General features: G+C 58.2%; 110 protein-coding genes, 1 other RNA gene, 1 pseudogene and 3 other annotated features (2 of these 115 cut by a window edge). Of the genes and pseudogenes, 15 read left to right on the top strand and 97 right to left on the bottom strand.

Annotation, left to right across the window (positions count from 1 at the left end; all coding sequences use genetic code 11):
* The 8 genes from ETC00_RS07660 to ETC00_RS07695 form a co-directional block, all read right to left on the bottom strand.
* Positions 1–322, bottom strand: partial view of an autoinducer 2 ABC transporter substrate-binding protein gene (locus tag ETC00_RS07660; protein WP_171565398.1) — the 5' end (the start) only. It extends 722 nt beyond the left edge of the window; only the first 322 of its 1,044 coding nucleotides appear in the window; it begins with the start codon at positions 320–322; its stop codon lies beyond the left edge, outside the window.
* Positions 323–416: 94 nt separating this feature from the next.
* Entirely contained in the window at positions 417–1,358 is a 942-nt protein-coding gene (locus tag ETC00_RS07665; RefSeq protein WP_171565399.1) for an ABC transporter permease, read from the bottom strand.
* Between the two features lie 15 nt (positions 1,359–1,373).
* Positions 1,374–2,357 (bottom strand): ABC transporter permease, encoded by a 984-nt coding sequence (locus ETC00_RS07670; protein ID WP_171565400.1) that lies wholly within the window; start codon positions 2,355–2,357, stop codon positions 1,374–1,376.
* A complete protein-coding gene (locus ETC00_RS07675; RefSeq protein WP_171565401.1) occupies positions 2,354–3,883 on the bottom strand; it encodes a sugar ABC transporter ATP-binding protein in 1,530 nt (509 codons plus the stop codon). The genes ETC00_RS07670 and ETC00_RS07675 overlap by 4 nt, the downstream gene beginning before the upstream one ends.
* Before the next feature lie 14 nt (positions 3,884–3,897).
* Entirely contained in the window at positions 3,898–4,851 is a 954-nt protein-coding gene (rbsK, locus tag ETC00_RS07680; RefSeq protein WP_171565402.1) for a ribokinase, read from the bottom strand.
* A complete protein-coding gene (locus ETC00_RS07685; RefSeq protein ID WP_171565403.1) occupies positions 4,848–6,521 on the bottom strand; it encodes a ribulokinase in 1,674 nt (557 codons plus the stop codon). The genes rbsK and ETC00_RS07685 overlap by 4 nt, the downstream gene beginning before the upstream one ends.
* Positions 6,522–6,696: 175 nt before the next feature.
* The gene (locus ETC00_RS07690; RefSeq protein ID WP_171565404.1) at positions 6,697–7,461 is read right to left on the bottom strand and encodes a DeoR/GlpR family DNA-binding transcription regulator; all 765 of its coding nucleotides are present in this window, start codon (positions 7,459–7,461) and stop codon (positions 6,697–6,699) included.
* A gap of 350 nt (positions 7,462–7,811) precedes the next feature.
* On the bottom strand, positions 7,812–8,876 hold the full coding sequence (locus tag ETC00_RS07695) for an HD-GYP domain-containing protein (protein WP_171565405.1): 1,065 nt from the start codon (positions 8,874–8,876) through the stop codon (positions 7,812–7,814).
* Between the two features lie 175 nt (positions 8,877–9,051).
* On the opposite strand from ETC00_RS07695, the gene ETC00_RS07700 reads away from it, so the two are divergent.
* Positions 9,052–9,543: a Mov34/MPN/PAD-1 family protein gene (locus ETC00_RS07700; protein ID WP_171565406.1), complete on the top strand. Its 492-nt coding sequence runs from the start codon at positions 9,052–9,054 to the stop codon at positions 9,541–9,543.
* On the opposite strand, the gene ETC00_RS07705 is transcribed toward ETC00_RS07700, so the two are convergent.
* The 9 genes and pseudogenes from ETC00_RS07705 to ETC00_RS07745 form a co-directional block, all read right to left on the bottom strand.
* A complete protein-coding gene (locus ETC00_RS07705) occupies positions 9,455–11,281 on the bottom strand; it encodes a peptidoglycan D,D-transpeptidase FtsI family protein (protein WP_171565407.1) in 1,827 nt (608 codons plus the stop codon). The two genes, ETC00_RS07700 and ETC00_RS07705, sit on opposite strands and share 89 nt — an antisense overlap.
* Positions 11,282–11,520: 239 nt before the next feature.
* Positions 11,521–12,165 (bottom strand): annotated as a pseudogene (udk, locus tag ETC00_RS07710) (uridine kinase); the annotation flags it as partial.
* 32 nt (positions 12,166–12,197) lie between these two features.
* Positions 12,198–12,866, bottom strand: coding sequence for an O-methyltransferase (locus ETC00_RS07715; RefSeq protein WP_171565409.1), 669 nt, complete (start codon positions 12,864–12,866; stop codon positions 12,198–12,200).
* A 72-nt stretch (positions 12,867–12,938) separates the two neighbouring features.
* Positions 12,939–14,033, bottom strand: a complete 1,095-nt coding sequence (mltG, locus tag ETC00_RS07720) for an endolytic transglycosylase MltG (protein ID WP_230076733.1) — start codon at positions 14,031–14,033, stop codon at positions 12,939–12,941.
* A 240-nt stretch (positions 14,034–14,273) separates the two neighbouring features.
* Complete coding sequence (locus tag ETC00_RS07725) at positions 14,274–14,564, bottom strand: DUF1292 domain-containing protein (protein ID WP_171565410.1); 291 nt, start codon at positions 14,562–14,564, stop codon at positions 14,274–14,276.
* A 7-nt stretch (positions 14,565–14,571) separates the two neighbouring features.
* A complete protein-coding gene (gene ruvX / locus ETC00_RS07730; protein WP_171565411.1) occupies positions 14,572–14,988 on the bottom strand; it encodes a Holliday junction resolvase RuvX in 417 nt (138 codons plus the stop codon).
* A 13-nt stretch (positions 14,989–15,001) separates the two neighbouring features.
* On the bottom strand, positions 15,002–15,265 hold the full coding sequence (locus ETC00_RS07735) for an IreB family regulatory phosphoprotein (protein ID WP_171565412.1): 264 nt from the start codon (positions 15,263–15,265) through the stop codon (positions 15,002–15,004).
* Positions 15,266–15,398: 133 nt separating this feature from the next.
* Positions 15,399–18,047: an alanine--tRNA ligase gene (alaS, locus tag ETC00_RS07740; protein WP_171565413.1), complete on the bottom strand. Its 2,649-nt coding sequence runs from the start codon at positions 18,045–18,047 to the stop codon at positions 15,399–15,401.
* Between the two features lie 376 nt (positions 18,048–18,423).
* Positions 18,424–19,488: an AI-2E family transporter gene (locus tag ETC00_RS07745; protein ID WP_171565414.1), complete on the bottom strand. Its 1,065-nt coding sequence runs from the start codon at positions 19,486–19,488 to the stop codon at positions 18,424–18,426.
* Positions 19,489–19,864: 376 nt separating this feature from the next.
* On the opposite strand from ETC00_RS07745, the gene ETC00_RS07750 reads away from it, so the two are divergent.
* Positions 19,865–20,551, top strand: coding sequence for a TerC family protein (locus ETC00_RS07750; RefSeq protein WP_171565415.1), 687 nt, complete (start codon positions 19,865–19,867; stop codon positions 20,549–20,551).
* A gap of 78 nt (positions 20,552–20,629) precedes the next feature.
* Here the strand turns inward: ETC00_RS07750 and ETC00_RS07755 are convergent, their stop codons facing one another.
* The 6 genes from ETC00_RS07755 to cymR form a co-directional block, all read right to left on the bottom strand.
* The gene (locus tag ETC00_RS07755; protein ID WP_171565416.1) at positions 20,630–20,818 is read right to left on the bottom strand and encodes a hypothetical protein; all 189 of its coding nucleotides are present in this window, start codon (positions 20,816–20,818) and stop codon (positions 20,630–20,632) included.
* 35 nt (positions 20,819–20,853) lie between these two features.
* The gene (locus ETC00_RS07760; protein WP_171565516.1) at positions 20,854–21,060 is read right to left on the bottom strand and encodes a hypothetical protein; all 207 of its coding nucleotides are present in this window, start codon (positions 21,058–21,060) and stop codon (positions 20,854–20,856) included.
* Positions 21,061–21,079: 19 nt separating this feature from the next.
* Complete coding sequence (locus tag ETC00_RS07765) at positions 21,080–21,577, bottom strand: PRC-barrel domain-containing protein (RefSeq protein ID WP_171565417.1); 498 nt, start codon at positions 21,575–21,577, stop codon at positions 21,080–21,082.
* A 77-nt stretch (positions 21,578–21,654) separates the two neighbouring features.
* Positions 21,655–23,913: an SF1B family DNA helicase RecD2 gene (gene recD2, locus ETC00_RS07770; protein ID WP_171565418.1), complete on the bottom strand. Its 2,259-nt coding sequence runs from the start codon at positions 23,911–23,913 to the stop codon at positions 21,655–21,657.
* Between the two features lie 235 nt (positions 23,914–24,148).
* Positions 24,149–25,282, bottom strand: coding sequence for a cysteine desulfurase family protein (locus tag ETC00_RS07775; RefSeq protein WP_171565419.1), 1,134 nt, complete (start codon positions 25,280–25,282; stop codon positions 24,149–24,151).
* A gap of 36 nt (positions 25,283–25,318) precedes the next feature.
* Complete coding sequence (cymR, locus tag ETC00_RS07780) at positions 25,319–25,738, bottom strand: cysteine metabolism transcriptional regulator CymR (protein ID WP_171565420.1); 420 nt, start codon at positions 25,736–25,738, stop codon at positions 25,319–25,321.
* A gap of 110 nt (positions 25,739–25,848) precedes the next feature.
* Here cymR and ETC00_RS07785 point away from each other — a divergent pair, with 110 nt between their 5' ends.
* Entirely contained in the window at positions 25,849–26,022 is a 174-nt protein-coding gene (locus tag ETC00_RS07785) for a hypothetical protein (RefSeq protein ID WP_171565421.1), read from the top strand.
* Between the two features lie 31 nt (positions 26,023–26,053).
* Here ETC00_RS07785 and ETC00_RS07790 read toward each other — a convergent pair whose 3' ends face one another.
* The 3 genes from ETC00_RS07790 to ETC00_RS07800 form a co-directional block, all read right to left on the bottom strand.
* Positions 26,054–27,382: an AAA family ATPase gene (locus ETC00_RS07790; RefSeq protein ID WP_171565422.1), complete on the bottom strand. Its 1,329-nt coding sequence runs from the start codon at positions 27,380–27,382 to the stop codon at positions 26,054–26,056.
* A 149-nt stretch (positions 27,383–27,531) separates the two neighbouring features.
* The gene (locus ETC00_RS07795) at positions 27,532–28,575 is read right to left on the bottom strand and encodes an oxidoreductase (protein WP_171565423.1); all 1,044 of its coding nucleotides are present in this window, start codon (positions 28,573–28,575) and stop codon (positions 27,532–27,534) included.
* On the bottom strand, positions 28,572–29,357 hold the full coding sequence (locus tag ETC00_RS07800) for a DeoR/GlpR family DNA-binding transcription regulator (RefSeq protein WP_171565424.1): 786 nt from the start codon (positions 29,355–29,357) through the stop codon (positions 28,572–28,574). The genes ETC00_RS07795 and ETC00_RS07800 overlap by 4 nt, the downstream gene beginning before the upstream one ends.
* A gap of 176 nt (positions 29,358–29,533) precedes the next feature.
* Between ETC00_RS07800 and ETC00_RS07805 the strand changes: the two genes are divergently transcribed.
* Positions 29,534–30,097, top strand: a complete 564-nt coding sequence (locus ETC00_RS07805) for a thioredoxin family protein (protein ID WP_171565425.1) — start codon at positions 29,534–29,536, stop codon at positions 30,095–30,097.
* 102 nt (positions 30,098–30,199) lie between these two features.
* Here ETC00_RS07805 and ETC00_RS07810 read toward each other — a convergent pair whose 3' ends face one another.
* The 6 genes from ETC00_RS07810 to ETC00_RS07835 all read right to left on the bottom strand — a co-directional run bounded on the left by ETC00_RS07810 (position 30,200) and on the right by ETC00_RS07835 (position 36,626).
* The gene (locus tag ETC00_RS07810) at positions 30,200–30,952 is read right to left on the bottom strand and encodes a tRNA threonylcarbamoyladenosine dehydratase (protein WP_171565426.1); all 753 of its coding nucleotides are present in this window, start codon (positions 30,950–30,952) and stop codon (positions 30,200–30,202) included.
* Positions 30,953–31,052: 100 nt separating this feature from the next.
* Positions 31,053–31,235, bottom strand: a non-coding RNA gene (gene ssrS / locus ETC00_RS07815) — 6S RNA.
* 50 nt (positions 31,236–31,285) lie between these two features.
* A complete protein-coding gene (aspS, locus tag ETC00_RS07820; RefSeq protein WP_171565427.1) occupies positions 31,286–33,073 on the bottom strand; it encodes an aspartate--tRNA ligase in 1,788 nt (595 codons plus the stop codon).
* Positions 33,074–33,124: 51 nt separating this feature from the next.
* Complete coding sequence (gene hisS / locus ETC00_RS07825) at positions 33,125–34,405, bottom strand: histidine--tRNA ligase (protein WP_171565428.1); 1,281 nt, start codon at positions 34,403–34,405, stop codon at positions 33,125–33,127.
* Between the two features lie 90 nt (positions 34,406–34,495).
* Positions 34,496–34,750, bottom strand: a binding site (T-box leader).
* Positions 34,751–34,838: 88 nt separating this feature from the next.
* The gene (locus ETC00_RS07830; RefSeq protein WP_171565429.1) at positions 34,839–36,362 is read right to left on the bottom strand and encodes a coproporphyrinogen III oxidase; all 1,524 of its coding nucleotides are present in this window, start codon (positions 36,360–36,362) and stop codon (positions 34,839–34,841) included.
* A 90-nt stretch (positions 36,363–36,452) separates the two neighbouring features.
* The gene (locus ETC00_RS07835; protein WP_171565430.1) at positions 36,453–36,626 is read right to left on the bottom strand and encodes a hypothetical protein; all 174 of its coding nucleotides are present in this window, start codon (positions 36,624–36,626) and stop codon (positions 36,453–36,455) included.
* Positions 36,627–36,843: 217 nt separating this feature from the next.
* Between ETC00_RS07835 and ETC00_RS07840 the strand changes: the two genes are divergently transcribed.
* The 3 genes from ETC00_RS07840 to ETC00_RS07850 all read left to right on the top strand — a co-directional run bounded on the left by ETC00_RS07840 (position 36,844) and on the right by ETC00_RS07850 (position 40,700).
* Entirely contained in the window at positions 36,844–38,691 is a 1,848-nt protein-coding gene (locus ETC00_RS07840) for an N-acetylmuramoyl-L-alanine amidase family protein (RefSeq protein WP_253264259.1), read from the top strand.
* 160 nt (positions 38,692–38,851) lie between these two features.
* Positions 38,852–39,652 (top strand): TetR/AcrR family transcriptional regulator, encoded by an 801-nt coding sequence (locus ETC00_RS07845; protein ID WP_171565432.1) that lies wholly within the window; start codon positions 38,852–38,854, stop codon positions 39,650–39,652.
* Positions 39,653–39,746: 94 nt separating this feature from the next.
* On the top strand, positions 39,747–40,700 hold the full coding sequence (locus ETC00_RS07850) for an alpha/beta fold hydrolase (protein ID WP_171565433.1): 954 nt from the start codon (positions 39,747–39,749) through the stop codon (positions 40,698–40,700).
* 16 nt (positions 40,701–40,716) lie between these two features.
* Here ETC00_RS07850 and ETC00_RS07855 read toward each other — a convergent pair whose 3' ends face one another.
* From ETC00_RS07855 to ETC00_RS07895, 9 genes are all read right to left on the bottom strand, one after another.
* The gene (locus ETC00_RS07855; protein ID WP_253264260.1) at positions 40,717–41,271 is read right to left on the bottom strand and encodes a short-chain dehydrogenase; all 555 of its coding nucleotides are present in this window, start codon (positions 41,269–41,271) and stop codon (positions 40,717–40,719) included.
* A 56-nt stretch (positions 41,272–41,327) separates the two neighbouring features.
* The gene (gene dtd / locus ETC00_RS07860; protein ID WP_171565434.1) at positions 41,328–41,765 is read right to left on the bottom strand and encodes a D-aminoacyl-tRNA deacylase; all 438 of its coding nucleotides are present in this window, start codon (positions 41,763–41,765) and stop codon (positions 41,328–41,330) included.
* 49 nt (positions 41,766–41,814) lie between these two features.
* Complete coding sequence (locus ETC00_RS07865) at positions 41,815–43,986, bottom strand: RelA/SpoT family protein (protein WP_171565435.1); 2,172 nt, start codon at positions 43,984–43,986, stop codon at positions 41,815–41,817.
* A gap of 258 nt (positions 43,987–44,244) precedes the next feature.
* Positions 44,245–44,757: an adenine phosphoribosyltransferase gene (locus tag ETC00_RS07870; protein ID WP_171565436.1), complete on the bottom strand. Its 513-nt coding sequence runs from the start codon at positions 44,755–44,757 to the stop codon at positions 44,245–44,247.
* A gap of 13 nt (positions 44,758–44,770) precedes the next feature.
* On the bottom strand, positions 44,771–47,128 hold the full coding sequence (gene recJ, locus ETC00_RS07875; protein ID WP_171565437.1) for a single-stranded-DNA-specific exonuclease RecJ: 2,358 nt from the start codon (positions 47,126–47,128) through the stop codon (positions 44,771–44,773).
* Between the two features lie 65 nt (positions 47,129–47,193).
* Positions 47,194–48,138 (bottom strand): cation diffusion facilitator family transporter, encoded by a 945-nt coding sequence (locus ETC00_RS07880; protein ID WP_171565438.1) that lies wholly within the window; start codon positions 48,136–48,138, stop codon positions 47,194–47,196.
* Positions 48,139–48,206: 68 nt separating this feature from the next.
* Positions 48,207–49,139 (bottom strand): protein translocase subunit SecF, encoded by a 933-nt coding sequence (secF, locus tag ETC00_RS07885; RefSeq protein ID WP_171565439.1) that lies wholly within the window; start codon positions 49,137–49,139, stop codon positions 48,207–48,209.
* The gene (gene secD / locus ETC00_RS07890) at positions 49,129–50,367 is read right to left on the bottom strand and encodes a protein translocase subunit SecD (RefSeq protein ID WP_171565440.1); all 1,239 of its coding nucleotides are present in this window, start codon (positions 50,365–50,367) and stop codon (positions 49,129–49,131) included. The genes secF and secD overlap by 11 nt, the downstream gene beginning before the upstream one ends.
* 170 nt (positions 50,368–50,537) lie before the next feature.
* Complete coding sequence (locus ETC00_RS07895) at positions 50,538–50,777, bottom strand: post-transcriptional regulator (RefSeq protein ID WP_171565441.1); 240 nt, start codon at positions 50,775–50,777, stop codon at positions 50,538–50,540.
* Positions 50,778–50,873: 96 nt separating this feature from the next.
* Here ETC00_RS07895 and spoVB point away from each other — a divergent pair, with 96 nt between their 5' ends.
* The gene (gene spoVB, locus ETC00_RS07900) at positions 50,874–52,457 is read left to right on the top strand and encodes a stage V sporulation protein B (RefSeq protein WP_171565442.1); all 1,584 of its coding nucleotides are present in this window, start codon (positions 50,874–50,876) and stop codon (positions 52,455–52,457) included.
* 27 nt (positions 52,458–52,484) lie between these two features.
* Here spoVB and ETC00_RS07905 read toward each other — a convergent pair whose 3' ends face one another.
* On the bottom strand, positions 52,485–53,198 hold the full coding sequence (locus ETC00_RS07905) for a DUF421 domain-containing protein (RefSeq protein ID WP_171565443.1): 714 nt from the start codon (positions 53,196–53,198) through the stop codon (positions 52,485–52,487).
* Between the two features lie 95 nt (positions 53,199–53,293).
* The gene (gene corA, locus ETC00_RS07910; protein WP_171565444.1) at positions 53,294–54,271 is read right to left on the bottom strand and encodes a magnesium/cobalt transporter CorA; all 978 of its coding nucleotides are present in this window, start codon (positions 54,269–54,271) and stop codon (positions 53,294–53,296) included.
* A 131-nt stretch (positions 54,272–54,402) separates the two neighbouring features.
* On the opposite strand from corA, the gene ETC00_RS07915 reads away from it, so the two are divergent.
* Complete coding sequence (locus tag ETC00_RS07915) at positions 54,403–54,777, top strand: TIGR04086 family membrane protein (protein ID WP_171565445.1); 375 nt, start codon at positions 54,403–54,405, stop codon at positions 54,775–54,777.
* 134 nt (positions 54,778–54,911) lie between these two features.
* On the opposite strand, the gene yajC is transcribed toward ETC00_RS07915, so the two are convergent.
* The 11 genes from yajC to ETC00_RS07970 all read right to left on the bottom strand — a co-directional run bounded on the left by yajC (position 54,912) and on the right by ETC00_RS07970 (position 64,114).
* On the bottom strand, positions 54,912–55,208 hold the full coding sequence (gene yajC / locus ETC00_RS07920; protein ID WP_171565446.1) for a preprotein translocase subunit YajC: 297 nt from the start codon (positions 55,206–55,208) through the stop codon (positions 54,912–54,914).
* Positions 55,209–55,226: 18 nt separating this feature from the next.
* The gene (tgt, locus tag ETC00_RS07925; RefSeq protein ID WP_171565447.1) at positions 55,227–56,357 is read right to left on the bottom strand and encodes a tRNA guanosine(34) transglycosylase Tgt; all 1,131 of its coding nucleotides are present in this window, start codon (positions 56,355–56,357) and stop codon (positions 55,227–55,229) included.
* Between the two features lie 96 nt (positions 56,358–56,453).
* Positions 56,454–57,482, bottom strand: coding sequence for a tRNA preQ1(34) S-adenosylmethionine ribosyltransferase-isomerase QueA (queA, locus tag ETC00_RS07930; RefSeq protein WP_171565448.1), 1,029 nt, complete (start codon positions 57,480–57,482; stop codon positions 56,454–56,456).
* A 42-nt stretch (positions 57,483–57,524) separates the two neighbouring features.
* Positions 57,525–59,606 (bottom strand): SpoIID/LytB domain-containing protein, encoded by a 2,082-nt coding sequence (locus ETC00_RS07935; protein WP_171565449.1) that lies wholly within the window; start codon positions 59,604–59,606, stop codon positions 57,525–57,527.
* A 273-nt stretch (positions 59,607–59,879) separates the two neighbouring features.
* Positions 59,880–60,023 carry a hypothetical protein gene (locus tag ETC00_RS07940; protein ID WP_171565450.1) on the bottom strand — a complete coding sequence of 48 codons (144 nt, stop codon included), beginning with the start codon at positions 60,021–60,023 and terminating at the stop codon, positions 59,880–59,882.
* Positions 60,024–60,047: 24 nt separating this feature from the next.
* Positions 60,048–61,295 (bottom strand): helix-turn-helix domain-containing protein, encoded by a 1,248-nt coding sequence (locus ETC00_RS07945; protein WP_171565451.1) that lies wholly within the window; start codon positions 61,293–61,295, stop codon positions 60,048–60,050.
* Between the two features lie 165 nt (positions 61,296–61,460).
* Positions 61,461–61,679, bottom strand: a complete 219-nt coding sequence (locus ETC00_RS07950; protein WP_035300231.1) for a DUF2905 domain-containing protein — start codon at positions 61,677–61,679, stop codon at positions 61,461–61,463.
* On the bottom strand, positions 61,676–62,674 hold the full coding sequence (gene ruvB, locus ETC00_RS07955) for a Holliday junction branch migration DNA helicase RuvB (protein WP_171565452.1): 999 nt from the start codon (positions 62,672–62,674) through the stop codon (positions 61,676–61,678). The genes ETC00_RS07950 and ruvB overlap by 4 nt, the downstream gene beginning before the upstream one ends.
* A 4-nt stretch (positions 62,675–62,678) precedes the next feature.
* Positions 62,679–63,296: a Holliday junction branch migration protein RuvA gene (gene ruvA / locus ETC00_RS07960; protein ID WP_171565453.1), complete on the bottom strand. Its 618-nt coding sequence runs from the start codon at positions 63,294–63,296 to the stop codon at positions 62,679–62,681.
* Entirely contained in the window at positions 63,293–63,793 is a 501-nt protein-coding gene (gene ruvC, locus ETC00_RS07965) for a crossover junction endodeoxyribonuclease RuvC (RefSeq protein WP_171565454.1), read from the bottom strand. Before ruvC ends, ruvA begins: the two co-directional genes overlap by 4 nt.
* 129 nt (positions 63,794–63,922) lie before the next feature.
* Positions 63,923–64,114 (bottom strand): hypothetical protein, encoded by a 192-nt coding sequence (locus ETC00_RS07970; protein WP_171565455.1) that lies wholly within the window; start codon positions 64,112–64,114, stop codon positions 63,923–63,925.
* Between the two features lie 133 nt (positions 64,115–64,247).
* Between ETC00_RS07970 and ETC00_RS07975 the strand changes: the two genes are divergently transcribed.
* Positions 64,248–65,333 (top strand): hypothetical protein, encoded by a 1,086-nt coding sequence (locus tag ETC00_RS07975; protein ID WP_171565456.1) that lies wholly within the window; start codon positions 64,248–64,250, stop codon positions 65,331–65,333.
* A gap of 30 nt (positions 65,334–65,363) precedes the next feature.
* Here the strand turns inward: ETC00_RS07975 and ETC00_RS07980 are convergent, their stop codons facing one another.
* Positions 65,364–65,942 (bottom strand): BofC C-terminal domain-containing protein, encoded by a 579-nt coding sequence (locus ETC00_RS07980; RefSeq protein WP_171565457.1) that lies wholly within the window; start codon positions 65,940–65,942, stop codon positions 65,364–65,366.
* A 186-nt stretch (positions 65,943–66,128) separates the two neighbouring features.
* On the opposite strand from ETC00_RS07980, the gene ETC00_RS07985 reads away from it, so the two are divergent.
* Positions 66,129–68,117 carry a bifunctional 2',3'-cyclic-nucleotide 2'-phosphodiesterase/3'-nucleotidase gene (locus ETC00_RS07985; RefSeq protein WP_171565458.1) on the top strand — a complete coding sequence of 663 codons (1,989 nt, stop codon included), beginning with the start codon at positions 66,129–66,131 and terminating at the stop codon, positions 68,115–68,117.
* A gap of 43 nt (positions 68,118–68,160) precedes the next feature.
* Here ETC00_RS07985 and ETC00_RS07990 read toward each other — a convergent pair whose 3' ends face one another.
* The 7 genes from ETC00_RS07990 to ETC00_RS08020 all read right to left on the bottom strand — a co-directional run bounded on the left by ETC00_RS07990 (position 68,161) and on the right by ETC00_RS08020 (position 75,909).
* A complete protein-coding gene (locus ETC00_RS07990; RefSeq protein ID WP_171565459.1) occupies positions 68,161–69,189 on the bottom strand; it encodes a phosphotransferase in 1,029 nt (342 codons plus the stop codon).
* A gap of 10 nt (positions 69,190–69,199) precedes the next feature.
* Positions 69,200–70,936 (bottom strand): SafA/ExsA family spore coat assembly protein, encoded by a 1,737-nt coding sequence (gene safA, locus ETC00_RS20885; RefSeq protein WP_371808879.1) that lies wholly within the window; start codon positions 70,934–70,936, stop codon positions 69,200–69,202.
* A 282-nt stretch (positions 70,937–71,218) separates the two neighbouring features.
* Positions 71,219–72,085, bottom strand: coding sequence for a prephenate dehydratase (gene pheA, locus ETC00_RS08000; protein ID WP_171565461.1), 867 nt, complete (start codon positions 72,083–72,085; stop codon positions 71,219–71,221).
* Between the two features lie 23 nt (positions 72,086–72,108).
* A complete protein-coding gene (gene thrB, locus ETC00_RS08005; RefSeq protein ID WP_171565462.1) occupies positions 72,109–73,038 on the bottom strand; it encodes a homoserine kinase in 930 nt (309 codons plus the stop codon).
* Positions 73,038–74,138, bottom strand: coding sequence for a threonine synthase (thrC, locus tag ETC00_RS08010; RefSeq protein ID WP_171565463.1), 1,101 nt, complete (start codon positions 74,136–74,138; stop codon positions 73,038–73,040). Before thrC ends, thrB begins: the two co-directional genes overlap by 1 nt.
* Positions 74,135–75,439 (bottom strand): homoserine dehydrogenase, encoded by a 1,305-nt coding sequence (locus ETC00_RS08015; protein ID WP_171565464.1) that lies wholly within the window; start codon positions 75,437–75,439, stop codon positions 74,135–74,137. Before ETC00_RS08015 ends, thrC begins: the two co-directional genes overlap by 4 nt.
* Positions 75,440–75,465: 26 nt before the next feature.
* Positions 75,466–75,909 carry an ACT domain-containing protein gene (locus tag ETC00_RS08020; RefSeq protein ID WP_171565465.1) on the bottom strand — a complete coding sequence of 148 codons (444 nt, stop codon included), beginning with the start codon at positions 75,907–75,909 and terminating at the stop codon, positions 75,466–75,468.
* 174 nt (positions 75,910–76,083) lie between these two features.
* Here ETC00_RS08020 and ETC00_RS08025 point away from each other — a divergent pair, with 174 nt between their 5' ends.
* Positions 76,084–76,236: a hypothetical protein gene (locus ETC00_RS08025; RefSeq protein ID WP_171565466.1), complete on the top strand. Its 153-nt coding sequence runs from the start codon at positions 76,084–76,086 to the stop codon at positions 76,234–76,236.
* 136 nt (positions 76,237–76,372) lie between these two features.
* On the opposite strand, the gene ETC00_RS08030 is transcribed toward ETC00_RS08025, so the two are convergent.
* From ETC00_RS08030 to ETC00_RS08140, 23 genes are all read right to left on the bottom strand, one after another.
* Positions 76,373–77,032: a PilZ domain-containing protein gene (locus tag ETC00_RS08030; RefSeq protein ID WP_171565467.1), complete on the bottom strand. Its 660-nt coding sequence runs from the start codon at positions 77,030–77,032 to the stop codon at positions 76,373–76,375.
* A gap of 7 nt (positions 77,033–77,039) precedes the next feature.
* A complete protein-coding gene (obgE, locus tag ETC00_RS08035; protein WP_171565468.1) occupies positions 77,040–78,317 on the bottom strand; it encodes a GTPase ObgE in 1,278 nt (425 codons plus the stop codon).
* Positions 78,318–78,330: 13 nt separating this feature from the next.
* Complete coding sequence (locus ETC00_RS08040) at positions 78,331–78,915, bottom strand: Spo0B domain-containing protein (protein WP_171565469.1); 585 nt, start codon at positions 78,913–78,915, stop codon at positions 78,331–78,333.
* 131 nt (positions 78,916–79,046) lie between these two features.
* Entirely contained in the window at positions 79,047–79,346 is a 300-nt protein-coding gene (gene rpmA / locus ETC00_RS08045) for a 50S ribosomal protein L27 (protein WP_029097468.1), read from the bottom strand.
* Between the two features lie 2 nt (positions 79,347–79,348).
* The gene (locus tag ETC00_RS08050; protein ID WP_171565470.1) at positions 79,349–79,702 is read right to left on the bottom strand and encodes a ribosomal-processing cysteine protease Prp; all 354 of its coding nucleotides are present in this window, start codon (positions 79,700–79,702) and stop codon (positions 79,349–79,351) included.
* Positions 79,703–79,720: 18 nt separating this feature from the next.
* Positions 79,721–80,032 (bottom strand): 50S ribosomal protein L21, encoded by a 312-nt coding sequence (rplU, locus tag ETC00_RS08055; RefSeq protein WP_171565471.1) that lies wholly within the window; start codon positions 80,030–80,032, stop codon positions 79,721–79,723.
* A gap of 10 nt (positions 80,033–80,042) precedes the next feature.
* Positions 80,043–80,121 (bottom strand) — a sequence feature (ribosomal protein L21 leader region).
* Between the two features lie 61 nt (positions 80,122–80,182).
* Positions 80,183–81,715, bottom strand: coding sequence for a ribonuclease E/G (locus tag ETC00_RS08060; RefSeq protein WP_171565472.1), 1,533 nt, complete (start codon positions 81,713–81,715; stop codon positions 80,183–80,185).
* Between the two features lie 169 nt (positions 81,716–81,884).
* Positions 81,885–82,721, bottom strand: coding sequence for a M50 family metallopeptidase (locus ETC00_RS08065; protein WP_230076713.1), 837 nt, complete (start codon positions 82,719–82,721; stop codon positions 81,885–81,887).
* The gene (locus ETC00_RS08070; RefSeq protein ID WP_171565473.1) at positions 82,714–83,490 is read right to left on the bottom strand and encodes a M23 family metallopeptidase; all 777 of its coding nucleotides are present in this window, start codon (positions 83,488–83,490) and stop codon (positions 82,714–82,716) included. The genes ETC00_RS08065 and ETC00_RS08070 overlap by 8 nt, the downstream gene beginning before the upstream one ends.
* A gap of 183 nt (positions 83,491–83,673) precedes the next feature.
* On the bottom strand, positions 83,674–83,874 hold the full coding sequence (locus tag ETC00_RS08075; RefSeq protein ID WP_029097474.1) for a cold-shock protein: 201 nt from the start codon (positions 83,872–83,874) through the stop codon (positions 83,674–83,676).
* 233 nt (positions 83,875–84,107) lie between these two features.
* A complete protein-coding gene (rodA, locus tag ETC00_RS08080) occupies positions 84,108–85,244 on the bottom strand; it encodes a rod shape-determining protein RodA (RefSeq protein ID WP_171565474.1) in 1,137 nt (378 codons plus the stop codon).
* Positions 85,245–85,376: 132 nt separating this feature from the next.
* Entirely contained in the window at positions 85,377–86,171 is a 795-nt protein-coding gene (minD, locus tag ETC00_RS08085; RefSeq protein WP_171565475.1) for a septum site-determining protein MinD, read from the bottom strand.
* A 27-nt stretch (positions 86,172–86,198) separates the two neighbouring features.
* A complete protein-coding gene (gene minC, locus ETC00_RS08090; RefSeq protein WP_304414479.1) occupies positions 86,199–86,867 on the bottom strand; it encodes a septum site-determining protein MinC in 669 nt (222 codons plus the stop codon).
* A gap of 88 nt (positions 86,868–86,955) precedes the next feature.
* On the bottom strand, positions 86,956–89,409 hold the full coding sequence (locus tag ETC00_RS08095) for a peptidoglycan D,D-transpeptidase FtsI family protein (protein WP_171565477.1): 2,454 nt from the start codon (positions 89,407–89,409) through the stop codon (positions 86,956–86,958).
* 55 nt (positions 89,410–89,464) lie between these two features.
* Positions 89,465–89,989 carry a rod shape-determining protein MreD gene (mreD, locus tag ETC00_RS08100; protein ID WP_171565478.1) on the bottom strand — a complete coding sequence of 175 codons (525 nt, stop codon included), beginning with the start codon at positions 89,987–89,989 and terminating at the stop codon, positions 89,465–89,467.
* Positions 89,989–90,963 (bottom strand): rod shape-determining protein MreC, encoded by a 975-nt coding sequence (mreC, locus tag ETC00_RS08105; RefSeq protein WP_171565479.1) that lies wholly within the window; start codon positions 90,961–90,963, stop codon positions 89,989–89,991. Before mreC ends, mreD begins: the two co-directional genes overlap by 1 nt.
* 14 nt (positions 90,964–90,977) lie before the next feature.
* Complete coding sequence (locus ETC00_RS08110) at positions 90,978–92,021, bottom strand: rod shape-determining protein (protein WP_171565480.1); 1,044 nt, start codon at positions 92,019–92,021, stop codon at positions 90,978–90,980.
* A 107-nt stretch (positions 92,022–92,128) separates the two neighbouring features.
* A complete protein-coding gene (radC, locus tag ETC00_RS08115; protein ID WP_171565520.1) occupies positions 92,129–92,803 on the bottom strand; it encodes a RadC family protein in 675 nt (224 codons plus the stop codon).
* Positions 92,804–92,932: 129 nt separating this feature from the next.
* Positions 92,933–93,517 (bottom strand): Maf family protein, encoded by a 585-nt coding sequence (locus ETC00_RS08120; protein WP_171565481.1) that lies wholly within the window; start codon positions 93,515–93,517, stop codon positions 92,933–92,935.
* Positions 93,518–93,529: 12 nt separating this feature from the next.
* A complete protein-coding gene (locus ETC00_RS20635; protein ID WP_230076710.1) occupies positions 93,530–94,048 on the bottom strand; it encodes a DUF4321 domain-containing protein in 519 nt (172 codons plus the stop codon).
* A 6-nt stretch (positions 94,049–94,054) separates the two neighbouring features.
* On the bottom strand, positions 94,055–95,299 hold the full coding sequence (locus ETC00_RS08130; RefSeq protein ID WP_171565482.1) for a hypothetical protein: 1,245 nt from the start codon (positions 95,297–95,299) through the stop codon (positions 94,055–94,057).
* A gap of 60 nt (positions 95,300–95,359) precedes the next feature.
* Positions 95,360–95,968, bottom strand: coding sequence for a prepilin peptidase (locus tag ETC00_RS08135; protein WP_249179097.1), 609 nt, complete (start codon positions 95,966–95,968; stop codon positions 95,360–95,362).
* A gap of 88 nt (positions 95,969–96,056) precedes the next feature.
* Complete coding sequence (locus ETC00_RS08140; protein WP_171565484.1) at positions 96,057–96,311, bottom strand: hypothetical protein; 255 nt, start codon at positions 96,309–96,311, stop codon at positions 96,057–96,059.
* A 217-nt stretch (positions 96,312–96,528) separates the two neighbouring features.
* Here ETC00_RS08140 and ETC00_RS08145 point away from each other — a divergent pair, with 217 nt between their 5' ends.
* Positions 96,529–97,026 (top strand): cation:proton antiporter regulatory subunit, encoded by a 498-nt coding sequence (locus ETC00_RS08145; protein ID WP_171565485.1) that lies wholly within the window; start codon positions 96,529–96,531, stop codon positions 97,024–97,026.
* Positions 97,027–97,028: 2 nt separating this feature from the next.
* Positions 97,029–98,258 (top strand): cation:proton antiporter, encoded by a 1,230-nt coding sequence (locus tag ETC00_RS08150; protein ID WP_171565486.1) that lies wholly within the window; start codon positions 97,029–97,031, stop codon positions 98,256–98,258.
* Positions 98,259–98,320: 62 nt separating this feature from the next.
* Here the strand turns inward: ETC00_RS08150 and ETC00_RS08155 are convergent, their stop codons facing one another.
* The 7 genes from ETC00_RS08155 to ETC00_RS20640 all read right to left on the bottom strand — a co-directional run bounded on the left by ETC00_RS08155 (position 98,321) and on the right by ETC00_RS20640 (position 109,031).
* Positions 98,321–99,307 carry a ketoacyl-ACP synthase III gene (locus tag ETC00_RS08155; protein WP_371808881.1) on the bottom strand — a complete coding sequence of 329 codons (987 nt, stop codon included), beginning with the start codon at positions 99,305–99,307 and terminating at the stop codon, positions 98,321–98,323.
* Between the two features lie 159 nt (positions 99,308–99,466).
* A complete protein-coding gene (gene murC / locus ETC00_RS08160) occupies positions 99,467–100,849 on the bottom strand; it encodes a UDP-N-acetylmuramate--L-alanine ligase (RefSeq protein ID WP_171565488.1) in 1,383 nt (460 codons plus the stop codon).
* Between the two features lies 1 nt (position 100,850).
* Positions 100,851–102,221 carry a bifunctional folylpolyglutamate synthase/dihydrofolate synthase gene (locus ETC00_RS08165; RefSeq protein ID WP_171565489.1) on the bottom strand — a complete coding sequence of 457 codons (1,371 nt, stop codon included), beginning with the start codon at positions 102,219–102,221 and terminating at the stop codon, positions 100,851–100,853.
* Positions 102,222–102,264: 43 nt separating this feature from the next.
* Positions 102,265–104,937: a valine--tRNA ligase gene (locus tag ETC00_RS08170; protein ID WP_171565490.1), complete on the bottom strand. Its 2,673-nt coding sequence runs from the start codon at positions 104,935–104,937 to the stop codon at positions 102,265–102,267.
* A gap of 37 nt (positions 104,938–104,974) precedes the next feature.
* Positions 104,975–105,222 (bottom strand) — a binding site (T-box leader).
* 68 nt (positions 105,223–105,290) lie between these two features.
* Positions 105,291–105,602 (bottom strand): STAS domain-containing protein, encoded by a 312-nt coding sequence (locus tag ETC00_RS08175; RefSeq protein WP_171565491.1) that lies wholly within the window; start codon positions 105,600–105,602, stop codon positions 105,291–105,293.
* A 94-nt stretch (positions 105,603–105,696) separates the two neighbouring features.
* The gene (locus ETC00_RS08180) at positions 105,697–106,935 is read right to left on the bottom strand and encodes an ATP-binding protein (RefSeq protein ID WP_171565492.1); all 1,239 of its coding nucleotides are present in this window, start codon (positions 106,933–106,935) and stop codon (positions 105,697–105,699) included.
* Positions 106,932–109,031 (bottom strand): SpoIIE family protein phosphatase, encoded by a 2,100-nt coding sequence (locus tag ETC00_RS20640; RefSeq protein ID WP_253264261.1) that lies wholly within the window; start codon positions 109,029–109,031, stop codon positions 106,932–106,934. Before ETC00_RS20640 ends, ETC00_RS08180 begins: the two co-directional genes overlap by 4 nt.
* A 154-nt stretch (positions 109,032–109,185) precedes the next feature.
* Between ETC00_RS20640 and ETC00_RS08190 the strand changes: the two genes are divergently transcribed.
* Positions 109,186–109,368 carry a hypothetical protein gene (locus ETC00_RS08190; protein WP_171565493.1) on the top strand — a complete coding sequence of 61 codons (183 nt, stop codon included), beginning with the start codon at positions 109,186–109,188 and terminating at the stop codon, positions 109,366–109,368.
* 56 nt (positions 109,369–109,424) lie between these two features.
* On the opposite strand, the gene ETC00_RS08195 is transcribed toward ETC00_RS08190, so the two are convergent.
* From ETC00_RS08195 to hemH, 5 genes are all read right to left on the bottom strand, one after another.
* Positions 109,425–110,420 (bottom strand): protein kinase family protein, encoded by a 996-nt coding sequence (locus ETC00_RS08195; protein ID WP_171565494.1) that lies wholly within the window; start codon positions 110,418–110,420, stop codon positions 109,425–109,427.
* Positions 110,421–110,424: 4 nt separating this feature from the next.
* Positions 110,425–111,405: an aminoglycoside phosphotransferase family protein gene (locus ETC00_RS08200; RefSeq protein ID WP_171565495.1), complete on the bottom strand. Its 981-nt coding sequence runs from the start codon at positions 111,403–111,405 to the stop codon at positions 110,425–110,427.
* Positions 111,406–111,418: 13 nt separating this feature from the next.
* Positions 111,419–113,230 carry a LysM peptidoglycan-binding domain-containing protein gene (locus tag ETC00_RS08205; RefSeq protein ID WP_171565496.1) on the bottom strand — a complete coding sequence of 604 codons (1,812 nt, stop codon included), beginning with the start codon at positions 113,228–113,230 and terminating at the stop codon, positions 111,419–111,421.
* Between the two features lie 242 nt (positions 113,231–113,472).
* Positions 113,473–114,891 carry a protoporphyrinogen oxidase gene (gene hemY, locus ETC00_RS08210; protein ID WP_171565497.1) on the bottom strand — a complete coding sequence of 473 codons (1,419 nt, stop codon included), beginning with the start codon at positions 114,889–114,891 and terminating at the stop codon, positions 113,473–113,475.
* A 3-nt stretch (positions 114,892–114,894) separates the two neighbouring features.
* Positions 114,895–115,343, bottom strand: the final stretch of a protein-coding gene (hemH, locus tag ETC00_RS08215; protein WP_171565498.1) for a ferrochelatase. It continues 493 nt past the right edge of the window; 449 of the gene's 942 nt are visible here — the last part of the coding sequence; the start codon falls outside the window, past its right edge — the gene reads right to left on this strand; it ends in the stop codon at positions 114,895–114,897.

The following is a 115,343-nucleotide window of genomic DNA, read 5'->3' on the forward strand; positions in this document are numbered from 1 at the left end:
CGGCGATCACATCCACCTTTTTGGCGATCAGGTCCTCGATCACCTTCACCTGCTGCGCGGCGTCCGGTTGGGTCGGGCCGGTGTAGATCAGCTCAACGCCCAGTGCGTCTGCTGCCTGCTTTGCCCCTTTTTCCGACGCGTTGAAGTACGGGATACCGACCAGTTTGGGAACGACGGCGATTGTCAGCTTGCCGTCGCTTTTCCCCCCTGCCGCGCCATCAGCAGGAGCGGCCGGATTTTTCTGTACGGCACAGCCCGTCATCAAGCCCAGTGTCAGCAAAACGGAGACGGAAACAGACAGCATTTTGTTCATCTTTTTCATCAAAACTCCCCCTGTGTCTCTTGATCAGAGATTTTGTATTGGACAAAAGGTGAAAGAAGCGGATGACTTTATAGGTTCGGCAGCATCCCTCCCTTCACGCGGTCTGACTTTGCTTGCGCTTTGCTGAGACATAGTTGATCAGCAGGACGCCAATCAGGATGGTGCCCATCAGGATGTCGATGACCATGCTGGAGACGCCCAGCAGATTCAGCCCGTTGGAGATGATCTGGAAAATCCCCACGGCCAGCACGACTCCGATCACTTTGCCGTACCCGCCGGAAATGCTGGTGCCGCCCAGGACTGCGACCGCGATGCTTTGCAGCAGGTACGAGCTGCCGATGTCCACCTTGGCAGAATTGTAGCGGCTGGTCATGATGATGGCCGCCACCGCGGTCATTAATGCGGCAAACAGGTAGACCAACAGGACGACCCGGGTCGTGTTAATCCCGGAAAACAGCGTCGCCGTCGGGTTGTTGCCGAACATGTAGACGCTGCGGCCCCACGCTGTCTTGTTCAGCAGAATGGACAGGATCACGGCAATCACCGCAAAGATCAGGATCGGAATCGGAACGACTCCCAAGAGGCCGTTGCCGATCAGTGAGTAGCTCTCCGGAAAGCCGGAAATGCTGTTGCCTTTTGTCAGCAGCAGGACAATCCCCTCAAACAAAGTCATCGTGCCCAGCGTGACCAGAATAGGGGAAACGCCGACGACGGCGATGAAAAATCCGTTGAGAAGCCCCCCGGCCAGCGCAGTGGCGAAGCCGGCCAGGATGGAAACCGGCACGGAATACCCGTTGGTCAGCAGCATTGCCACGATCACGCCAGCCAGCGCCGCCAGGAAGGTGATCGACAAATCGATCCCCGCCGTCAGCAGCACGACCATCATTCCCAGCGACAATATGCCCAGTTCGGGGAGTTGAAACAGCATGTTGATCAGGTTGTACGTGTCAAAAAATCCCGGGACAAACAGCGTCATCAACAGAAACAGTCCCGCAAACACGTAGCCGAGAATCCATTCTTTCGAGAGAAAATTCATGTCCTCACCCCGCTCCTACGCCTCGATCTCGATTTTTGCCCGGTTGGCTTCCTCGCGCTTCCGCTTGATCACGTCATAGGTGACGGCGATCAAGATAATCGCGCCGGTCACGATATCCTGCCAGAATGTATCGACATGGGCGAGGATCAGACCGTTCTGCATCACACCGAGCAGCAGCACACCCAGGATCGTTCCCGGGATGGAACCGTAGCCGCCCATGATGTTGGCCCCGCCCAGGACGACGGCGGCGATAACGGTCAGCTCGAAGCCGTTGAACCCGTTCGGGTCCACCCCTTTGGTGTACGCGGTTTGCACGATCGCGGCAATGCCCGCCAGGCAGCCCATGTAAGCGTATACAAACAACTGTACGGACTGCAGGTGAATCCCCGCCCGCATTGCCGAAACCGGATTGCCGCCCATCGCCACGACCGAGCGGCCGATGACGGTGTGATTCAGCAGAAACCAGGTAAACAGCGCGACCGCAAAAAAGATGAGGATGAGAACCGATACCCCGAAAGGTTTCCATTGGGCGAAGCGGAGAAACGCTTCCGGCAAATCGCTGCTGTTCATGTACGCCCCGTTTGTGACGTACAGCGTGGCACCGGCCAGGATGCTTTTGGTGCCCAGCGTGGCCACGATCGGTGGAATCTTTGTTTTGGCGACGAGCAGCCCATTTACCAGGCCGAACAGCACTCCCGCGAGCGGCGCGGCGAGAAAAATGGCGGCCAGACTCCATCCGCTGTCGTGCAGCGAAACGGCCAATTTGCCGATGATGACGGTGATGGCGGCCGTCACTGCAGCGACGGAGACGTCAATCCCGCCGGTGATGATCACCAGCGTCATCCCAATTGCGAGGATTCCCAGCACGGCATTGCCCTTCAAGATGTCGAGGATGTTGTCCGCCGTCAAAAAGACGGGACTGGTGACCGCCAGCGCCGCGGACAGCAGCAGCAGGATGACTCCGATTCCAAACTCGCTTGATTTCAGGATTTTGTTCATAATCCGACCGCCTCATTTCCTTTTGCCTTTGGTCGCCCGATCAAAGCCAGGTTCATGATTTTCTCCTGGGTCGCTTCCTTTATGGACAGTTCCCCGCTAATCGTCCCTTTTCGCATGACCAGCACGCGATCGCTGACGGCCAGCACTTCCGGCAAATCGGACGAGATGACAATCACCGCCAGCCCGTTGGCAGCCAGAGAGCGGATCAGTTTGTGAATTTCCGTCTTCGCCCCGATGTCGATCCCGTTGGTCGGTTCATCGACGATCAGGATGCGCGGGTTTGTCGACAGCCATTTGGCAATGACCACTTTTTGCTGGTTTCCGCCTGACATGTTGCCGGTGGCCATCTCCGGGATGGCGGGGCGAATGTCCAGCGAGCGGATGTATCCCTCGGCCAGTTTTGCCTCCTGATTTCCGTCGATCCACCCCAGGCGGTTTTTCAACTGCTTGAGGATCGGCAGGGAGACGTTGCGGACGATCGACTGCTGCAGGATCAGTCCTTCCCGCTGCCTGCTTTCCGGCACATAGGCGATGCCCAGTTTTACCGCCTCCGCTGTGGATGAAATGTTCACCACATTTCCGTTCAACCTGATCTCGCCTGCGTCCGGCCGCTGCAAGCCGAACAACGCATGCGCCAGCTCCGTCCTACCCGAACCGACCAGCCCGGTGATGCCGACCACTTCCCCTTTTCGCAGGGTAAACGAGACGTCCTTGAAATGGCCCCGCTTGGACAGCGAGACGACTTCCAGGACCGGCTCGCCCGGCTGCGTCTCCTGCCTCGACACCGCCTCCACTTTTCGTCCGACCATCAGTGCGATCAGCTTATCTTCGTTTAGCTCTTCCCTGGCGTACGTGCCGACGTACTTCCCGTCCCGCAGCACGGTGAACCGGTCCGACACCTTGAACAACTCCTCCATCTTGTGGCTGACAAACAGGATGGCGATGCCTTTTCGTTTCAAGTCGTCAATCACCTTGTACAGCAGCTCCACTTCGCCGGACGAGAGCGACGAGGTGGGCTCGTCCATGATGATCAGCTTGGCCTCGAAGGCAATCGCTCTGGCAATGGCGACGAGCTGCTGCTTTGCGATGCTCAGCGTGTCCAGGCGGGCGTCAGGATCGATGCCAAAACCCCATTCGTTCAGGATGCGGGCGGCCAGCTCCCTCTTTTCTTTCCGCTTGACCAGGCGAAATGGTCCTTTTCCGGCATCGCGGCCCATGCAGATGTTTTCCGCCACGCTCAGGTTGGGAAAGAGGCTCAAATCCTGATAAATGATGGAGATGCCCTGCAGGGTCGCGTCCAGCGGCTTTTTGATCTCCACTTCCTTGCCGTCAAAGAAAAAGCGGCTTCCGGGGTCGGGGTGATACACGCCTGCCAGGATTTTGATCAGCGTCGACTTGCCCGCCCCGTTCTCTCCGATCAAGGCGTGCACTTCACCTGCACGCACCGCCAACTGCACGTCGTCGAGCGCCTTCACCCCCGGAAACGTCTTGCTGATGTGTTTCATTTCCAACAAATACGGCTGCATCGTCCACACCTCCGTCAGTCATGTGCCGCGGCTGTCCCGTCCAAATATTCGCGCAGTCCGCGTTCGGCGATGAAGGACCGCACTTCCGCCAGTGTGGGGATGCCCACCTGGGCGCCGAAACGGGTTGCCTTCAGCGCACTGACAACGCTTGCAAAACGGGCTGCCTGAAACAAGTCTTTTCCGTCGGCCAGCGCACAGGCCAGCGCGCCGGAAAACGTGTCACCGACGACTGTGTCCACCGCCTGAACCGGAATCGCTTCGATGTACTCCGAGCGTTCCGGGGTGAAGACCAGGCAGCCCCGCTGCCCCATCTTGATGATCGACCGGGAAACGCCGAGCGACTGGAAGTACCGGGCCGCTTGTCGGGCGTCGTCGGGACCATCAATCTCAATGCCGGTCATGTACTTCGTCTCCTGCTCGTTCGGAATGACGATGTCAGCGTACTGCAGCGCCCGCATCGTGATGCCTTCCGCCGGCGCCGGGTCGAGAATCACCAGACTGCCGTTCTCCTTGGCCTTCTGCATCGCGTAGACGACCGCCCGCTCGCCCGTTTCCATCTGCGTCAGCAGGATGCGGCAGGACTGGAGCTCGGGGAGCACCTTGTCGACGTCCTCCGGTGCCAGGTCCGCATTGGCCCCGCGCACCACCAGCATGGTGTTTTCCGCGTAGGCGTCAATCGTGATCATCGCCGTCCCGGTCTTGGCCGCTGCGCTGCGCTTCACCCCCGACACGTCGACGCCGTTGGCCTTGAGCTCCGCCAGCAGCCGATCGCCAAACGAGTCCTGTCCGACCGATCCGACCAGCAGCACCTTTTTGCCCAGCCGGGCGATCGCGGTCGCGGCGTTGCCGCCCTTGCCGCCCGGGAGGATGTCTAACGTCTCGCCAAACAGCGTCTCCCCTCTGCGGGGGTACGTCTTGGTCCTGATTACCATATCCGTGTTCAAACTGCCAACCACGCAAATTTTCATGTCAAACGCTCCGTCCATTTTTTTACCGATTTCAATTCCTTCATCAGGGTTCCCCGTCCAAAGGTGTCGTGAAGCTCCTTGTACAGCCGGTAGAGCCGGTCGTACGTCTGACGCGCCTGATCATCCGGCCGGTAGACGACGGAGTGGCCGTCTTTCATCTGGCTGGCCGCTTCCATGATCGAATCGTAGCCGCCGGCGTTTGCCCCTGCAGCGACCGCGCCGAACATGGCGGCGCCCAGCGCGGAAGCATTGGGGCTCGAAACTGCTTCCACCTGCTTGCCTGTCACGTTGGCGAAAATTTGCATCAGCAGGCGGTTGTTGACGGACAAACCGCCGCAGGCGTACAGCTTGCGGATGGGGAGGCCCCCGTTTTCAAACGCTTCGATGATGGTGCGCGTGCCAAACGCCAGGCTTTCCATCAGGGCAAGGTAAATCTCTTCCGGCTTCGTCTCCAGCCGGATGCCGACGATCAGGCCGGACAGGGAGGCGTCGTTGAGCACGGAGCGATTACCGTTCAGCCAATCCAGCGCGATGAGCCCGCTCTCTCCCGGCTTGATCGCCCTCGCTTTTTCTTCCATGAGGGCGTACAGGGACATGCCCCGCTGTTCCGCTTCCTGGTGATAGGCAGCTGGCACGCCGTGACGGATAAACCAGGCCAACGTGTCGCCTCCGGCAGCCTGCCCAGCTTCGTATCCATACAGTCCGGGGAGAATCCCGTCTTCCACAACGCCGTTTATCCCCGGGATAAACAGTTCCTCTTCCGCCATCACCATGTGGCAGATGGACGTTCCCATCACCATCAGCATCTGACCGGGTTCGACGATCCCCGCCCCAGGCACGCTCGCATGGGCATCTATCGTGGCCACGGCGACAGCCACCTGTTCCGTCAGGCCCAGCCGACGGGCCATCTCTTCCGTCAGATGGCCGGCGTAGGTGCCGACCGGGCAGATCGGGGTGGCAATCTTGTCACGGACAAAATGCTCCATGTCCGGATGAAGGGCTTTCAAAAAATCAGACGGCGGGTAGCCGTTCCGTTTGTTCCAGGTTTCCTTGTACCCCGCCGCGCAGGAGTTGCGCTTCAATTCGCCCGTCAACTGCTGGACGATCCAGTCCCCCGCCTCCACGAAGCGGTCTGCCGCATGGTACACCTCGGGGGCTTCGCGCAGAATCTGCAGTACTTTGGGCAGGAGCCACTCAGACGAGAGGGAGCCGCCGTAATAGCGGAGAAACGCTTCTCCTCGCTCCCGTGCCAGCGCGGTGATCTCGTTTGCTTCCGGTTCTGCTGCGTGGTGCTTCCACAGTTTCACCCAACTGTGCGGGTTGCCGCGAAAGGCGGGATCGGCGCAGAGCGGTTCTCCGTCAGCGCGGATCGGCAGTATCGTGCAGGCGGTAAAGTCCACCCCTATGCCGATCACCTGCTCCGGTCTGGCCCCGGCCTCTTTCATGCAGGCTCGGATCGTATCCACCAGCGCATCCAGGTAATCCTGAGGGTCCTGCAGCGCCCATTCGCTGTCCAGCCGAACCGACGTACCCGGCAGCGTCTCCACGATTACGCCGTGGGTGTACGGTTTGGTTGCAATCGCTTTCACTTCTCCGTTTGCTGCATCCACTAGAACGGCGCGAGCCGATTCCGTTCCAAAATCAATTCCAAACACCAGCTTGTTCTGCATCTCGGCTCCTCCTGAATCGATTGATGCTTTGTTTGTCCCACATATTATCCGCATTTTTTTGCTTTTTCAATATTCCGAAACCAACAAAAGAGAAGCAATCCCACACGATTTTGCGGAATTGCTTCTCTTTTCCAGGCGAAAATGTTGGGTTGGAAAACAGAAAAGAACCCACCTTTTACGACTGGGCGAGTTGTATATTCAACCCCTCTGCTTTGAAAGCGGACAACTGGTTGAGCGGCAATCCGTGATCCGTGATGATCTGGTCCACCTTGTCCAGGGAGAGCAGGTTGGTCAGCGACTTCTGCCCGAACTTCGTGTGGTCGGCCAGCAGGATCAAGCGGTCGGAGATTGAGATAAACTTCTGTTTGACCTGCGCTTCCATCTCGTTGTTCTCGTATATGCCGTGTTCCAGATGAACCCCGTGGCAGGAGAAGTAGAACTTATCCACGTGGTAACCTTCGATGGACTTTTCCGTCATCGTTCCGAAAAACGAGGTGGAGTCCTTGTTCAAGTAGCCGCCGACGGTGATCACCTTTACCTTGTCCTGACGGAGAAACTCCAGGGTGACGGCGATGGAATTGGTGATTACGGTGATCTCCCGCTCGCCCAGAAGCCGGGCCAACTGAAAGGAGACGTCGCTGGAGTCGAGGGCGATGATGTCCCCGTCCTGGATGCCTTTGGCCGCTTCCCTGGCGATCTCCCGCTTCGCTTCCAGATGGGCGACTTCGCGCTGTATGAGCGGCGATACTTCTTTTTCCCGCTGGTTCATCACTGCACCGCCGTGCGTGCGGTGAATCAATCCCTGTTTCTCCAATGCCTCCAGATCGCGGCGTATCGTCTCTTTCGTCACCTGAAACTGCTTGCTCAAGTTGGATACGTAGACGTGTCCCTTCTGTTCCAGCAGTTCGAGAATCTCCTGCTGCCTTTTTGAAACCAACATGACACGCAGTTCCTCCTTTTGTTTGTCTTGTCAACGGATCGAATTGCAACAAATTTCAATGGATTTTTATTGCTTTTTCTTGTTATTTTACTCCCACAATTTTGGCATATCAACATCAGATCGTTTCTTCCGCTTCCCATAACGGACAGGAATGCTTTTGTTTTTTTACAAGAACAAACACCTCCCGCCTTGCCCCGGGGCTTGGAAACGGATACCGCGGGCATGCGGAAGGTGTCGGTTATCACGGATATTGATGGTCGTACCTTTACCATGACCGTACATGACCGGGACGCGACGATTGGCCTCGTCGGCTTCCGGCAATATGCATCACGACGACCGGCCAACGGCGGCTATCCCAGCATTTTATCGATGCACAACTGGCGGTGGTTGCGAAGATCGATAAACTCTCCCTGCCGGCGAACCAACGGACGCATCGGCTCATCCCGGTGAATCAGGATCACTTGCACCTCTTCTCCGTTGTTAAGCCGCGCCTTGGCTCCCACGTAAAGCTGGGCGATGTAGTGGACGAACGGGGAGACGATTTCAATGTTGAGCAGACCGTCGCACGCCTCCTTCCACAGCATGCGGGCCGCTTCAAACGGGGACGTCCGCTGCTTGTAGACGCGGTCGGAGCAGATTGCGTCAAACATGTCGGCAACTGCCACCACCTGACACTCCAACGGGATCTGCTCATCCTTCCGCCCGTCCGGATAGCCGGAGCCGTCCAGCCGCTCGTGGTGCAGCAGGGCACAAATCGCGAGTGTTTCGTGAGCGTCCTCCATCTGCTTGAGAATCTCGTACCCGTACACGGTGTGCCGCTTCATCTCGGCAAATTCCTCGTCCGTCAGCTTGCCGGGTTTGAGCAGGATTTCCCGCGGCACGCGCGTTTTGCCGATATCGTGCAGAAAACCGGCCGCTCCCATCAACGAGATACGCTCCTCGTCCCATTTCAACAAGCGGGCGATCAGCGTACAGAGAATCCCAACGTTGAGGGAGTGGCGGTACGTGTAGCTGTCCGCACCTTCCAGCACGTACAGGGATCGAAACAGCCCGAGCCGCTCCCCCACCTGATCCGCCAGCGTTTGAAACGCCTGGCAGAACTCGTGCAGGCTCGGCATCTGTCCAATGTCCACGCGCTCAAACAGCCGCCTCGTCTGCTCCATCGCTTCCAGGTAGCAGACCACAATCTCCCGGTCCCCACCCTTGTCCAGCAGCTGGGCGGAGATCTTTTCGCCATTCCCCTCAGACAGGTCTTCTGCGATGCTGACGCGCGTGATGCGCTGTTTGCGCAGCGAATTCACGTGAGCGGCTGTCAGTACGGTTCGCCGAGGCAACAGCAGCACACCGGCATCCGAATAGAGATCCTCGGCCAGCACTTTGCCGACCAGTTCAGGATTTACAGAAGCCATTGGCATAGCATCAAACCTTTCCTAGCATTCATATTTTTTCTAAATTATAGAAAACAACCACTTTTTCTGACAACCTTTTTTCGACAATAGTCGCATGACAAAAGTCACAATCACATTGGCATGCTGCAGCATAGGATAAATGGCGGACCTGTGGAGGTTGAGTCAAGGAGGTAACCAGGCCATGACCTCGCTGTATATCACGCCCAAGGCGTGGAAGCAGATCGAACTTTCAGTCAGAAATAATCCCTCCCTGGAAACGGGAGGGATATTGATGGGATACGCGTTAAACGATAAAGAGTGGCTGATTACCTATGCCAGCGATCCCGGTCCCAAAGCCGTTCGTCATCCCAACGCCATCTTGTTTGACGACGACCACCTGCGCAGGCTGGTGCGCAAGTTGAGCCGACGGCAGCGCTGGCAGTACATCGGAGATTGGCACAGCCACACCATCAAAAGGCTGACGCCCAGCAAGGGAGACCGCCGTACGATTTGGACGAAGGCAAATCAGTCCCTCTACATGTCTTCATCGCCGATCATGCTGATTGTCGGACTGAACAGACAAGACAAGCTGCAGGCGCGCGCTTTTATTCTGGAAAACTCCCTGCGCGAAGTGGAGAAGGTTGAGCTTGCCACTCGGCGATCGCTTCGACAGCGCGACGGAAAATCTCCATAGCCTTGGTCGACTCCCCGGCTGGCTGGTTTGCCGCGACGACGGCAATGGCGTACCGGGGGGTGTCGACCGGCGTGTAGCCGACAAACCAGAGGTGGTTGCTGCCGTCGCCAGCCCCCGTCTGCGCGGTGCCGCTTTTGCCCGCCACCGGCCACGGCGCCTGCAGCAGCAGCCGGCCCGTTCCTTCGGTTACGACGAGGCGCAGCAGGCGCCTCATTTTTTTGGCTGTCACATAGTCAATCCCCGACTCCGGCAGCCGGTGCTCCGGAAAGCGGTAAAACGTCTGACCGTTTCGATACGCGATCTCACTCACCAACCGCACCTGGCCGGGCTGCCCGCCCCGCAGGATGGTCACCATCAGATTGGCGGCCTGCAGCGGCGTAATCCGCACATCCCGCTGGCCGATCGCTGTCTGGATCAATACACCTTCATCCTGGCGGGATACCGACTCGGCGAACACCCGTCCCTGCTCCTCGCCGTCCATCTGCCGAAAACCGTCCAGTTTGAACAGGTGCGGCGTGACGTGGCCCACCGGAGAAGACAAGCCCAGACGGCGGGCGTAGTCTTCCAGTTTGTCCCCGCCGATCCGTTTGGCAATTTCGGCAAAGGTGATGTTGCAGGACTGGGCAAACGCCTCCTCCATTGTCAGCGCACCATGACCGTCCCGCTTCCAGCAGGAAAAGCCGTATTTGCCATAACTGCCGCGGCAGACAAACCGCTCGGTGGGGGAAACCAGCCCCTCCGCCAGGGCAGCCGTGGCCACAACCGTCTTGAATACGGAACCGGGAGTGTACTGCTTGACAGCGCGGTTTCGCCACGCCCCCTGCTGCACGTCCACCTTCGTCTGGTCGTACTGCGGCCGGCTGACCATCGCCAGGACGTCTGCGTGTTCGGCATCCAGCACGACGATCGCCCCTTCTTGCATACCGGCGCTGTCCGCCGCCCGCTCCAAGCGGCGCTGCAGGTCGGCGTCCAGCGTGGTGACCAGCGACAGCGGGTAGTACTCGTTTTCCTGCCGCGTGTAGCGGATGTCCAGACCCTTGAGCGGCTTTCCCTCGCCGTCCACATAGTAGGAGAGCACGGACGGCTCCACGCCCTGCAAAAACCGGTCAAAGCTGCGTTCCAGGCCGGACGCGCCGACCGTGCTGTCCGCGTTCATTTTTCCTTCCGCCCACTCGTCCGGATAGAGCTTGCGGACCAGATCGGGATTGCGGTGGATGTAGCCGATCACGTGCTTGGCCACCTCGTCCGTCCGATAGCGCTCCGTCACCTTCAGGGCGAGGACGCCGGGAATCCCCAGCGCGTTTACCTGATCCGCCTGCCGCTCGCTCAATGGGACCAGCCTGCCGTCTGTCTGCCTCAGCATGATCGGAGCTTTCGCTTTGGTCATCACGTCTGTCAGCATCGTTTTCGGCACTTGCACGATCTCCGCCAGCCGCTTCCAAACGCCGTTGTCCTGCAGGCTGCTCCTCGCCAAAGGGAACAAAAGCAGGGCGAGTTGTTCCTCTCCTGTAAAGGGGTAGCCGTTTCGGTCGAGGATGTCGCCCCGGCCGCTGTTTAACACGATACTCTGCTGCCGCTGCTTGACCGCATTTTTCACCAAATCGATGCCGTGTTTGGAGAAGCGGTGCGATGCCCACAGTTGTATCCACCAGAGGCGGACCAACAGCCCGGCCCACACCAGCGTCATGAACAACAGCACGAGAAAGTGGCGCCGTTTCACCCGTCGTTCCAGGTCCATGCGCAATCCCCCCGCCTTTTTTTTCCAGTATTGCCGGAGAAGGTGGCGGGAAAACCTGATGGGACCCTTCGTTTTCACAGCTCAGGCATGAAAAAAGCGCGCCGCTAGTTAGCGGTGCGCTCGCGTATCGGTTCAGATATTCACGTGCGGTGATGTCCCTGACTGAGCCGGTCACGCTGCCTGCGGCTTCGATCGGCCCGGCAAGGCAGCGATCTTTTTCCCGGCCTGGCTGACGTCGCTTACGCGTTGGAGAGCTGCTGTTTCTCCAGCAGGATGTTGCGGATCTTGGTCGACAGGAGATCGAGCGCAACCCGGTTGTAGCCGCCTTCCGGGATGATCACGTCGGCGTACCGCTTGGTCGGCTCGATAAACTGCAGGTGCATCGGCCGTACGACGTTGAGGTACTGGTTGACCACCGATTCAAGCGAACGGCCGCGCTCTTCGATGTCGCGCATGATCCGCCGGACGATGCGCACGTCCGCGTCAGTGTCGACAAACACCTTGATGTCCATCAGGTCGCGGATGCGGGGATCTTCCAGGATCAGCATGCCTTCCAGAATAATCACGTCTTTCGGCTCCACCAGCACTGTTTCCTTTTTCCGATTGTGCACCTTGAAATCGTAAATCGGCTTTTGGATCGGTCGGCGCTGCATCAGCTCCTGCAGGTGAAACAGCAGCAGATCGTTGTCAAACGCAAACGGGTGGTCGTAATTGGTCATCGCACGCTCTTCCAGACTGAGGTGGCTCTGGTCCTTGTAGTACGAATCCTGCTCAATCATGGCGACGCTGTCGTTTTGAAACTGGCGAAACAGTTCCCGCGCCACGGTTGTTTTGCCGGAGCCGCTGCCCCCGGCGACCCCAATCAATACGGGGTGACCCATGCTCCATGTCTCCTTCCTCTGGCTACTCCCTGGCCTTACAGCCGGGGACCGTTCTCAGTTGTGTAATCGGCTGTCCGCTTCAGGCTGACGGCCAGGCCGTCGCCCACCGGAACAAACGTCGTTTCCAATTGCGGATGCTGCGCCAGGCAGGTGTTGAACTGCCGCAGCTTGTCCACCAGCGACCGCTGTCGTTTTCCCGCTTCTTCCGGCGCCGCCACCAGCCCGCGAAACAGGACGTTGTCAGACAGCACCAGCCCTCCTTCGCGCAACAGCGGCAGGTAGAGATCGAGAAACGTGCGGTACTGTCCCTTGGCGGCGTCGATAAACAGACAGTCAAATTGGTACGTGTCCGGCAGACCGAGCGTGGCGTCTCTATTGAGAATCTCGATCCGCTCTGACAACCCGGCTTCGGCGATGTTGGCACGCGCCCGCTCCAGACGCTGTTCGTCGATGTCCATCGTGACGATACGGGCTTCCGGTGCCGCCTCCGCCATCCAGATGGTGGAATAACCGATGGCGGTCCCCACTTCCAGAATCGACTGCGGCCGGTGAAGCTGGAGCAACATCCGGATCGTCTGCGCTGTCGGCAGTTGGACGATGGGAATGCCCTCTTCCGCCGCTTCCCGCTCCAATCGCGCCAGCAGCGGGGAACGCGGCGGGATCAGCCCCGTCACATAAGCATCAATCGCCGGATTGGTAATCATCACATCACGCTCCCTAACCTAACAACCGGATCATTATAGCATACCCGCGGGCAAAAAACAGAGGAAACCGCGTCAGTTCCCTCTGCTTTTCGCATCGTTGGCCTGGTGCTCGGCCAGCGTGCGGGAAAAGTAATGCTCGGACGAACCGTCCTTTTTGGTCACGTAAAAGAAATAATCGTGTTGGGCCGGATGGACGACGGCTTCCAGCGACGCCCGGCCGGGGTTGGCGATCGGCCCGGGCGGCAGTCCCGGATGCTTGTACGTGTTGTACGGACTGTTTACCTTTAGATCGTCATACGTCAGCCGGTCGCGCTGCTTGCCGAGAACAAACTGGACGGTGGCGTCGGCCTGCAACAGCCACCCTTCACGCAGCCGGTTGTAGTAGACACCGGCCACGATCGGCCGCTCCTTGTCCACCACGACTTCCCGTTCCACGATGGACGCCAGGCGGACTGCCTCATCCATGGTCATGTTCCTCTGCTTCAACGTTTCCGTCCACTCCGGTTGCCATTCCTTTTGGAACTGGGCGAGCATCTTGGCGATGATCTCGTGCGCGCTGGCCCCCTTTTTCACTTCGTACGTCTCGGGGAACAGGTAGCCCTCCAGGCGGTATTTTCGCCCTTCTGTTTTCGGAATGGCCGCGACAAACGGAAACTCCGGAAAGCTTCCCTGCTCCACTTCCCGCAAAAATTCCGCCTTGTCAACAAGTCCTTTTTGGGCCAGATGATCGGCGATCTGCTCCACGTTCCAGCCCTCCGGCACGGTAAAGCGAACGGAGTTCACCACGATCTTGCCCTGCGCCATGGCTAGCAGGATCTCATCGACGGTGGCACCCGTCTGAAACTGGTAGGTCCCGGCCTGCAGGCGGGAGCCGATCCCCTGGTATTTGGCATAGTAGGCAAACAGGTCGGCGTTGCGGATCAGCCCCTGCTCCTCCAGCAGACGGCCGATCTCCCGCACCGACGAACCGGACGGAATGGTTACCGTTTTAACTGTGCGCTCGCCATTTGGCGGCTGCAGCCCTTGATACACGTAAAATGCCGCTCCTCCCGCCGCGATCAGCAGACAGAACAGCGCGACCCCCAACCGAAACAGGCGGCCGCGCCTGCGCCGCTTGGGCGGCGGCCATTCGGCGCTGCGATCTTGTTTCAGTGACAGATGATTCACGACAGAGTCCTCCTTTTTTCGCGGTGCCTCGCTGCCAATCCATTGATTTCGACACAAGGCACCTGGGACCCCAAAGAGGGCTCGTCCCTGCATCTTTTCCATTATACCCAAGGCATGTCCTGCTGTCATCAGCACGTGATCCATGCAGTTTTTGGGCACATCATGCAGGCGACAGGCAGGCGGAGCGCAACGCCACGGGCAAAAAAACGAGAGGGCTGCATCGCCCTCCCGTTATTGCTCTTACAGCTCTTCTTTTTCCAGGTCGGCAATCAGGGTCTCGAACGTCGCCTCCACCTGTTCCCACTCCGCATCGTCCTCGATTGGCTGGAGCATGTCAGTGCCGTCGTAGCGCAGGAAGTGAACCTCGTACTCCTCTTCATCTTCCTGGTCGACGGGAACCAGCACGAGATACGTGCGGTCTTCGATGTCAAAAATGTACATGATACGGAAATCACGCGGGTTGTCATCGCCTTCTTCGGTCAGTGCGATCACATCCCCGACTTCAAACTCATCAAACAGTTCTTCGCTCATATCTCGGTCACCTCGATTTTGCGTCCAAGTAACCCTGCAGGATTAATGTGGCCGCCATTTTGTCTATCACGTTTTTGCGTTTTTGCCGGCTGACATCGGCAGTAATCAACATTCGCTCCGCGGCCATGGTGGTCAGCCGTTCGTCCCAAAGACGTACAGGCAGCCCCGTCCGTTCCTCGAGCCAACGGGCAAACGCCTGGCAGCTTTCCCCGCGCGCTCCGATGGTGCCGTTCATATTTTTGGGCAGGCCCACGACAATTTCGCCGACCTGATAATATTGTATCCATTCTTTCAAGCGGGCGAGATCCTTCTCCTTTGACTGGCGCCTGATCGTCTCCACCCCTTGGGCGGTCCAGCCCAGCTCATCGCTGACGGCCACGCCGATGGTTTTCTCGCCCACATCCAATCCCAGAATTCGTGCCATTGCCTGCACACACCTACTTGCGTTCTTCCGACAAGTAGACGGTTACCAGCTCTTCAATAATTCTGTCCCGCTCAATTTTGCCGATCAGGCTGCGCGCATTGTTGTGGCGGGGAATGAATGCCGGATCACCGGAAAGCAGGTAGCCGACGATCTGCGTAATCGGGTTGTACCCCTTCTCTTGCAGGGCCTTGTAGACCTCTGTCAGCGTCTCCCGCACTTCCACCGTATTATTTTCCTTGGGCACCGTGAACTTCATGGTTTTATCCATCGAACTCACGATCAACACCTCGATTCCTCTGAGACTCTTCCGCATTCGCTCTTCACATGTGTATTCGCCTCAAAACGGCCGATTCCTTGTCGATCGAACACTTTTCTTGTCAGGCAATACGTGGCGAGGAGAGACGGCGGCGTTACTTCGCCACCGCCTGTCCTTTCACCAGATCGTAGACCAATTCCAGCGCCTCTTGCAGCTTGGCAGGGTCCTTGCCGCCCGCCTGGGCCATGTCAGGACGGCCTCCGCCTCCTCCGCCGCAGCGGGTGGCCACTTCCTTGATCAGTTTGCCTGCATGGAAGCCCTTGTCCATCAGGTCTTTGGTCACGCCGGCCACCAGGTTGACCTTCTCGCCGTCCACCGCACCAAGGACGATGACAGCCGATCCCAGTTTGTTTTTCAGCTCGTCTACCATGCCGCGCAGGTTATCCATATCGGTCGCGGAGACGCGGGCAGCCAGCACCTTGACGCCTTCCACCTCTTTCAGTTTGTCGGTCAGCGACGCTGCTTCGATGTTGCCCAGTTTGGCGCGCAGCGATTCGTTTTCGCGCTGCACGTCCTTCAACTGCTGCTGGAGCGCCTCGATGCGGGCCGGCGTCTCTGCCAGGACTGGTGCCTTGAGTGCGTTGGCCACCTCTTTCAGCGTGCTCAGCTGCTGGTTGAGGTAGTGGTAGGCGCCGCGTCCCGTCACTGCTTCGATCCGGCGCGTGCCCGCCCCGATGCCGCTCTCGCTGACGATCTTGAACAGGCCGATTTCCGCCGTGTTGGACACGTGGCAGCCGCCGCACAGCTCCAGACTGTAGTCACCCACCTTGACCACGCGGACGATCTCGCCGTACTTTTCACCGAACAGCGCCATCGCTCCCATCGCCTTCGCTTCGTCAAGGGACTTGTGGAAGATGTCTACGTTCAGGTTGGCCCACACTTTTTCGTTGACGATCGCTTCGATCCGCTCCAGTTCTTCCGGAGTCACCGCACTGATATGGGTGAAGTCAAACCGCAGGCGATCCGGCGCCACCAGCGAACCGGCCTGGTTGACATGCGTGCCCAGCACGTCTTTGAGCGCCTGGTGCAGCAAGTGTGTGGCCGTGTGGTTTTTGGTGATGTCGAGTCGGGCATTCCGGTTCACTTCGGCGCGGACTTCTTCGCCGACGCGCAGTGTGCCTGCCTCCACAACGACGGTATGCACGTGTTGGCCCATCGGCCCTTTTTGCACGTCGGTGACGCGCGCCTTGACGGAGTCGGAAATGATGAGGCCCTCGTCGTTGATTTGACCGCCGCTTTCCGCGTAAAACGGGGTACGGCTCAAGACGACCTGGACAGTCTGTCCTTCTTCCGCCTCGTCAGCAAGCTGGTTGTTGGCGATGATCGCCTCTACCTTGCCATTCGCTACCAATTCAGTATACCCAACAAATTCGCTCGTAACCGTCAAATCGGCAAGCGGGCCGCCCTGTGTCTGCATGCTGTCCACGTCCTGGCGGGCGGCACGGGCACGCTCGCGCTGTTCCTCCATCGCCCGCTCGAATCCTTCGCGGTCCACCGTCAGCCCTTGTTCGCCGGCAAAGTCTTCGGTCAGGTCAACCGGGAACCCGTAGGTGTCGTACATTTTGAAGACGTCCTGGCCGGACAGTTGGCTCTTGCCTTCCGCCTTTGCCGTTTTCACCATTTCGGCCAGAATGGCGAGGCCGTCGTTCAACGTTTCGTGGAAGCGTTCCTCTTCGGCGCGGATCACTTTTTCGATGAAGGCGCGCTTCTCCACCACTTCCGGATAGAAATCGCCCATCATCCTGCCGACCGTTTCCGTCAGGCGATAGAGGAACGGCTGCTCCACGCCAAGCTTTTTGCCCATCCGCACTGCACGGCGCAGCAGGCGGCGAATGACGTAGCCGCGCCCTTCATTGGAAGGCAGCGCGCCGTCGCTGATGGCAAAGACGACGGTGCGGGCGTGGTCGGCGATCACCTTCAGCGCCACGTCCAGGTCCGGGTCCTGCTTGTAGGCGACGCCGGAGATGGCACTGGTCGCCTCGATCAGCGGGAACAGCAGGTCTGTTTCAAAGTTGTTGTCCACGTCCTGGATGATGGACGCCATCCGCTCCAGCCCCATGCCGGTGTCAATGTTCTTTTTCGGCAGCGGCGTGTAGCTGCCGTCCGGGTTGTGGTTATACTGCGAGAAGACCAGGTTCCACACTTCCAGGAAACGCTCATTTTCGCCGCCCGGGTACAGTTCCGGGTCGTTGGGATCGTTGCCGAAGCGCTCGCCGCGATCGTAAAAAATCTCGGAGTTGGGACCGCAGGGGCCTTCGCCGATGTCCCAGAAGTTGGCTTCCAGGCGAATGATCCGCTCTTCGGGAATGCCCACTTTTTTGTGCCAGATGTCAAACGCCTCGTCGTCCTCGGGGTGAATCGTAACCCACAGACGCTCCGGTTCAAATCCGATCCACTGCGGGCTGGTGAGGAATTCCCATGCCCAGGTGATCGACTCTTCTTTGAAATAGTCGCCGATGGAGAAGTTCCCCAGCATTTCAAAGAACGTGTGGTGACGAGCCGTGCGTCCCACGTTTTCGATGTCGTTGGTGCGGATCGATTTTTGCGAGTTGACAATTCGGGGGTTGTCCGGCACGACTCGGCCGTCAAAGTACTTTTTCAGCGGTGCCATCCCGCAGTTGATCCACAGAAGCGACGGGTCGTCGTGCGGAATCAGCGGCGCGCTCGGCTCCACGTGGTGTCCCTTGCTTTTGAAGAAATCGAGATACATTTGGCGGATTTGGCTGCCAGTCAGTTTCTTCATCGAAAATCCTCCCAAAAAATGAGTGTGAAACGCGTACATGATCGGAAAAAGGGTCGCTCCCTCCCGGACGAAGCGGCGGACCTGCGCGAAAAAAAAGTCCCCATCCCCTCAGGGACGAGAACTTGTCTCGCGGTACCACCCTGCTTACAGGCAGCCTGATCAGACGAATCTGCCTGTCGCTCGCTTGCGGACAGATAACGGTGTCGAACCGCCGGTTTTTGCCCGGTCTTGGGAGTAGCCTTCCGCTGCACTTCTTCTGGCCGCTCTCCCAGCCTGTGGAGCGTCCTCTCTGGAGAAGGGCTGCAGCGTACTCATTCCTTCATCGATCCATGCTCTTTTTCATTATTCGTATTATAAAATTGTTTGCCGAAACCTGTCAACTTTCGTGCAGCATCAGGGCAATCCGGCTGATCACCACTTTACATACTGCCAGCACCGGAACAGCGACGATCAGACCGATGATGCCGCCCACCGCCTCTCCGGCCAGCAGGGCCATGATGATCAGGAGCGGATGCAGATGAAGCGAGCGGCCGACGATGTTGGGCGAGAGGATGTTGCCCTCCAAGATCTGAATGACAATGTTGACGGCCAGCACCATGAGCGCCATTTTCATGGAGATCGTCAGGGCGACGATCAGGGCGGGAGCAGCGCCGATGATCGGGCCGATGTAGGGAATGACGTTGGTCAGGCTGACAAACGTGGCCAACACGAATGGATACGGCATGCCGATCAGCCAGTAACCGACGCATGCGCAGGCGCCCACGATCAGGGCCACGGTCATTTGGCCGTGTATGTAATTGCCGAGCGACTCGTTGACGTCGCGCAGAACGGCCAGCACCTGCTTGCGGTATTTCGCCGGGATGATGGACATGCCTGTGCGGTGCAGGTCTTTCATGTCCTTGAGCAGGTAAAAGGCGATAAACGGAACCACTGCGTAGGCGAGCAGCTTGCCCAGCGTATTGCGCGCATTGTCGACCAAAAGTGTGATCGAATGGGACATCCGTTCCTGGGACTGGATAATGACCCGGTCCACCCCTAGCGAGATGCTGTCCGGCAAAAAGTACTTGTACGCTTCCCACTCCCGCATCCATGTGTGGTACCACTCCGTCAGGCGCGGCAGATCGTCGGACAGCTCCGCGAGCTGGCGGGCAAAGATGGGAATGGCATTGACAATCCCGATGGTGATGATCAGCACGAACCCCGCGTAGATCAGCAGCACGGCCACCATGCGCGGCACTCGCCTGTTTTCCAGCGCCTGCACGATCGGATGCAGCACGTAGGCGATCAGCAGGCCGACGAGAAAGGGCATCACAATCTCCGACAGCAAGTGAAACGTTTTGGCGACCACAGGGCGCAGCAGCCAGAGCAGATTGCCGATGACCAGCAGCACAATCGCCCAGACGGCCGCGGCAAACAGGCGGCTGCGGCGAAGTTCCTCCACCCTGCCCCCTCCTCCCTCTGATTCGTATCTGTTAGCGTGTGCAAGTCGCGGAATTTCATGTACGGTATTGACATGCGTGCGGCACCGGTGTACGATGATACTACAAACGGATATATTCTCCAAAGGGGAGTAGCTTGTCACAGCAAAGTCGTCATTACGGGAGCAATCCCCGGCTTTGTTGGCAACGTAATGTTGTAAGCAAGACCTTTGCCGAGTGATGGGTAAGGGTCTTTTCTGTTCATACGACCTTTACCCGTTGAGGTAAAGGTCGTTTTGTTTTCCTCCCCTTGACGCAGACTACATAGCGCATGTCTGTTCGAAGGAGGACGCCGGCCTTTACGAGAAATGTCCGCATTAAAGGAGGTTGTAGAGACAAATGGACGTGTTGTTTACCCCCGCATTCTGGTCTGGACTGTTAGCGATCATCGTAATTGATCTGGTACTGGCGGGCGACAACGCAATCGTAATCGGGATGGCCGCACGCAACCTGCCGTCCCATCAGCAAAAGAAGGCGATCATCTGGGGAACGATCGGGGCGATTGTGATTCGAGCCACCGCTACGCTGGCGGTTGTCTGGCTGCTGAAAATCCCGGGGCTGCTGTTCGTCGGCGGATTAATGCTGATCTGGATCGCCCTGAAACTGCTGGTGCAGGACGATGGGCACGAGACGGTGAAAGCGGGAACGAGCCTGGTCTCGGCCATCTGGACGATCATCGTCGCAGACGCCGTGATGGGTCTGGACAACGTGATCGCAGTCGCAGGGGCCGCACACGGCAGCTTTCTGCTCGTCGTGGTCGGTCTCTTGATCAGCGTACCGGTCATGGTGTGGGGCAGCACCCTGGTGTTGAAGCTGATGGAGCGCTTCCCTGCCGTCATCTACATCGGGGCAGCCATCTTGGCCTACACCGCGGGCAGCATGATCACGAGCGAGAAACTGTTGGCCGGTTTCTTCACCGCTCACGTGATCCTGAAATGGATCTTCATCGTGGCCGTGGTCGTCGGCGTACTGCTGATTGGCCGCATCAGGAATCAACAGCAAAAGCGCATGGCGGAACAATCGTAACCGCAAAAAAGCAGCCCGAACGGCAGTGGACCGTTCGGGCTGTCTTCATGGACTTTTCCGCTTGCCATGTGACACCGGCTAACGGGCGACGGCGCGAAGCAGCGAGCGGCTCATGTTGATCACGTTCATCATGTTGCGCAGCGAAACGGGCATACGGTTGACCCGAATCCCAAACCGCCGTTTGCGCCGCCGCGGTGAGACCATAAACCCGACCGCCGCGATCAGACCGCTAGCGGCAATCACGCCAATCAGATTGCGTCCGGACATGCCGATGACACCTCCTCGGGTAATGGGCCGTCTGTTCACATGTTCAACTGGGCGGAAACATTCTGGTCGTCGATAAACAGGTCGTTGAGCGAATGCAGCGAGCCATCCTCTTCCACCTGGTAGACGGAAGCGATCTGGTCGCCGTCGACGCTCATCTCGATGAAGCAGTTCCAACAGTAATACTGCGTGGTTCCAATCTTGCCGATGTCTTTGGAACCGCAGTTCGGGCATATGACACGCATCACACGCAATTCCTCCCTTTCACGCCTGGCTGCGAACCCAGTCCGGCACGATCAGGTTTTCTTCCCCGACGATGACGGAAGGTGGCGCGGACAGGCGTTTGCGCCCTTCGGTAATGTCCGCAAGCCAACCGTTCGATAGTTCGTACCCTACAAGTTTCTCCCAATCCGCAGAGAAGTAAACATCTTCCAGTATGCCCAAGCGTTCCCCGGAAGCGGTGATGACCGTTTTCCCCTTCAGCTTTGTTCTGCCCGTCAGGATGCCGGTGAGCGGCAGGTCGGCGAGACGGTCAAGGGAGGTGATGGCGTCTTTGCCCGTCACGGTAAGGCAGGATTCCCCTACCGCGTGGATGCGTTCGGAAGGAATGCAGGTGCCAGGGTGGAACCAGCCCTGTTCGCTTAGCAAGACCCCCCTTACACGCCAGGCGGAGTCACAGAGAATGTCACGGACCGTGCCGATCTCTTCCCCCGTTTCCAGGCAGACGATCGGCAAGCCGATTACATCCAATGCCTTGCGCATGTCGGGACATCCCCCTTCCGCTTTCTTTAGTATCAAGCGGTGCGGGACGATCCATGCGGAACAACTTGTTCCAAGGCTCACCCTTGCTTCAATCGCTCTTCCAGATAGCTGTAGCGCACGCCCTCTTCGTCGGTCTCTACCGCGAGGCGAAACGCATCCGGCTCCCCGCACATGATCAAAAACGACTTGCTGCGGGTAATTCCCGTATACACCAGCTTGCGCCGCAGCATGCGGTGGTAGCTGCGGACAAACGGCATGACCACGATGGGAAACTCGCTGCCCTGCGACTTGTGCACGGAGCAGCAGTAGGCCAGTGTGAGCTGGTGATACTCCGAACGCTTGTACACCACTTCCCGGCCGTCAAAGGAAACGACCATCATCTCGGTGTTCTCTGCGTTTTCATTCGGGTAAAAAATGGCGACAATTTCTCCCATGTCGCCGTTGAACACCTGTTCCTCGGCGTTGTTGACCAACTGCAGCACCTTGTCCCCGGTGCGGAAGACGGTGTCGCCAAACGTCACCTCCCGCTTCTGTTCAGTCTTGGGATTGAACAGTTGCTGCAGCTCTTCGTTCAGCCGGTTTACTCCGGCATTTCCCTTGTACATGGGAGCGAGGACTTGTACATCTTTGGCCGTATACCCTTTCTTTACGGCTCCGGCGCAGATTTGTTTCACCGCTTCCACCACATCTTGTGGCGAACTTGTGAAAAATCGACGGTCAGGCGTCGTGGCCAACAAATCGGACGGGACCAATCCCTTGCGGACATCGTGAGCCAGCCGGATGATCGAGGACTCCTGCGCCTGCCGGTAAATCTCGCTGAGCTGTACGCGCGGCAACAGACCCGAGCGGATCATGTCCTGCAGCACGTTGCCGGGGCCGACCGACGGCAGCTGATCCGGGTCGCCCACCATAATCACCTGCATCTCGTCCGGCACGGCGCGAAACAGCTGATTGGCCAGCCAGACGTCCACCATCGACATCTCGTCGACGATCAACAGCCGTCCCCGGATCGGATGCTCCGCGTCGTGCTGAAAGCTGTCCCCTTTCCAACCGAGGAGGCGGTGAATGGTCATCGCTGGCAGACCGGTTGTCTCCGACATGCGTTTGGCTGCCCGACCGGTGGGAGCGACCAGCAGGATGGGGAAGGGATTTTCTTCGTCGTAGGTCTTCAGGTCTAGCGAAATGCCGTGCAGTTGGGCAAACACGCGACAGATCCCGCGAATCACCGTCGTTTTCCCCGTGCCGGGACCGCCGGTCAAGAGCATCAGTCCGGATTTGATCGCCTGCTCGATCGCATCCCGCTGCGTTTGGGCGTACGTGATGCCCAGCTCTTCTTCCACTGCGCCCAGCGCCCGGTAAAACTCCGAAGCGGGAAAGGCGCCGAACTCGTCCCGTTCGGCAAAGTAGCGCAGCCGCTTGGCCAGCCCAATTTCCGCAAAAAACAGCGAAGGCAGATAGACCCGGTCTTCGTCCCAGACCACTTTGCTCTCGACAAAAAGCGATTCCACGGCAAGCGCAATCTCCTCCGGCTGAAAGCGGTGTCCCCCGCACTCGTCCAACAGGCGCAGCGTTTTTTCACACAGCTCGTCCGCCGGCAGAAACACGTGTCCTTCGGAGTAGCAGGCTTCCTGCAAAACGTACAGGGCTGCCGCCTTGACCCTTTCCTCCGAGGAAGCGGCAATTCCCGTAGCCCGGGCGATTTCGTCCGCCCGCTTGAACCCGATGCCCGCGACATCCTCGATCAGCCGATACGGCTGTTCCGTCAGGACAGTCATCGTCTCCAGCTTGTACGTCTGATAAATCCGCAGCGCCAACTGGACGCCGATGCCAAACTCGTAGAGAAACACCATCGCTCTCTCCAGGGAGCGGTGTTCCATCACCGACTCGTAGATCTGCTTGGCGCGCGTCTCCGAGATACCCGGCACCTCCACGAGCCGCTCCGGCTGCTCGGCGATGATTGTGAGCGCCTCTACGCCCAGATGCTGCACGATGCGTTTCGCCATCGTCTTGCCGATGCCTTGAAACAGTCCGCTGGCCAGATAGCGCTCCACTCCTGCCCGGGTCTTGGGCGTTTCCCGTTCATACCTGTTGACTGCGTACTGCTGCCCAAACTTTGGATGCGTCTTCCACTCACCGTAAAACGTGTACAGCTCCTCCGGATGCGGCCGGGGGAAGTTCCCGACGACCACGACCTCGGCATCCTTCACCGGTTCTGTAGTCTCCTCCACTGTTAGACGAATGACACCGTACCACGTTTCTTCATTGTAAAAAATTTCTTGCGCGACATAGCCGCGTATGTAAGGTTCGGCAAACAAGGAAAGTGTCTGCTGTGACACCGCACACGCCTCCCGGATGGGAAAATCCCGCGGGATTCCCCCGAAACTCTTGTTCGATTATAAAATCGTTCTGCCAGCTCTGACAACCGCGCCGACGGCAAACGGGCCGTCCTTCACGTCGATTGGCAAGAAAAAAACCAGCAGCGTTCTCGTGCGCTTGCTGGTTGTTGTGACTTCTGTGAATCGGTCCGGCCCAGGATCATCGGCCGCAACCGTCTGCAGCTGTCAGAAAAGATTACCGCGCCACCCGTTTGACGATGTCCGCCGTCGTTTGCGCCGCCTGCTCCACCTCTTCCACCGTGTTGGTGATGCCAAAGCTGAAGCGAACAGCCGAACGCATGACCGGATCGTCCAGGCACATCGCCTGCAGAACGTGGGACAGTTCCAGCGAACCCGACGTGCAGGCGGAGCCGCTGGCGGCGGCAATGCCGGCCAGATCCAGGTTCATCAGCATCGTCTCGGTATGGACGCCCGGAAAGCTGACGTTGAGGATGTGCGGCAAATGCCGTTCGGGGTGACCGTTTACGTGATACGCGATGCCCGCCTCCCGCCAGACGGCAAGCATCGCTTCGCGCATCTGCCGGTACTTGGCGACGCGCTCCTCCATCTCCCTGGCCGCGATCTCCGCCGCCTCTGCAAAGCCGACGATGCCGGCCAGGTTTTCCGTGCCGCCCCGCCGATTCCGCTCCTGTTTACCTCCGTGCAGATGCGGCTGAATCGGCACCTTCCGTCCCAGGTACAGGGCCCCTACGCCTTTCGGGCCGTTGATCTTGTGGGCGGAGACGGAGAGCATGTCCACCGGCAGTTCGCTGACGTTGAGGGGCATCACGCCGAATGCCTGCACCGCGTCGGTGTGAAACACGATGTTCCGTTCGCGGAGAAACCGGCCAATCTCCTCGATCGGCTGGATCGTCCCCACTTCGTTGTTGCCGTACATGATCGAGACCAGCACGGTATCCGGTCGGACCGCCTGTTTGAGTTCCTCCAGGCTGACCATGCCCGTCTCATCCACAGGCAGGTACGTCACTTCAAATCCCAACTGCTCCAGGTGCGCGCAAGCATGCAGGACGGCGTGGTGCTCCACGCTGGACGTAATGACGTGCCGCCCTCGATCCTGCTGGGCCATCGCTCCCCCGATGATCGCCATGTTGTCCGCCTCCGTCCCGCCGCTGGTAAAGACGATCGTCTGCGGTTCGGCACCGAGAATGTGAGCGATCCGGTCACGCGCACGTTCCAGGCCCATGCGCGCCTCCCGGCCAAAGCCGTGCAGACTGGAGGGATTGCCGTATACGTTCGTCAGATAGGGGTGCATCGCTTCCGCCACGCGCGGATGGACAGGGGTCGTGGCGGCGTGGTCCAGATAGATCATCTCGCGCTCTCCTTTTTTGCTTCGTACGCTGTTGCGTCAAATGTAGAACATGTAGCCGTCCGTCTGTCCTTCATCCTTGTAGCTGATCAAATCCTGCAGCGTCGTGGAATCGAGGACGGCAGATATGCTGTCGCGGATGCGCAGCCACAGATAGCGCTTGGCCGGGTCTTCCTCCTCGGTGAACTCCACCGGGCTGATCGGCCCTTCCAACACGCGGATAATGTCGCCGGCGGAGATTTCATCCGGCTTTTTTGCCAGGACATACCCGCCGTATGCGCCGCGGATGCTTTTCACCAGTCCGGCATTGCGGAGCGGCGCGATCAACTGCTCCAGGTAATGTTCGGACAAATCGTGCCGCTGGGCAATGCTCCGCAGCGAAATCGGGCCTTCGCCAAAGCGGTTGGCCAATTCCATCATAATGGTCAGGCCGTAACGTCCTTTCGTCGAAATTTTCACGGTACCAACTCTCCTTTTTTCCTCTCGCTCCCTGCCCACCTCCTGCATGACCATTGACCTACATGAGACAGGCGGTTGGGGACACACTACGTTGCAGGGGGTGAATGCACATGGCCACCAATCAAAAAGCGGTAGACGGAAAAAACCATCCCTCTGCGGCGCTGTACGACCATCCAGCCGGCACGATCGCCCACAAGGCGCGATTCGGAGCCAGCGAGCAGAGCAAACAGCCGAACGAAAACGGCGATCTTCCCAACAAACCGGGCGGAACCGCCCGCACATGATCGCTCGTTCCCCCGCCACCCGGGGGAACGTTTACGGTCTGGGCGTCTGTAAGCGCTCTGCCTGTCTGCGGCGAATTTCCTGCTCGTAGCCGATCGGCTTCGGCTGATAAAACGTGTAGTCGGTCCCGTCCGGCAAATACTGCTGCGGGACGTATCCGCCGGGATAGTCGTGCGGATAGAGATACCCTTTGCCGTGGCCAAGCCGGGACGCACCCTTGTAGGCGGCGTCGCGCAGGTGGAGCGGCACCGGTTTGTGCCCGTCTCTCCTGATCGCGGCCAGCGCCTGGTTGATCCCGTTGTAGGCGGCGTTGCTCTTGGGCGCCGTCGCCAGGTACGTGGTCGCCTGGGCCAGGGGAATCCGTCCCTCCGGCATGCCGATCAACTCCACCGCCTGGAAGCAGGAAACAGCGACAGTGATCGCCTGCGGGTCGGCGTTGCCGATGTCTTCCGAGGCGGAGATCACCAGCCGGCGGGCGATAAACCGGGGGTCTTCGCCCGCGTCGATCATCCGCGCCAGCCAGTACAGGGCGGCGTCCGGATCGGAGCCGCGAATCGACTTGATAAACGCGGATATGGTGTCGTAGTGGTTGTCGCCGCTTTTGTCGTAGCGAACAGCGCGCCGCTGGATGGACTCCACCGCTACTTCCAGCGTGACGCGAATCACGCCGAGTTCATCCGGAGGCGTCGTCTTCACGGCCAGTTCCAGTGCGTTCAGCAGTCTGCGCGCATCTCCTTCGGCGTACCGGATCAGATGATCAGCAGCCTCGGGCGTGACCGTGACGTTCAATTCTCCCAGGCCCCGTTCGCGGTCGGTAACGGCTCGCTCCAAAACCTGCCGCAGTTCTTCCTCGTTCAGCGGATGGAGCGAAAATATCTGCGAACGGGAGAGCAGGGCGGCGTTTACTTCAAAAAACGGATTTTCCGTTGTCGCCCCAATCAGGATAATGGTCCCATCCTCCACACAAGGGAGCAGGGCATCCTGCTGCGCCTTGTTGAAGCGGTGTATCTCGTCGATAAACAGCGTCGTGCGCTGACCGTTCATAACCAGACGGTCTTTGGCCTCGTCCACGATGCGGCGGATGTCGGCGACTCCTGCCGTCACCGCGTTTAGTTCGGCGAAATGGGATTTGGTCGTGTTGGCGATGATTTTCGCCAATGTCGTCTTCCCCGCCCCGGGCGGACCGTAAAAGATGAGCGAAGAGACCTGGTCGGCCTCGATCGCTCGCCTGAGCAGCTTGCCAGGTGCCAAAATATGTGATTGTCCGAGCACCTCATCCACGGTCCGCGGCCTCATCCGCGCCGCCAGCGGCTGGAGTTTGCCCGAATCGTGCTGTTCGTATGCGAATGAAAAAAGATCCATTACTACATACCCTTTCATGTTAATGGGGTTGTCTCAATATCATAGCATAATGGAAACAAACGTGCATTGGCAAGCAACCATTCATCGCTCAGGCGAGTCGGCAGGTCATGTGCCTATAGCAGCGAAGTCCCCCTGCCGGATATGCCCCACTACCGAACCGAGATCACACGCTGTTCCCGGCTGCTCTGCTCCGCCCATTCAATCACCCGAATCACGTTCATCGCATCCACAGGTGAAACAGGCGCCGGTGTATCGGACACAATCGCTTCGTACATCTGTTGATAGTACGTCTGATACGCGCCGGGAATGGTTTCCACGCTGCTGCTCACGTTCAGTTCTCCCACGCTCAGCGTGAGCTGTCCATACGTCTCTTTGCGATCCCTGCCCCACTCAGGTCCTCCCGGGATCTGTCCCGCTCGCAACGCGTCTTCCTGCGGGTCCAAACCGTACTTGATGAAACTGCCCTTGTCGCCGTGAATCATAAATCGGGGACCAGGCTGACGGACCAGCGAACCGGCGTGCAAAATCACCCGCAGCGCCCCGTATCCGAGCACGATGTGGAAAAAGTCCGTCGCCCTGGCTCCGGGACGCTGCGCGCCGACATCGGCCATCACCGTCTGCGGCAGACCGAAGAGATGAAGCGCCTGATCGATCAGATGGGAACCCAGGTCGTACAGAATGCCGGAACCGGGCAAATCCCGCTCCCGCCAGCGGTCGGTCACCTCCGGACGGTAACGGTCGTAGTGCGCTTCATACAGGAAAACCTCCCCCAATGCACCGGTTTGCAGCAGGTGTTTCACCGTCAAAAAATCGTTGTCCCATCTGCGGTTGTGGTAGACGCTGAGCACGCGCCCGCGCGACTCGGCCAGCCGGATCAGCTCTTCCGCTTCCGAAGAGCGGATCACAAACGGCTTCTCCACCACGACATGTTTGCCTGCCAAAAGCGCCTGCTTGGCGTACGGGTAGTGGGAGGTGTTTGGCGCGGCAACGACCACCAGTTCAATCTGATCGTCAGACAAAAGATCATCCACGCTGGCGACCACCTCTGCCTCGGGCAGGTCGGCACGCACCTTTTCCGGACGGGATGAGACGACCTTCGCCAGTTTTAATCCCGGCACTGCCCGAATCACCGGCGCATGAAAGACCTGGCCCGATAATCCATATCCAATCAACCCGACGTTTACCTGTTTCACAATGTTCCTCCCCCTTGCTCCGTCAAACGGGAAGCGACCAAGAGCTCCACGCCCGCCTGCTCCAATGCGCCCCGAACCGTTTCCGCCGGCTCCGCGTCGGTGACGACGATGTCGATTTTGTCCAGGCTGCACACCTTGTGAAACAGCCGCTTGCCAAACTTGCTGGAATCGGCCAGCACGATGACCTGATCGGCGCATGCCAGCATTGCCTTTTTCACGTACGCTTCGTCCACCGTTTGGGCGGTCAGTCCTTCCGACGTGATGCCGCACGCGCCGAGCAGCAGTTTGTCTACGCGCATTTCGTGCAGATCGGCGATCGTCTTGGGCCCAAACAAGCCGCGGTGCCAGACGTTTAGCTGACCGCCGAGCAGATGTATTTCCGCCGACCGCTTCCGGCTGAAAATGTCGGCCACGTCAATGGAGTTGGTGACGATTACGCACTGTTCGGCTGACATGCATTCCGCCGCAAACTGCACCGTCGTGGCCGTATCCAACAGAAGATAGTCACCGCTGCGGATCAACGACGCAGCCGCCCTGCCTATCTCCCGTTTGCCAGCGGGGTTGTTCAATCGCTCTTGGTAGCTCTGCACATGCTTGGTCAAGGTGGGCAGCACTGCTCCGCCGCGGACGCGAATGATTTCCCCTCGCTCCTCCAATTTGACCAGGTCGCGGCGGGCCGAGTCGCGGGAAATGCCAAACCAGTCGCACATTTGCTCCACAGTGATCCGCTGGTGTCGCTGCAGATGGCGCAGGACAGCGGCTAGACGTTCTTCTTGCTGCATGGTAACTCCCTCGTTTACGGAAAAGTTATCTCTATGATAAGCATTTTGCTTACGACCGTCAAAAATATTCGTGTATTGCGAGTGGTTTGTAAGCAAAACGCGCAATACCGTTGATCAGGAAAAGGAGATGCGCTATAGTAGACGGAAACGATATCCAAGGAGAGGAGCGAATCAACATGGCCCGGACAGAATCCACGATGTTCCCGCTCGGTCAAAAGGCACCTGACTTCGCACTGCCGGACACGGTAACCGGCAAGGTCATGTCGCTTTCCGAGCTTGCCTCCAAACAGGCGACGGTGATCATGTTCATCTGCAACCACTGCCCGTTTGTCAAACACGTACAAGCGGAACTGGTACGCCTTGCGAACGACTACCTTCCCAAGGGCGTCTCCTTCATCGCGATCAGTTCCAATGACGCTGCCGCCTATCCGGACGATTCGCCCGAGCGGATGAAGCAGGTGGCAGAAGAATGGAAGTATCCCTTCCCGTACCTGTACGACGAAACGCAGGAGGTCGCTCGCGCCTATCAGGCCGCGTGCACACCCGACTTTTACGTGTTCGACGGCAATCTGGCATGCGCCTATCGCGGTCAATTGGACGACTCCCGTCCAGGCAACGACATTCCTGTCACCGGCGCGTCCATCCGCGCTGCTCTGGATCAACTGCTCAAAGGCGAGCCCGTAACCGTCCCGCAAAAACCCAGTCTTGGCTGCAATATCAAGTGGAAACAGCCTGAATGATGAATGAACAAAACCCACTACCGAAAGCTGGTAGTGGGTTTTGTATCATTATGTCTGCAGTCAAAGAAGCTTGCGTCCTTTTCGCAGCAGCTTTTCCTTGGGTTATCCTTTTGCCGGCTGCCAGTCCAGTATGTCGCGGACGACGACGCTGGCCAGAATCAGCCCCGCAACGGAAGGCACAAACGCGTTGCTTGCCGGGGGACGGCGCGCCTTGCTGATCGGCGAATTGGTATCGGCAATCTGGGTACGCACGTCTTCGCGGATCGTTACCGGAATTTCTTTGGAATACACCACTTTGACGCCTTTGTGGATGCCTTTTTTCCGCAGTTCGCGCCGGATCACCTTGGCGATCGGGTCGTAGCTGGTCTGGGAAATGTCAGCCACTTCGAACCGGGTCGGGTCCATCTTGTTCGCCGCCCCCATGCTGGAGACGATCGGAATGCCGCGCCGCTTCGCCTCCTGGATCACGTGAAGCTTGGCCGTCATGAGGTCCATCGCGTCAACGATGTAATCCAGCTTGTGGGCGAAAAGCTGATCGGCCGTCTCCTGGTTGTAAAACATGTTCAGTGTGACCACTTCGCACTCCGGATTGATCGCAGCGATGCGCTCCTTCATCAGCTCGGTCTTTGGCTGGCCGATGGTATGCAGGGTGGCGTGAATCTGCCGGTTGATGTTGGTGATGTCCACCACGTCCTTGTCCACCAGCACCAGCTTGCCGACGCCAGTGCGGGCCAATGCCTCCACCGTAAACGAACCGACGCCGCCGATGCCCAGCACGGCGACGGTGCTGTTTTTCATTTTTTCCAAGCCCTCGGGACCGAAGGCCAGCTCACAACGGGAAAATTGATGAAGCATGTTTCCGTCAACCTCTTCCTCTCACACGATCTGTACGACCCGGCTTCTCCCTCTTGCCCGCTGTAATGATCATCGGAAAAGTAGGAATCCCGGGCAAAAAAGGAGCCCCATAATGCCGTGCAGCTCCTGAAGTTTTGAACCTGCGCCTGGCAGGTGGGTGTCTCGCCCAACCGTTCCGGACGTCCACTCGATGGAGGCGTGTCCTCGCGGGTGGGACGGCAGACTCCCATGAATGTGTTTGTGGCTCAAAACTATTCGGAAGTCACGGGCATCGCAGGGCTATTCTTCAGTATAACCAATGTATCAGAGGCGAATGCGCCTGTGCAAGTACGCTTATTCCTGCTCGTCTTCTTCCTTGACCGTGGTGGTGATGTTCAGTTCGGCAAGCTGCAGCGGCGATACTTGTCCCGGTGCGTCCGTCATCAGGTCGCTGGCGCTTGCCGTTTTCGGGAAGGCGATGACTTCGCGCAGGTTGTTGCGGCCGGCCAGCAGCATGACCAGACGGTCCAGACCGAGGGCAATGCCGCCGTGCGGAGGCGTGCCGTATTCAAAGGCATCCAGCAGGAAGCCGAATTGCTTGCGCGCTTCCTCCTGCGAAAAACCGAGTGCCTTGAACATTTTTTCCTGCACGTCACGCTTGTAAATCCGCATCGAACCGCCGCCCAGCTCGTAGCCGTTGAGCACCATGTCATACGCCTGTGCCCTGATCTGTCCCGGGTCGGTTTCAAACAGATGCAGGTCTTCGTCTTTCGGACGCGTGAACGGATGGTGCAGGGCGACGTAGCGCTGCGCTTCTTCGTCCCATTCCAACAGCGGGAAGTCCACCACCCACAGGAAGGCAAACTTGCTGTGGTCGATCAGGCCAAGCTCTTCACCCAGTTTGGAACGCAGTGCGCCCAGCGCGTCTGCCACCACTTTCGGCTTGTCGGCCACAAACAGAAGCAGGTCGCCTTCTTCCGCTGCCAGCCGCTGTTTCAGCGCGTCAATTTCTTCCGCAGAGAAGAACTTGGCGATCGGCCCTTTCACCTCGCCGTCCTTGAAGCCCATCCAGGCCAACCCTTTCGCCCCGTAGCGGGCCGCGAATTTGCCCAGATCGTCCGCTTCCTTGCGGGAGTAGTGGCCGCATCCTTTGGCATTGATCGCTTTTACCTGGCCACCGGTAGCGACGGCACCGGCGAATACTTTGAAATTGCAGTTGGCCACGAGATCGGACACGTCCGTCAGCTCCATGCCGAAGCGGATGTCCGGCTTGTCGGAACCGTAGCGGGCCATCGCTTCCGCATAGGTAAGGCGCGGGAACGGCGTAGGAACGTCCACGCCAATCGTTTCCTTGAAAACGTGGGCGACCATCTGCTCCATCATCGGCAGCAGCTCTTCCATGGACAAGAACGACGTCTCGATGTCCACCTGGGTAAACTCGGGCTGACGGTCAGCGCGCAGGTCTTCATCGCGGAAGCAGCGGGCGATCTGGTAGTAGCGCTCCAGGCCGGAGATCATCAGCAGCTGCTTAAACAACTGCGGCGATTGCGGCAGCGCGTAAAATTCGCCCGGATGTACGCGGGACGGCACCAGGTAGTCGCGCGCCCCTTCCGGTGTGCTCTTGGTCAGGATCGGCGTCTCCACTTCAACGAAGCCGCGGCTGTCCAAAAAGTCGCGGAATGCCTTGGACGCCTTGCTGCGCAGCAGCAGAGCGCGCTGCATCTCCGGACGGCGCAGGTCCAGATAGCGGTACTTGAGTCGGACCTGCTCATCCACGTCGATTTCGTCTTCGATCACAAACGGCGGTGTCTTCGCATCATTGAGAACCTCGATTTCGGCGACGTGCACTTCCACTTCGCCGGTTTTCAGCTTCGGGTTGACCGCTTCCGGATCGCGCTGGACCACGGTTCCCTTAACGGCCAGCACGTATTCGCTGCGGACCTTGTCGGCGATTTCCCACGCTGTTTTGTTATATTCCGGGTTGAACACGATCTGCACGATGCCGGTCCGGTCGCGGAAGTCGATGAAAATCACTCCGCCCAGGTCGCGCCGTTTCTGCACCCAGCCATTCAGGACGACCTCCTGCCCGATGTGTTCCTTGCTTACTTCTCCACAATGCACGGTACGGTATTGCCACGTCATCTTCGGTATTCCTCCACTCTTCATCTCTGCGAATTATACTGAACCATTTTGTTATGCGCGTGCCGCCAGTCGTTCGGCCAGCACGGCGGCGACCTGGTCGCGCTTTACTTCCTGCTGTTCGCCGGTCGCCATCTCCTTGAGGACGACCGTGCCGTTTGCCAGTTCCGCCTCGCCGATAATCGCCGTATAAGCGGCACCCAGCCGGTCGGCCTGCTTGAACTGCGCCTTCATTTTGCGATCCAGGTAGTCCAGATCGGCGGACACCCCGGCGCGGCGCAGCTCGTCGACGAGGATGAACGCCTCCTGCTTTGCATCAGGGGTCTGGATCGCCACGAAGCAGTCAATCCCCCCGCTCACAGGCAGCTGGACGCCCTGCTTTGCCAGCGCGAGCAGCAGCCGCTCAATGCTGAGCGCAAAGCCAATGCCCGGCATGTCTTCGCCGCCCAGTTCGGCCACAAGCCCGTTGTAACGGCCGCCGCCGCAGAGCGTTTCGACAGCGCCGATTTCCGCCATTTTGATCTCAAATGCCGTCAGGGTGTAGTAATCCAGTCCCCGCACCAGCCGCGGATTGACCGTGTACGGGATGTTGAGCGCGCTCAGATAGCCCTTGACCGCCTCAAAGTGGGCAGCGGACTCGTCGCTCAGGTAGTCGAGAATGGACGGTGCGTCCTTGGTCAGCGTCCGGCATTTTTCGTTTTTGCAGTCCAGCACGCGCAGCGGGTTGCGGTCAATGCGGGATTGACAGTCGGCGCACAGCTCGCTGCGGACGCCGTTCAGGTGGGCGAGCAGGTGCTCGCGGTGGCGGGCGCGGTCCTCAAGGGTGCCGACACTGTTCAGCTCCACGCTCAAGCCCGTCAGTCCCATCTCCTGGTAGAATCGCATCGCCAGCGCGATCACTTCCGCGTCAATAGCCGGATCGCTGGAGCCGATCGCCTCCACCCCAAACTGGACAAACTGGCGGTAGCGTCCGGCCTGGGGACGTTCATGGCGAAACATCGGGCCCAGGTAGTACACTTTCACCGGCTGGTTGGGCTGCCCGTACAGCTTGTGCTCGACATAGGCGCGCACCACGCCGGCCGTCCCTTCCGGCCTGAGTGTCAGCGCGTCGTCGCTGCGCGGATTGGAGACGCTGTACATCTCCTTTTCCACGATGTCCGTGGTTTCGCCCACGCCGCGTTGAAACAGCTCCGTGCTCTCAAACAACGGCGTGCGGATTTCCTGATAATTGTAGCGGCGGCTAAGGTCGCGGGCCCTGGCCTCGACGTACTGCCACAGCTCCACGGTACCGGGCATGATGTCCTGCGTACCGCGGGGAATTTGAATCCTTGTCATCTTGCCTGAAACCTCCATTGTCTGTTCCCGCAGGAACGTTGGTAAGCAAAATAAAAAAATCTCCCGCCGCCCGACATGCCGTCTGGACATGTCAGGGACGAGAGATGGTTTTCCCGTGGTGCCACCCTGATTGGACTCCGACAGGGAGTCCCGCTTGTTGGCCGTTAACGCCGGCGTACGCCTGCCGGTTACTGGGATGGCGGCCGAAATTGCGCCGTTTTTTCCGTTCACCGACGGTCCTCGGGGATGTCATTCGCCAGGCCGTTATAGAGAAACGCTCTCAGCCGCGGCGCTTCCTCTCTGGCTATCCGTCTCCTGGGTACTTGTTCCCGTCATCAGATCAGACAATTGATCTATCGTGAAAGCTTAATGAAAATCATAGCAAACCGCCAATCCGCCGTCAACAGGCGCTCGGTAAAACTTTTTCCACCGGCTACTCCGCCTGCTGCGCAGGTGCGGCTGCGGTCCCAAAGTAGACCTGATCGAGATCACGGAGCTTTTCTTCCGTCAGTTTCCGGTAGGTTTCGTTGTACGTCTTGGGGTCTTTGGGATTGGGCCAGCGCGTCAGCTTGCCGCTGCCGGGCGCCATCAGCTTGGACACGGCGCCGCAACCCAGCCCCAGGATAGTCTGAACTTCTTCCATGATCATGATATTGTAGATGCTCTCCCGGCCGTCAAGGGCGTAGCCGACATTTTCCAGGTTGCCGAGGATGTTTTTCTGCCGGTAGAGGTAGTACGGATGGTAGCCGTGGGCTTTCGTCCACTCCGACGCCAGCTCCATCATCCGGCTGATCTCCTCCCGGCTGGCTACCTTGTAGCGCTCTTTGTTTTGCGTCATCTCGGACGCCCGCTTGAACGAGAGGGTGTGCACCGTCAGCGAGGCGGGCATCAGTTTTTCCACTTCCCGCAGGCTGTGTTCCAGCTCGGCCAGTCCTTCGTTGGGCAGGCCGATGATCAGGTCCATGTTGATGTTGGTCAGCCCCATCTCCATGGCGAGATGGTACTTTTCAATTGTCTCCTCGACCGTGTGGTGGCGGCCAATTGCATGGAGCGTCTCCTGGGTAAACGACTGCGGGTTGATGCTGATCCGGTCCACGTTCCAGCGCTTCATCACCGCCAGCTTTTCCCGCGTGATCGTATCGGGCCGTCCCGCTTCCACGGTCAGCTCGCGCACATCAGCCATGTGCGGAAACGAGCGGTGCATCTTGTCGAACAGCTGATCCAGATCTTCGGCTGTAATGCTGGTCGGCGTGCCGCCTCCAAAGTACACGGAGGTAATCCGCATGTCATGCCGCTTCAGCCACTCGCCCAGCCGTTCCATCTCGTAATGCAATCCTTCCAGAAACGGATTGACGGAGGCGGTGTGGCTGCGGATGGCGTAGGCGGGAAAGGTGCAGTAGGCGCACTTGGTGGGACAAAACGGGATGCCGATGTAGACGGACAGCTCCCGGTCGATCCGGTACAAATCAGGCACCACCTGCAGCTGCCGGTCGACAATCTCCTGCAGCAGGCGGAGCTTGTATGGCCGGACCATGAAGTCCTGCCGCAGCCGGCGGTGTGCTTCTTCCTGACTGGCGCCGGAAGAGAGCAGATGATGCAGCAACTTGGTGGGGCGGATGCCGGTCAGGATGCCCCAGCCCTGCTCCATGCCGGTGAACTCCTCCAGCATGACCAGCAGGACGTAGCTGACCGCCTGCTTGGCGACTTTCCGCTTCCCTATCTCATCCAGGCCGGCAGTCTGTCTCTCAGCGCTGTGGACAAACCGGCGCCCTCCGGCCAACAGCTCGCCCTCCGCCGATACACTGCCGTCCCTTTCTGACAGAGCAATCCGGATGCGTACTCCCTCATCGCCGCTCCATTCGTCCACGTAGGCGATCTCCGGGTCTTCGTAAAACAAAGCGAGAATCAAGGCGATTTCCCGCTCGAATGCATGTCCTTCACATTTGACTTGTATCATCGGTTCCACCTGCTTTTCAGTATGCCACCCTTCATCTTATCCGACCTGAAAAGCCGGGTCAACCGAATCGGCCGGTGCAAAAACATCGCGTCATGGGTGCAGCTTTCGCCTCAATGTCCGTACGTCCCGCACGCTGATGTCGAATTCCCTCGACAATTCCACGTCGGTGAGCGCGGATTCTTTCTCCAGAAAATCGTGGAAATCGACAGAAAACAGGCGACGATTGGCTTCCTGGGCAAATGCTTCCTTGTTGGATTGTCTCACTTTGTTCTCCTCGCTTTCTCGATGCATGCTCCAATCCCTAGTATGGCCGCGTCCGGAGAAAAGCATAAGCGAGGCGGAGCCAGGTGTGCCGTTTTGAGCGCAACGATTCGCAATTGCAAAAGAAGTTTGTCGGATAATGCAGGAAAAAGCAGGGGAAAGGCCGAAGGTATAACTTGGCAAATCATGCATGCGATCGACTTTTACTATCATGGAAAGGATGTCTGACGTGTTTCAGCAACAAAAGATTCTGCGGACCATTATGGCGGCGGTCTGCATCGTATCGCTTCCCGTATCGGCCGCAAAGGCGGAGAGTTCCGTCCAGGTCAGCGTGGACAAGCTGAACGTTCGATCCGGGCCAAGCCTGCAGGATCAGGTGCTTACCACGCTGCCCGTCAACAGCGTCCTGCCGGTCCTTGCCGAGCAAGGCGAGTGGCTGAACGTCCGGCTTCCCGACGGCCGCACCGGCTGGGTGGCCGGCTGGCTGGTCAAACCGACAGCCCAAGCGAACACAGGACTGCTGGCGGAGAGCCAAACGACCAACCTCAACGTGCGTACTGGTCCCGGCCTGACGTATTCCGTCATTCAGACCATTAATCCGGGTACGCGCTATCCGATCGTGCAGCGCAGTGGGGATTGGCTGATGATTGAGCTGCCCTCACAGAAAAAAGGGTGGGTGGCCAGCTGGCTGGTCACTGAGCACCGCGCTGCCGATCAAGGGACGACGGCGCCCGGCGGCGTTAGCGGCGGACAAGCTAACGGCAGCGCACCGGCGACGTCTCCCGCCGGACAGACAAATCAGCAGGGGCGCGAGCTGATCCTGGACTACGCGCCGTACGTCTACCCCGTACCGGACTACGCGCAGCCAGCCATCGGACAGCTCCACAACGGCGAGATCATCACCGTTTTGACGGAACAAAACGGGTGGATCCAGTTTCCCTACAACGGCGTCAACGCCTGGATACCCAAACAGGGAACGGGCCAGACTCCGGCTCCAGCCGGCAGCGGCCAGCCAAATCCGAATCCGCCGCAGCCTGCTCCGAACGCCGGTGCGCCCAGCTCCGGCCAGCCGCAATCTCCCGCAAAGCAGACTGCCACGGTCCAGACAGACGGTCTCAACCTGCGCGGCCAGCCCAGCACGAACAGTCCCATCCTGGGAACGTTAAAGCTGGGGACCACGCTGACCATTCTGGAACAGCAGGGCGATTGGTACCGCGTCCAGACACCGGACGGCAAAACCGGCTGGGTGGCCGGCTGGCTCATCAGCGTGCAGCAACCGGCCATGTCCGGTCCGCACGTCACCATATTGAATCCGGACACCAACATTCGCTCCGGTCCCGGCACCCAGTACGACATCATCAAACGGGTACAGACCGGGGAAAAATACGCGATCGTGAAAAAAGAAGGAGACTGGTTCCAAATCACCTTGAGCGACGGTTCGACAGGCTACGTCGCCGGATGGCTGGTGTCTCCGCAGGGCATGCCTCCCGTCATCAAGGGCAATGAACTGGTCGGCAAGGTGATCGTGGTCGACCCCGGCCACGGCGGCAACGACACGGGAGCGACCGGTTCCAGCTTTTCCACACAGGAAAAGACGGTCAACCTGCAGGTAGGGCTGCTGCTGAAAAACAAGCTGGAAGCAGCCGGAGCCAAGGTGATCATGACCCGCAGTGACGACCGCAAGCTCACGCTGCAGCAGCGCGTGGACATTGCCGTGCAGAACAATGCGGACATTTTCGTCAGCATTCACCACAACACCCATCCCAACTCGCAGACAAACGGCACGATCGTCTTTTATTACAACCAGGGCAATTCGAGCAAGCTCGCCTCGCTGGTGCAAAGCGAAATCGTCAAGGCGACCAACTACAAGGACCTGCAGTCCAGGTTCGGCAACTACTACGTCCTGCGGGAGAATCCGATTCCGTCCATTCTGGCAGAGATCGGTTTCCTCTCCAACTACAACGAAGAGATGCGGCTGCGTTCCGAAAAACAACAGGATTTGGCCGCCGAAGGGCTGTACAAAGGCATTCTGCAGTACTTCGCCTCCCAAAACGTTCAGGGAGGATAAGCGTAAGACCCCTTGTCCGTTTTCCATGGAGAAAACGGCAAGGGGGTTTTTCGTTCGTCCGCGATGCAAGGAAACCATTTCCTTGACATCCATTTCATGCAACAGTTATGCTGAAGACATACTCATCAGTATGGAATGAATACATGGTCGGAGAGATACGATGACGACACGCGAACGAATCATGGAAGCGGCCCGACGGTTGGCCGCCCGCCACCCTTTTGACAGAATCAGTTTCGCCGATGTGGCGAAAGCGGCCGGCGTCCACTGGACAGCGGTGAGACGCCACTTCGGCAGCAAGCAGGAGATGAGAGTCTGGCTGGCCCAACAGCAGGAAGACAACGTGCCGTCACTGGCCGATACGCGGACGCGCATTTTGGATGCTGCCGCCCGCGTATTCGCCCGACTGGGGTATGCCGGAGCATCGTTGGAACAGGTGGCCGCCGACGCCGGGATGACAAAGGGAGCCGTCTACTGGCACTTTTCTAGCAAAAGCGATCTGTTCGCCGCCTTGTGCGAGAAAAACCTCACGCAGCAGCTCAAGATGCTTACCCAACAGGCGGGTTCCGCCCTCAATTCGGCTGTTCCCGCACAGGGGCTCGCCCGTTTGCTGCAGTCGCAATTTGCCTGCGTGGAAGAGGGTCAGGGCAATCCGATGCTGTTTTTCGAATTTGTCACCGCCAGCCGTGATCCGGCGGTCGGCGAAGTTCTGCGGGACGCGTACGGAAAAATCATCGACGGCGTCAGCGGCGTCCTCGCGCAGCTGCAGGAAAGCGGCGTCGTTAAACACGATGTCGCCCCGGACTCCTTGGCAGTTCTGTTCCAGGCGTTAATCAACGGCCTGATCTTGGGCTGGCTGATTGACCCGGACCGCATCCGCTTTGAGCAGGTGGTGCCCGAGCTGTCGAGAGTCCTCTGGGAAGGCCTGCAGCCCTCGGTGGACGACGCCACTGCACCCGTTTGAAAGGCAAACGGGTTTTTTTCAGCAACCACATACTTATTGGTACGTTATTCTCATACGTTTACGTATGTAAAACGAATAGAAAGGGATGATGGAGATGATGGAGATCTATGCGATCGCGGGGGCGACAGCAGTCATGGTGGCGCTTCATGCGCACAACCACCGGAAGGTACGCCGCGCCCAAATGGCCTTTCCTCCTCGCGGATCATTCGTCACGGTGGAAGGACTGCGCCTGCACTACGTCTGTCAGGGGGCGGGACAACCGGTCGTGCTGCTGCACGGCGGAATGCTCTCCGCCTGCGATTACGCCGGGGTATTGGAATTGGCCGCAGAAGCAGGCTTCCAGGCCATCGCGTTTGACCGGCCAGGCTACGGCTACAGCGAGCGGCCCCGGCGGGACATGTCGACGCCGGCAGTTCAGGCCCGCCTGCTGCGGGACGCGCTTTCCGTCCTTCAGGTGAAATCCCCCATTCTGGTGGCCCATTCGTGGAGCGGGTCGCTCGCGCTTTCCTATGCTTTGACCTATCCCGACGAGATCGCCGGTCTCGTACTCCTGGCACCGGGGGCCTACGCGGGTGACGCCTATCCGGCCGGAACGGCGGACCTTTTGATTGGCCGACTGCTGCGCGTTCCCTGGCTGGGCGAATTGCTGGCCAACACCGTGCTTCCGCCGTTGGCACGGCTGCTCACCAAACCGATGGTCACGGCGACATTTTCTCCTGACCCAGTGCCGCCGGGCTACCTGGAACAGGCCCGAGCCTTGTGGTCGAGACCGGGTCAGTTGAGGGCCAACCGCGAAGACATTTTGGCCTACGTCCGTACGGTCCCGCAGTGGGAGCCGCAATACGCCGAGATTCGCACGCCGGTCGTGATCGTCGTCGGCGATGCCGATCCGTTCCACCCCGAGCTGCAAGCCGGCCGCCTGCATCGGGAGATCGGCCACTCCCGGTTGGTGGTGCTCCCCGGCACCGGCCACATGATCCCGGATGTGCGTCCGGATGCCGTGGTGGAAGCTGTGCACATGGTATTGAAACACAAACAGTCGAGCTAGGCTCGGCTTCGTTTTCTCAGACCGGCCGCCTGTCCCACGGCTCCACCTGGCCGACGACCGAGAACGGCAAGTCGCCCTGGATCGCCGCACGGACGCCGACGGTGATCTCCTCGTTGGTCAGCCAGCGGGAATCGTCTCCCTGCAGCCGAAACCCGAGCAGAATCCGCCGGTACAAACAGTTGGGCACGTCGGCGACGCGGGGCGGTTCCTTGTAGGCACGGCTGCCGCAGACGTGAAACAGCCGCCATGTCCTGCGTTGCGCCGACAGTTCCTGCTGAACCGCCGGGAGCGCGTGGGGAGCGGTCGAGTGAATCCAGGCTACCACCAGATCGATTCCGCCCCGCTCGCGAACCAATGACGCGACCACTTCCCGAAACCGGTCCGTCTGGTGATAATCGACCGGCAGCAGGGAGAACCCCTCCGGCCTGCCGGATCGCTCCACCAGGGCCTGCAGCTTCTTCCGGTCTCGCCCAATCACGGCCACATGGTATCCCGCTTCCTGCAGCCACAGCGAGACCCCGGCCAGCATGCCGCTTCCGCCGATTACCAACGCTTCACGTCCCATCGCCATCCCCCTCTCCGATTCCCGTACGCTTCGCGATTAACCCGGACCTTCCGCCGTGGAAGTCACGACTCCACGATCAGCGTGACGGGGCCGTCGTTGACCAGCCGCACTTCCATCATCGCACCAAACCGGCCTGTCTCCACATGCAGCCCTTTTTCCCGCAGCTTGTCGTTGAACAGTTCGTACAGCGGTTCCGCCTGTTCGGGGCGGGCCGCCGCCATGAAGTTGGGCCGCCTGCCCTTGCGGCAATCTCCATAGAGGGTAAACTGGGAGACGGACAAAATCTGTCCCTTTTGCTCCAGTACAGAGTGGTTCATTTTTCCCTCGCTGTCTTCAAAAATGCGCAGGTGGGCGATTTTTTCGGCGACAAACTCCACGTCCTGTTCGGTATCCTCATGGGTAATGCCGACCAGGAGCACAAGCCCGTGCTCAATCTGTCCGACGATCTCTCCCCCTACTGTAACGCTTGCTTCCTTGGAGCGCTGTACCACTACGCGCATGCATGATTCTCCCTTCTCTCTCAAATGAAGAGCACCCAATCTCTCGCGATCAGGTGCTTAAAATCCGCCGCACGGAATAAATGTCTTTGATGCTTTTGATTCGCTCCACCACTTTTTGCAGGTGGGCCACATTGCTTATCGTAATCGTCATGTGGATGGTAGCGAGACGGTTTTTGTCCGCTTTGCCGCTGACTGCGGCGATGTTGGTCTTGGTCTCCGCCACGACCTGCAGCACATCATTGAGCAGGCCGCTGCGATCCTGACCGGTGATTTCGATGTCCACGTTGTAGTTGTGCTTGGCGTCGGCATCCCACTCCACGTCGATCAGCCGCTCCAGGCACTCTTCCGTCAATACGTTGGGACAGTCACGCCGGTGAACCGATACGCCCCGGCCGCGAGTGACGAAGCCGATGATCTGATCGCCCGGAATGGGCGTGCAACATCGCGATATCCGCACCAGCAGGTTGTCTACGCCGCGCACTTTTACGCCCGATTCGCTGCGTGCGATCTGCGGGGACGGACTCGGTTTGTACTCCGGTGCGGGCGGGTTCTGTTCCTCCCGCTCCCGCCGCACCTTGTCGATCAGCCGGGTGACGATCTGTGCGGCGGTGATGCCGCCGTAGCCGACTGCAGCGAACATGTCCTCGTGCCCCTGGAAGTTGAAGCGTGCCGCCGCCTCTTTCAGGTTGGCTTCGGTCATCACCTCTTTGACGTCGTAACCGCGTGCCTTGATCTCCGCCTCCACCATCTGCTGCCCTTTGGCGACGTTTTCTTCCCGCTTCTCCTTTTTAAACCACTGCTTGATCTTGTTGCGAGCGTGGGCTGACTTGGCAATTTTCAGCCAATCCTGGCTGGGGCCGTAGGAATGCTTGGAGGTGAGAATTTCGACGATGTCACCCGTTTTCAGCGCGTAGTCCAACGGGACGATCTTGCCGTTGACCTTGGCGCCGATGGTGCGGTTGCCGACCGCCGAGTGAATCCGGTAGGCAAAGTCCAGCGGCACGGACCCTTTGGGCAGTTCCACTACGTCTCCTTTTGGTGTAAAGACGAACACCGTGTCGGAGAACAAGTCCTGCTTCAGCGACTCCATGAATTCCTGAGCGTTGGGCGCCTCCTCGGACCCCCCCTGGATGATCTCGCGCAGATTGCCCAGCTTTTCGGCAAACGAGCCCTGCACGATGCTTTTGCCTTCCTTGTAAGCCCAGTGGGCGGCGATCCCGATCTCCGCCGTCCGGTGCATCTCCCAGGTGCGGATCTGCACTTCCAGCGGTTCCCCTTTTGGCCCAATCACAGTGGTGTGCAGGGATTGGTACATGTTGGCCTTGGGCATCGCGATATAGTCCTTGAAGCGGCCCGGCATCGGCTTCCACAGCGTGTGAACGATGCCCAGCACCGCGTAGCAGTCGCGGATGTCGTTGACGATGATACGCAGCGCAAGCAGGTCGTAAATCTCGTTAAACTGCTTGTTTTTCTTGGTCATCTTCTTGTAGATGCTGTAAATGTGCTTCGGCCGGCCGGAAATCTCCGCCTCGATGTTCAGCTCTTTCAGCTTCTCCTTGATCATCTCGGCGGCCTCGTTGATGTACGCCTCCCGCTCGGCCCGCTTTTTCTGCATCAGGTTGACGATGCGGTAATACTGCTGCGGATTCAGGTAGCGCAGGGCCGTATCCTCCAGCTCCCACTTGACCGAAGCAATCCCCAGCCGGTGAGCCAGCGGTGCAAAGATTTCCAGTGTTTCGTCGGAAATTTCCCGCTGTTTTTCCTCGGACATGTGGCGCAGTGTCCGCATGTTGTGCAGGCGGTCGGCCAGCTTGATCATGATGACCCGGATGTCCTGGGCCATTGCGACCAGCATCTTGCGGTGGTTTTCCGCCAACTGTTCCTCTTTGGACTTGTATTTGATTTTCTCCAACTTGGTCACGCCGTCGACCAACAGCGCTACTTCCGAACCGAACTCTTCACGAATGCGATCCAGCGTAACGTCGGTATCTTCCACGACGTCATGCAAAAAGCCGGCGGCGATCGTCACTGCGTCCATATGCAGGTTGGCGAGAATCCCCGCGACGGCTATCGGATGCATGATGTACGGGACACCCGATTTGCGCACCTGACCTTCATGCGCTTTCTCCGCCAGGCGGTAGGCGCGCGTAATCAGATCCATATCGGTTTGGGACAAATAGCTGCTTGCTTTATTCAGTACTTCTTCCACGCCGGTGCTCATAGTTCCCTTCCCTTATCCTCTCATACAGAAACTTCCCACGAAGCCGGTTCACCTGTTCCATCTCGTTGTAAGGGTGGAATTAATACAACATGTCTATTTCATACTATTATCTTGTATGTCGTTTGCCTTGTAAAGTGATTTCCCCGCAAAGTATGAAGGAACCGTGAAAAGGGTCACAGTCGGACAGCACAGCTGTTGCGCCCTTGTCGCCAAGAAAAAAGCTCTCCGTCCGCTGCGAGGGACAGAGAGCCACGCTTGCTAGTATTGAACCAGTGACTTGACAGGGATGTCGCCCAGTTTTTGGCGTCCGTCCAGATAGGTCAGCTCGATGAAGAAGGCAGCGCCGACAACTTTGCCGCCCAACTGTTCAACCAGGTTGATCGTGGTAGTAATCGTTCCGCCGGTTGCCAGCAGGTCGTCTGCAATCAGCACGCGCTGCCCGGGCTGAATGGCATCGACGTGTACAGCCAGCGCGTCCTTGCCGTACTCCAGGCTGTAGTCGGCCTTGATCGACTTGTACGGCAGCTTGCCGGATTTGCGAATCGGCACAAAGCCCAGGCCCAGCGTATAGGCGAGCGGAGCGCCCACGACAAAACCGCGCGCTTCCGGTCCGGCAATCACGTCTGCCTGCAATTCGCGGGCAAATTGGGCCAATTCGTCAATCGCCGCCTTGTAGGCAGCCCCGTCTTTCAGCAGGGTGGTAATATCCTTGAAGCGGATGCCCGGCTGCGGGAAATCAGGAATCACGCGAATGTATGATCTAAAGTCCATGAAACAATTCCTCCTACCAGGTGACAGTCTCCACCTGTTGTTGAAAATGGTGAATCAAAGAGTCATATGAGGAAAGCAGGAGTTCTGTCGCCAGTTCCGCCTCTTCCTTCCACTCCGCATAGTAGCGGGAGTCATCCAGCGGCCGTTTCGCCGCATCCGGCTGCAGGCGGAAGCTCTCTTCGTCCGAGCGGATAAACTCCAGCTCCGCAAACACGGCCAGCATGCCGTCCAAGACATCCCGCTTCAGCTTCAACCGACGGGCCAGGGCGTCCAGATGTATCCGCTGGACGCAGGGGACCTGCAGCAAAAACTGGTACAGCGCCTTGAACTGCTCACGTCCCGGACAGGACAGCCGCTCCGCCCCCAGATCGGGATCGCCGAACAGACAGTAGATCCGCTCCGCCTGTTCGAGGCGGGCCAGCACTCTGGTCAGATCGTATCGCCGCTTCGGCAGATCGTAGAGCACGACTGTCGGCACGGCCGGCAGATGACCGTCCCACGCCTCATCTGCGACAACGAGGAGCCTTTCCGGCTGCCCCGCCGCGGCCAATCCAGCGGCCAGCTCATCGTAGCTTTCCCGCCGGAACAGAATGGTCAGCATCTCATGCCGGGCGGCCAACTGCCGCCACCGTTCCTGTTTGTCGCGGCACCCCCTCCAGTCAAAAACCTGTCTGTGCGGCACGGCGAGATCGCGAATCGTCAGCTGCGGCTTGCGATGGCCGTTCCACTCGTTGACAGACAGCTCCGCCAATACGTCAAACCGCGCTTTTGGCGTCACTTCGCTGACGACATGGGCCCAGTTGAAGCCAATGGCATCCACGCTGCCGCCATCCTTGCAGAGCGAGCATTTCAAATGGCTGTCGTCTCGGCCGATCGTGCGCATGCCGGACGTCTCCACATCCCGCACCAGCACCAGCGGCGTGGGGTTGCCCATCCCAAACGGCGCCAGCTGTTCCAACTGCTCCGCCGTGTCGAGACTGATTTCCGCGAGGTCCAAGGTGACATCCGCCTTGGTCAGCGGCACGAAGTCTTCGTCCGTCAACCACTCGGCGGCCAGCCGGTTAAGCTGTTGGCGCAGCGGTTCGAGATTCTCGATCGGCAGTGTCATGCCAGCCGCCATTGTGTGACCGCCGTAGTGGGGCAGCCACTCTTTGCACGCCGTCAGCGCTTCGTACATGTCGAAACCGGCAATGCTGCGGGCGGAACCTTTGGCCGTTCCTTTTTCCCGATCAATTCCAAGCACGATTGTCGGCCGGTAAAACATCTCCACCAGCCGGGAAGCGACGATGCCGACCACCCCGACGTTCCAGCCTTCCTTGGCGAGAACGAGCACGCGATTTTCCTCCAGGGGAAACTGCTCGCTCACCATCTGCACGGCCTCGTCGGTGATGGCCTGCACCAGTTCCTGCCGCTCACGGTTAAGGTTATCCAGAATTCGGGCACATTGCTCTGCTTCCTCAGGGTCCTGCGTCGTCAACAATTTCACGGCCGCTTCGGCCGTCTCCAGCCGCCCGCCTGCGTTGAGACGAGGTCCGAGGGCAAAGCCGACGTGGCCCGCGGTCAATTCGCTGTCCGTCAGGCCGCAAACGCGAATCAACGCCTGCAGTCCGATGTTGCGTGTATGATTGAGCCGCTGCAGCCCGATACGGGCGAGAACCCGATTTTCATCCACCAACGGGACGAGGTCGGCGATCGTGCCCAGCGCGGCGAGATCAGCCAGATGCAGCGGCGGCTCTCCCAGCAGTGCATGGGCCAGCTTGAACGCCACCCCAACGCCGGCCAGCATGTCAAACGGATACGGGCAGCCCGGCTTTTTCGGGTTGATCACGGCAAATGCCTCCGGTAACACTGCCGGAGGTTCGTGGTGATCCGTCACGATAACATCCAGACCCAGTTGGTTGGCAAATGCCACCTGCTCCACCGCGCTGATGCCGGTGTCAACGGTGACAATCAACTTGTAACCGCTTTCCTTGAGGTGGGCCAGTGCGTCTTTATGTAAACCGTACCCTTCCGTAAAGCGGTTGGGAATGTAGCAGTCAAACACTGCGCCCAATTGGCGCATGACATGAACCATCAACGACGTGGAACTGACACCGTCTGCGTCGTAGTCGCCGTAAATGCAAATCGGTTCGTTCCGCTCAATTGCCTGGCGAATCCGGTGCACGCTCTCTTCCATCCCGTCAAGCAGAAACGGGGGGTGAAACAACTCCGGCCCTGGCTCGAGAAAGGCACGCGCCCGCTGCGGCGAATCGATACCACGGATGACCAGGAGCCTGGCGATCAGCGGAGACAATCCGCATTCCCGGGCAATTTCGTCCGCCAATATCTCGTCATACGCGGCCAGTTGCCAGCGTGTTTTCGCTTTGAGCATAGGCCTTTCCTCCAATCCTCATTCATTATAGAGGAAAGGACGGGAGACTGACAACTGGCGAACACTTACGCCTGATCGTCCGGTGGCGGCTGATCATTCACCGGTGTTTCCTCGGGGCGGGGATCGTACGGGTTGACGTGCACAAACACGTCGCGTACGGCAGAGAATTGATCCATCAGTTCCCGCTTGACCTGTTTGGCGATCCGGTGGCCCGCTTCCACGGTGATGTGGGGATCGACGCCGATCTTTACGTCGACAATCTGGTAGTGGCCGTGTTCACGCGCGCGAAACGAATCAATCCGCTTCACGCCGGGCACTGCCTCGATGACTCGGCGCAGCTCTACCGTCTCCTCTTCGTGAAGCACGTGATCGAGCGTGCTGTGAATCGATTCCATCAAAATGCGGTAGGCCATCTTCAACACCAGCGCAGAGACGAAAATGCCGGCGATCGGGTCCAGGTACAAAAGCCAGGAGATCTCAAAGCGGCCGCCGAGGATTGCACCGCCAATCCCGATCAACGCGGCGAACGAGGAATAGACGTCGGAACGGTGTTCCCAGGCGTTGGCGATCAGCGACGCGCTGTTCAGCTTTTTGCCCAGATTATACTTGTAGCGAAACATCCACTCCTTGACAATCATCGAGCCGACAGCCGCCCAGGCGGCCGCCATGCCCGGCGGTTCCAACGGAGCGAACAGTGATTTGACCGACGCTGAGCCGATTTCCACGCCGACCAGCGCCAACAGAACGGAGACGATGATCGCCGCCACGGATTCCGCCTTTCCATGTCCGTACGGGTGATCTTCGTCGGGCGGACGCTCCGCGGCACTTAGTCCAATCAGGACAGCCACCGACCCGACCACATCGGAGGCGGAATGGACTGCATCGGCAATCAGCGCCTGCGATTTGGCCAGCCAGCCGATCAGCAGCTTGACTGCGGCCAGCGCCAGGTTGCCAACAATTCCCACCCAAGCGCCAAACTGCGCCTTGGCCAAACGGTTATCCACAGCCATCGCCCCTTTCGCGGGAAGTATGGTGGAGAGAAAAAAACCGCGGGGAAGCTCCCCCGCGGTTTCGTCACTCAGCCCTCATTCGGAGCCGGAGAAAAACGCTTCTTTTTCATTTCCCGTTCTTTCAGGGCCACCCATACCTGAGCGGCAATGAAGATGGACGAATACGTCCCGCTCACCAGACCAAAAATCAGGGCCAGCGAGAAGTTGCGGATGCTTTCACTGCCCAGAGCGGCAAGCGCCAGGGCGGTGAAGAACACCGTCGCCACCGTAAAGATGGAGCGGCGCATCGTCTGCCACAGGGAGACGTTGACCAGGTGCTCCAGGTCTTCCACGGTTTTGGACTTCATCGTTCTTAGGTTTTCCCGAATCCGGTCAAAAATTACGATCGTGTCGTTGATTGAATAACCAACAATTGTCAAAATCGCCGCAATGAACGTCAAATCAACTTCCAGCCGGAACACGGAGAACAGCGCGATCGGAACCAGCACGTCGTGGATCAGACCGATGATGCAGGCGATGCCAAACAGCAGTTGGAAACGGATCGCGATGTATACGATGATCCCGACGCCGGCAATCGACACGGCAATCGCCGCCTTTCGCACCAGTTCACGGGCGATGCTCGGATCAACCGTCGCTTCCTGCTTGGTTACCTGCGGCCCGTACTTTTCCTTCAGCGCCTTTTCCAACGATTTCAGCTTTTCGGCGTCCACTGTCTGGTCAAAACGGGTCTGTGCCTGATGATCGCCATAGGGCGTCACAGGGGTGAAGACGGTATCCGGCACGTGCTGCTTGATCAGCTGTTCCACGTCGGATGGATTAAACTCCTTCCCAATGTAGATGTCGAGTCGGGTCCCCGCTTTGAAGTCGACACCCAGGTTCAAGCCCATAAACAGTGTGACGAGCAGGCCCAGGACGAGAATGATACCGGAAAAGAGGAAAAATTTCCGCCGGTTTTTGACGATGTCAAACTTGACAATATCTTCGTGTCGTTTAGAGCTCACCGATCTCACTCTCCTTTACCCCGAACCAGAACGGCTTCTTGATCATGTTGGAACGAACGAGCAGCCACAGCAGGAAGCGGGAACCAAACACGTTGGTGATGACGCTGACGATCAGCGTCATGGCCAGCACGATCGCAAACCCTTGGATGGAGCTTGTCCCGAAGTAGAACAGCACCGCTGTCGCGATCAGCGTGGTCACGTGCGCGTCGATGATCGTGATCAACGAACGGCGTTCCCCCGCACGGAATGCAGACAGGATCGTCTTTCCGGAGCGAATTTCTTCCTGAATGCGTTCGTAGGTAATAATGTTGGCGTCTACCGCCATCCCGACGGAGAGGATGAAACCGGCGATCCCCGGCAGGGTGAGCGTCGCGTCCATCCAGTCAAGCACGACGAGACAGAAGTAGGTAAACGCGACAAGTGTGATGTTGGCGATCAGACCGGGCAATCGGTACACCACCAGCATGAACACGATGATCAGCGCGGCACCCACGTAGCCGGCGTAAATCGTTTTTTGCAGCGCCAGCGTACCGAGCGACGCCCCGACCGATGTCACCTGCTTCTCGATCAGTTTTGCCGGCAGGGCACCCGAGTTGAGAATGTCAGCCAGTTCCTGCGCCGACTCCTGGGTGAAGTTGCCGAAAATCTGGGCGTTTCCGCCGGTAATCACGTTTTGAATGACCGGATTGGTTAGCATGTTGTCGTCCAGGTAAATGGCCATCGGTTTGCCCAGATTGGCCCGGGTAATGTCTTCCAGCTTTTTCGGATCGGAAATTTTCAACGTCACGACGGGACGTTTCAGATCGTCGTATCCGACGCCCGCACCGCCCGAGGCGAGGTCGCTTCCGCGCAGCAGAACGTTGCCGTTTTCGTCGCGGAACTCCAGCACAGCCGGTTTGCCGATCAACTCGCGCAGTTCGTCCTGATTGGCCTTTTCCGACGCAATCTTGACGCGGATGCGGTTGGGCAACTCGGTCTCAATCACGGGTTCCGTCACTCCCCCGATGTTGACCCGCTTTTCGACCATGCCCGCGGTCGCTTTCAACAATTCCATATCCACTTGTTGGTTTGGCTCCAGCGGCTCTACGACATAGAGAATCTCAAAGCCGCCCTGCAGGTCCAAACCAAGCCGGATGTTGCCTGCCACCTGCTGGGTCGTCGTGGTGATGAGCGTGGCCAACATGCCCACAACGACCAAAAACAGGAGGAATCTTCCCCATTTGATCATGTAGTAATACCCCTCTTTCCTTCCAGGGTTCGGTCAGAAGACGCAAACCAATATGCCCATTATAGCGAAGTGGAAAAAAACGTGTCAATTTTTGCTGGAAAGTAACACCATGGCAACCATCCCCTTTTCTTCGCATCAGCCAACTGTTACGAATGGCAAGGGGAAAAGTTTCACTGGGATTGCTTGTACATTTGCAGCATCAACCAGTTCATGTACTTGGTCGGTTTCAGCGACAGGATGTCGTTGACCAGGCGATGCAGGGGCGGAATGTCCTTGTATGCGGCTGTGACGCACTCCCAGACGTCCTCCGCCGTGACGTTTTCGTAGCCGAGCAGGGCGAATTCCTCTGCCTTGCTTTCGCACAGGCCGGCCACCTGTGCGTACCATTCCCGTTTGCGCTGCTCGTCCATCTGCTCTCCCCCTCAAAGTAGTCATGCCGCAAGCGGCACGTCCATATTCTTATAGTACGAACTGTTCACGAAATTTGGGCGGTAAAGGAGCCTGCCATGAGACAGTCATTCTTTTACGGAACGGTCATCCTCATCATCGCGGGCGGCGTGACCAAGGTGCTCGGCTTTGCCAACCGCATCGTCCTGTCGCGATTGATCGGCGCGGAAGGGATGGGCTTGTACCAGATGGTGGTTCCCCTGCTGTACTTTCTCATCACAGTGACCACATTTGGACTGCCCGTCGCCATCGCCAAACAGGTAGCGGAAACGGAGGCGGCTCAGGACAGCCGGCAGAGCCGCCGGTTCCTGCTGCTGGCGCTGGCGGTCGCCGGGGGTATCAGCCTGATCCTGTGCGCGCTGTTGCTTGTGCTGTCCGGGCGCATCTCACAAATGCTGTTTGCCGATGCCCGGGCCGATATCGTCCTCTTGGCCGCGGTGCCGGTCATCCCGATCGCCAGCATTTCGCTGGTGCTGCGCGGCTATTTTCAAGGCAAACACAACATGACGCCGACAGCCGTCTCGCAGTTGGTGGAGCAAGTGGTCCGCATGGGGACAGTGGTCGTTATGACGCTCGCCTTCCTGCCGTTTGGTATTCAATACGCCACCGCAGGCGCCGTCGGCAGCATCGTGTTCGGCGAAGCGGCCGGCCTCATGTACATTCTCTGGCAGTACCGGCGTTCCAGCCGCAACACGGCGGCCCGCATCTGGGAACAGCCGCTGCTGACTGTTTTTTCTCAGAGCCGCGAAAGCCTGCGCCAGTTGTTCAGCGTATCGCTGCCCGTCACCCTGAGCAGGATCGTCGGCTCGATCGCCTATGTGCTGGAGCCGATGATCGTGCCGTTTGCCCTGGTGATGTCCGGACTCTCGACGACGGTGGCGACCAGCCAGTACGGTCAATTCGCCGGGATGGCCGTCCCTTTGCTCTTGTTTCCCACGTTTTTAACCTATTCCTTGTCCGTTTCGCTCGTTCCTGCCGTGGCGGAAGCGTCCTATCAAAAAAATGCCCCACTCGTGCATCGGCGCATCTATCAGGCGATGCGGATTACACTCGTCATCGGAGCACCGTGTACCGTCCTGCTGTACATTTTTGCCGAACCGCTCTGCGGGCTGCTTTACAAAAACCCGGACGTGGGACTGCTGTTGAAGGAGATGGCGCCGTTTTCCGTCTTCCTCTTTTTTCAGGCGCCGCTGGCGGCTGCGCTGCAAGGGCTTGATTACGCACAGGTGGTGTTTCGCAACACGCTGATCGGCGCCGTTGTCAAGACGGTTGCGATGTTTGTCTTCACGATTCAGCCCCCGTTCGGCATTCACGGAGCGGTGATCGCGCTTAACATCAACATCACGTTGGTCACGCTCCTGCACCTCGCCAGCCTGGTCAAGGTGATCGGTTTTACCGTGAACGTGCTGGAGCTGTGCAAGATCGGCGCGGCGATGGTGGCGATGGGATACGCCGGTTCGTACATGGCTGCTCACTGGTTTGCCGACACCGCGACGGTCATCTTGCCGCTGCTCGTCTGCTCTGCCGCCAGCACGCTTTTGTACATGGTGCTGCTCGTGGCGATGCGGATTCTCGGCAAACAGGACGTCCAGCGCATTCCCTGGATCGGCGAGCAATTGGCCATCTTTTTCCCGCGGCGCTGATTGCCACGGCGCTGACGCCTTGGTACGTCAACGCTGCCGTTTGTCCTTGGTGTCCAGATAGATGATCCCGCGCTCGTCAATGCTGCAGAACGAGACATCGCGGATGTCCTTGATGCCGTACTTGCGGATTTCCCGTTTCAGCCACAGCTTGTTCTGGCCGATTTTTCGCAGCGCCTCCTCCCGCACCTGTCCGTCCAGGATCAGCGGGATCGGCAGGCCCGAAAACGTCACCTCACCCAGCGGCTTTGGGTCCGGCAGATTCAAGTCTTCCCGGGTCAGCGGCTGCTTCGACTGTTTGAGAAAGACGCTCATCTGCCCGGTCGGTTCCATGACGGCAAATTCCACGTCCGCCAGGTTCTTGATGTTCTTCTGCCTCAGGTGAACCATCAGGTCGTCAAAAGAGAGCCGGTTGCGCCGCATCGCCTCTTCACGAATCTGGCCATTTTCTATGATCAAGTCGGCCGAACCGCCAACCACGTCGCGAAACTTCTTGTTTTTCATCGACAGATACGCCATGCCGATTTCCAGCAGTCCGATCAGCAGCATCGGGACGTAGAACAGGAACGCCTGCTTGTCGATCTCTTCAATCGCCAATACTGCCATCTCTGCCAACATGATGGAGATGACGATGTCAAATACGGACAGTTTCCCCAATTCCCGCTTGCCCATGAGGCGCAGCAGAACCAAAAGGAAGAAGTAGGAAAACAGTGTGCGCATCAGCGCGATTGTCAGATCTTCCATTTCCGTCGGCCTCCCCACGCAGAGTTTGTGGTTAGTCTCCGCGAGAGGCCGTACGTGTATAAGCGCCAATTTTGACTAAACGCACCCCGGCTGTGCTACAGCCACTTTCGCTTGCGGAAAATGTGCAGCATGGCAAAGGTCATGCCGATCATGACGACGAGGGCGATGATCAACATGTACGGCTCCGCCCCCGGGCCCAGCCAACTGAACGTGTTCATTCCAAACAGGCCGGTGATGAACGTCAGCGGCAGAATGATCGTGGAGATAATCGTCAGCACGCGCATCGTCTCGGTAGTCTTGGCGCTGATGATCGTGTAGTACGTGTCCAGCGCGCCGTTGACCAGGTCGCGGAACGTCTCCGTGGAGTCGGCAATCCGCTCCAGGTGATCCGTCAGGTCGCTGTAGAACGGAACGTTTTCCTCGGATATGTCAAACGAATAGCGTCCATTGACATTGGCGAAAATCCGCTTTTGTGGCAATATCACGCGACGAATCAAAATAATCGTTCGCTTCAGCGCCAGAAACTCTTCCGTGATCTCCTCCATCCTGTGCTCGAAGATCTCGTCTTCCAGCTCGTCGATCCGCACGCTGATCCTGTCCATGATCGGGAAGTACTCGTCGGTGATGCCGTCCACGATCGCGTACAGCAGGTAGTCGGGGCCGCGGTTCAGATAGGAGATGTTCCGGTGGCACATGGCCGCGATTCGGCCGATCGTGTTCATCGGCGATTTGTGAATCGTCACGATGTAGTTGGGACCGAGAAAAACGTTCAGTTCCACCGTGGTGATTTCGTCGTCGCTCTCTTCGTTGTAGCGCAGCGCATGAAACACGAAAAAGTAGTAGTCGTCGTACTTGTCTACCTTGGCACGCGGGCTGACGTGCAGACAGTCTTCAATCGCCAGCGGGTGGAAATCAAAGATCTTGGCAATGTACTGAAGTTCATTGTTCCCCACATCGTACAGGTCAATCCAAAGCAAATCTTCCGGTGACTTCAGCCATTCGTCCTTTTTGCTCAGGTCGACATCGTGGTACATCTTCTGCTCCGAGTGGTTGTAAAAGTAAGTCTTGATCACGCATTCCTCACCCCCCGTCTGGTTCCTCATCCATCATACGAAAATTCCTTCCGATGTTCAACGCGAAGATGAATACGCCGCCCAAGCCCCTCATATAGATGGTACAAACTGACCAGTGAGGAGGGTTATCCGTGCGGAGTGCTACCACCTCGGTATTTACAGGTCTCTTATACACGCTCGGTCTGGTGCTGACGGGCGCTCTCCTGGCCGCCCTGCTGCTGTCCTTTACCAACATACGCGAAAGCACCCTGCCGTATTTCACCTACACCATCAACGCGCTGGGCCTCTTGTTGGGCGGCTATGTGACAGGACGGCGCTGCGGAGGAAAAGGCTGGTACTACGGCGGGCTGACCGGTCTGTCTTACTTCCTGCTCGTGCTGTTGATCGGGTTTTTGGGCTTTGATGCGACCATGCAGTGGAGCACCCTGTTGTACCTGCTGGGCGCGTTTGTGACAGCGGCTGTCGGCGGCATATTCGGCGTCAACTCCGTTTCCAAGCGGTACTAAGCAATTTACGGAAGGGTTTTACGTGACCGAAGCCGCGGGCATCACCCGGTCTTTCCCCCGCATGCGACAGGCAGCCAACGTAAAAAACATCCGGCACCATTGAGGTAGCCGGATGTTTTCGCGTGGATGAAAACTTATTTTGACTCTTCCTTCGATTCCGCAGCCGGTTCGCTGGCGGAGACTACGTTGTTAACGGCACCGCGGTCAAACGTAACGTGGACGTTGTGGGCAATTCGCAGCGTGACGGTATCGTCCGTCAAATCCTGAATCGTGCCGTGGATACCGCCGATGGTTACGACTTTATCACCCTTTTTCAGCGAAGCCAGCATGGCGTTGCGCTGTTTCTGCCGCTTCTGCTGCGGGCGGATCAGCAGAAAATAGAAGATCACAAACATGATGATGATGGGCAAAAAGCCTTGCAGTTGTTGCATGATTGTCCTCCTTTTTTCTTAGAAAGATCTATCTTCACTCAATCCGTATTGAGCGAAAAACTGATCGCGAAAATCGCGCAGCCGGTCTTCGGCAATCGCCTGACGCACCTGTTCCATCAGCTTTACCAGAAAATACAGGTTGTGATACGTGGTGAGCCGGACGCCGAAGATTTCGTCTGCCTTGATCAGATGACGGATGTAAGCGCGCGTGTAGTTTTTGCAGGTGTAGCAGTCGCAGTTCGGGTCCAGCGGGGTGAAGTCGCGGGCGTACTTGGCGTTGCGGATCACCAGCCTCCCCTGGCTTGTCATGCATGTCCCGTTGCGGGCAATGCGGGTGGGCAGCACACAGTCAAACATGTCGATGCCGCGAATCGCTCCCTCAATCAGCGCGTCCGGTGAACCTACGCCCATCAGGTAGCGCGGCTTGTTGGACGGCAGCAGCGGCACCGTATGCTCCAGCACCTCGTACATTAATGAAAACGGTTCACCGACACTCAATCCCCCAACCGCGTACCCGGGGAAATCGAGCGAGACAAGGTCGCGGGCGCTCTGCTCGCGCAAATCCTTGTACATGCCTCCCTGCACGATGCCAAACAGCGCCTGGTCATTCGGCCGGGTGTGGGCTTTCAGACAGCGCTCCGCCCAGCGCGTGGTCCGCTCCATCGACTGCTTCACGTAATCGTATTCAGCCGGGTACGGCGCGCACTCGTCAAACGCCATGAAGATGTCGGCGCCGAGCGCATTTTGTATCTGCGTCGCTTCTTCCGGTCCGATAAACAGCTTTTCTCCGTTCAGATGGGAGCGAAAGAAAACGCCTTCTTCCGTAATCTTGCGCAAATTGCTCAGGCTAAACACCTGAAATCCGCCGGAATCGGTCAAAATCGCCCGATCCCAGTTCATGAAACCGTGCAAACCGCCTGCCTCCCGGACAATTTCATGACCGGGCCGAAGAAACAGGTGATAGGTGTTGCTCAGGATGATGCCGGCACCGATCTCCTTCAGTTCCTCCGGACTCATCGCCTTGACGGTCGCTTGCGTTCCCACCGGCATGAACACAGGGGTGTCAATCGTCCCGTGCGGCGTATGCAGCTTGCCGAGCCGTGCCCCTGTCTGCTTGCAGGTTTTGATCAATTCGTAGCGTACAGCCAATCTGTGTGCACTCCTCAAACTCTGGATGTAATTCTCACCTATTATATAGAAACTGGCAGCTTTTCACAAGGAAAAACCGGGGGACAAGCCCCGGCATTACAAAATCAGCATGGCATCTCCGAAACTGAAAAAGCGGTATTCCTCGGCAATCGCAGTCCGATATGCCCGCAGCACGTTTTCCCTGCCGGCCAGCGCGCTGACCAGCATGACCAGCGTTGACTTGGGCAGGTGGAAGTTGGTCAACAGGCCGTCGATAATCCGGAACTCGTAACCCGGATAGATGAAGATGTCCGTCCAGCCCGATCCGGCCGCCAGCCTGCCGTCATGCATGCCGCCCACCGTCTCCAGCGTCCGGCAGGCGGTGGTGCCGACCGCAATCACACGCCTGCCTTCCGCCTTGGCCCGGTTGACCGTCTCGGCGGTCTCCGGCGGAATCTCGTAATACTCGGCGTGCATCACATGCTCTTCCACGACATCAGCGGTGACCGGGCGGAACGTGCCCAATCCGACGTGCAGCGTGACATACGCAATCTCGACGCCCTTTTCCGCGATCTGGCGCAGGTACTCCTCGGTAAAATGAAGGCCTGCCGTCGGTGCGGCCGCCGACCCCCGTTCACGGGCATACACGGTCTGGTAGCGCTCCTGGTCTTCCAGCTGCTCGTGGATGTACGGCGGCAGCGGCATGGTGCCGAGTTGGTCCAGTATCTCGTAAAAAATCCCGTCGTAGTGAAAACGGACAATGCGCCCGCCGGTCTCCGTCACTTCTTCGCAGACACAGCGCAGCAGTCCATCGCCAAAGACCACTTCCGTCCCCGGCTTTACCCGCTTGCCCGGCTTGACCAGTGTCTCCCAGCGGTCGCCGCCAAGCGACTTGAGCAGGAGCACTTCTATTTTCGCTCCCGTTCCGCTCTTTTCGCCGATCAGGCGCGCGGGCAGCACGCGGCTGTCATTTAGCACCAGCACGTCGCCCGGCCGCAGGTACTCCACCAAATCCGTAAAGCGGCGGTGTGTCAGCTCCCCTGTCCGCTTGTCGAGGACAAGCAGTCGCGACGCCGTGCGATCCTTCAGGGGATGCTGTGCAATCAGCCGCTCTGGCAGTTCAAAATCAAAAAGTTGTACGTCCACAATTCCGACTCCTCATCTGCAGTCCAACGAGCCGTGACGGGATCACCGCTCAATTGTCACATCCTGGTAGTAGTGTTGCAAGATTTGTTTATAGTCATACCCGTTTTCCGCCATCGCTTTCGCCCCGTATTGAGATACGCCGAGGCCGTGGCCAAAGCCGTAGCCGCGGAACAGGAACATCGGCTGCTTGCTGAGCGTGCGCCAATCGCCATCACCGCTGTAAATCAGGAACTGGTCGCTGTAGCCGTTGGCCGAGGGCGACTCCCAACCGTCAGCCCCGAGCACCGCCACGCTGCCGCCACGCGTGTACTCGCGCCGTTTGCCGTCCGCGCCCAACACCGTAAACGTCCCCATTTCCTCCACGTCAAACTTGGTGCTGCGCAAACTGCCGCCGCCCTGTGTGAATATGGAGCGGTGCGCGTCCGGCGACGACACCTTGAGCGTCACGCCGTTCGCCTCCATTTCCAGCACACGACCCGACGGCCCCCGTTCGGTGACGACAAGCGACTCCACTGTTTCGCCGACCCGCTGCGCTTTGTTGCGGTCCTGACTGGCGTTGACCATCGCCGCCACTTCTTGCCCTGTAAACGGTCCGCGCGTCCAAGCGTAGGCATTTTCTTCCGCTTCCTCCCGGATGATCGTCACCTGCGTCCCTGCGGGCAGCGTGGTGAGCACGCGGTGGTAAGTGGTGCTGGGACCGGACCGCAGGTTGGTCCCCTCCGTCGCGATCACGGCCTGCTTCAATCCCACAGGATTGACGCCCCCGTTCAGCCGGATGAGGTCGCTGCGCACATATCCCAGGGTGCCGTCCGTCAGCGCCACGTAGTACCAGCGGTTGGCCGTTTCCAGCGGTCCGCGGTCTTCACTGGGCACGGGACGAAGGTAGGGAACAGGATTGCCCCACGCTTCCGTGCCGTCGGCGGTCATGCCGCCTGCGTTGGAATAGTACAGGGATTCAACCAGTTTTCCTCTGTACCTGATTACTTCGCCTGCCGTCTCGTCGACGGCCTGGCGGATGTCGGCAGACTCGCGCCCGTACCCGTAGTACGCCTGCTCGTACACAGTGTCAGATACGTTGGCCACGCCGTATTTGTTCCCTTGGCTGATCGCCCTCGTACGGGCCAGGACAGCCTGCGTCTTGAGCGCTTCCAGCGGCCAGCCCGCAGCCATTTCTGATCCGACCACGCCGTACAAGTACTGCTCCAGCGGCAGTTCATTCACGACCGTCAGATGCCCGTTGTACTCGGACAGCTCGATTTTTCCCCGATACTTGCGCTGGTCCCGCTCCTCCACGCCGATCAGCGGCAGGGCACCTCCCTTTTTCGGCTCCACGATCAGCCTGGCTTGCGGCGAGAACGCGTATTTCCATATGGTCTCGGAACCGTACACGTCCTTTTTCAGCACCGCATACGCACGGCTCGCCGCTGCCCGGTAGGAATAGCCGGGTCTGGCCGCCGCCGCTTTTTGCGCCAGGCTCTGGACAGCGTCCTGGCTCACTTCGTCTCCGATCCACACGGCGTACTCCAGCTTGCCATTGTCCGCCACCAGCACCGGGTACGCCGGAAGACCTGCGCCAGCCAGCGCCTGCTGTGCATCCAACGCCTGCTGCCAACTGCCGAAGCGGCCCGCTTCCAGTCTCATCGGTCCTTTGACCGCCGACTGCTGCCCGGTTGCCTGAGCGACTGTTTGGGCCTGGGCTGCCGCCGCCTGATACGTGTCATACGTGCCGCTGACCACCTGGTACAGCGTCTGTCCGCCCCGCTGGACCGCCTGAATGGAAGCGTCCCACTTGCGCTGGCTGAGCTGCTGCGCCACTTGCTGAGCCCGGTTGAGGTCACTCGTTTCCGTCACCAGCAGGTGATATTCGTCGGTGCGAAAACGCGCCGCATTTCCCCCCAAGGCAGGCAGTTTTACCGCTCCCTCGCTGCCACTGAGCGTTACCTCCAATCCAGTGCCGCTGGTCAGCGTCACTGCCGGCACCACTCCGCGGTATCCTTGTCCAGTATCAATAAACAGCGCGACCCTGATGTTGGAGTCGGCTGCTTCCACGGGAACCTGTCCCGTCAGAAGCGTCGCCGACAGCAGGCCGGCCGTAAGGATTTTCCCCATCCAACGCTTGCACATGCCGCTCGTCCTTCCTCTCCGATGTTTTGTTGCGCGTCGAAAAATGGCATCAACTCCCATGTTTTTCGACAAAATCGCGATTTTTCCTGCCCCGTTTGCGAATTTGGAACCGGAAGAGGATTTTTACGGGAAACAAGAAGTAAGCCGACGTCGGATAAAGGACGTCGGCTTTTGTTAATCGGAAACCCGTACGGTTGTTCTAGACATTTGCTTCTATAACTATTTAGATTTGAAATAACTGGCATCGCCACCTTATTTTTGGTGGTTATAAAATTAATATCCCGGATCGTCATCATGAATAGTAATGACGGCACCTTGGTGACTATTTGAAACACGTTCTTTCAGGATTGGAAAAGCCGGAGTAAACATACCCACCGTTACAATCGTGATCAGTACTGCCGAGAAGATTTTCTTCATAAGGTCTACCTCCAATCTATATTCCTACTTACAATTACGTTGGCACAATTTCTCCAACATTTCCATAATTCCTTCAGACAATACTTTACCGAATTGACGATGTGCTACAAAAATAGAACCAATGCATTCGTTTACGTAGGCAAAGGCACCTAATTTCTGATAATACGAAGCGCTTTGTATCAAATTTTCAATACCTTCCTCGAACATTTCGTTTGCCAATTGATGCAGGCCTTTTTGTTTATAATACAACGCTAAATGTTCCACTTTTTTTGGTGTATTTATCTGTTGGGGTAAAAATTGCTCCTCTTTTTTTATCAGATCTTCTATCCCCTCATGGTCTCCAATTTGCTGGTACACTTCCAACAAATCAGTGGCAATGGCAATACGTGATTCGCGTTCCGCTTCTACCAGACATTCTTTGAATCCAGCAATTCCTTCAGAAAATTCCCCCTTTTTTACATGAATCTGAGCAAGATAGTATTTAGTTCTATTAGCATTTGCAAATGGGTTATTTACATACTTTTTCAAATACAACTCTGCAAGAATACAGTCCCCCATGTTTATGTAAGAGTTAGTAATTGCAAGCAGGGCAGAGGCCTTCAACTCACTTTCGGTTACGTCTTCCGCAATGCCCTGCCTGCACAGATGGATACAATCGTCGAAGTATTTGAGTGCATATGCTTGAAGTCCCAAACGGTAATACGCGATTATGCGCTCCGATGGCTGCAGATATTCGATGTACACCAACAGCTCTTTCCCTCTACGATATGTCTCCTCCAATCGGGAGAAGTCGTAGCGCTCGATCAAATACCGCTCGAACAACCCCTTCGCCAAATAAAAAGGGATGCCCCGCTTTTTCGTGCATTCGATCATCACGTTGTAAAGAGCCAGCTTGATTTCCTCGTTTTCAGACTCCCGAGCTTGCTGAAGAATGTAATCCAGCGCGAGAAACGTGTTTAGCCTCGGCGTTTCCAACAACTTGTTAGCCGTTTTTCGGACAATGTGTCGATTGGTACGGACGACAGCCTCGGACAACAACATTTTCAACGTCTCCGGTCGCTCAGAAACGCCCAAATAAAACGAGATAATCTTATCATATGGGATGTCGAGCGCGGACGCGATTTTGCAACAGGTGGAAAAACTGGGCCTCCTAGTCTCTCCCGATTCAATCCGGGCCAGTACGCTTCTGTTTAAACCTGTCAGCTCGGCCAATTCACTTATCGAGAGGTTCGCCTTATAGCGATACTCCTTTACCATCTCTGCAAACGACATTGGTACGCCCCCCAAACAGTATATAACCATTATCTGTAAATACTGTTGCCAGAGTACCATGAAAAATAATTTTTGTAAATATTTTGTTAATTTTGTTGAATTTTTACTGCTATATCAAACAAAGAGCCTGCTCTTCAATTGAAGGGCAGGCTCCGTCTTTCATGGCTATTTGAACAGGCGGAACAAGTATCCGGCCAACGACAGCAGAATACTGATCACGATGCAGGTGACGATCGGAAAGTAAAACTTGACGTTTTCCTTTTCCACCACGATGTCTCCGGGCAGGCGTCCGAGCGGCAGAAAGCGGCCGCCCACCTGCCACAACAGACCGATTGCGATCAGCACGGCTCCTCCAATAATCAGCAGTTTGGCTACCGGATTCACGCTTTCATCTCCCGACCAAAGTGTTGATAAGCCAACGGCGTCACCACACGGCCGCGGGGGGTCCGCTGCATGAAGCCGATTTGCAGCAGGTACGGCTCACAGACGTCCTCAATCGTCTGCCCTTCCTCTCCGATGGTAGCGGCGATTGTGTCCAAGCCGACCGGCCCCCCGTCAAACCGGTCGATGATCGCCAGCAACAGTTTGTGGTCAATGTGGTCCAGCCCGCAGGCATCCACCTGCAAGCGCTCCAGCGCTTCCCGGGCTATCTCCGCGGTAATCACGCCCTCACCCTGCACCTGGGCGAAATCGCGGACCCGTTTTAACAGCCGGTTGGCTACGCGGGGTGTTCCGCGCGAGCGTTTGGCAATCTCTTCGGCGCCGCCCTCGGTGATGCCGATCTGCAATATGTCGGCGGCCCGCGTAACAATAAACGTCAGTTCGGGAACGGTGTAGAACTCCAGCCGGTTGACCACGCCGAAGCGGTCCCGCAGCGGAGACGACAGCATCCCCGCCCGGGTGGTGGCCCCGACCAGCGTGAACGGCGGCAGATCCAACCGGACACTGCGTGCGCTCGGCCCTTTGCCGATGACGATGTCCAGGGCAAAGTCCTCCATCGCCGGGTACAGCACTTCTTCCACGCTGCGGTTGAGCCGATGGATCTCGTCGATGAAGAGCACATCGCCCTCCTGCAGATTGGTGAGCAGCGCGGCCAGATCGCCGGGCCGTTCGATCGCCGGACCGGAGGTGGTGCGGATGTTTACCCCCAGCTCGTTGGCGATGATTTGCGACAAGGTGGTTTTGCCGAGGCCGGGGGGACCGTACAGCAGGACGTGGTCCAGCGCTTCCTTGCGCATTTTGGCCGCCTCGATGAACACCTTCAGATTATCCTTTACCTGCTGCTGTCCGATGTATTCATTCAGATAGCGGGGACGCAGGCTCAGTTCCGCCGCATCCTCCTCCACATGCATCTGCGTCGTAATGATGCGATGATCCAACTCCTCACCCCCTCATTAACAGCGCAAGCCCCTGCTTGATCAACTGCTCAACCGGCGCGCCACCCTTGGCCGCTTCGGACAGGGCGCCGCGAATCGACTGCAGCTCGGCGTCGGAATAGCCCAACGCCGTCAACGCCTCCTGCGCCTCCTGTAGCGCGGACGCCGCCTTTTCGCCTGCCGCCAGTTCCGTCGCGGCAACAGCCATGACCGCCGACGGCGTGTAGCCGGTCAGCTTGTCTTTCAAGTCAAGGATCATCCGCTGCGCGGTCTTTTTCCCGATTCCGGGGAACTTCGTCAGATAGGAGACATTCTCCTGTTGAACAGCCATCACGATCTGTTCCGGCGTCGCGGCGGCCAGGATGGACAGCGCTCCTTTGGGGCCGATGCCGTTGACGTCCAGCAGCTTGCGGTACAAGTCGCGCTCCTCCCGCGTGGCAAACCCGTAGAGCAGGATCGCGTCTTCCCTGACGTGGTGATGGGTGTACAGCCTGGTTTTCGTCCCTTCGTACCGGACGAACTGGTACGGATTGGGACAAAAGAGGCGATAGCCGATGCCGCCGGCTTCGATGACGATGTACTCGGCATCCAGGTAAGCCAGCGTGCCTTCCACAAAATCAATCATCGTTGTGCTCCTTCCGAAAGGGAAATAAAGGCGCGGAACTGCGCGTGGGTGATGGCGATGCCCAGTGCGTCGGCGACGTCATCCGGCTTGGGCGTCTCCTTCAACCGGAGCAGCATTCGCGTCATCTCCTGAATCTGCCTTTTTTCTGCTCCGCCATAGCCGGTAACCGCCTGCTTCACCTGCATGGGCGTGTATTCGTAGACGGGAATGCCGGCCATCTCGGCGGCCAGCAGGATGACTCCCCTCGCTTGCCCGACCGTAAAAGCGGTCGTGACGTTTTTGTTGAAAAACAGCTTCTCAACGGCCATCTCATCCGGCCGGTATGTATCAAGCAGGCTCTGCATCGCTTCAAAGATCTGTTTCAGCCTTAGCGGCACCGGCAGGCCCGCCTCCGTCTGAATGCTGCCGTACTGTACAGGGCGCAGTTTACTGCCCTGTTTTTCCAAGATGCCAAACCCGACGATGGCAATGCCGGGGTCGATACCGATGATGCGCATGGGCCCACTCTCCGCGTTCAAGTTTCTGTTCCTACTGTACCACAAAGCGGAGAAAAAGCGAACGTGCATTTCCATCGGCAAAAGAAAAAGCCCGACCCTTTCACAGGATCGGACTGCATACGGCGTCACCTAGTGCTTGTTCAATCCCAGTGCATCCGCTTCGTCGTGCAGCATGTGCGCGTATTCGTCCACGCTTTCACGCATCTGTTCGCGGATCTGGTTGATCCGGCGATAGTCGAGCTTGTTGTGCCCCTGGTTCAATTGAACATACAAACGCTGGTGAAACTGGTCTTTGTAGCTTCCTCGAGGCATCGAAGACATGCTGGCAAGACCCCTCCTTAAAGCGCCGTATGAGAACAGTTTGGCGTGAGCATCAGCATGATATGATGGCAAGATTTGCTTCGCAAGCGGGATACGCCCGGCAGCGCACACTATTACGCGGAGGTGTCCTGATGTGCGTAATGTCCTGATCGTCACATTATTCCTCTGCTCTGCGCTGCTGTGGCAGCCCCTCCAGACCGCAGCGACCGCACCCCCGTCCGAACTGCTGATTGTCGTCAGCGTCGGACCGAATGCCGACTTTTTGTCCACGCTGTCCATCCGTCAAAAAAACGGGCTGGCTCAAATCATCCTGCGCAGCCCGATCGGCCCTGCCAGCCCCCCTCCCGAACCCGTCAGGGCAACGGTCTCCATCGGCTCCCGCACGTTTTTGTACGGGTATGACGGCCGCCTGTACGACCAAAACCAGCATGCTGCCGTGCACTTGCCCAACGATGCGGCTGCTGAGCTGGATCGGTACGTGAACCGGCTGGAACAGGTCCACTTCGGCAAACCGCTTGACTGGAGCGAAGTGCGCCGCATGTTCAAACGAATGGGGTACGCCACCGTCATCGACTTGGAGACGGGAAAACAGTTTCGCGTGCAGCGGCGGGCGGGCAGCCGTCACGCCGACGTGCAGCCGCTCACCAAAGAGGACACCCGGATCATGAAAGAGATCTACCAGGGCAAATGGAGCTGGAAGCGTCGGGCGATCCTGGTGAAGGTGAACGGCACGTACCTCGCCGCCTCGATGCACGGCATGCCGCACGGGGCAGGCGCGATCCGCGGCAACCAGTTCCCCGGTCATTTCTGCATCCACTTTACGGGCAGTTCCACGCACCGGCGCAAGGAGCCGGACCCCAGTCACAGCCTGATGATATTGAAGGCGTCGGGAAAACTGCCGGAAACGGTGATGGCCGCCTCGCCGTACCAACTCGTGGACTACTTTCTCACTTCCTTGCACGAACACGATTTGCAGACACTGCGCATGACCACGGACGGCTTTGCGCTGCCCCCTTTTCTACAGGGGATTGACAATGTCAAACGGACTGAGGAGATCCAGACCGGCGATACCCACGACATCCTCGCTGTGGAGATTCCGGTGCGCCTCGAATACGTCAACAGCGAGGGCGAGAAAAAGCAGGGGCGCTGGGTGTTTCACTTGTGCCGAACCGCCCCCTGGACCCCGTGGAAAATCACGGATATTTGTGACGACGAGTAAAGGCTGCCCGCAACGGGTCAGCCTCCCATCTCAACTTTCTTCTTCGTCTGTCTGAAACTCACTGTACGTGGACAGCACGCTGTTGTACTCCGCCAGATCGCGGACACGGATGCCCCGTTTCAACGATTCCAGCTTATCCTTGGTCAGTTTTGTTTCCATTTTTGCGGTGTCGATCCGGTAAAACGTCTGCACCACCTGCTGCTCCGCCGGCAGGCCATTGAACAACGTCAGCACGCCATCGGGCGACAAGCCGAAGTATCCGTTTGCCTTGCACGACGGAGCCAGATCGTTCTCCCGCTTGTACAGGATCAGCTTGGCAGGATCGGACGCGATAATCTCCCACCCGCTGTACGCCACCAGGGCTTGGGCCAGTTGCTCGTGCGGAACCTGTTTGATTTCTTCATCCTTTACGCCGCACAGGTAGGTGCGAGCCAGCACCAGCTGGTACGGCTTGTTCACGGTCTCCTGTGATCCGCCTGTCTCCACAGCCAGCCAGGATAGTCCGCTCCCGTTTTGGTCCCGGATCAATTCTCCTGCCGCAATGCCGCCGGCCAAACCAACGGCAAACACGGCTGTCCACGACATGAAAAACAACCAATGCCGCCTCATGATACCCATGTACTCCTTTGTACCTGTTTCCAACTAGCATTGCCAATTTTCTAATAGGAAATACCCGGGAATCGCCAAAATTCTTATCTTTGCGACAACTACCCGTGGAAAATATACCCAATCCCCTACAGACGTGATACACTATGATTGCACGTAATCTATCTTTCACGGGAGGAATGCAATCCTATGAAAAAGGCACGCGTACACAGGCTGGCCAGCTGTCTCCTGTCTGCTTCCCTGGTTGTGGCGGCGCTTTCGTTCCCGCTCGTACCGGCAAGCGCCAACGGGGACTCCACACTGAAACTGCGCCTCTTGGAGACGACCGACCTCCATACGCACATCGTCAACTACGATTACTATCAAGACAAGGAAACGGACGAGTTCGGCCTGGCCAAGACTGCTTCGCTGATCAAAAAAGCCCGCGAAGAAGTGAAAAACTCAATGCTGTTTGACAACGGCGACCTGATCCAGGGCAATCCGCTGGGCGATTACGTGGCAAGGGTAAAACCGCTCAAGGACGGCGAGATTCATCCCGTTTACAAGGCGATGAACCTGTTGAACTACGATGCCGGCAACATCGGCAACCACGAGTTCAACTTCGGCCTGGAGCATCTGGATCGCAGCCTCAAGGGGGCGAAATTCCCCTACGTCAACGCCAACGTGTACGTGGACGACAAAGACAACAACCCGGACAACGACAAGAACAAGTTCACGCCTTATCTGATCCTGGAGCGCACGTTCAAGGATGAGCGCGGCAAGGACGTCAAGCTGAAAGTGGGTGTGATCGGCTTTGTTCCGCCGCAGATCATGGTGTGGGACAAGTCCAACCTGGAAGGCAAGGTGATCGCCAAGGACATCGTGGAGACGGCGAAGAAATACGTGCCGGAAATGAAGAAAAAGGGAGCCGACATCATCGTCGCCATTCCCCACTCCGGACTTGGCCCCGTCGAAGCGGGCACCACTCTGGAGAACGCCAGCTATCAACTGAGCAAAGTGGACGGCATCGACGCCATCTTGTTTGGCCACTCCCACTCTGTCTTCCCGGGCCCCGGCTATGAGAACATCCCGGGCATCGACGCAAAAAAAGGGCTGATCAACGGCAAGCCGGCCGTCATGCCGGGCTACTGGGGCAACCATCTGGGCGTGGTCGACCTGACGCTGAAACAGGAAAACGGCAAATGGAAGGTCGTCGAAGCGGAATCCCGGGCGATCCCGATCTACGATACTGCGAACAAAAAAGCTCTGGCTGACGTGGACACCTCCATCGTCAATGCCGTGAAGGAGGATCACGACAAAACCGTCGAGTGGGTGCGTTCTGCAGTAGGCACAACCACCTCGCCAATCCACAGCTATTTTGCGCTGGTCCAGGACGATCCGTCCATCCAAATCGTCACCAACGCTCAAAAGTGGTACGTGGAGAAAAACATCAAGGGCACGGAATATGAGGGCATTCCGGTGCTGTCTGCAGGCGCTCCGTTCAAGGCGGGCGGCCGCAACGGGGCAAGCTACTACACCAACATTCCGGCCGGCACCATCGCGATCAAGAACGTGTCCGATCTGTACATTTACCCCAACACGTTGAAAGCGGTGCTGGTGAACGGCGCGCAATTGAAAGAGTGGCTGGAACGCTCCGCCGGCCAGTTCAATCAGATCGACGTGAACAAGACGGAGGAGCAGCCGCTGATCAACGAAGCCTTCCCGACTTACAACTTTGACGTCATCGACGGGGTCACTTACCAGATCGACGTCACCCAGCCGTCCAGGTACGACAGGGAGGGTAAGTTGGTCAACCCGAACGCGAACCGGATCAAGAACCTCTCGTACAACGGCAAACCGGTCAAGGCGGAGGACAAGTTCATCGTCGTGACCAACAACTACCGGGCCAGCGGCGGCGGCAACTTCCCGGGTCTGGACGGCAGCAACATCGTCATCGACTCGCCGGACGAAAACCGCCAGGTCGTGATCGATTACATCCTCAGCCAAAAGACAATCAACCCGGCAGCCGACAACAACTGGTCGTTCGCTCCGATCACCAAGAAGGTAAACGTGACCTTCACCACGTCCCCGGACGCCAAACCTTATGCCGAACAGATGCCGCATCTCAAGTACCTGACTACGCTGGAAAACGGCTTTGTCAAATACAGCATCGACCTGTCCAAGGCAGCCTCCAAGTAACGCGAAAAAAGCTGATGGCATCCGTGCCGTCAGCTTTTTTCTTTTACCCGACAAATAGATAGGACCCCCAGGGAGAGCGCTGAAAAATCGCCGGGCCCGCTTCCAGAAACATTCGGCGCGACCGGCGCAGCCGCGCTTCCATCTGTACGAGCTGCAGCACACCGCGCATGGTGTAACCCGGCCGGTTGGCGTACACGCCCGTCACTTCGCGCAGGAAATTGTCCGGGTAGCGCAGAAGCTGGTGGATCATCCAGACTTGGGTGTCGCTGAGCACATTTACCCGGCTGTACGCCTCAATCGCTTCCACAAACGATTCGACGCGGTACCCCTGCATCAGCAGCATGCGCCCCATGAGCTGGACCAGATCGCTGAGCTGCATGTCGTGGCTCACGGTGTCCAGGTCGATCAAATAGCATCTTCCTTGCGGCGTGATCAGAAAATTGTGGCTGGCCACGTCCCGGTGGGCGAGCGTACCCTGTTTGACCACCGCAAACAGCTCCGACGCCAGCGGCAGTTTGTACGCCGTCTGCAAAATCTCGCGGCTGTCACGGATGACTTCATCCGCCATCTCCAGGATGATTTGTTCCAGCCGGTTTTGCGGGCCATGCTGTTCCACGTGCCAGATGATCCGCTCGAAATGCTCCAATCGGCTTTCCCATTTGTCCAGCAAAGCCGGTTTGCCTTCAAATGCATAGGGATAAGGGACGGGGAAGCCGCTGGCCGCCTGGTGAAATCTGGCCAGCGTCGCGGCCGATTTTTTTACGTCGGATAGCGAGGTGTTGTCGGCTTCCCGGCCATCGATCATTTTCATCACGGTGTAGTAACGGTTCTGAAACGGAAAGATTTTCTCTCCGCGCTCATCGGAGACGTACTGAACCGTTTGGTAAAATCCTTTCTCTTGCAGGGTATCGGAGAGTCGGGTCACCCACTCCGCCTTCTCCCGATCTTTGTAGCCCTTGATGATCCAATGGCCCCGATCCGTCTTGAGAAGATGAACATTGCGTCGGGGCTTTATCCCATAGATGCGGCAGCGGAACGCTTTTTCAAGAGAAAGAACAAAGGATCTGCTCATGTCCTGACACTCAGGAAGAAGAAGATTCATCGTGCCCCTGTTCCCAATTTGGCCACACTTCCTGAGCGGGCAGGGCCGGAATGGATTGGGAAGCAGAGTACGTCAACGGGGTCGCGTTCTCCTGTGTGCCGCTGTCACACTGACAATCTTGATAGGGCAAGTCATCATATGGACCATCGTGACCGCTGTCCCGACACGAGCAAGAGCTGGACGTCGAATCGCAGCACTCCCGATGATGCCGCTTCTTCTTGCGGCGGGTACGGCCCGGCGGACGCCGCCATCTCGACGGACTGTCTTCATACAGGTAATCCGGCGGCATCGCGTGTGGCGGCAGCATTTCCGGACCTGTCCACGGCGGCATCATGTTCGGCGAAATCATTTCCGGACCCGCCCACGGCGGCATCATGTTCGGCGAAATCATTTCCGGACCCGCCCACGGCGGCATCGCGTTCGGCGGCAGCATTTCCGGGCCTGCCCACGGCGGCATCGCGTGTGGCGGCAGCATTTCCGGGCCTGCCCACGGCGGCATCGCGTGTGGCGGCAGCATCTCCGGGCTTACGCGCGGCGGCATCGCGTTCGGCGGCAGCATTTCCGGGCTTACGCGCGGCGGCATCGCATTCGGCGGCAGCATTTCCGGGCTTACGCGCGGCGGCATCGCGTTCGGCGGCAGCATTTCCGGGCTTACGCGCGGCGGCATCGCGTTCGGCTGCTGCGTCTGCGGGCTTACCCACGGCGGTCTTCCGCAAGGCGGGCAGATCGGCTGCGTCGGACTCACCTTGGCCGGTGGAGCCGTCGGCGGAACCGGCCTCAGTTGAGGCGGCACAGGCGGCCGAATCGGTTGAATCGGCGGCTGTGGAGTGACCGGACGAGTGGGCGAAGGCACAACCTGCGGCGATAACCTGGTAGGCGGTGTCGGCGCAGCGTACGGCACGAACGGACGCACTTGGCCGGGGGGCGCAGGCGGAACATTCGGCCCATATGGTCTTACCTGGCCGGGCGGCATTGGCGGCACTCCTGGTCCGTATGGTCTTACCTGACCGGGCGGCATTGGCGGAACATTCGGCCCATATGGTCTTACCTGGCCGGGCGGCATTGGCGGCACTCCCGGCCCGTATGGTCTTACCTGACCGGGCGGCATTGGCGGCACTCCCGGCCCGTATGGTCTTACTTGGCCGGGCGGCATTGGCGGCACTCCCGGCCCGTATGGTCTTACTTGGCCGGGCGGCATTGGCGGCACATTCGGTCCATACGGTCCAATATCGCCGAACGGCGCGGGCAGTTCAGACGGCTCGGAAGGCAGGGCCTGCGGCGCTTCTTGTTCTGCTTCGATTTCCACTTCGCGCTCTTGCCCGATGTCTGTGTCCATCTCTGGTTCTGTTCCTGGTTCCGCTCCCGGTTCGGTTCCCAGTTCCGTTTCCGGTTCTGTTTCCGGTTTCAGCTCCTGATCCGTGTCTTCCTCCGGCGGCTCCATCGGCCGCATCTCGATTTGCTGCGGCACCTCCGGCTCCATTTGTTCTTCCTTGATCGGCTTTTCTTTAACCCGGGGAGATTCCTGCGATGATGACGTCCTGTTTTTCTGCGGCCGTACCGGCACGCGCTTGGACGGGATTTTTACCCGCATGCCGGGATAAATCAAGTCAGGGTTTTTTATCTGGCTGTTCAGGCGAAGCAGTTCTTTAAAATCGACGCCGTATTTTTTGGCGATTTTCCACATGGTGTCGCCTCGTTGAACTACGTGGATTTTCACAGTTTCTCCTCCCTCTCGGAAACTCCTTTTCATGGTATGCACCCATGGGCGTTTTGCTCACCCCGGCAAAAAAGGGCGTTCGCCCATCTTGCGGAGCGCACGAAAAAACGGCTGTTTGACGTGTCGTCAAACAACCGTTCCGATGGGAGTTTTCTGCAGCAGTGCAGTGAAACTGCCGCTTTCCTCCACGCACTTGCCACGCTTTCACCTTTTTTCTCCAACGCGGACACCATGCTTGAACCGCTCAGAAGGTCCCCGGCATTTTCCTCTTCTACATATGGCTTACTCCTTGTAAATGGCCTTCAGATAAAACGGATACGTGCCGAGCTGGCGGACCTGGCAGCCAAGTGCCTCAATCTCGGCAAACGCGCCGGGAAGCAGCACATCGTCCATTCTTTGTTCGATGTCAATCACGAACAGGTAGCTGCCCAATCCCTTTTTGGTCGGGCGGGATTCGATGCGGGACAGGTTGATCTTGCGCCAGGCAAACGCGGCCAGCACCTGGTAGAGGGCGCCCGGAAAATCTTCTGGAAGCGTGACCAGGATGGTCGTCTTTTCCCTGTCAGACGGGGGCATCTCCAGCGGTTCGCGACCGACGAGGACAAAACGGGTATAGTTGTTGGAATAGTCTTGAATCTCCTGCTGAGCAAACGACAGCGGGTAGATTTCCGGATTGAGCCGCGTCCCGATCGCCGCCCACGGTTCCTCCGGATGCTCGCTGACGATCTGTGCCGCCTGCGCCGTGCTGTTGGTGTACTCAATTTCAGCGTGGGGCAGGTGCTTGCGGAGAAAATTGTGACACTGGGCGATGGCGTGCGGGTGCGACAAAATCCGGGTAATGGCTTCGAGCGGCAGGATGTCGTCCCGCTTGGCCACCAGCAAGTGCTGTGATATTGGCAGCGCCAGTTCGGCCAAAATCGGCAGGTCCACCTCGTGAATCAACCAGTCCATGGCCGCGTTGACGGTGCCTTCAATCGTGTTTTCCACCGGCACCACGCCGTAGTCTGCCTCTCCTGTGGCAGCGGCGTTCAGAACGTCGATGATGCTCGGACACGCCAAGTAACGAAACGGCCGACGCGCCGTCAACGCGCGGGCCGCTTCTTCTGAAAATGTTCCGCGCGGTCCGAGAAAAGCCAATCGTTTCTCCATGACAATACTCCTATCCGCATTCTCTATCTGGTCGAGATTGTCACCTGTGCGCCATGCTCATCGGGTCTTAACCGCATCGTCCGGTAGGAAACGCCGTGCTTTTGCATCACACTGTCGACAAACGCCTGCAGCTTTTCCCGCTCCGCGTCCGTCGAGTAGAAGCAGAGCATCGTCGGTCCCGCGCCGCTCAGCGCCGCACCCAGTGCGCCGTTGCGAGACGCCCCGTCCAGGATTTCACGCAGGCCGGGGACAAGCGCAGCCCGGTACGGCTGATGCAGCCGATCCCCCATCGCCTGACCCAACAGGTCCAATCTGCCTTGGGCCAAAGCGGCCACCAGCAAACTGCTATGACCAACATTATATATGACATCCGGTTTGCTGTACACATCAGGCAGGACATGGCGCGCCTTTTCCGTCGACAGCGGATAGTCAGGGATGATTACGAGCGTATGCAGCCCCTCCGGGGGAGCAAGGCGGACGTAAGGGATCGGCTCCTCGTCCCGCTCCGGCATCGTCGCCACCACAATGCCGCCGAACAGCGACGCCCCCACGTTGTCCGGATGGCCTTCCAGCCGGGTGGCGATGGCAAACAGCCGCTCCCGGTCAAACGGCTCTCCGGCCAGCTTGTTGGCGGCGACGAGTGCGCCGACGATCGCCGCGGCGCTGCTGCCAAGCCCCCGCGTCAGCGGCGCTTCCGTCGTTGCGCGGATATACAGTTCGGGGACGGGCAGCCCCGCTTCCGCAAACAGTCCTGCGGCCACCTGGTACAGCAGGTTCCCCTTGTCCGCGGGCAGCCCCTCCAGTTCCTCGCCGATCAGCACGATTTCCGTCGTCTCGCTGAGCGCCATCTCCACTGTGGAGTACAATTGAAAGGCCATGCCCACGGCATCGAAGCCCGGTCCCAGGTTGGCGGTGCTGGCGGGGACGGTGACCCGCACGAGAGGACGGTTCATCACGAAACGCCTCCCGCATTTTCGCGAATCAACGCCATCACCGCGTCACGCGTCGCCGGCACGGAGCGCGGTTCTTCCCCTACCAGCTTGAGGGCGGTATTGGGATCTTTCAGTCCGTTGCCCGTCAGCACGCATGCGATCGTCAGGCCCTGCTCCAATCTGCCCGCCTCGCGCAGCTTGATCACGCCGGCCAGGGAAGCGGCCGATGCCGGTTCGCAGAAGATGCCTTCGCTTTTCGCGAGCAAATGGTAGGCGTGCAGAATTTCCTCGTCGGTCACGCTGTCCACCAGACCGTCCGATTCGGCGATGGCCGCCAGCGCTCCATCCTTGCTCGCCGGGTTGCCGATGCGAATCGCCGTGGCAATCGTCTCCGGATTGGGCACGGGATGGCCGAGGACCAGCGGCGCCGCCCCCGCCGCCTGAAAGCCGAACATGCGCGGCAGTTGTGCCGTTTTTCCGGCTGCGTGGTACTCCTTGAAGCCCTTCCAGTATGCCGTGATGTTGCCGGCGTTGCCCACCGGAATGGCGAGAATGTCCGGGGAGGTGCCGAGCGCGTCGCAAATTTCAAACGCGGCGGTTTTTTGCCCCTCGATCCGGTACGGGTTGACCGAGTTGACCAGCGTGATCGGCTCAGCAGCGGTGATGTCGCGGACGATGCGCAGCGCTTCGTCAAAGTTCCCGTCGATGGCGATAACCTCCGCTCCGTAGGCGATCGCCTGCGCCAGTTTGCCCAGCGCGATGTTGCCGCTCGGGATCAGCACGATGCAGCGCAGCCCGGCGCGGGCGGCGTAGGCAGCGGCAGCAGCAGAGGTATTGCCGGTGGAGGCGCACATGATGGTGGTGCTGCCTTCTTCCAGCGCTTTGGCGACGGCCATCACCATGCCGCGGTCTTTAAACGAGCCGGTCGGATTCAGCCCCTCATACTTGAAGTACAGCTCTACACCCAATTGCCGGGAGAGAGACGGAGCGTATATCAGTGGCGTGTTGCCCTCGTGAAGGCTGACATGCGGAGTCTTTTCCGTCACCGGCAGAAACTGGCGGTACCGGGCGATGATGCCGGATTGCCGGTCGGCCTGAACAGACGATTGCCATTGGCTCATGCCTGCTCGCCTCCTTCCACGCGGTAGCAGCTTTTCACTTCACTTACGATCTCCAGTTCTTCCATGCCCTGCAGCACCTCGTCCATGTCTCCCTTCGACGCCAGATGCGTCACGATGATGATTTCCGCCTGTTCACCGTTGTTGTACGGCTGCTGCAGCACCTGCTCCAGCGAGATGTTCTTGTCCGCCAACAGCTGCGTAATCTGCGCCAGTACACCGCGCTTGTCGGCCACGACGATGCGAAGGAAATATTTTGACAATTTCTGCTTGTCATCCTTGAGAATCTTTTCTTTGTATGGAGCGACCATGCCCCGTCCGTTTACACCCAGCTTCATGTTTTTCACCACCGTCACCAAGTCCGACACGACGGCCGTTGCCGTCGGAAGTTCGCCTGCACCCGGACCGTAAAACATGGTCTCGCCCACTGCTTCCCCGTGCACGTAGACGGCGTTGAACACTCCGTTGACCGATGCCAGCGGGTGACTCTTGGCGATCATTGTCGGCTGTACGCTTACCTCGATTGCTTCGCCGTCCCGGCGGGCCAGACCCAGTAGCTTCACCTCGTAGCCCAGCTTTTTGCCGTAGGCGATATCTTCCTTGGTCACCCCGCTGATGCCTTTGACGTCCACATCCTCCAGCTTCATCGGCACACGGAAGCCCAACGTCGCCAGAATCGCCATCTTGCGGGCAGCGTCATAGCCTTCGACGTCGGAGGTGGGATCTGCTTCGGCGTATCCGAGCGCCTGCGCTTCCTTCAGCACGTCGCTGTAATCGGCACCGTCCTGGCTCATTTTGGTGAGGATGTAGTTGGTCGTGCCGTTGACGATCCCCATCATTTTGGTGATACGGTCAGACGAAAAACCTTCCACCAACGCTCTCAGAATCGGAATACCGCCGGCGACACTGGCTTCGTAATAGACGTCGCAACCTTTCTCCTGCGCTTTTTGCAGGATTTCGCCGCCGTGCAGGGCCATCAGATCCTTGTTGGCGGTGACGACGTGCTTGCCCCGTTCCAGCGCTGCCAGAATATATTCTCTCGCCGGCGAGATGCCGCCGATCACTTCCACGATCACGTCGATCTCCGGGTCGTCCAGCAGATCGGACGCATTGGTCGTAAGCACGCTGTTCATCGACGGGATGCTCCGGGTCTTCTCTGCATCCTGCACCAGAATCCGCTTGATCTCGATGCCCAGCCCCGTCTGTTTTTGCAAATCCTCCTGATGGGCCTGGATGATGCGAACGACGCCAGTGCCTACTGTGCCAAACCCCATCAACCCCAGTTTTACCGTTTGCTTGTCCATGTCTCTCTCCTCCTATCCGGCAGCCGCTATCCGCGACCGACAATCATCGCTTTGCGCACACCGTTTATCTCTTGCAGTCCTTCCAGAAACTCCGTGCTGGACACCTTCAGATGAGCCATGTCCACCGACATGGAAATGTTGGCAATACCCTGGAGCGGGATCGTCTGGTTGATCGTCAGCACGTTGCCCCCTTGCTCCGCTATGTACTGCAGCACCTTGGACAGGTACCCGGAGCGATGTTCCAGCGAAAACGTGATGGTCATAATCTTCTCACTCATCATCGCGTTGAACGGAAAAATGCCGTCCTTGTACTTGTAAAAAGCACTGCGGCTTAATCCCACCCGTTCCACCGCCTCGTTTACCGTATCCACTTCTCCGGCCTCCAGCAGTTTTTTCGCCTCGATGGTCTTGGCGATCGACTCCGGTAAAATGTCGGAGCGAATCAAGTAAAACTTTTCTTCCCGTTTCACACGTTGTGTCCTCCTGAGAAAAACAGTTGTTTTCGCCTAGAGGACATTATAGCTGATCCCTTTTCCCCTGACAATCCTTCTATGCAATTTTTTTGTGCTCGCCTGCTCGTACATGAGCGAATTTCCCTTGGCACAGACTATAACGGACCCAGAGCAAAGCGAGGTGAGTGACCAATGGCTGGACGCGGCAAGACGGACAAGTCGGAGCGCCGGAACAACCACCCCGCCGCCAAGCCGAGCGATTTGGACCAGTTCGGCGACAACACGCGGGGGAAAAAAATGGCCCAGTCTCCCCACGCAGTGGAAGATCCGAGCGGCAACAAGTAAACGGGCACAGCAAAAAAAGTATGCCTGTGGTCAGGCATACTTTTTGCTCCCAAAATATTCCATTTATTTCCTCCGGACGAACGCTTTCTTCCTGAGACGTTCACGCATTCCTGCTCGTTGCAAGGAATTGCAAGACTTATGCGTTGCGTCCGGATTGTGCCAATTTTTCGTAATAACGCTGCAGCACGTGACGATATCTTTCCTCCAGATCGGTGATGACCAGCTTTAACACCGCCGAACCGTCCCGAAACGTCTTCTCCACCACTTTTGTCATCGCCACCAGTTCCTGCTTGTAATGCGGAAGAAAAAAGGACAAGTGCAAAAAATCGCCTACGGAGACGAATCCGTCCGTGCCGACAATCAGATGCGTCGGGGAAAACCGAAGCAGGACGCCCTCCCCGCTTTCTTCTATGGGTCGGGCTCCCATGATTTTGTACGGAACATTGATGACAAAATCAGGCTGCAGGAGCGGCCGCTCTCCTTTGGCTTCCTGTTCGATGCTGGTCGGCACCAGGCGCGCCAGCTTCACGGGCCACACCGCCTGTTCCTGCACCACCTGCAGACTCAGCCAGGTAATGGCTTCATCCGTTTCCCAGCGCAGACGGACGATGGTTCCCAACAGGGAGGGGTTCGTGTCGCTCTCCACGTACGAAAGGATCAGATAGCCCGAATGAACATGTTCGACGATGGCATGAAGCGGCCGATTTGCTGCCAAGGGCGTCACCAGTTCGACCGCTCCGCCCCGCTGCAACCGCTTGTCCGCAATAAACGGAGAAAGGGAGGGGATATCCGCCATACTGTTATCACTCCACAAATTCAAACTCAAAATCACCAATGCGGACGGTGTCGCCATCCTTGGCCCCGTGTTTGCGCAGGGCTTCGTCCACGCCCATGCTGCGCATCATGCGGGCGAAGCGCTGAACAGAATCGTAGCTGTTCAGATTGGTCATGCGGACCAGCTTTTCAATTTTTTCGCCGCTGACGACATATACCTCGTTGTCGCGGGAAATCTCAAACGGCTCCGGCTCTTTCTCTGCGCGGAAGACGACGCGCTCTTCCGCTTCCGCCACCTCTTCGACAGCCGGCTTGTCCGGCAGCGTTTCCAACAGATCGGCCACGGCGTGCATCAGCTCCTGTACCCCCTGGCGGGTAGCCGCTGAAATTTCGTACACGGTCACACCGGGCACCAGTTCCTGAAAGCGGCGCAAATTCTCCTTTGCCTCGGGCAGGTCCATCTTGTTGGCGGCGACGATCTGCGGCCGCTCTTCCAGCTTCAGGTTGTACAGCTTCAGTTCCCGGTTGATCTGATGGAAATCTTCCACCGGGTCGCGTCCGTCCACGGCTGCCATGTCGATCACGTGGACGATCAGACGGGTCCGCTCTACGTGTCGCAAAAACTGGTGCCCCAGCCCCACACCTTCATGCGCCCCTTCGATCAGCCCCGGCAGGTCCGCCATGACGAAACTGCGTTCGCCCAGATCGACCACGCCCAGGTTGGGCGTCAGCGTGGTAAAGTGGTAGGCGGCAATCTTCGGCTTGGCCGCCGTTACGCTGGCCAAAAGCGTCGATTTGCCGACGCTGGGATAGCCGACCAGACCGACATCGGCAATCAGCTTCAGCTCCAGTCTCACATAGCGCTCCTGTCCCGGTTCACCGTTCTCCGAGATGTGCGGCGCCGGATTGGCCGGTGTGGCAAAGCGGATGTTGCCCCGTCCGCCGCGCCCGCCTTTGGCGATGACGGCCCGCTGTCCGTTCTCGACCAGGTCGGCGATGACCTCCCCGGTATCGTCATCAATCACGGTCGTCCCCGGAGGAACCCGCACGACGAGGTCTTCCGCTCCGGCTCCGTGCTGCCCTTTATTGCGTCCGTTCTCGCCGCGCGGAGCCTTGAAATGCTTCTGGTAGCGAAAATCCACCAGCGTGCGCAGCCCTTCATCCACGACGAAGACCACATCTCCGCCGCGCCCGCCGTCACCGCCGGCCGGCCCGCCCAGCGGCACGTATTTTTCCCGTCGGAAAGAGACGGCTCCATTTCCGCCGTCTCCCCCCTTCACGTAAATCCTTACCTGATCGACAAACATGCTGTCACCTCTCTCATTCCGCCACTGGAACAGCCGTTTCCAGTACCCATTCCTCGTCTGTATGTATGCACGCGGTGATTATCACCGGAATTCGACTCTTGTCACGTACCAGTTTTTCCAGTTCGCACTGCGCGGATGCACGCAGCTTCCCGGCCAGGTCAAAGCGAAAATGGATGCCCTTTTCGCCTCGGTACAAGCTGATTTGCATGCTGGCCGGTTCAAATTCATTCCGGTCCAGGTGCTCTCCGACCGTAAACACAATACCTGCCACCAACTGAAACAGGTCATGCTCGTCTGCTGCTGCCTTGCGCAGGTCCACTTCGCTGCAGACATCCACTTCCAGCAGCAGGTCATTGTTTAGCGCGTTAAACGTCAAAAAGAAGACGGACAGCAGCGAGCTGTTCAGCCTGGCCACCATGCTTTCCTGCATGGCCAGCTCCGCGATGCGTTTCAGGTACTTTTCACCTTCTTCCAAGCGGCCCAGACGCAGGTAGCCGAGCAAAACCTGGACATGGTTGAGCCAGTCGTGCCGCTGCCGGTTCAATACGGCCAGCAGTTGATCAGTTTGCTGCGTGAACAGCGTGCGCTCGTCCCTCATCTTCCCCACCCAAACCGATAAATTTCTTTCTTCTACCATTGTACCATACGTGCGTAACGACTAAAAGAAATCCTCCATGCCGGATAAAAAGAAAACCCAGCGACAAGGCTGGGTTTTCGTCTCCGAACTATTTACGCTTGAGAAGCGACCGGTTCGATCACCACTTGTTTGCGATCGCGGCCCAGACGCTTGAAGCGAACGATGCCGTCAGCCGTTGCAAACAGCGTGTCGTCGCCGCCTCTCATGACGTTAGCACCCGGGTAGATCTTCGTACCGCGTTGGCGTACGAGGATGTTGCCAGCTTTCACGAATTGACCGTCGCCGCGCTTCACACCCAGACGTTTGGAGATGGAGTCGCGACCGTTCTTGGTAGAACCTACCCCTTTTTTGGAGGCGAAGAACTGCAGGTCAACTGGGAACAGGAATTTCATAGTCAGGCACCTCCTTGCCATTTTGAATCGTGAATCGCCACGTATTTTCCGTTCGTTTCAGCTACAACAAACAGGGCAACAACCATGCTCTCAGCCAAGAGCTGTTGTTTCTCATGAAGGCGAGCGTCGTCGAGACGGCCCACTCTCCAGCGGAGAAACCCGCCCTCTTCTGCTGCGTGCTCAACGTCCGGAACAAATCCGAGCAGTGGCTGAATCGAATTGACGATCCCGAGACTGACCGCGGACACGGCTGCACAGACGATGTCCTCGCCATGCCTGCCGGCGTTGGCATGTCCCGAAATCGCAATCTCTTCAATTTCACAGTGCGCATTGCGCTGAACAGTTACGGTAATCATCTCGGTACGTCACCAAAATTACGCATTGATCTTTTCGATCACAACTTTGGTGAACGGTTGACGGTGACCTTGTTTGCGACGGTAGTTTTTCTTGGCTTTGTATTTGTACACGATAATTTTTTGACCTTTACCGTGTTTTTCTACTTTGCCGGTTACCGTTGCGCCTGCTACGGTAGGAGTACCTGCCGTAACTTTGCCGTCTTTGCTTACAAAGAGAACTTTGTCGAAAGTAACTACGTCACCTTCGCCTGCAGCCAGTTTCTCGATGTAGAGAACAGAGCCTTCTTCTACTTTGTATTGCTTGCCGCCGGTTTCGATAATTGCGTACATGTTGTGCACCTCCTATACTCAGACTCGCCTGTGCAGGTGCGCCGCGAACGGCGTCTTGTCCAACCTGATTCGAGCGGTTACAGTATGCGCGAGGCATAGCTGCATGACAGACATTAGGTTACCATACCTGTACTGTACAGTCAAGGCATTTTATGCTTTTTCCCGATACAGCCGGTCCGCTTCCTCTCTGCGGCCGGCGTACAGGATGCGGTATCGCTCGGGCGGAAGATGGTCAGCGCGCAGCACGTACAGATGCAGCGGCCGCCCCTCTGGACTATCAGCCGCCAAGCGTTCGTACATCCGGGCCGGCACCTCGATCAGCGCCGCTTCCGCCTCCTGGCTGCGGACAAGCCCGCCCAGCTCGTCAAACAGTCGGCGCTCCAGTTCGTCGACGGATAGGACTCGTCCCGTTCCGCCACAGCAGGAGCACGGCTCCGTCATCCGTTCGGCCAGGCTGGCCCGCACCCGCTTGCGAGTCAGCTCAACCAGGCCGAGCGCGGTCATGCCTAACACCGCCACCGGCGCCGTATCCTTGGCAGCTTCGGCGCGCAGGGCAGCCAACACCCGCTCCCGATTGGCCGCTTCCTGCATGTTTACAAAATCGATCAGGACAATCCCACCGATGTCGCGCAGCCGCAGTTGACGGGCAATCTCCCGGGCCGCTTCCAGGTTGGCGGCAGTTATCGCCTGTTCGCGCTGCTGTCCCCCTTTGCCGCTAAAGGCTCCCGTGTTGACGTCGATCACCGTCATCGCTTCCGTGCGGTCAAACACGAGATGGACGCCGCTCGGCAGGGGGATGCGCCGCTGCAGCGCCCGGTCCAGTTGGGCCTCCAAGCCGAGCCGCTCAAACAGCGGTTCCCTGCCCTGATAGCGGCGAATCTTGTCCGCCGCGTCGGGATACAGCACCTCCGTCAGTTCCTTGACGCGCTGAAAGGCGGCCGTCTCTTCGACGATGATCTCCTCCGCGTCCTCCGCTCCAAAGTCGCGCAGTGCCGCCTCAATCAGTCCGACATCGCGGCAGATCAGGCACGGCGTTTTCCGCCCGGCGGCCGAGGCGAGCGCTTCCCGCCAGCGCTTTCGCAAAAAGGTTAGCTCGCGGGCCACTGCTTCATCGTCGGCATGTTCGGCTTCCGTCCGCACGATCACTCCTTCGCCGTCCTCCAGCAGTCCGGCGGCCCGCTCCCGCAGCTTCCGCCGTTTTGCCTCGTCCGCAATCTTGCGCGAAACCGAGACGCGGGCAGTCGGCTCGGCCGGCACGCTTGCGACCGGCAGGCTGTTTTCCACCGTCCCGACGGCTCGTCCCTCCGGAGGCAGGTACACCAGCAGTCGGCCGGGGATGCTGACGCGCGTCGTCACTTTTGGCGCCTTCCCTTCCGCCGCTTCCTTGCTCACCTGCACCAGCAGTGTTTCACCTACTCGCACCAGCTCGTTGATCAGGCGCTTTTCCGTTCCATGAAACGGCGGCAGGGCATCGTCCACGTACAAAAAGGCGTTTTTTCCCTGGCCGATGTCGACAAAGGCGGCCTGTATCCCCGGCAGCACATCCGTCACCCTGCCCCGGTAGACACAACCCGCCTGCGGTTCCGTCTCCGCCTGTTCGCTGCGCCATTCGACCAGTCGCCCCTGTTCAAGCAGCGCCGCCCAGAGCCTGCCGCCAGACCCGCTGATAGCCACCTGTTTCACGCCGTTCCTCTCCTTTTTTGCCTCTTCCCGCGCATGTAAGACGGACGGGCCGGCTTGACGTCCCGCACGTCCACGCCATGCCCACCATCGCTTGGGCGGGTTCCGCATCATCACTCGCACCACGTACTCTACCACAGCGGTGAAAAAAAGAAAAGCGGCGGGACCGCGCTCACACCAACTGCCCGACGGCGGTATCGTGTTTGTTTTCAAACAGAAGCGCATGCAGCAGCCGCTCCTCAGCCAGCAGACCGCTCCCCTGCACGTAGACCAGGTGGGAACAGCCGCGCCGCAGCAGATGAGACACCTCCATCGCCGTCGACTCGGGCGGAACGGTCAAGGCCCGCACACCGTACTCTTCCGGCTGGCGCGCGTATTTTTCCATCAGAAAGCGGATGAATTGGTAGGGAAAACGCAAAAAGGCCTGAATGTTGACGGCCAGCAGATACACGGCCACCACGGCGACATTCGTCTGCAGAGACAGGACAGACACACCCAGCATCAGTGCGGACAGCATGGCGCTCAGTGTCAGCGACGCGATGGCTGCCCGGCGGTATGGCATGCACCAGCAGAGGACAGCTTGAACGATCCGCCCCCCATCCAGCGGCCAGATCGGCAGCAGGTTGAAGCCGGCGACCGCCACGTTGCCGGCCAGGAAAAAGCGGGCCCACTCATCCGTCCAGATGCCGGCATACCAGCATACCAGGGAGACCGCGATCATGACCACGTTGAGAAACGGGCCGGCCAGGGCCACCACAATCTCGTCAAGCGGATCGACTGCGTAGGCTTCCTCCATCGTCGCCACGCCGCCAAACGGCAGCAATTCCACTTCCGTGACCGTCCAGCCCAGCTCCCTGGCGACCGCGATATGCCCCATCTCGTGAATCAGTACGATCACAAACAGGGTGATAATCTCCCAAAACTTTCCCAACAGGATCGACATGCCGATCACAATCCAAAACAGCAGGTGAATGCGCAGGCGGATGCCGAACGGGCGCCACTCATTCAAAGGAAATCACATCCAGCGGATCGATCGCCTGCTCCTGCGCCCGTGCCCCCAGGTACAGATACCGGGCCGTTTCATTGACGGCTCGCGGGATGCCCACCACCTGTCCCGGCTGGAGAAAGTCGTTTACCGCGACCTGAATTTTCTCCAAATTGCCAAACCACATCTCCCGTCCCTGGGCCAGACGGACAACCACCGTCGTGCCAAAACCAGGCTTTTCCCCCACAAACGTCACCCACCCGGCCTCGCCCACCGTGACCGCACCGTCTGTCCCGGTGCTCAGCACAACCTTGCCGCTGGCATAGTCAAAGGGCTTCACCACTTTCCACGAAACCGGCCATTTCCAGACGGTCTGTGTGCTGTGCCCGTCCACCGGAACCGCTTTCTTGCCCGACAGGGACGGCAACAGCGTCGGCAATGCACCGAAGCGCGCTTCGTACCAGTCGGCCACGCCGGCAAAATTAAAATCGCGCGTCATCACTTCGCGCGCCGAATGTTTCCAGTCCAACGGAACGACGGACGTTTGGAAAATCAGATAGGCCAGACCCACCAATAGCGCGGACGCGAAGATCCGGATGCCCCATTGCTCCCGGTCAGGCAGTTGGGGCATGGTGCTGTTCCGGCGGGAAGCGTATGGAAACAGAGCGTCGTCGGGGTCGATCGGATCTTTCCAGTCGTCGACAAACGGGGCCAGACTGTCGCGCGACTGTGAGCGAATCCGCTCCATCCGCGCCCGCCTCCTCTCTTTGACACGATCCACTTCGTCGAACATGTCCCATCCCTCCGATGGCCAAGCTTTTGTACCATCTTATGACCTGTCTGTCCGCATTATAACCGCGCGGCATACAGCCGTAAGGAACGGATGACGGCTGTTGACCTGGGCAGCTGGGGACTGCCCCGACATGCAAAAAAGCAGCCTCTCCATCGAGAGACTGCTTTTGATATGGGCCATTGTTTACAGTTTCACAACGTTCGCAGCTTGCGGTCCGCGGCTGCCTTGAACGATTTCGAACTCAACCTTTTGACCTTCTTCCAGCGTTTTAAAACCCTCTGCCTGGATAGCGCTGTAGTGTACGAATACGTCATCTCCGCCTTCAACCTGGATGAAACCGTATCCTTTCTCCGCGTTGAACCATTTAACAATACCTTGTTGCATGAAACAAAACCTCCTAAACATGCGCCCGCATCGGGGCGAAAGAGTGATCCGTTAACCTGTTTTTACAGAGGAGTTTTTGCCGGTATGGAAAAAGTCGTACCGAGCCGAGATTTGACCACATGGTGGCGTCTCTCAACAAGGTACGACTCCACAACCTATATCAAATCACTACAGCTAGTAAAACGGGTTAACTTAGATTGAGTGTATCACATCCGGATCGGTTTGTCACGCATTTAATCAAAACGCAGTCTGTCCTTGCGCATCCCGATGTTCAGGACGACGCCGATGATCAGAAAATTGGTCAACAGCGAGCTGCCGCCGTAGCTGATAAAGGGCAGTGGAAGCCCGGTGATGGGCATCAACTGGATGGTCATGCCGATGTTCTCAAAAATCTGGAACGTGAACATGCCGACCACCCCTGCCACTACATAGGAACCAAACGGATCTTTAACCTCCATCGCGATGCGGATCATCCGGTAAATCAGGAAGAAGAACAGGATCATCAGCACACCCGCGCCGACGAAACCGAGCTTTTCCGCAATGACGGTAAAGATGAAGTCGCTTTCGCCGACGGGGACCCAGCCGAAACTGGCCTGGGTCGGCGTGTTAATGCCTTTGCCAAACAGTTGGCCGGAGCCGATCGCAATCAGCGATTGCTTCAATTGAAAACCGCGCCCCATCGGTTCCAGATCGGGGTTGAGCCAAAACTTGATCCGATCAAACTGATACGGTTTGAAGATCTTGAAGAAAATCGACTGATGGAAAAAGTACAGATACGTCATAAACCCGAAAAAGCTGCCGACGAGCGTGCCCAGGTAGAGCACGTGTTTCAACCGGATGCCCCCCACAAGCAGCATGGTGGCCAAAATGCTGCAGTACACCAGCGCGCTTCCCAAATCGGGCTGCACCAAAATCAACAGCAAGGGCACGGCGACGATGAGCCCGACGGGAATGAGCTGATAGAAATACCGGAACCGCTCGGGATCGTCAGCCTTGTTGGCCAGGTAACGGGCCACCGTCAAAATCGTAAACAGTTTCATCGGCTCAGACGGCTGAAACAAAACGCCCCCCGGCAGGCGGTACCAACTCGTGGCGTTGTTGATCGGCGTCGTCTGGAATACGCCGATCAAAAGGATGATGCCGATGGCGTACAAGACGTAAGACATGGAGTAATACAGCCGATAGTCGAACAGCAGCGTAGCGAAAAGCACCATAAATCCGATCGCGTACCAGATCATCTGCTGGTTGGCCATGTGGATACCTTTGTCCGATCCGGAAATACCACTGTAGCTGTACACGGCCAAGCCAAACAGGATGATCACAATTGGCCAGTCGATCGATTTCAGATGTCGTTTTTCAAGGTCAAACATAGTAGTTTCTTCGCCCTCCCTGGCTCCCATTCTCACGAGGGACGCGGCTTCCTGGGATCCGCTTGCGCATCTGCGCCGATAAGAATGAAAGAACAGGAAAACTCCTGTTCTTTTGGTTCGGCTAACGTCGCTTTATTTCAATCCGAAAAACCTGCGCACCTTTTGCAGCACGCCCGTCTTTTCCTGCAGCGGCTGAAGCGGCACGGCTTCGCCCAACAGGCGGCGGGCGATGTTGCGGTAGGCGATGGACGCACGGGACTCGTGGTTCATCACCACCGGCTCACCCTGGTTAGCCGATTTGATGACATGATCATCATCCGGCACAACGCCAATCAAGTCAATGGCTAACAAATCCAGAATATCTTCCACATCGAGCATGTCGCCGTTTTTCACCAGGTGCGACCGCACACGATTGATCACCAGCTTGGGCATGCCGACCTGTTCCCGTTCCAACAGACCGATGATCCGGTCCGCGTCACGGACAGCGGCTTTCTCTGGCGTCGTGACTACGATCGCCTGATCCGCGCCTGCCACCGCGTTGCGGAATCCCTGCTCGATCCCGGCCGGGCAGTCGATCAGGACATAGTCAAACTCCCGCTTCAACTGTGTGACGATTTCCTCCATCTGCTCGGGGGAAACCGCCGACTTGTCCTTGGTCTGTGCAGCCGGCAGCAGGGACAGGGTTTCGAACCGCTTGTCTTTGATCAGCGCCTGCTGCAGGCGGCAAGTCCCTTCCGCCACATCCACCAGGTCGTAAATGATGCGGTTCTCCAGTCCCATGACGACATCCAGATTGCGCAGTCCGATATCCGTATCGACCATGCAGACTTTCTGGCCCAGGAGAGCGAGCGCCGTTCCCAAATTGGCGGAAGTGGTCGTCTTGCCCACGCCGCCTTTTCCTGATGTTACGACAATTCCAATACCCACGTCCGTTCCTCCTCTTACCCTAACGCCTCACACTTTTTTCGCGCCCAATTCGGGGCGAATCCGGGGCAGATAATTCATTTTGGCTACCAGCATGGTGCCGTTCTCCAAATAGGCGAATTCCGTGCCGCCGTTTTTCGCCCACTCTTCTCCCGGCCTGCTGATCACTTCCGCGATGCGCAGTTGGGTGGGATTCATGACCGCGGCGGCGATGATCACCTGCGTATCCCCGTTGATCCCGGCGTGGGCGTACCCGCGCAAATGACCCAGCACGTAAATGCTGCCCGTCGTCCGCACGATGCCTCCCGGGTTGACGTCTCCCAGAAGCAGCAAGTCACCGTCGAACTCCAGCACCTGCCCGGCGCGAACCGTGTGTACCTGGATGGAAAACGTCGATTTGAGACGTTCGGCAAACGCTTCTTCCTTGGTGATCACGTCCGCTTCGATCGTGTGGATCACCAGATTGCCTTTTTGCCGGATAATTTGCGTCAACTGCTCCTGTTGTTCAGGAGTGCAGTATCGCTTTCCCAATTTAATCGAAACGCGAATCAACGGACCCGACAAGATCTGTTGATGGCTGTGCTCTATCTTTTCACGCAAATCGGCCAGAAGTTCGTCGAAGGAACAGGCGTCATCCATGAAAAAGACGAGACCATCTTTTGTTCCCTTGATCGTGACCTTGTTTTTCACAGTCGTCACCTGTTTCACCTCGAGCGATACCATTCGCCACGATTACAAAAGATTCCTGCTCCATTGAAAAAAATTGCCGAATGCAGTCGGTCGCAGCTCATTGCTGTTCAGCCTGGGTCGGCTGCTGCTGCGAAGCAGTGTTCGCGGCGGGGGTCAGCACGCCCGGATACATTTCGTTGTATGCCTCCAGCAGTCTGCGGGCAATCGGACCGGTGGCGTCCGAACTGGACGTGCCGCTGCGCAAGCTGTCGGGAGCGAGCACGACAAACACCAGTTGCGGGTTTTCGTAGGGGGCAAAGCCGACCAGCAGGGCGTTTTCTGCCTTGCGCCCGGTCTGCGCCGTCCCCGTCTTGGCCCCGACGTTGAACGGCAGGCCCTTGAACGTGCTTGCCGCCGTACCGCCTGGCTTCGTCACGGCCAGCATCCCTTCCTTGACCACCTGAATGTATTTCGGATTGACGTTGACCCGGTTCAGCACTTCCGGTTCGATTACGGTCAACGTCTGTCCAGGCTGTTTCGGGTCCGTCGTGCCGCGGCGGATTTCATTGACCAGATGCGGGCGCACCCGGTATCCGCCGTTGGCGATAGTCGAGACGTACTGGGCGATCTGAATCGGCGTGAACAAATCATATTGGCCGATCATGGCGTCGGCCAGGTTGCCGTAGTGTGAATAGGGGTTTTCCCATCCCATCTTCTCGCCGGGAAGATCGATGCCCGTCTTCACCCCCAGTCCAAACTGCGCATTGTAGTAGTCCAGCACGGAAAACTGTTCGGACCAGTGATTCTTCGCCCGTCCTGCCAGGCGGATCGCCATCTCGTACATGTAGGTGTTGTTGGACACGGCCAGCGCGCGGCGGGCGTTGACCGGACCGTGTCCGCTCGGTTTCCAGTTCCGTTTGTACATGTTGCCCACCTTGAGGCCGCCGCGGTCGATGATGGTTTCGTTGGGAGTGGTCAGCCCCTCGTTCAGGGCGATCATCACCGACATGGGCTTGTAGGTGGACGCCGGAGGAAACGGCGTATAGATGAATCGGTTTGCCTCGTTGGGCAGGATGACCGACGTATACACCTCGTTAAATTTCTTGCGGTCGTAGTACCAGTTCACATCGTAATCCGGATAGCTGGCCATCGCCAGGATTTCCCCCGTGTTCGGATTCATCACCAGAACATGGGCCTCCTTGAATTCCTTTGGCGTGGTCGGCTTGCTCTTGAACTTGAGAAACTCCTCTTTCAAAATGGCTTCCACCTTGCTTTGGAAGCGCCAATCCATCGCCAGCACCAGATCGTTGCCCGGTTCCGGTTCCCGGCTCATCCGCTTTTCAACCGTCTGCGAGTCCTTGTTGACGTGCACTTCCATCACGCCGTCCTTGCCGCGCAAATAACGCTCGTAATACGCCTCCAGACCGGTCACGCCGACGCGGTCAAACGGATTGTATCCCTGCGCCTGGTACTCCTTTAACTGCTCCGGCTTGATGGCGTTGATATAGCCAAGGAAGTTGGTGCCAAACGGCGTTCCGTCCGGGTCCTGAATAATTTGTCGCACCGGTTCCAGCACAACGGAAATACCGGGCAATTCGGACAGACGTTCCTCGATTTGATACCGCTCCGCATCCGAGATGTTCACTTTTACGCGGCGCGGAATGTAGCTCGGCATATGTGAAGAGCGCATTTCCTGCAGCAGGGAAAGCTTGTGCCACTGGAACTGGCGCTGCTGGTCGTTGAGCGGCAGACTTACGTCCAGGTCAAAAATGGCCGCGTAGCCCAGCAGTTCCGTATCCGATTTCCCCTTCAACTCCTCGGGATTGGGAAGCTTGTTGATCCGGTATTTGATCTGGCCGATCAGGTCGTCCCGGTACTCCTTGTCCAGCGTCAACTTCAGTTCCGCGTTGCTGGAGACGGCGTATTTCAACAGCTCCGCATCGGACATTTCATCCAGCTCTGCGCGCTGCCCCGGGTCGTTCAGCTTTGCCTTGAGCAGACTCAGTGCCTGCTTTCGCGAGGTGTCGTCAAACGGGGAGCGCACATACAACCCGACGTACAGCGCCGTCTTGATCAGTTGGTAGTCGGACATGCTGTCGATCTCGCTTACCTTCGGCACCTGCCGCAGCTTGTGCTCGATCTGCTCGATCAATTTGTTTGTCTCCTCGGGGCCAAACGCAACCGGCAGCTTGGATTCCAGTTCGACCGTCTTTTTCAGCAGTTCCTTGTCTGTCCCCATTTTCACGCCATCCATCGACAGGATGCGGGCCAAAAGATCGGCCACCTTATCCTCGTCGATCTCCTGCCCCAGCTCCTCCACGTAGGTAACGGTATAAACCGGCTTGTTGGAGACCAGCACCTCGCCGTTTCGGTCAAGGATGCGGCCGCGGGGAGCCGAAATCGGCAGCTCGCGGATGCTGTATTTCTCCAGTTCATGTCGGTACTGCTCTCCTTGCACTAGCTGGACGTAGGCGAGACGCAGGATGATGGCGGCAAAAAACAGGAACACAAGCAAAAACAGGATGTTTAATCGAACCGGTATGTCCGACTTCTGCTCATTCTTTTCGTCCACGACCCCTCTCCTCCTTTCCAGTGCCCCCGCCGGGATGACCCGGCTGCTTGTGCCGCTACTCCAACGGGAGGTCGCGTTTGAACATAACGGATTCGCACAGACGCTTGATCGGGGAGTAAATCACCAGGGCACTCAACATATTTAATACGACCGTTGGCAGAATCTGCCAGTTGAGCATCCACTGCACGTCAACAGGGGCTTTGGTGAGAAGCAGATGGAGGCTGTACAGCAGCCACTCGTGGGCAAACAGGATCAGGCTGCACGTGACAAACACCATCCCGAAGCCCCGCTGAAACAACAAGACGATTAATCCTGCAAAATAGCTGGCCACCATCATCGTTATCATGTACAGACCGATCACCTGTCCGTACAGCACATCTTGCAAAAATCCGAGTGCCAGCCCGTAATAAAGTCCTTCCCGCCGCCCCAAAAACATCGAGACGAGAATGGTGCCGACAAGCGCAAAGCGGGGTACTGTCATCAGAGACAGACCCCATTTGTCAGGCAAAAAGACCTGAACCAGCGTACCTTCCAGAACAAACAGCAAGAGCAGCGTCGCAGCGAGCAGAAACCGTGGCATTACCTTCCACCTCCGCCCGATCCTGCAGACGCTTGCGACTGCGTGTTCTGTCCAGGCTGAGTTGACTGTTGTCCCTGCGGCTGATTGGGTATCAGCTCACCCGTGGGCGAGAAGGTGAAGTTGCGCTCTACCACCATCACTTCGTTCAATTGGGAAAAGTCGGCGCTCGGCTGGATATAGGCGGTCTGCGTCAATCCGTAATCGTCAGGCTGTACCCGAACAACGTATCCAATCGGCAGATTGGGCGGAATCACTCCACCAAATCCGGAGGTGATCACCTGCTGCTTTGGTTCGATTTTCTCTCCCAAAGGGATTTTGCGCATGACAAGCAGGCGTTCTTGCGGATCGTATTCTTCAATGACACCGCTGACGGGATGGTGGGTAACGGTGCCGTTGACGTTGCGCACGGTTTGAATCGAGGCCGAGACGTTATTACGCCGCTCATAGCTGGTCAACAGTTCCACGGTGGCGGAAAAGTTGGCCACGCTCTGCACCCGGCCGATCAATCCCTTGGCGGTCATGACCGCCATGTCTTTCTTGATGCCGTGTTTCAATCCCTTGTCGATCGTGATGACGTTGTTCCACGTGTCCGGATTTCTGGCCACCACTTCTGCGTAGCGAAGCTGGTAGGACTTTTTCAACGATTCCTCTGCTTGCAACAGCTTGCGAAGACGGTCGTTTTCCGCCTGGAGCGAGTGCAGCTCCGCCGTTATCCGGGCGTACTGGTCCAGGCTTGCCTTGAGCGCCCGGTTTTCTTCGTATACGTTGTACGCGTCGCCAATTTCTTGAAAGAAGGTGGAAACAGCCTGGGCAGGGCGGTAAAAGATCCCCTGCACCACGCTGAACACATCCTTGAAAAACATTTCCGGCCAGGTCAGGCGAGCCCGTTCCCGGGACGTAAAGCCCACGATGGAAATCAACAGGACCAGGCCCACAAGCACAATAATCAGCCGCTTGTTCCCGAAAAACGACATGCCGCAACCTCCGATTATTTACCGCGCTTTTGTCTGGAAGAGGTGATTCCGTGTTTCGATTTGAACAGATGGAGGTTTTCCAGCGCGCGGCCGGTTCCGATCGCGACACAATCCAGGGCGTTTTCCGCCACGTGCACCGGCATGCCGGTCTCCTTGCTCAGCAGGCGATCGATATTACGCAGCAGCGCTCCGCCGCCGGTCAGCACGATGCCGCGGTCCATGATGTCAGCTGCCAGCTCCGGCGGACTTTTCTCCAGTGTTACTTTCACGGCTTCGACGATGGCTGCCACCGTTTCCGCCAGCGCTTCGGCAATTTCCTCGCTGCTGACGGACAGAGTTTTCGGCAGCCCGGTCACCAGGTCGCGCCCGCGAATCTCGACGGTCTCCAACTCGTCGGGAGCGATGGCGGAGCCGATCTCCAGTTTCAGCGTTTCCGCGGTGCGCTCGCCGATCATCAGGTTGTACTTACGTTTGATGTATTGAATGATGGCTTCGTCCATTTCGTCGCCCGCGACGCGAATGGAACGGGAGGTCACGATGCCGCCGAGCGAAATGATCGCCACTTCCGTCGTCCCCCCGCCGATGTCCACGACCATGCTGCCGGTCGGTTCCCACACCGGCAGGTCAGCGCCAATCGCTGCGGCAAACGGTTCTTCGATGGTGTACGCTTCCTTCGCGCCGGCCTGTTTGGTGGCGTCTTCCACGGCCCGTTTTTCCACCGCGGTAATGCCGGACGGAACGCAAACCATCACGTTTGGACGGCGGCTGAACAGTCCCTGGTTTTTCTGCGCCTGGTTGATGAAGTAGCGCATCATTGTTGCCGTCGTGTCAAAATCGGCAATCACGCCGTCCTTCATCGGGCGAACGGCGACGATATTGCCGGGGGTACGGCCAATCATGCTCTTGGCAGCATTCCCGACTGCTTCGATCGTATTGGTGTCGGTGCGAATCGCCACGACGGACGGTTCGCGTACGACAATCCCTTTTCCTTTTACATAGACCAGTGTATTGGCAGTGCCAAGGTCAATCCCCATGTCACGAGAAAATCCACCAAACATAAAAAAACTCCTTCCGCTGTTGTCCGGTTACAAATCAATGATGTAATAAACTCTGGTAAAACATGCTCGGTAACACCGGTCCATTATGCGGAGCCAACGCATACCCGTTACAGGTAGCCCTGCTCTTTCAAGCTCACGTACCTGGCGTCACCGATGATAATGTGGTCCAGCAGGGTAATGCCAAGCAGTTCGCCGGCTTCCCGCAAGGTGCGGGTAATGGCGAGGTCTTCCCTGCTGGGTGTTGGGTCGCCGCTGGGATGGTTATGTATGCAAATGACCGATGCGCTGCTGGAGCGAATCGCTTCTTTGAATACTTCCCGCGGATGCACAATGGAGGTGTCCAGACTCCCGACAAAAATCGTTTTTTTGCCGATGACGTGATTTTTGGTGTTGAGAAACAGACAGACAAAATGCTCCTGCGTCAGATGGCCAAGCTCTGGCATCATCAGTTCCGCCACATCGCGCGGCAGACGGATGGACGCGCGGCGCTGCCCCGAACCTCCAAGCAGTCTGCGCCCCAACTCGAATGCAGCATGCAACTCGATCGCTTTCACCTGTCCGATTCCCTTCAAGCTGGTGAGTTCGGTGTGAGAGGCTTGAGCCAGGCTGCGCAAGTCGCCAAACGTAGCCAGCAGGCGCTGGGCAAGTTCAAACGCCGTCTCCTGTTCACTGCCCGTTCGCAGCAGAATCGCGAGAAGCTCGGCATCGGACAGATGGCCCGCTCCTTCGCGCAGCAGTCTTTCTCTTGGGCGGTCATAGTAAGGGACGTTTTTCTTACGCATTTCGTTACAGGTGGTTGCCGACATTTTTACCGCCTCCAGCAAATCGTGATCGGTTTGCGGAAACGGCTGGCATCAGAAGCGTCATGAGCGGGCAGAGGCCGTTGCCGCGGAATGCGCAGCACTGATGCGTTACAGCAGGGTGATTCCGAAGCGGGAAAGCATGCGGGCCGTCAAGCACAGCGGCAGTCCGACCACCGTAAAGTAGTCGCCTTCGATGCTTTCCACAAGGGTGGAGCCAATGCCTTGAATGGCGTACGAACCGGCCTTGTCCATCGGTTCCTTGGTCGCGATATAGGAGCGAATTTCCCGCTCGGTCAGCGGGCGAATCCGCACCGTGGTCTTGCAGTGTGCAACCTCGAAACGGCCGGTAGCGGCATCCGTCAGAGCGACGCCGCTGTACACGGTATGCTCACGGCCCTGGAGCTCCGAGAGCATGCGAAAAGCGTCCGGCTCGTCAGCCGGCTTGCCCAAAATGCGTCCGTCCAGGACCACGATGGTATCAGAGCCGAGCACGACGCCGGTATCGAGGCGGGAAGCGACGGCCTGCGCCTTGCGAAGGGCCAATTCTTCCACTACCGCTTCCGGGGACATTCCCGGCTGTGTCGTCTCGTCCACTTCACTGGTCATGACGGTAAACGGCAGACCCAACGTCTGCAAAAGTTCCCGCCTCCTCGGCGACGAGGAAGCCAAAATGAGTGATGTTTCTGCTTTCATGTCACGTTCGACCTACTTCATTCTGCGATATATCCAAAAGGCGAGAGCAAGCCCTCCGATACTGGCCAGATTTAGTTTTACCTGAATGTTTATGTTATACTTCAGGATTTCCAAATCGGCCGCCGGGGTCCATGAAATCTCTTTACTCTTTGCGAGAAACGGGATCCACGGTCCCAAAATCTCTCCCAGGATACTGCCGCATAACATCCCGGAAAGTAAAAGAAGCAGAAGCGTAAGTGTTTCTTTCCCCTTCAAATCCCTCATCTCCCTTTTTGTCTCTGCGTCCGAACCACTATTCCCCGCATCCGTCCCGCAGAGGTGCGGTGCAGCCAATGGCGGCTGCCCGACCGGTGCCGTGCGGCAGCCCGGCAATACCGGAACGAAGCCGTTCGAACATCTATATCTCTCAAGGGATTTCTTTTTTGCCAACCATAAGTGTAGCAAATGGGACAAGGTGAAACAATCCCCGATACTTACTGTATGTAAAGAAAAAACTTCCTGCAAGAAAACCTGCATGGAAGTCTTGGTCATGTACCGTTATTCCGCCGCTTTCACCTGCCGGACCCAGTTGGCGTAGTTCTCCCAGAACGTCAGCACGCCGGCCTGCACCTGCCAAGCATACGATTCCGCGCTGGCCGTCTTGCCGCCGACAATTGCCTCCGCCATTTTGTCGCGGGCCTGCACAGCCTGGTTCATGCCGTTGACCATTCCGGCGAACAGAGACTGCCCCGACTCTTGCGCGGAAACGGATCGGCCCTGCTCCAGAAAACGGCGGTGCTGTTCTTTGATCGCGGACGCTTCTTCCTTAGACAGCACCGGCTGGGCCGAACTGATCACGTGACCCGATTGGCTGGCCAGGGTGCGGGCCATCTCCAGCCCGGTTTGGAAAAACGCATTCAAATCCTCCGGTGTTGCCGTCCCCGCCGCTCCTGTAACGGAAACGCTTCCGGAGACACCCGGCAGGACCCATTCCTTGACGTAGACGTCCATTCCCTTTGCCTTCAGATTGCTGGCAAACCCGAGCACGGCGTCGCGGGCAGGCGCCGCAGCAGCAAACAGATACTGTTTGTCCTCTCCTTTGTACAGGAAGTGCGGGATGCCCGCTGCGTCCAACGGCTTGATCGCCTCGACTGTTGACGTCTCGGGTTGGAACACTCCGATCTGGGCCACGTACAAACGCTCCTCCGGCAGTTGCAGCTCCACCATTTGCTTTGTGCCGTCCGCGTCAGTCCCTGCGGCTTCGGGTGTGACCGGTCCGGCCGCTTTCATCCCGTCTGCCTTATCATCCTTCCCCCCGGCCGAAAACGTCGTCACGGTATCGCTCAATACACTTTGATACGACCGGGACAGTTGTTCTTCGCCGAAAACGCTCAGCACCAGCAGTCCGAACACCAGCCCGATCGCCACCGCGCCGCCGGTGGCAAACAGATTTTTTGTCACGGTGCCTTGACGCACCCATTTCGACAGGACAACCCGGCTGCGTCTGAAACGGCCGCTTTCCTCCTCATCCGGGGAGAACTCCGCCTCCCGCTGCGGCTCAACGCCGCTATCCCGCACTGCCGTCACCTGCGGGTGCTTTTTGTGAAGCTCTTTTAACAGCGACCAGGCATCCTCTTCCCGCGACGTTTTGACGGTCGGGACGAGAGGGATCCCCTCTGCTTTCCGCCACTCGATCGGGGGCTGCCCGCCGTCCGTCTGCCCTGTTTTTTTCTCCGTCCTGCTTCCATCCCACCGCTCGCCGTTCAATTTTACCGTCACCTGCGTTTTTCTCTGTCCGCTCATGACAACGCCCTCCTCAAAAACAGGCTCTGTTTGTACCAGTCTACGTCGTGTGGGGACAGGTTATGACAGCATGTGGACAGCGAGGATGCCCGCACAGAGAAACGGAGCAAACGGCAGCGATGCCCCACGCCTTGCCTGCCCATCCAGCAGCATCAGGACACCTGCCGCCAGCGCCAGCGCACTGCCGACGGTAAGCCCAGCGGCAAACGTCCGCCAGCCGACCGCTGCCGCCAGCACACCCGCCAGTTTGGCGTCCCCCATCCCCACCACATCAGGTCGAACCGCGGAGATCGTCCCGAACAGCAGCAAGCCAAAACCCCCTGCCAACAGCGAGGAAAGCCAGGCGTCCGGATGCTTCAGCCAATGCAGGGCCGACAGGACGGGCAGGGCCGCCAGCAGGACGGCATTGGGGATGCGCCGGAACAAAACATCGGTCAGAGAAACCAGGAGACTGAATACAATGAGTAGGAGAGCGGAAAGCTGCTCTGTGATGTCCCTCCCGTCCTGCATTCGTACGACGGCAAACAGGGTGCCGCAGAGAAGCGACACGACCAGCCTGCAAAAAAGCGCAGGAGCACGGAAAGCAGACGGCCCAAAACGACAGGCCAGTCCGCATACATACCAGCCGGCAGCAGTGCCAAGAACTCCCGCACCGATCGCTCCCCACATCTCCACAGCAATGCTCCCTCCCTGTTTTTCTTCGCTGCAATGATTCTGCCTCTTCACAGCGGGACAAAAACAGGGGAGCCGTATCTGCCTAATCCAGCGGCCTCATTTTTCTGAGGCCATGCTCAAACTGGTGCAGCTGGTCTATGCGCTCGTTGACGAACTGGAAATCCTCCTGCCACCCCTGCTGCTTCGATTCCTGCACGACTTCCGCCTTCTTTTCCAGCGTCTTGATTTCGTTTCGCAGCGCGATGATGATATCCACAAATGTGTCCATATTCATCTGCCGGATTCGCTGAATAAACTGCCATTCCGCTTCCGTCAGCCGATATTGTTTGTTTGCCACGAAGTGATCCCTTCTTTATTGTAAAATGTGTCAAATTTTAATACTTTCGTTTCAAAACATGGACTTTTTGACGTCGCAATTTATATAATTATATTTGAATATGTTTATATAGACGAATTTACAAGGAAGGAATGAATGCATACTAGCATGAAAGAATTCCCTCCCCTTCGTTGAGGTCAGAGTTGACGTCAGTTCATCCAAACAGGAGGCGATCGTTGTGTTCAATATTCGGGAGTGTGACTTGCCTGGTATCGGGCGAAAGTACCAAATCGATACCAGGGGAGGAGACAAGCTTGTAGTCGTCGTTCACGACGACGGCCGAAGAGAGCTGTACCACTTTGACAAGGACGACCAGGATGACAATATCTCCATGGTCACGCTGGATGACGACGAAGCGCGTCAGGTCGCCGGCATCATCGGCGGGATGACCTATAAGCCGAAAGCCCTCGATACCATTGAAATTGCCTTGGATCAGCTGGTCATCGAATGGTACAAGATTGAACCTGGTTTTCGCTGCATCGGAAAAACCATCGGCGAACTGGACATCCGCCAAAAAACAGGGGCAATCGTCATTGCCATCATTGAAAAAGACCACAAACAGATTATCAGTCCCGGGCCGGAGCAGGTCCTTACCGCCGGCTCAACCCTGGTGGTTGCCGGGGAAAGAAAGCAGGTGAAGGCGTTAAAAACCACGCTGAGCACGGGAGGTGAATGATATTGGAGTACATCGTGTTTGAAGTAGGCCTGGCCATCGCGTTGATTGCCATCGCCGGCTTCATTTCCACGAAACTTCGCTTCTCCATTGTCCCCTTTTACATTCTGGTCGGCATGGCGGTGGGGCCCCACGCCCCTGATATCGGCCTGTTTGACCTCCGCTTCATTGAAAGTGCGCCGCTCATCGAATTTATGGGCCGCATCGGCATGCTGTTTCTGCTGTTCTACCTGGGACTTGAATTCTCCGTCGGCCGCCTGATCAAGGCAGGCCGCTCGATCGCCGTAGGCGGTACCATCTACATCGCCATCAATTTCACGCTCGGACTTTTGTTCGGGTTTGCCGCCGGGTTTCCCACAAAGGAAGCGCTGGTGATTGCCGGCATTACCACCAGTTCGTCCAGCGCCATCGTGGCAAAAGTGCTGGTCGACCTGAAACGGACAGCCAACCCGGAAACGGAGATGATCCTCGGCATTATCATGTTTGAGGACATCTTCCTGGCCCTCTACATCTCCATCATGTCCGGCCTGGTGCTGAGCGGGGCCTCATCGATTGCGGGCGTCATTACTTCCGCACTGATCGCGCTCGGCTACATGCTGCTGTTCATCATCATTGGGCGAAAGGCGGTCCCCTTGCTGAACCGCGCGCTCCAGATCAAATCCAATGAAGTGTTCATGCTCGCCGTGTTTTCCGGCCTCTTTCTGGTCGCCGGCTTCTCCGAGACGATCCACGTCGCCGAGGCGATCGGAGCGCTGCTCGTCGGCCTGGTGCTCGCGGAAACGGAGCATATGAAACGAATCGAGCATCTGATTCTGCCTTTCCGCGACTTTTTTGGCGCCATGTTCTTCTTCAGTTTTGGCCTGACGATCGATCCCTTGGCGCTGAGCGGAGCCGTGTGGCTGTCCATCATCGCCGTACTGCTCACAATGATCGGTAACTTTTCCGCCGGTCTGCTCGCCGGACGAAGCGTCGGCCTGTCCCCCAAGGCTTCGTCCAACATCGGACTCACCATTATGTCACGCGGTGAATTCTCCATCATCATCGCGAATCTGGGGAAATCCGGCGGCCTGCTTGAGATCCTCCAGCCGTTTGCGGCCCTTTACGTGTTAATTCTGGCGATTACGGGCCCGTTACTGACGAAGGAATCAAAGCGGATTTACAACCTGCTGAACCGGGTAATCCCATTAGAGCGGATGGGGCGGAAGAAGCCTGCGGAAAGCTCCGGCCAGCATTGACAACCGGCAAGGCCACAGCCAGAGGCCGCTCGGATGTGTTCCACGCGGCCTCTGGCGACCACTCACGGCATCCATTTGACCAAGAGACCGGCGTGCACCAGCCCGCCGCCAAAGCCGTAGAGGAGCAGCGTATCCCCGGGCTTCACCTTTCCGTCGCGGATGCCCAGTGAAAGCGCCAGCGGAATGGTGGCCGCCGACGTATTCCCGTAGTACTCCATGCTGTACAGTGTCTTCTCCAACGGAAATCCGCTTTTTTCGCAGATGGACTCAATCATCCGCAGATTGGCGCTGTGGGGAATGAACCAATCCACGTCCCCAAGCGTAAGTCCGGCCTGCTCCACCACTTTCGCCATGCCTGCGGGAACCGTAGTGACCGCCCATTTGTACACTTCCCGGCCGTTTTGCACGATACAACCGTTTCCTGCCAGTTCTGCCTCACCCATTCGCCGCGACAACCCCGTGCGGTACAGATGAATGCCTCCCTCTCCTTTTGTTCCCAAATGGGCGGCAAGAAATCCCGGGTGCTGCTCATCCCGCTCGACCAGTACCGCCCCGGCGCCGTCGCCAAACAGAATGCAGGTGGTCCGATCCGTGTAGTCGGTCACCTTGGACAAGGTTTCCGCGGCCACGACCAGCACTTTTCGATGCAGCCCCGCACTGATCATGCCGTTGGCCAAGTGCAGGGCGTAGGCAAACCCGGCACAGGTGGCGTTTACATCAAGCGCTCCCGCCTGCCCGATTCCAAAGCGGGCTTGAATGCGGCTGGCGACGCTGGGAAAGGGGTAATCCGGCGTGGTCGTAGAGACGAGAATGAGGTCGACATCCTCCACCGTTTTTCCATACGCCTTGATCATATCCTCAACGGCGGCGATTGCCAAATCGCTGGTGAACTGGTTTTCGTCGGCGATCCGCCGCTCCCGTATGCCGGTGCGCTGCACGATCCACTCATCCGACGTGTCTACCATCTTTTCCAGGTCAAAGTTGGTCAGCACACGCGCCGGCACGCAGGTACCAATGGCCGTGATGCGTGCTTTCGATGCCGTTTTCATACTCATCTTTTCTCACCTCGCTCGTATTGTACCCCTATTATATCACCAAGTATTATTACCTGGTGCTAATTTTCCCGTTTTATTCTATTGCTTTCATCACAAAAAACGCCCGGACCGTCATCCGGACGTTTTTTTGCCGTTTTTCACACGTGCTTGCCGTTACTTGACCAGCTTTTCCACCAGCCAGTAAGCGGACTTCCAAATGTCGCCCGCTCCCATGGTCAGGACCATGTCGCCGGGCCGCAGCGCGTTGACCAGATGCTCCTGTACCTGTTCTTTCGTCGGGATGTATTGCGCGCGCGGGTGGCTGTTGGTGCGAATCTTTTCCACCAGCGCTTCGGCGGTCACCCCTTCGATTTTCTCCTCGCCAGCCGGGGAGTAGATGTCGGTGATGATCACCTCGTCCGCTTCCTTGAACGCCCGGCTGAACTCATCCATGAGAAAATACGTGCGGGTGAATCGCTGCGGCTGAAAGACGGCGATCACGCGTCTGCCCGACGCCCGGGCGCCGTTCAGCGTGGCCATGATTTCCGTCGGATGGTGGGCGTAGTCGTCCACCACGAGGATGTCACGCGCTTCTCCGATAATCTGGAACCGACGTTTTGCTCCTCTGAACGTTCCCAGCGCCTGCGCAACCGCTTCGAAGCTCAGCCCCGCTTCCAGACAGACGATAATCGCTGCCAGTGCGTTGGCCACGTTGTGCTTGCCCGGCACGTGCAGCGTCAGCTCGCCGAGCAGCTCTCCACGTCGGTACACCTCGCATTGGGTGCGGCGGTCGCCGCAGAGGATCGACCGTGCGCTGAAATCTGCCTGATCCACAAACGACGGGTGGATGGCGTACGTAATCACTGTTTCGGATACCGCTGTCATCATTTCCCGGACAGTCGGATCGTCGAGACACAGAATCGCTTTTCCGCCCGGTTTCAAGTGACTGAGGAACTGCGCGTACGCCCGCTTGAGATTGTTAAAATCGCCGCCAAAATGTTCCAGGTGGTCCGGTTCAATGTTGGTGACGACTTCGTACACAGGCCGATACTCCAGGAAGGAGCCGTCGCTCTCGTCCGCTTCCGCAACGACGATATCGCTTTTGCCCGCTTTTGCGTTGGTTCCCGCATTCAGAAGTTCTCCACCGATGATAAACGTCGGATCTACTCCGCACTCTTCCAGAACGTGGGCGATCATCGAAGTCGTCGTCGTCTTGCCGTGTGCACCTGCAACGGCCACGCCCGTCCGCTCGTTGAGAATACGGGCCAGCATCTGGGAGCGGTGCAGCACAGGAATGCCGCTTGCCTGGGCCGCGACGACTTCCGGGTTATCCTTTGGAATACTGGTGGAATATACGACCAGATCACTGCCTGCGACATGCTTGGCATCGTGGCCGATATACACGACAGCTCCCCGTTCCACCAGTTTTTGGGCCAGATCGTTCATTGCGACATCTGAGCCGGTTACCTTGTAGCCAAGGTCGATCAAGACGCGGGCGATGGCACTCATGCCATATCCGCCAATGCCCACAAAGTGGACGCGTTGGGCCTGATCCACCCTATTCACCTGCCTCTTCTACTGTAGTGGGAAAGAACGCGCGTACTTGGGCGATGAAGTAGAGCGAACCGCAGACAACCAACCAATCGTCGCCGTTTACCCTCCGGCTGTCCTTCACCCAAGAAGAAAGAAACGCCTGCCAGTCGGAGACGGACTCAAGACTTTCTGTCTGCCATCCTCCCGAGCAAAACGCATCGTACAATTGCCGGCTCTCGGCGGCGCGAGGAAAGACAAACGTCGCAAGGTGTATGGTCTTCACACGCTCTTGCAGCGGTTTGAGCGCCTCGGCCATCTGAGCAAGCGGCTTATCCGCCAGTCCGGCAAACAGCAGGTGCAGCCGGGTGTCTGCTGTCACCAACCGCTCCAGACTGCTCACCAGCGCTTCTATTCCCTCCCGGTTGTGTGCCCCGTCCAACACGACCATCGGTCTTGACGAGACGACTTCTAGACGTCCTGGCCAGCGAGTTTGTTGCAGTCCGCGGGCAATTTCCTCGTCTTCCAGCAAAAAGGAGAAGAAGTTTTTCAGCACGTCGATCGTCATCAGGGCAACGGCAGCATTATCCGCCTGATGGGGGCCGTTCATGGCCAGCCGGTAATCCGTCTCGTGCCGGCGGTGCAGGCTGCGGTAGCGGATGAGCTGCTCACCCATCCGCTCCTCCAGCTGCTCCACGTCAAAGTGATGACCGATTGTGTACAGTGTGCCGCGTGCTTTCTCGACGTGTTCCCGGAAAACGGTGAGCACTTCCGGCCGCCGTTCACCGGTCACGACAGGCACACCCGGTTTGATAATCCCCGCTTTTTCCCGGGCAATCTCCTCCAGGGTGCCTCCCAGGACATCCGTGTGATCCATGCCGATGTTGGTAATGACGGAAACGAGCGGAAAGACGACGTTGGTGGAGTCGTTCCGTCCTCCCAATCCCGCTTCCCACACGACGACGGCGGGTCTGGCAATCTTGGCAAAGTAAAGGATGGCGATCATGGTGATCACCTCAAACTCCGTGGGCGAGCCGTACTCCGTTTCCGCCGCGCAGCGCTCCACGAGCGGCTTCACCTCATTGGCCACCGCTACCAGATCATCCTCGGGGATCATGACGCCATTGAACCGAATCCGCTCGCGAAAATCGAGCAGATACGGAGAGGTGAACGTGCCCACGCTGTAGCCGGCTTCCAGCAGCATCTGCGTCAGATAGGCGCAGGTGGAGCCTTTTCCGTTCGTGCCGGCGACGTGGACAAACGCCAGCCTGCGCTCGGGATGATCCAATTCCTGCAGCATCCACCGCATTCTCTCCAGACCCGGTTTCTGCCCGAATCTCAGCAGCCCGTGCAGCCAGTCAAGCGTTTCACTGTACCCTTCCAAACGGTTTACGTTCATACCGCATTGCTCCATTCTCAAAAGTATGCGAAAGGTCGGCGGATCATTCGCTTTTCAGTTCCGCCAGGCGGGCAATCACTTTGTCCCGCTTCTCCATGTAATCAGCCAGTTTGGCCTTTTCTTCGTCGATCACTTTTGCCGGGGCTTTTGCCATAAAGCCCGGGTTGTTCAGCTTGTTCTCAATCCGCTCCACTTCCTTGTGCAGCGTCGCCAGTTCTTTTTCCAGGCGTTTGATCTCTTGGTCGAGATCGATCAGCCCGGCCAGCGGCAGGAACAGCTCCGCACCCGTCACCACGGCGGACATCGCCTTGTCCGGCGTCGCCAACTGCTCACTGATCTCCAGGCGTTCAGGATTGCAGAAGCGGACGATGTACTCTTTGCCCCGGTTCAGGCGTTCCAGCGCAACGGCGTCGCCCGGCTTGATCAGCAGCTCGATCTTTTTGGACATCGGCACGTTGACCTCGGCGCGAATGTTGCGCACGCTGCGGATCACTTCCATGAGCAGGTTCATCTCTGCCTCGGCATCCGGGAAGCTCCACTGTTCATTGACAGTCGGCCATGCCGCCACCGTGATGCTCTCGCCCTGGTGAGGCAGCGCCTGCCAGATTTCCTCGGTGATGAACGGCATGAACGGATGCAGGAGGCGCAGCGTTTGATCCAGCACGGTGGCAAGCACCGACTGGGTCGTCTTCTTCGCCGCCTCGTCGCTGCCGTACAGCGGCAGTTTGGCCATCTCGATGTACCAGTCGCAGAGATCGTCCCAGATGAAGTTGTACAGCACACGTCCTGCTTCGCCAAATTCAAACGCGTCCATCAAGCGGGTCACGTCGGCGATGGTAGCCTGCAGACGGGAGAGAATCCACTTGTCCGGCGTGGACAGTTCGCCCGACAGGTCAATGTCCTCGTAGCGGAAGCCGGCCATGTTCATCAGGGCAAAACGGGAGGCGTTCCAGATCTTGTTGGCGAAGTTGCGGTTGGATTCCACCTTCTCCCAGTAGAAGCGCTGGTCGTTCCCCGGCGAGTTGCCCGTCGCCAGCGTGAAGCGGAGCGCGTCTGCCCCGTATTTTTCAATTACTTCCATCGGATCGACGCCATTGCCCAGCGACTTGGACATCTTGCGCCCTTCGGAGTCGCGAATAATGCCGTGAATCAACACGGTCTCAAACGGATTTTTCCCGGTAAACTCCAGGCCGCTGAAAATCATCCGGGCGACCCAGAAGAAGATGATGTCGTAGCCGGTGACCAGCACGTTGGTCGGATAAAAGTACTTCAAGTCCTCGGTCTCGTCCGGCCAGCCCAGCGTGGAGAACGGCCAGAGCGCGGACGAGAACCAGGTGTCAAGGACGTCCGGGTCCTGCTCCAGCTTGTGGCTGTGGCAGTGCGGGCACTCGGTCACGTCGTCGCGGGACACAATCGTCTCGCCGCAGTCCTGGCAGTACCATGCCGGAATCCGGTGTCCCCACCAGAGCTGACGGGAAATGCACCAGTCGCGAATGTTTTCAATCCAGCGCAAATAGTTGTTCTTGAAGCGTTCCGGAACGAATTTGACGCTGTTCTCGCTGTACGCATTGGCGATGGCAGCATCGGCCAGGGGCTGCATTTTGACGAACCACTGCGTCGACAGGTACGGCTCGACGACGGCGTCGCTCCGCTCGCTGTGACCCACCTGGTGGATGTGCTCCTCGATTTTGAACATGACGCCCTGCTCGGTCAGGTCCTTGATGATCTGCTTGCGGCACTCGAAGCGGTCGAGGCCCTGATACTTGCCGGCGTTTTCATTCATCGTGCCGGTTTCGTCCATGACCACGATCTGCGGCAGGTTGTGTCTCAAGCCGATTTCAAAGTCGTTCGGATCGTGGGCCGGCGTGATTTTCACGGCGCCGGAACCAAACTCGGGGTCGACGTAGTTGTCAGCTACGATCGGAATTTCCCGACCGACGATCGGCAGAATCACCGTTTTGCCGATCAGGTGCTTGTATCGTTCGTCATCCGGGTGAACAGCGACAGCAGTATCACCCAGCATCGTTTCCGGACGGGTGGTCGCCACTTCGATGTAGCCGCTGCCGTCAGCCAGCGGGTAGCGCATGTGGTGCAGCGCGCCCTTCACCTCTTTGTAGATCACCTCGATGTCGGAGAGCGCCGTGCGTGCGACCGGGTCCCAGTTGATGATGCGGTTGCCGCGGTAGATCAGGCCTTTTTCGTAGAGACGGACGAATACCTCGCGCACCGCCCGGGACAGTCCTTCGTCCATGGTAAAGCGTTCACGCGAATAGTCCAGCGCCAGCCCCAGCTTTTCCCACTGGTCGCGGATGTGTTGGGCGTAGATGTGCTTCCACTCCCAGACTTTTTCCAAAAACTTCTCCCGACCCAGATCGTGGCGGGAAATGCCCTGTTCGCGCAGGTTTGCTTCCACGCGGGCCTGAGTGGCGATTCCGGCGTGGTCCATCCCCGGCAAAAACAGCGTGCTGTAACCCTGCATTCGCTTGGCGCGGGTGATGATGTCCTGCAGGGTGGTGTCCAGAGCGTGCCCCAGGTGCAGCTTGCCCGTCACGTTCGGCGGCGGGATGACGATCGTGAACGGACGTTTGTCCGGATCACGCTCCGCCTTGAAAAACTGCTTTTCGATCCAGTACGGATACCATTTGCTTTCCGCTGCCTTCGGATCGTAGTTCTTCGGCAGCAGTTGATCGATGTCTTGCGTCGGTTGAGTCGACATAGCACATCCTCCTTCGGAAAATAAAAAAACCTTTCATCCAAAGGACGAAAGGATCATTTCGCGGTACCACCTTTGTTAACGCACGGCGCGTCGAAAAGACAGACGGGGCGTGCGTTCCCTCAGACACATAACGGCTGTTGACCGGTTTCGGCTAAGCGGCATCGCTTCACCGAAACAACTCCCGGGCGACCTTCAGCCATTCCCTGCCTTAGAGAATCTCGCAGCAAATGATTCTCCCTCTCTGCCAAGGCGTCCTGGCCTACTCTTCCCGTTCATCGCTTGTTCCCTGTTCTGTTGCAGATTCTAGGTTATTATTATATACAAACTGCGCGCAGCCCGTCAAACCCGGCCTGCTACGCTTTTTTGACGCCAATGCCGAGCGCCTCCGCAAACCCCAGCAGTTCCAGGATGTCCAATATCTCTTCCCGCACGTTGACGATTTCCACGTGTTTGCCCGCACTAAGCAAATCCTTGGTGGTGTAAAACAGGCTGCAAATCCCTGAAGAATCGACAAACGTCACGTCGCGAAAGTCAACCGTCACGCGTTGATTCCGCTCCCCGTATTCACGCAGCAGCCGCCCCACTTCGTCCCCTACGGCCATGTCCAGTTCTCCGGCAAAAAACAGCGCGGCCTGTCCGTCCGCTTCGATTGCCCGGTATTCCATGCACAAACTCCTCTCCCTTGGTTTTCTCATCACGCCACCGGTACTGACAGTTCCCTGCTTTCATGTATTACCCTTTTGTGCATTTCCCAAACATTCACAATGGTTGGACGCGGCACTCCAAGACCAGTTTTGTGCCCGCCGACGAACTGCAAAGCAGGAGCCGGTCGCAGCACCGCAGCATGACGTGAAACCCGACACCCAGCGAGTTTCGGGTGGAATAGCCCTGGATCAGCGTCGCACGCGGCAGTTCTTCCAGATCGATGCCGCCCCCCTGGTCATGGACGACGGCGCGGCACACTTGCTCATTTGCCCGGTAGAGAGTGACCGTACCGCCGCTGCCGTGCTTCAGCGTATTGCTGGCCGCTTCGTTCAGCGCCACGATGTACTGCAATAGACGCTTGTCCGCCATTCCGAGCGGCTCCAGCACCCGTCGGCACTCGCGCCTCAGCCTGCTCAAATCCTCCGGAGCCCGTACGTCAATGGCAGCCAGCATCTCTCCTTCCCTGATCAGTACAAACAGTTCCTCGTCAGTCAACAGGACCAGCTTGTCGCCCGTCACCGACGCCAACACCTGTTTGTACAAATCCCACTCTTTTTTCTGCCGCCGCCGCTCCTCGGCAATCGCCTCCGTAATGTCGATCAGCGCAAGGCCGCACGTCCGGTCCGGCAGGGGAGACGCGTACAGCTCGTAGACACGGCTCCCGTCCGGCGCCACGACCTGTTCCCTGAGCGCGGTGCCCGCGTCCGCCGCCCGTGCCGCCAGACGGCGCATCTCCTGCTCCAGCGGGTCTTCCACCCGAACTGTCCCGAGCGGACGCAGGCGGCCGTCCTCCACCAGATAAAGGTAGATCGCCCCCACCTGGCGCAGGATGGAGAGCTTCTGCAGCTCCTGCTTGATTATCCGGCTCCACTCGTCGTTCCGCTCCCGCATGTTTTTCAACAGCGAGGCCGGGTCGAGCTCCCCGCTCAGATGCCAACGGTGAAACTCATCCAGGAGCAGCCGCTCCAGCACCTCGTTCCGGCGCAGCACCTTTTCAATATCCAGCACGTAATACGGCACATTGCGGATTCCCCGGACCAGGCTGCCGATAATCCGAAAGTCGGCGGCCAGCTCCACTTCAATTCGCCCATGCAGCGGCTGCCCGGGACAGTACAGCCCCACTGCGGTCCGGCTGACCGCGCGCAGCTCCGCGACAACCTCCGCGCCGTCCGCCAAAAGCGTCAGACGAACCTGCCGGGGCGGCAGCACCTTCTGCGCCGAGCGGCCCACCCGCAGTTCGTTCAGGCAGTTGCGGCAGGAGGGCTCGTCGGGACACCGCTCACACAGTATCATGCTCCTTCCCCCTCTTTCTTCGCAGCCGTTTGAAACTGAAGGATCAACAAGGAAATGTCATCCTTCTGCTGCCAGGCGCGGGTCAATTCCCAGACGCGCTGCTCCACCAAGGCAATGCGATCTTCGGCCGATGTCCGGCATTCGTTCCACAGTGCGGACAATTCCCGGCGCCATCTGTCGGGGCAGCGGCTCGAATCGCGCCGCTTCAGGTCTGGCAGGCCATCCGTGTAGACGAGCAGCATGCCGTCTTCAGTAATGTCCATTTCCTCCCGGACGTAGCGGCTGTCGGACGACAACCCCAGCCCCAAGCCCCCGGCGCAGGAGAACAGGCCGACCTTGCTGGCCGACAGGTACAGCGGCTGGGGATGGCCCGCCCGGCTGAGAAAGAGCTTGTGGGCAACAGCGTCGTACACCACGATCAACATCGTGATGAACGAGCGCGTTTTGCTCAAATCCGCATACAGCAGGTTGTTCAGCCTGTAGAGTATCTGGTCAGGCTCCCAGCACGTCTGGATCACTGCCCGCAGCGCGCTGCGAATGCTGTTGGCCATCAGGCTGGCCGGCAGGCCGTGTCCCGATGCGTCTGCCACGACAAAGCAGGTGTAGCGCTGGTCAATCCGGACGTAATCCACGTAGTCCCCGCCCACGTAGGCAACCGGCAGATAGACCGCTTTTGCCTGCAGGCGCGGCAGCACCATCCGTTCCTCAGGAATGAGCAGCAGTTGAATTCTCCGCGCAAGCTCCATCTCCTGCTCCATCAGGCGCAGTTCAAGCGACTGGTTTTCGTGCAGACAGCGCAGGATCAGACCACGCACGTTGACCGCGAGCAGTCGGTAAAAGGGGTGCTCCATCTCTTTTTCATCCGCCTCTTCGTCCGCCGTCTTGGCCAACACCACCACGTAGCGGGGCGACAGCGGCGAATCCCGCTGTTCGTCGACGACAATCTGCTCCGTCAGCGTATGCCGAATTTGCGGATGGTCCGGATTGCCCCGGACGCTCTCGTAATAGACGACACCATCCGCTGACTCCAGGGACAGCCGCAGGTATAAAAGCGTGCCCATTTTGGCAAACCAGGCGTCCACCAGCTCCTCGATCACCAGCTGCAGGTTTTCGTAGCTCACTTCCCTCATGCTGTGCTCGTTGCTGACGATCAGGAGCTGTTCATAGCGCTGCTTCAGCTTGAGCAGCTGCGCCATCTGGGCGTTTTTCCGCCCACTCTGCTCCAATTGCTCCGCGAACCTCCGTTCCAGTCTGTCCACATACCCAAAGGCGCGTTTGATCACGCTCCGGTTGGCCCGGATTGTCAGCACCAGCCTCACCAGCGCCACCAGCGCTCCCAGGGCCATGCCGATCAGACTGAGGCGCGGTATGGCGGCAACGGATAAGGCGGCAACCACGGTACCTGTCAGCAGTACCGCCGCCATGGATGCATCATGGAGGGAAAATGTCAGTCTTTCGTACGAATGGGTGCAGTCGTCGATTTCCAGTGAGCGTTCACTGACTCGCTCACGACGCTGATGCGCCCGGCAGAGAAGCCAAAGCGAAGTGGCCCCCGCGCCAAACAGCAGAGCCGGAGACAAAAAGGGCAGCGCCGCCGTCAAAACAATAAACGGCAAAACGGCCGCAAGCAGGCGGCGCCGATCCGGCTGGGCCGCATCCGCCATCCGCCGATTGGCGAGTGCCAGGGTGACGGCGGGAAGCAGCAGCAAAAACCCGCTTTGCAGCGCCATTTGGGCGTGCAGCTGGCGGGACAAATCCGGCATGAGCATCAGGCAGACGGCTGTTGTGCCCAACATGGCGCACAGCGTCAGTGCGTCCAGCAGCGTCTTCCACCGCTCGCGGCCGAGATACGGAGCAAACATCGTGTGCAAGGCCAACAGAAAAAAGAGCGAAAAGCACACACACAAAGACAGGCTGATTATCCGGACCCAAGCCATCGGGATGAATCCCAGCAGGTGTCCGGCTCCCCAGCTGATCAATCCCCATCCCAGCCAAAACGCATCCCAACGCCTATCGCAAGCTGAACGACGGGACACATGCACCAGATACGCGCCCGCGCCCGTACCCAGCGTGTAAAGAAGAGCTTCCCAGATCATCGTGGATCTCCTTATTTTTGCTATCCTATCAGACTATTTTCATTTTACCTACCCGCTCACTCCTGCGTCCAAACCTGTTTTTGCCCCGATAAGCGCGGCTGGTGCAAGGCACTGGCTGTATTCCTTGCGCATATGCTGGAACGAGGTGATTCCGATGAACTGCCGCTGGAAATTCCACCCCACCTACCTGAGGATCAAGTACGGCTGCAAACAGGTTCTGCTGCCGCTGATCATCTTTCAGTTCATCCGCACGGTGATCGTTCCCACATCGTTTGACGTCGTCCTGCTCGGCATCCTGGGGCTCTTGTACGTGGCCATTTACCTCGGCTGGCTGTAGGGGACTTCAATGAGGACAGCAAAAAAACAACGCCCCACTCTGTGAGACGCTGCTTGTCAAAAGGCCTGCTGAACCCAGCGGTTGAGCCGCATCAACCGGTCTATATCCTTCTCCAGCCGCTTGACGGCGTACAGTTCGTTCCAATCCCGCATGCCGCCGTAGTAGATTTCGATATCCCGCATCACCCTTTCCGGGTAGGTGAGAAAGATTGAAAGCAGGTCGATCTCATCCGGCCGAAGCGGAAAGATGCTGGTGTAGTGATGAAACAGTTGACTCGCCCCCGCCGCGTCGCCCGCCTGGTGAAAATAGGCGCGGTAGAACAGGGTCAGGTCACGGGTGGGCGTGTCAAAGAGGGCGCGGTCAAAGTTCAGCAGCTTTCCCTTCCCCGAGCGGTCGGGCATGATGTGGGCCGGATGGGGGAAGCCGTGGATCAGGGACAAGCGGAAGTGGGCGTGGGTCTGGTGCCGTTCCCGCCAATCCCGGAGCCGGGCAATCGCTGTTTGGGCCAGTTCGGACACGTACGCCTGATTGGCGAGGAAGACCACGTCAAACGGCGATGGATACAGGCGCTCACGGGCCAGGTCGGCCGCCTTCTCCGCATGTGCCAACAGATGCTGCCAGCGTTTCAAAAGGGAGTCGATCAGCGGCTCTACCTGGCGAGGATCGTCAAACCGGAAATTTTGCGTCAAATGGTGCAGCTCGGCCAATCGTTCCACGGTCGGCGTCGCCCAGGCCAATGGCTGATTGTCCCACAGTTCGCCACCGGGCATCCAGACGGTCAGGTAATACGTGGTCTCTCCCTGCTGGACGTAAGGTTCGTCGTATTTCGTGTAACAGTACGGCACCGCTCCGTCCCATCCCCGCTGCTGCAGATGGCGCAAAACGCCGCTGACAAGCAGCAGCTTTTGCGCAGAGACCCGCGTCCGCTTGCAGACAAACGATCCGTAAGGGGTCAACACCTTGTACACGTTGGGGGGTTTTAGTTCATCGACGGTCTGGGCGTACATGTCGTATTCACGAAACAGCGGATAAATATCGTCAAAGCGGCTCATACGCCTACTCACTCCTTGCACCCTCAGCCCGCTCAGCCACACGCCGCAGCAAACCGTCGACGGATTGCTGACGAACGAGGGCCTGCTCAAACTCCGCTGCCGAGCCCCCGTCCGGCTGACCATCATCCTCCATGTATTTTTCCATTTGTTTCCATAATTCCATTGGTGCCGCCAGAAACGCCAGCATTAGCGTATAGTCGCCGTAACTGAGCGGTTTTGCCTCCTCGTAGCCGTCGAGAAAGGCATCCACCTGAGCTTGGTCATGATGCGTCAGGTACAGATCCCGCAAAAAGACGGCCACATCCCGCTGCTGAACGGACAGCGTCGGCTGGAAAAAGCCGCGCAGGTAAAGCCTGCCATCGATCATGCCCAAATTGTCCCGGTGCAGTTCGCCGTGCGAGACGGACAGTGCAGCCGGATCAATCCGCGAACTGGCCAATAGGTCGGCGCTGCGCTGCATACGCTGGAGCACGAAGGGAAACAATTCGGCGACTCGCCGCCGTTCCCCCTCCGCCCGCCTGTACCTGGCCCGTACCGCTTCCCACAATTCCCGTGCCCGCCTTGACTCGGCCACCGCCTGAAGCTGTTCCTGGCGCCAAAAGTCTACGGCGGGAAACAGGCTGCTCTCCCGCTGGGCTGCGTGCATCATGCCGATGATCCTGCCGCATTGGCGGATGGTCTCGTGATCCGTCGGAACCGGTTCGATGTGGCGCAGATGGTCTGTCAGGGTAATGCCGCGGCTGGCCTTCACCAGATACGGTTTGGCATCCCGCGTGCGAATGAACCGTTCCAGTTCGCGAAACCCCTGCCGGGCCATCCTCTCCCGCCAGGCAAACGACCAGCGCATCACGTCCACACGCGGCCAGATACGCAGTTCCTTGGTGCCCCGGTTTGTCTCCAGCAGATAGCAGTCTTCCAGCGGCGTCATGTGGATTACCCTCGCCCGATAGCGCCGACAAATCTCGGAAAGGTCGATTTTCTCCACGGTTCCCCGCTCCTCACTCTGGAATGTACAAAATTTGCCCCTCCACTACCTGGTCCGCGCTCAACTTGTTTACCTCCAGGATCTTGGAGATGGGCAGGGAGTACCGCTGGGAAATGGATTCCAGCGTGTCGTTGCGCTGAATGATGCACAGTTTCAACTTGCTGTACCGCTCTTCTTTGCCGCGGATGAACGAGGTGAGGTTGTGCATCGCTTCCAGCGTCCTACTGTCCGGCTCGTACGCGTCCGCCCTGCGGGAAGAACTGGAGGACGACTCGGCGCTTTCGGCTGCCTGCGCTTCCTGTTGGATGCGACTTGCCTGGGAAAAGATGGACGTGAGGTTCAGTTTCTCCCCTTCTCCCTCGGTCGGCTTGCCGGAGATGGCCACACGCACCTCCCGCTCCTCTTCCGTCTTGGGAGCAGTCTGCACTTCCAAAACGTCCGGCTCCTCCTGCGCTTCGACGGTATCCGCCTCTTTCGCCTCCGCCTTGGCCTCGGCCACTCCCGTTTCTTCCGCTTTTACGCTTGCTTCAGCCGCTTCCGCTGCTTCCGCCTCCACGCTTGCTTCGGCCTTCACGCTTGCTTCCGCTTCGGCCGCTTCCGCTGCTTCCGCCTTCACGCGGGCCTCAACCGCTCCCGCCTCTTTTGCCTTCTTGTTGGCCTCGACAATTCGCGATTCACCCGCTGCAGGCCTGGCGCTTCCCGTTTCTTTACCTTCTGCCTGGGCCTCAACACCGCGTGTATTTTTCAATTCGGCCTCGTACGATGATGCGAATCTGGGAGCAGTGGCATCTGGAGCACTCTCCCACCTGCTTTGCTCCTCCCGAGCAGACGCGCGGTTCACCTCCCAGGGTGGAGCCTGATGAAACGACATCTCTGGATATTCGTCTGCTTCCAAAGCCGGCTGATCCCACGCACCTGTCACCTCACCGTATTCCGCTGAGGCGGTCACATCGCCATAATCCGTCTGGGGAGATGGCAAAGGTGAGGCAGGCCGGTCAAACAGCGCCGCGTATTCAGCAAGCTCCTCTGCCTCCGCATGAGGCTCCCGCTCCATCCTCTCCAGCTCAGACAGCCTCTGTTCGAGTTCTTCCAACGAAGCTGGACGTGCCACGCGGTCCCGCTGGTCCGGGCTGATTGCTTCGGCCTGCCACTGTTCTGCTGCGCGGCTCTCCACATCCACGTCCGAATGCATGTCCGAGTCCGTCTGCGGCTGCACGTCTGCACGCACGGACATGTCCGCTTCCGCCGTTTCCACCTCCGACTGCATCGCCTTCTGGTCGGATACCCAGTAAGGCTCTGCCATGTGGGCGGCTTCATCGGCGGGGGCCGTTGCCGAGTCGGGCTGCAGGGCGGATTGTTGCCCCTGCTCGGTCAGCTGAATGCCGGCAATTTTCAGTTCTGCTTCGATCAGCAGTTGATGCGGCGTTTCCACCTGGCAATCAAAACCGTCTACGACCGCGTAAATGTCCCCCATTTCGGCAACCCGGCTGACTGGGATCGTGATGTTGACGGGGATCCGATGATTCACTTCCTCCTCAAAACCGAACAGCCCGCCGTTGTTTCCCGCCTGCGGAAACGGAGCGAATGTCACCGCTTCCACCAGGGTTTCCGCTCCGCCTTCGGTAGGCTCCGAGGCGCCCCTGGCCGGCTCGTATGTTCCGTACAACTGCAGGCAGCCTGTTATGGAGATGAAGGACTGGTTTTCCAGCACCTCAATATCGGGGACCAATTCCAGCTCTTTCAATTCGCCAATCCCGGCGCGTTCCGCGGGGAGGAATATGGTTTCCTTGATGGCGAACGACAGCAGCCCATCCTGAATCGCCATTCGTGCTCCTCCTTTCAAGTGCAGGACATTTCCCTATACTATATGGACAGGACGAGCCGTTTAGCACTGCAAAATGAAAGGAGCACAAAAGAAATGATAGCCGTGCTGCAGCGAAAAGACGGAGACGTGCGCCAACCAGCGGTCTGCCGGTGATGTCCAATGCTGCCATCAGCAAATGAGGGCAGCCACAACAGCTTTTTTTACATGGACATGCCGCACGGAAACGCAAAAAAACCGGGGCATCAATTCCCCGGTTTTTGTGTCAAGTGGTCAAGCAGTTCGCGCATTGCCCGTTTTCCCTGGTCAATGCAGTCGGGCACCCCGACTCCGCCGTATGAGGCGCCTGCCAGCCGCACTGCAGGAAGCGCTGCACCTACTTTGGCAGTCACGTCGCGCAGCCACTGCTGATGGCCGACCATGTAGGGAAGGCCCCTGTTCCAGCGGGTGACCCGGTAAAAATCAGGCGTATCGCCGATCTTCATGACCCGTTTTAAATCGCGAATGACCACGTCGACGATCTCCTCGTCGGAGCGGTCGACGATTTCCTCGTGGCCCGGCTTGCCGACATAGCAGCGGACGAGCGCTTTTCCCTCGGGTGTCGTATGGGGCCACTTGCGATGCGTCCAGGTGCAGGCGGTGATGGTGTAATTGGCCTTGCGCGGCACGACGAAGCCCGTTCCCTCCACGTCCAGAGGCACCGCCTCCGCCGGGTAGGCCATCGCCACCGTGGCCATGATCGTCGGCTTTGCACCGCCGAGCGGCGGGATATCGACGTACGGACGCAGCAGTTCCTGCGCCACCGGATGAGGGACGGCCAACAGCACTGCATCCGTCCGCAGCGTCCGACCGTCGCTCAACTGCAGCATATATCCCTCCGGCCGCTTTTCGATCTGCCGCACTCCGGTATTCTTCTGCACCGCCTCTGCCGGCAACAGCTGCTCGATCCGCTCCGCCAGCGACTGCAGTCCGCCTTTCAGCGTCATGAACATGCCCGTCGGCTTTTTCGGCTGTTCCGGCTTTGCCTGCGGCCGTGCGTTTTTCATCGCCAGGATCAGGCTGCGGTACTTCTGTTCCATTTGCGCATACTGCGGAAACGTGGAGAGCAGGCTCAGCTTGTCGATGTCGCCGCCATACACACCGGAGATGAGCGGCTCGATGACGTTTTCGATCACTTCGTCGCCGAGACGGCGGCGGAAAAAGTGACCGACTGATTGGTCCTCGCCCGGTTTTCCGCCCGGCAGCACCAGGTCGGCGGCAGCCCGCAGTTTGCCCAGCGGCGACACCAGCGGCGTCCAGACAAACGGCAGCAGTTTGGTGGGAATGCCCATTACCGCCCCTTCCGGTATGGATACGAGGCGATCTTTATGGACGATGTACGCCTGTCCGGCGTGGTTGTGCACAAGCTGATCGCCCAACCCGACGTCTTTGATCAGTTGGGAGGCGCTTGTTTTGCGCTCCAAAAAGGAATCCGCCCCCAACTCGATGGTAAATCCCTGATGCCGCCACGTCTGGATTTTGCCGCCCAACCGGCTGCTTTCCTCCAGCAGGGTAAAGCTGACCGGTACGCCCTCTTCACGGCTCCATTTTTGCAGGTAGTAGGCGGCGCTCAGTCCCGTGATGCCGCCGCCCACGATCGTCACATGCAGGTGTTTGTCGCTCATACGCTATTTCCCCAAGTCCGCCAACTTCTTTCCGACAACATCCGCCAAACAGGCGATAAACTCCGGTCTGGCGTTGGGCATCGGCGGGCGGTAGTAGTTTGCGCCCAGTTCTTCCGTCACCGCTTTGCACTCGATGTCGTTGTCGTAGAGGACTTCCAAATGTTCGGCGACGAACCCAACCGGACAGTAGACAAACGACGTGTAGCCATGCGCCGCGTGCAGCTCTCTGGTCAAGTCCTGCACGTCCGGCCCCAGCCACGGTTCCGGCGTTCTGCCGGCGCTTTGCCATCCCACCGCGTAGTGGGTGACTCCGGCGGCCTCGGCAATCCGTTTGGCCGTATCCTCCAGCTGTTGCGGGTACGGATCGCCCAGCTGCAGAATCTTCTCCGGCAGGCTGTGAGCCGAGAAGATGACCACCGCTTTCTCCCGCTCCGCTGCCGACATGGCAGCAA

The sequence above is a fragment of the Brevibacillus sp. MCWH genome (genome assembly GCF_013096935.1).
Lineage (GTDB): Bacteria > Bacillota > Bacilli > Brevibacillales > Brevibacillaceae > Brevibacillus > Brevibacillus aydinogluensis.

Bases quoted from the DNA above. Each gene is read 5' to 3' on its own strand.
- ETC00_RS07810 (WP_171565426.1), bottom strand. From the start codon at position 30,952: ATGCTTCATCAATTTTCCCGTTGTGAGCTGGCCTTCGGTCCCGAGGGC.
- ETC00_RS08030 (WP_171565467.1), bottom strand. From the start codon at position 77,032: ATGGCGGATATCCCCTCCCTTTCTCCGTTTATTGCGGACAAGCGGTTG.
- ETC00_RS07855 (WP_253264260.1), bottom strand. From the start codon at position 41,271: ATGGCGATGGGACGTGAAGCGTTGGTAATCGGCGGAAGCGGCATGCTG.
- ETC00_RS08110 (WP_171565480.1), bottom strand. From the start codon at position 92,021: ATGTTTGGTGGATTTTCTCGTGACATGGGGATTGACCTTGGCACTGCC.
- ETC00_RS08040 (WP_171565469.1), bottom strand. From the start codon at position 78,915: ATGAGGGACGAGCGCACGCTGTTCACGCAGCAAACTGATCAACTGCTG.
- ETC00_RS07715 (WP_171565409.1), bottom strand. From the start codon at position 12,866: ATGATTACCAATCCGGCGATTGATGCTTATGTGACGGGGCTGATCCCG.
- recJ (WP_171565437.1), bottom strand. From the start codon at position 47,128: ATGCTCAAAGCGAAAACACGCTGGCAACTGGCCGCGTATGACGAGATA.
- ETC00_RS07970 (WP_171565455.1), bottom strand. From the start codon at position 64,114: ATGTCTTCGATGCCTCGAGGAAGCTACAAAGACCAGTTTCACCAGCGT.
- ETC00_RS07695 (WP_171565405.1), bottom strand. From the start codon at position 8,876: ATGCCAATGGCTTCTGTAAATCCTGAACTGGTCGGCAAAGTGCTGGCC.
- ETC00_RS07945 (WP_171565451.1), bottom strand. From the start codon at position 61,295: ATGTCGTTTGCAGAGATGGTAAAGGAGTATCGCTATAAGGCGAACCTC.
- yajC (WP_171565446.1), bottom strand. From the start codon at position 55,208: ATGCAACAACTGCAAGGCTTTTTGCCCATCATCATCATGTTTGTGATC.
- secD (WP_171565440.1), bottom strand. From the start codon at position 50,367: ATGATCAAATGGGGAAGATTCCTCCTGTTTTTGGTCGTTGTGGGCATG.
- ETC00_RS08120 (WP_171565481.1), bottom strand. From the start codon at position 93,517: ATGAAAGCAGAAACATCACTCATTTTGGCTTCCTCGTCGCCGAGGAGG.
- mreC (WP_171565479.1), bottom strand. From the start codon at position 90,963: ATGTCGTTTTTCGGGAACAAGCGGCTGATTATTGTGCTTGTGGGCCTG.
- ETC00_RS07790 (WP_171565422.1), bottom strand. From the start codon at position 27,382: ATGGATCTTTTTTCATTCGCATACGAACAGCACGATTCGGGCAAACTC.
- ETC00_RS08165 (WP_171565489.1), bottom strand. From the start codon at position 102,221: ATGAACGTAAACCGTTTGGAAGGGTACAGTGAAACGCTTGACTGGCTG.
- ETC00_RS07765 (WP_171565417.1), bottom strand. From the start codon at position 21,577: ATGCGCAAGGCATTGGATGTAATCGGCTTGCCGATCGTCTGCCTGGAA.
- ruvA (WP_171565453.1), bottom strand. From the start codon at position 63,296: ATGATTGATTTTGTGGAAGGCACGCTGGCTTACCTGGATGCCGAGTAC.
- ETC00_RS07905 (WP_171565443.1), bottom strand. From the start codon at position 53,198: ATGGAAGATCTGACAATCGCGCTGATGCGCACACTGTTTTCCTACTTC.
- ETC00_RS07980 (WP_171565457.1), bottom strand. From the start codon at position 65,942: ATGAGGCGGCATTGGTTGTTTTTCATGTCGTGGACAGCCGTGTTTGCC.
- spoVB (WP_171565442.1), top strand. From the start codon at position 50,874: ATGAGACAGTCATTCTTTTACGGAACGGTCATCCTCATCATCGCGGGC.
- ETC00_RS08135 (WP_249179097.1), bottom strand. From the start codon at position 95,968: ATGTGGGGAGCGATCGGTGCGGGAGTTCTTGGCACTGCTGCCGGCTGG.
- ETC00_RS08025 (WP_171565466.1), top strand. From the start codon at position 76,084: ATGGCTGGACGCGGCAAGACGGACAAGTCGGAGCGCCGGAACAACCAC.
- ETC00_RS08170 (WP_171565490.1), bottom strand. From the start codon at position 104,937: ATGTCGACTCAACCGACGCAAGACATCGATCAACTGCTGCCGAAGAAC.
- ETC00_RS07705 (WP_171565407.1), bottom strand. From the start codon at position 11,281: ATGGACCTGGAACGACGGGTGAAACGGCGCCACTTTCTCGTGCTGTTG.
- ETC00_RS08180 (WP_171565492.1), bottom strand. From the start codon at position 106,935: ATGATACTGTGTGAGCGGTGTCCCGACGAGCCCTCCTGCCGCAACTGC.
- obgE (WP_171565468.1), bottom strand. From the start codon at position 78,317: ATGTTTGTCGATCAGGTAAGGATTTACGTGAAGGGGGGAGACGGCGGA.
- ETC00_RS07940 (WP_171565450.1), bottom strand. From the start codon at position 60,023: ATGAAGAAAATCTTCTCGGCAGTACTGATCACGATTGTAACGGTGGGT.
- ETC00_RS07880 (WP_171565438.1), bottom strand. From the start codon at position 48,138: ATGGCTGTGGATAACCGTTTGGCCAAGGCGCAGTTTGGCGCTTGGGTG.
- ruvC (WP_171565454.1), bottom strand. From the start codon at position 63,793: ATGCGCATCATCGGTATCGACCCCGGCATTGCCATCGTCGGGTTTGGC.
- rodA (WP_171565474.1), bottom strand. From the start codon at position 85,244: ATGTTTGACCTTGAAAAACGACATCTGAAATCGATCGACTGGCCAATT.
- ETC00_RS07690 (WP_171565404.1), bottom strand. From the start codon at position 7,461: ATGTTGGTTTCAAAAAGGCAGCAGGAGATTCTCGAACTGCTGGAACAG.
- ETC00_RS07845 (WP_171565432.1), top strand. From the start codon at position 38,852: ATGACGACACGCGAACGAATCATGGAAGCGGCCCGACGGTTGGCCGCC.
- rplU (WP_171565471.1), bottom strand. From the start codon at position 80,032: ATGTACGCAATTATCGAAACCGGCGGCAAGCAATACAAAGTAGAAGAA.
- ETC00_RS07725 (WP_171565410.1), bottom strand. From the start codon at position 14,564: ATGAGCGAAGAACTGTTTGATGAGTTTGAAGTCGGGGATGTGATCGCA.
- thrB (WP_171565462.1), bottom strand. From the start codon at position 73,038: ATGAACCGTCCTCTCGTGCGGGTCACCGTCCCCGCCAGCACCGCCAAC.
- ETC00_RS20640 (WP_253264261.1), bottom strand. From the start codon at position 109,031: ATGATCTGGGAAGCTCTTCTTTACACGCTGGGTACGGGCGCGGGCGCG.
- thrC (WP_171565463.1), bottom strand. From the start codon at position 74,138: ATGAGCCAATGGCAATCGTCTGTTCAGGCCGACCGGCAATCCGGCATC.
- ETC00_RS07685 (WP_171565403.1), bottom strand. From the start codon at position 6,521: ATGCAGAACAAGCTGGTGTTTGGAATTGATTTTGGAACGGAATCGGCT.
- pheA (WP_171565461.1), bottom strand. From the start codon at position 72,085: ATGGAGAAACGATTGGCTTTTCTCGGACCGCGCGGAACATTTTCAGAA.
- ETC00_RS07935 (WP_171565449.1), bottom strand. From the start codon at position 59,606: ATGTGCAAGCGTTGGATGGGGAAAATCCTTACGGCCGGCCTGCTGTCG.
- ETC00_RS07670 (WP_171565400.1), bottom strand. From the start codon at position 2,357: ATGAACAAAATCCTGAAATCAAGCGAGTTTGGAATCGGAGTCATCCTG.
- ETC00_RS07750 (WP_171565415.1), top strand. From the start codon at position 19,865: ATGGACGTGTTGTTTACCCCCGCATTCTGGTCTGGACTGTTAGCGATC.
- alaS (WP_171565413.1), bottom strand. From the start codon at position 18,047: ATGAAGAAACTGACTGGCAGCCAAATCCGCCAAATGTATCTCGATTTC.
- ETC00_RS07665 (WP_171565399.1), bottom strand. From the start codon at position 1,358: ATGAATTTTCTCTCGAAAGAATGGATTCTCGGCTACGTGTTTGCGGGA.
- ETC00_RS08190 (WP_171565493.1), top strand. From the start codon at position 109,186: ATGAACTGCCGCTGGAAATTCCACCCCACCTACCTGAGGATCAAGTAC.
- ETC00_RS08015 (WP_171565464.1), bottom strand. From the start codon at position 75,439: ATGGACAAGCAAACGGTAAAACTGGGGTTGATGGGGTTTGGCACAGTA.
- hemY (WP_171565497.1), bottom strand. From the start codon at position 114,891: ATGAGCGACAAACACCTGCATGTGACGATCGTGGGCGGCGGCATCACG.
- ETC00_RS07865 (WP_171565435.1), bottom strand. From the start codon at position 43,986: ATGAGCACCGGCGTGGAAGAAGTACTGAATAAAGCAAGCAGCTATTTG.
- hisS (WP_171565428.1), bottom strand. From the start codon at position 34,405: ATGACAAGGATTCAAATTCCCCGCGGTACGCAGGACATCATGCCCGGT.
- mreD (WP_171565478.1), bottom strand. From the start codon at position 89,989: ATGCCACGGTTTCTGCTCGCTGCGACGCTGCTCTTGCTGTTTGTTCTG.
- dtd (WP_171565434.1), bottom strand. From the start codon at position 41,765: ATGCGCGTAGTGGTACAGCGCTCCAAGGAAGCAAGCGTTACAGTAGGG.
- ETC00_RS07895 (WP_171565441.1), bottom strand. From the start codon at position 50,777: ATGGACGAGCAGCGCAAACGGGAATGGTACGCACAGGTGGCCGGCCTG.
- ETC00_RS07785 (WP_171565421.1), top strand. From the start codon at position 25,849: ATGGCCACCAATCAAAAAGCGGTAGACGGAAAAAACCATCCCTCTGCG.
- ETC00_RS07760 (WP_171565516.1), bottom strand. From the start codon at position 21,060: ATGCGTGTCATATGCCCGAACTGCGGTTCCAAAGACATCGGCAAGATT.
- ETC00_RS20635 (WP_230076710.1), bottom strand. From the start codon at position 94,048: ATGACCAAGACTTCCATGCAGGTTTTCTTGCAGGAAGTTTTTTCTTTA.
- ETC00_RS07775 (WP_171565419.1), bottom strand. From the start codon at position 25,282: ATGATCTATCTGGACCACGCCGCCACGACCCCTGTCCATCCGCGCGTG.
- ETC00_RS07755 (WP_171565416.1), bottom strand. From the start codon at position 20,818: ATGTCCGGACGCAATCTGATTGGCGTGATTGCCGCTAGCGGTCTGATC.
- aspS (WP_171565427.1), bottom strand. From the start codon at position 33,073: ATGACGTGGCAATACCGTACCGTGCATTGTGGAGAAGTAAGCAAGGAA.
- ETC00_RS07990 (WP_171565459.1), bottom strand. From the start codon at position 69,189: ATGAGCAGATCCTTTGTTCTTTCTCTTGAAAAAGCGTTCCGCTGCCGC.
- ETC00_RS08050 (WP_171565470.1), bottom strand. From the start codon at position 79,702: ATGATTACCGTAACTGTTCAGCGCAATGCGCACTGTGAAATTGAAGAG.
- ETC00_RS07870 (WP_171565436.1), bottom strand. From the start codon at position 44,757: ATGGACTTTAGATCATACATTCGCGTGATTCCTGATTTCCCGCAGCCG.
- ETC00_RS08070 (WP_171565473.1), bottom strand. From the start codon at position 83,490: ATGTTCGACGAAGTGGATCGTGTCAAAGAGAGGAGGCGGGCGCGGATG.
- ETC00_RS08195 (WP_171565494.1), bottom strand. From the start codon at position 110,420: ATGAGCCGCTTTGACGATATTTATCCGCTGTTTCGTGAATACGACATG.
- radC (WP_171565520.1), bottom strand. From the start codon at position 92,803: ATGCGTAAGAAAAACGTCCCTTACTATGACCGCCCAAGAGAAAGACTG.
- ETC00_RS08175 (WP_171565491.1), bottom strand. From the start codon at position 105,602: ATGGAATACCGGGCAATCGAAGCGGACGGACAGGCCGCGCTGTTTTTT.
- ETC00_RS07800 (WP_171565424.1), bottom strand. From the start codon at position 29,357: ATGCAGCAAGAAGAACGTCTAGCCGCTGTCCTGCGCCATCTGCAGCGA.
- ETC00_RS08130 (WP_171565482.1), bottom strand. From the start codon at position 95,299: ATGAGCGGACAGAGAAAAACGCAGGTGACGGTAAAATTGAACGGCGAG.
- ETC00_RS07985 (WP_171565458.1), top strand. From the start codon at position 66,129: ATGAAAAAGGCACGCGTACACAGGCTGGCCAGCTGTCTCCTGTCTGCT.
- ETC00_RS07830 (WP_171565429.1), bottom strand. From the start codon at position 36,362: ATGATACAAGTCAAATGTGAAGGACATGCATTCGAGCGGGAAATCGCC.
- ruvX (WP_171565411.1), bottom strand. From the start codon at position 14,988: ATGGCACGAATTCTGGGATTGGATGTGGGCGAGAAAACCATCGGCGTG.
- ETC00_RS07675 (WP_171565401.1), bottom strand. From the start codon at position 3,883: ATGCAGCCGTATTTGTTGGAAATGAAACACATCAGCAAGACGTTTCCG.
- ETC00_RS08205 (WP_171565496.1), bottom strand. From the start codon at position 113,230: ATGGCGATTCAGGATGGGCTGCTGTCGTTCGCCATCAAGGAAACCATA.
- rpmA (WP_029097468.1), bottom strand. From the start codon at position 79,346: ATGAAATTCCTGTTCCCAGTTGACCTGCAGTTCTTCGCCTCCAAAAAA.
- rbsK (WP_171565402.1), bottom strand. From the start codon at position 4,851: ATGAAAATTTGCGTGGTTGGCAGTTTGAACACGGATATGGTAATCAGG.
- ETC00_RS08155 (WP_371808881.1), bottom strand. From the start codon at position 99,307: ATGAAAACGGCATCGAAAGCACGCATCACGGCCATTGGTACCTGCGTG.
- ETC00_RS07840 (WP_253264259.1), top strand. From the start codon at position 36,844: ATGTCTGACGTGTTTCAGCAACAAAAGATTCTGCGGACCATTATGGCG.
- ETC00_RS08075 (WP_029097474.1), bottom strand. From the start codon at position 83,874: ATGCAACAAGGTATTGTTAAATGGTTCAACGCGGAGAAAGGATACGGT.
- ETC00_RS07850 (WP_171565433.1), top strand. From the start codon at position 39,747: ATGATGGAGATCTATGCGATCGCGGGGGCGACAGCAGTCATGGTGGCG.
- ETC00_RS07700 (WP_171565406.1), top strand. From the start codon at position 9,052: ATGACCTCGCTGTATATCACGCCCAAGGCGTGGAAGCAGATCGAACTT.
- ETC00_RS07805 (WP_171565425.1), top strand. From the start codon at position 29,534: ATGGCCCGGACAGAATCCACGATGTTCCCGCTCGGTCAAAAGGCACCT.